The sequence below is a fragment of the Xanthomonas sp. NCPPB 2250 genome (assembly GCF_056725265.1).
Genome location: NZ_CM161520.1, coordinates 1494998 through 1609623 on the forward strand (window position 1 = coordinate 1494998; position 114626 = coordinate 1609623).

The window sequence follows — 114626 nt, forward strand, 5'->3', positions numbered from 1 at the left end:
CGGGCAATACCCGTGCGGCCAATGACTACTCAAGAGATATTTGCCCGTGTTGAAGTTCCTTATTTGATTAGGCAGATACAAAGCTATGAGCCTACATTTCGCTATCAAACGGTTGGGCCGATTGGTTACAGATATAATGGTCAGGACACAAGTTTTTTGCGGGATATTTTAAGGCAGCACGAGCAAAGGCAATCTCAGCAGTGCTCAGAGCGGATAGATTATGGCTCCACACCAAGTGGAATTCCTCTGAGTCGTCATTATTCAACGGAAAGAGTTGATCGAAATATACCTGTCAGTCTGGTGGATTACATTGCAAGGAATATGCCTGGGACGCCGCACCAGGGTGCGACTCGGCACTATGATCCGATAAATGATGTGACCGTAGTAATAGGTAGAAATGGTGTGGTGACTGCCCATAGGGGTGAAAAATGAATAATATTGGCGGCAGAGAAATTTTTATTATTTCTAAGGATTCATCAAAAAAAAGTGTTGTTGGAACTGCTGTTCTAGACCTGGGGGACGATGGTGGCATTCTTAATATTGAGGTTTATGGGTTATCGCATTTGATAGGGCGTGCGCCGACCAGTGACGAGATCGCTTGGATGAAAAATGAGGTTGTCGATGCCTTCTTCTCGGAAGAAGATGACGTTCTGTCGGTTGTGGTTGGTTTCGGGGAAAATAGACGGCAGAGATCTTCTTTGGCTATTTTTGGTTTTTCGGAATTTGATCAATTGGTAAGTTTTTCTATTGCACCAGAGTAGGTTTTGGATCTGTGGATGGAAGGTTGTTTTCTTGGTGGGCTTTTAATGGGTGCGATTGGAAGATTATAAAGGCCTCTTTGTATTTTTGTTTTTATTATTTAATTGAGGTCGATATGAAGGTGGAGGATGTTTTGACTTTATATAGGGATCTTCCTGAGTATGCTGGAATTGAATTGGATGGTGTAAAAAAGATGAGTCTATTCGGTGACTATCCAATTAATGTTGCGGCAACGCGCGGCTCTGTGCGAGAAATGTCTGCTCTCTTTAATGTTGGTGCGGACCTTAATGCTTCTGGTGAGCGTGGATATACACCTCTGCATAATGCGGTAGAGCAAAGCAATGTTGAGGCAGTTAAATGGCTTTTAGAGAATGGCGCAGATAAAGGGTTGTGTAATTCGTCAGGTGAGACTCCAGCTGACCTGGCAACTATTTTGTCCGAGAATTTAATTGAGTCGATCTTGAATGCTTCGTGAGGTGTGTTTAGATATTTGATGCTGCCTTGATTGCGGCCCTGCAGTACGCTTGACGCCTCCATCGCCGGCTGACGTGGATCAAGCGCAGCAACACCAATGTGGCGCAACGGCCGTGGCGAACAGGTGTAGTGGACGGGTAAGCCAACGTCTATACCCTGTACGACGAGAGCGGCCATTGGCTGGGCGACTACGACGCCAACGGAGCGGTCGTGCAGGAGGCGATCTGGCTGGACGACCTGCCGGTCGGCGTGCTGGCCAAGACCACACTGCGCTACGTGCAGCCGGACCACCTGGGTACGCCGCGCGCGGTGATCGACCCGGTCCGCGATCTAGCGATCTGGTGCTGGGACCTGAAGGGCGAGGCCTTCGGCGCCACCGCTCCGGTTCAAGGCAAAGAAAATGGCGAAAAAAAATGCCAAGTTAGTCTTGTTGCAAAATCGACCCGCCATCCTAAGTGTTGTACTGGACCCAAAGTGGACAGGATTATTCCGCATGGATAAGCATTCTGAACAATCACTGCTGGCGGATGCCAAGTACCTTATTGAGCGTGGCGACTATGCTGGCGCTTATGAAAAGCTCGCTTGGCTCGTAGTCAAGGAGAATCCAGAGGCTCTGTTTTTATGTTCAACCTTTAGCTCCTCTGCTGACGAAAGCGACGGTGACTTTGAAGTAAGAAGCCTAAAATTTTTGGCGAGGTCGGCAGAACTGGGCTTCGCTCCTGCCATGTATGCTCTTGCTGTGTGTTATGCCAATGGTGATTTGGTTGGTCAGTCCGATAATCAGACTGCATATTGGTATAAGGCAGCTGCCGAGAGCGGTAGTGACTCTGCGAAGCTTCATTATGCAATTGCCCTCTTAGATGGTGTCGGCGTGGCTAAGGATACTGCTGCCGGATTGAGGTTAATGCAGGAGCTTCTAGATTATGGAAATGTGGAGGCAGAAGGAATTTTTCCTGAAGCTGGCGATCGTTTTCCTGGGTTGCTAATAAGAAGGCGCTTAAATGGCGCGGTATCCAGGAGAATTCATTGATTTTGGTGGGGCGCTGGAGCGTTTTTTCTAATTTTATGCCGAACATTTTTATGCGAATGGCTCGCGGGAATCTTTGTGCTGTGTATTGAGTTTCGTGACGATTTTAGGGTGAAGGTGTGCTAATTATCATGGGAGAATCCGGTGATATGCATGCGCTGAGTGAAGCCCTGTACGCATGGAGCGTATGTCCAGGCGATATGGTTGTGTCCTCGATCGTGCCTGCATGCGAGGGTGTGGAAATTACGTTGCAGCGACACAGCTCGCCGCATGCCAAAATGGCGAGCGATTCGCTTCCTGGCGCCCTATGGCGCATCCGCGAGGATGCTGCCCGTCACCTTGCCGACCTCATCGGCCAACTCTCCCGGCATCCACGGCCAGCGCATCTCCATCTTGATTTTGAGGGTTATACGCGGACCATCATCATTTCGATGGATGAGTACTGATCATCCGGCGTTTTTGAGGTGTAGCGCCGATGTGACATTGCAGGACGCCTATGGGAGCACGCCGATGAACTTGATAGAAGGCCGAGCGTGCTTTGACGCGATACTGTAGGAGCGTGCGGACCAAAAAAGCGCTGTCTGACGCAAGTAGGTATTCAATCCCCTCTTACCCTGCCGCATGATGTAAGGCTAAGCGCACGCCATCCCGCGCGCCCTCCCAACGCCGGAGCCTTCCCATGCCGCAACGCCGCCACTTCCTGAAAACCGCCGCCTTCGGCGCTCTGGCCGCCGGGTTGGGCGGTGCGCTTCCTAGCGCACGCGCCGCCGTGGCCAAGGCGCATGCCAAGGCCGGTGTCGGCCCCTTGCCGCGCGGCGCAGCGCGGGTTATCTCCACCTGGGACTTCGGCGTCGCCGCGAACCAGGCGGCGTGGCAGGTGCTGTCCCGCGGCGGAGCGGCGCTGGATGCGGTGGAGGCAGGGGTGCGGGTGCCGGAGGCGGATCCGGACAATCACACGGTGGGGCTGGGCGGGTATCCCGACCGCGATGGGCGGGTCACGCTGGATGCCTGCATCATGGATCACACCGGCGGCTGCGGGTCGGTCGCGGCGCTGGAGGACATCGTGCATGCGATCTCGGTGGCGCGGCGGGTAATGGAGAAGACGCCGCATGTGATGCTGGTCGGCGATGGCGCGCTGCAGTTCGCGCTGGCGCAGGGCTTCGAACGCACCAAGTTGCTCACGCCGGAGTCGGAACAGGCGTGGAAGGAGTGGCTGAAGACCTCCCGCTACGCGCCCGAGGCCAATATCGAGAACCGCGCTTATCGCCGCGGCACGCTGCCCGGCGGCAAGGACAACCACGACACCATCGGCATGCTGGCGCTGGATGCGCACGGCAATCTGTCCGGGGCCTGCACCACCAGCGGCATGGCCTGGAAGATGCACGGCCGGGTCGGCGACAGCCCGATCATCGGTGCCGGGCTATACGTGGACAACGAGGTGGGCGGGGCGACCTCGACCGGCGTCGGCGAAGAGGTGATCCGCAACGTCGGCAGTTTCGCGGTGGTGGAGATGATGCGGCAGGGCAAGAGTCCGGCCGAGGCCTGCCGCGAGGTGGTGATGCGCATCGTGCGGCGCAAGCCGCAGCTCACCCGCGATCTGCAGGTGGGGTTCCTGGCGATGAACAAGCGCGGCGAGGTCGGTGCGTTCGCGATCCAGCCCGGTTTCAGTTATGCGGTCTGCGATGCGCAGCAACAGGATCTGCTGCTGCCCGGGCAGAGCCACTTCGCGGCGCCGGCGGCATGAGCGGGAGCGTGCCGATGGGCTTGGAAGTGGCCGCCGACGCGATCGGCTCGGCGCTGGCCGCGCAGGACGGTGGAGCGATGCGGGTGGAGCTGTGCGGCGGCCTGGATGGCGGTGGACTGACGCCGTCGTTCGGCACGCTGGCGGCGGTGCGCGATCGGTTGCGCATTCCGCTGTACGTGCTGATCCGTCCACGTGTCGGCGATTTCGTGTTCGACGCGGCGGAAGTGGAGGCGATGCGTCGTGACGTGGAGCAGTGCGTGCGCCTGGGATGCGACGGCGTGGTGCTCGGCGCGCTGACCGCGGACGGCGAGGTGGACACGGCGACGATGCGCGAGCTGATCGCCGCGGCCGGTTCGCTTGGCGTCACCTTCCACCGCGCGTTCGATGTCAGTGCCGATCCACGGCGCGCGTTGGAAGACGTGATCGCGCTGGGCTGCGAGCGCGTGCTGACCTCCGGGGCGCGCGAGACGGCGGAAGAGGGCGCGGAACTGATCGCCGCGCTGGTGCAGCAGGCCGGTACGCGCTTGAGCGTGATGCCGGGGTCTGGTGTGACCGAGGCCAACCTGGCGCAGTTGCGTGCACGCACCGGCGCGCGCGAGTTCCATGGCTCGGCGCGTGGGCCGCTGGTGTCGCGGGCGCTGGCGCCGCATCCGCATGTGCGCAGCCTGGGTGGCGACCGCATGCAGACCGATGTGGTGCGGGTGCGGCGGATGGTGGCGCTGTTGGCGGAGTAGGGCGTCGCCGATGCGTAGTGAGGATCGGATCGCAGTGGCGCGGGCGGATGGTGACGAGATTTGCGCGTCGCGGCTGAAGCCGCTCCCACAGGAGACTGCGGGGGCGGCTGTCGGCCGCGTGCTTCAACGGTTGCGTTGGTGGGCGTCGATGGGTCGCTTCTGTCGCGGCTGAAGCCGCTCCTACGAGGGGCGGCGGTTGGGGGAGGCTGCACCGCGCAGACCACCGCTGATGGGTGATGCGCGGCGTGCTATCGCATCGCGGTCAGCGTGACGCGCCCGCTGCGAGCGTGCCGGTCAATCGCTTCGGATCCAGCACCACATGCTTGATGCGCGTGCGCTTCCAGGTGTAGCTGATGTGCACCTGGCCGTCGCGGGTCTGGATCACCGCGGGGTAGGAGAACTCGTCCTTGGGGCTGTCTTCCAGGGTCAGCACGCGCGTCCAGTGCAGGCCGTCGTCGGACAGGGCGACGGCGAGCACGCCGCGACCGTCCCACCAGTCCTTTCCGGCTTCAGTCGGGTTGTAGACCAGCAGCGAGCGGCCGTCGGCCAGCACCACCGCGTCGGTGCCGGAATTCGGGTTGGCCAGGTCGAGCAGGGTCATCGGTTCCCAGGTGCGGCCCTGGTCGCGCGACCAGGTGCTGAACACGTGGTTCTGCTGGCTGCGGCCCACCGCCTGCAGGCGGCCGTCCTGGTGCAGCAGCACGCTGGGCTGGATCGCACCGATCCTGGCCGGGTCGTTCATCGCCGGGCCACGGGTCCAGTGCGCGCCGTTGTCGTCGGACCACTCCATGTGCGCGACCCAGCCGGCGTCCTCGCTGCTGCTGGGGCTGAGGATGCGGCCGCCCGGCAGCTGCACCGGCTTGTTCTTGATCGGGCCGAGGATGCCGTCGGGCAGGCGCTCGGGCGTGGACCAGTGCTGGCCACCGTCATTGGACGTGGTCTGCATGCCCCACCAGCGCTTCGGGTCCGGACCCACCTTGTAGAACAGCCGCAGCGGCCCTTGCGCGGGCTGGAACAGCACCGGGTTCCAGGTCGGCAACGGCTTGCCCTGTGCCTGTGCGCCATCGGCCACGCGCTGTGCCGGTTGCCAGCCGTGCGCGTCGCGGCGCGCCACCCAGATGGCGACATCATCGGCGCCTTCGTGGCGCCCGCCGAACCAGGCCGCGAGCAGGCCGTCGCGGGTTTCCACCAGGGTCGAGGCGTGGCACTGCGCGGTCGGCGCCTGCGCGTTGACGAATTCGCTGTAGACGATGGGCGAGGGCGGCACCGGCGGCGGGGCGACGGCGGCCGGGCCGGCGATGGCGCGCACCGCGAACAGCGACAGCAGGGGAAACAGCGAAGGCGACATCATGTGGTACGGTCCTGGCCCGCAAACGGGGATACCTATTTATCATCAATTAAATACCATATGCTGACACCACCGGCAGCGCCGCCTGCCCGACCGACGATTGCGAGGATCCGCCATGCCGAACCGCCCGCTCTCTCCGCTCCGCTGGTTGGCCGCGCTCGGCCTGACCGCCCTGGCCGCGCCGCCGCTGCTCGCCGAGAACTTCGCCGAGGTCAAACCCTCGCCGCAGCAAGTGGCCTGGCAGGACCTGGAATTCGGCGTGATCGTGCATTTCGGCACCAACACCTTCCTGGATCGCGAGTGGGGCGACGGCACCGCCAGTCCCAAGGTCTTTGCGCCGGATCAGGTGGACCCGGCGCAGTGGGCGCGCGCCTCCAAGGCGGCCGGCGCCAAGTACCTGATTCTGGTCGCCAAGCACCATGACGGCTTCGCGCTGTGGCCCACCGAGGAAAGCGCCTATTCGGTGAAGAACAGCCCGTGGCTCGGCGGCAAGGGCGACCTGGTGAAGATGACCAGCGAGGCCGTGCGCAAGGAAGGCATGGGCTTCGGCATCTACCTGTCGCCTTGGGACCGCCACGAGCCCAAGTACGCCGACCCCAAGGCCTACGACAAGTTCTACGCTGCACAACTGGTGGACCTGGCCTCGCACTACGGACCGCTCACCGAGTGGTGGCTCGACGGTGCCGGCAGTGCCGGCCACGTGTACAACTTCGACAAGTACATGGAAGAGCTGCGCACCTACCAGTCCAACGCGATGGTCTTCGCCGATACCGCACTATTCGAATACGGCGACGTGCGCTGGGTCGGCAACGAGGCCGGCGTGATCGAAGGCGAGAACTGGAACGCTATCGATCGCCACGGCTACCTGCGCTGGCGCCCGGTCGAGGTGGACACGCCGCTGCACAAGCTGCAGTGGTTCTGGCATCCGAACAGCGACCAGACGCTGAAGAGCGTCGACGAGCTGGTGCAGATCTGGGAAGACAGCGTTGGCCGTGGCGGCCAGCTGGTGCTGGGCATCGCCCCGGACAAGCGTGGCCTGCTGCCGGAGGCCGACGTCAAGCGGCTGGAGGAAATGGGCCAGGCGCTGCAGGCGCGCTACGGCGCCGATCGCAACCTGGTACGCGGCCGGCTCAAGAGCGACGACAGCATCGCCGCGGCGGTGGACGGCGACCGCGACACCTTCTGGAGCGCGCCGGACGGCTCGCACCACGCCACCCTGGAACTGCAGTTCAAGCAGCCGGTGACCTTCGACACCGCGTTGTCGATGGAATGGCTCAACGATGGCCAACTCGTGCAGAAGTACGCAGTGGAAGTGTTCCGCGACGGCGCCTGGGTCAAGGTGGCGCAGGCGCAGGCGATCGGCCACATGAAGATCGACCACTTCCCCGCGGTCACTGCCTCGCGCGTGCGCCTGAACATCCTGTCCAGCGTCGACGCTGCGCATATCCGCGAGTTCCAGTTGTTCAACGTGGGCGCTGCCGCCGCGCGCTGATCTTTGCCCGCGGCGTGCAACCGAAGCCGTGCCCGGCGATGCCGGGTGCGGCTTTTTTCATTGGCGCGATGCGCCGCGTTTGCGGCGAGCGCGTCGTCGTGCACGCACGGCGGTTCCGGACGGATGGTGGTTCCAGACGCGGCGACGAAGCGCCACTCCCCTCTCCCCCCGGGAGAGGGGTCGGGGGTGAGGGTACGGCGGCACGTAATCCTGAGGCACGAGCGCAGTCGCTCCACGCAATGCATAAGCGCCAGTCGATGGCGCAAGCATCCAGCGCGGTACGTTGCAATGCCACGCCCGCGCATCGCCGGTCGCCGTGACCCACGCGTCCCTGCGATCGATGCCGCCGTGCCATCCCGTGCGAGGAGAACACGATGCTGCCGAATGCAAACGACGAGACGGCGCCGTGGCACTGCGCCACGGCTGCCCGGTGCTGCGACGGGGCAGCACCCCAGCACTGCATGGCGGTCGTAGGAGCGGCTTCAGCCGCGACAGGCATTCCCGGTAATGCATGTCGCGGCTGAAGCCGCTCCTACGGCTGTGATTTCCGCATCTCCCCGCGCTGCAAGGTGCGCACGATAGAACACGACAGGCGCCTGAAAACGACTCGCATCGCTTGCCGATCTCAAGGCATGCACCGCGTGCGCATGCCGCGGTTCTGTGGTTCGTCGCCAGCTGTGACCATTGGCGGCAGCTCGCGCTCGCAGAGAAACAACAGGTCCGAATGCAGCAGCGCCTGCGTGTAGCCTTGTGCGGCGCAGGGGCCACGTCGCGCTCGCCTGATCCGGAAGCCACCGAGTGACGCGCGTCTTTCCGACGATCGCCTGCACTGCGCAACATCGTTCGATGGTGTGGCATCGCATGCTATCGCTGGCGCAGCTGCAGCGCGGCGGCCTTCGAAGCGGCCTTGGCGGGAGGAGGACACACACGCTGGATCGCGTGCTAGCTGCATGCGGCGCCATCCGCATTCACGGCACCGCCGCCGCCACGTTTACACGGTCGTCGCCCTCCATCGAGCTGCGCGCCGTGTCGCTGACGCGGCGTGGCCAGGTCGCCGGGGTGTTCCGTCATCGTGGAGCAAGACCATGCCCGACAGCGCAGAGGCATCCGGGTTCCGCCGAGTGCGGTTCGAACGGCGCAGGCGGCTGCGACGGTGGGCGCGCCTGCGTCAGGGCCTCTGCGTCACCCTGGCCTGCCTCGCGGTGGCGCTGGCGCCGTCGTGGGATGCCCGTGGCGCGCCGCCACCTCCGGCAGCGGACACCGCGGCGGACATCCAGCAGGTGCCGCACGCGCTGCGCGACAACACGGTGCCGGAGGCGCAGGTCGAGCTGCTGCGCTGATCCGATCGCAACACACGAACCGGGCCCGCTGTCTGTGCAGCGGGCCCGTTTTTTTGCGCGACTGACGCACACAACCGCCGCACAAGCGCTTTTGCCGTATGCGTGCGTAGACAAAGCACAGGCGCATGCCATCTGCCGCGCGGTTGTGCGTGCCTCGTCGCCGCCTTTGTCACCCAGGGAACAGCTATTGCCGCCGACCCCCACAGAGACTCGCCGCACAAGGGGATTTCGGAGCATGCGATGGAGATGGCAATGGAAAAGGCAGGCGTGACCGCCGCGCGATTCGCCGAGGCCGACGAGATGTTCACCCGCGCCTGGCGCGCCACCTTGCCGGATCTGCGGCGGCGCGCGCTGCGGCTGGCCAACGGGCGCGCGGACGCGGCCGAGGACCTGCTCTCGGATACCGCGGTGAAGGCGCTGCTGTTCATGCGCCGCTCGCCGGAAGCGATGACCGACCCGCAGGGATTTCTGTTCGTGGTGCTGCGCCATGTGTTCCTGGACCTGGTGCGGCGCCGCCGCGGCGGCGGCGAGCCGCTGGACCGCCCCTCTGAGGCTAAGGAAGTGGACGCCGTGGCCGATCAAGCAATGACCGCCCTGCAACGCGCCGAACTGGAGGAGCAGATGGAGCGCGTGGTGACGGCGGTGGCGGCGCTGAGTCGGGAGCAGCGCCGCCTGTTCGCCTATCGCTTCGTCGAGGAGTTGCCGTATCCGGCCATCGCCAACCTGCTGCACATCAACCAGCCGCTGGCGCGCAAGCGTGTGGAACTGCTGCGCAAGCGGCTGCGGCTGGCGCTGGTGGCCGAATGAGCAGGCCGGCCGCCACGGTTTCACAAGCCGCCCACGGCGGCGTTTTCCCTCCACGCCGGGCCGCACAGGGCCGCGGCATCGCGGGCGCCGCGGCGGGGCGCGGTACAGGCCACCCCCGTCGCGGCGCCTCCCCGGCAGGCGACATACCAAGGAACCAGGCTCATGGCAGACAACACGCTCGTCAATTCGCAGATCACCGACGCGGTCACCCAAACCAACGTCAAGGTGGTGGCCGAGGCGCCCGCCCAGGCGATCGCTTCGCTGTACCAGGTCTCCAGCCACTCCACCGGGCTGGCGCTGCAGAACGCGGTGCACAGCCAGCAGGCGCTGAACCAGGTCTCCAACGCCGTGGTGTCCAAGGCGGTGGCCCTGATCATGGCGATCGGCGAGAAGTGATGCAGTGCCGTGGCCCGCGCCGCGGCGGCTGACGCGGGCACCGATCCATCCATCAGGAGAGTGGCATGTGGCCTTTCGCAAGCAAGAAGACCCCCGGATCACCGACGGCTGCGGTGACGCCAGCCGGCACGGCATCGGCGCCTGCATCCGTCGCAGGTACGGCGCAGACGCCGGACGTGCCTGCGCCGGCACCGTCGACGGCACCGGTGACCACAGACGCATCGCCACCGTCAGCGGCCGGTGACCCCGCGGCTGCGGCACAGGCTGCGGCGAGTTCCGCGTCGGCAACGGCGCCAGCGCGCAGCGAGGCCGGCGAGGGCGACAGCGCGCCCGCCGCTGCAGCAGGCGCAGCGGCGCCCAGCGCCGCCGCGTCCGCCGCCGCCGCGCCAGCGACAGGTGGCGATGGCGCAGGCGCCTCGCCGCCGTCGGCACCGCCCGCCGCGCCGGTGTCGCCACCGCCACCGCCGTCCATGCTGAAGACGCTCAACACGCACATGCTCGCGCAGGCCTCGGCGGCGCGGCCGGCCAGCGACGCACTCAACAGCAAGATCGTGCAGGCGGTGCAGCTCAGCAACGCCGAGACCATGGCCTACGCGCCGTCGCAGATCGTGGTCGGCTCGAACATGCTGATCAGCCAGGCCTCGGGCCTGATCGCGCAATCGGCGGCGGTGTACTTCGACGGCGTCAGCAAGATGGCGCTGGCCAGCCAGGGCGTGCTGCTCAAGCAGATGACCGAGAACCTGGCCGAGAACAAGCTGGAGCAAGCCGCCGAGGATGCGCTGGGCGTGCTCGCCACCGACGTGCTGGTCGGTGCCGCCGCGGCGGTCGCGGCCGCCGCCGGCGCGCTGGAGGCCGAATCGGCAGGCTTCGCCATCGACAAGATCGACCAGAGCATCGCCAAGTACGCGGACCTGATGCGCGGCCGCAAGTCCGCGTCCACGTAGGCCGTTCGCACCACCGGTTTCACCACACGCACAGGGGAGCACCATGCAAGACAACCAGGCATCCGATTTCGCCACGCTGCGCCAGTTCGCCGAGAACTGGTTGCGTCGCCCACTACTTCCTCTCGAGGAGGAGCAACTGCGGCGCTTCGCGTCGGAAACCGCCGCACCGCCAGCAGTGCCTGCCGCCGAAACGGCCGGCGCCTCGCCGTCGTTGATCGATGCCGAGCGCGAGCGCGTGAAAGGCTTGATCCAGCAGATGCAGCAGACGATGCAGAACAGCCGGGGGGCGCTGAACGGCGCCACCGCGGCCAGCGAAGCGGCGGTGCTCAAGGCGATCGAGTCCGCCAACGCGCTCGATCAACTGCGACCGGGCCAGTTGCGGCCGCCGCAGAGCGGCGAGGGCGGCAGCAACCACATGGTGATGTCGCAGATCGCCGATCGCCTGGCCAATCTCGTGCAGGCCGAAGTGCGCGCGTGCTTCGAGCGCGAGTTCGGCAGCCTGGCGCAGCAGATGCAGGCGGTGGTCGAGGCGGCGCGCGCGCAGGGACTCATCGCGGATGCACCGGCGGCGGAGCCGGGAGCGCCAACGCCCCCTCCCGCTGCCTGAGCCGTTCCGCCGCACGGCGGCGCCTTCGCGTGACCGCGCGAGGTTGCGCCGCCGTGCGTGTGTCGTTGCACGCGCACGCGTGCGCGGCACCGCATCGCGGTCGTGGCGTGCGGTCGCGTGCGTGGTGCGTTCGGTATGCGCATGGTGTCTTGCGGCGCGCGCCAAGTCCTTGCGTCGTGCCGATGCAGCGCGAGTGGCTGCGTGCCATCAGCGAGACAGCCCGGCGCCACGTCGAGGACAGGAGCGCGTTCGCCTGCCGTGCTGGTGGATCGCATCGCATGGCAGTGGATGTCGCGAGGGGACACGCCCCACGGTAGTAGCAACACGCATCGGCCGACGTCGCGGCGCATCGTGGCCGATGTTCCCTCGTCGCGCGCACTTCGCGGCGAGGTTGGCGAGACAAACGCCGCACATGGTTTCACAGGTTCTGCACTGTCCCGTTTTCAGAGATCGTACGGCGTGGGCCGTACCCCAACCCAGGAGCGAACACATGGCATTTCCCACCGCGGTCAACGACCAGATCACCGATGCGGTCACCCAGTCCAACGTCAAGGTCATCGGCGAAGCGCCGGCCTTCGCGATGGCGTCGATCTACCAGAGCATGGCGCACTCGACCGGCATCCTGTTCGAGAACGCCGTCTCCGCGCAGCAGCAGCAGAACACCCTGGCGCAGGCGGCGGCCAACCAGGGCGTCATGCAGATCTACAGCCTGGACACCACCGCCGCTGCCGGCGCCACCGAGAAGGTCGCGCAGACCGGCGTCTCCGACAACCTCACCAGCCTGCTGACCGTGCTCAACGCGTTCAAGCAGTCCTGAGCCACGCGCGCTAACGCCGCTGCAGGGCAGCGGCGCTAGCCACGCCCTTCCTTCCTAACGAGGACCGTTCCATGGCCTATCCCACCGCAGTCAACAACCAGATCACCGACGCCGTCACCCAGTCCAACGTCAAGGTCATCGGCGAGGCGCCGGCCTTCGCGATGGGCTCGATCTACCAGAGCCTGGCGCACTCCAGCGGCATCCTGTACGAGAACGCGGTCGCCTCGCAGCAGCAGCAGAACACGCTGGCGCAGGCGGCGAACAACCAGGGCGTCATGCAGATCTACAGCCTGGACACCACCGCCGCCGCGGGCGCGTCGGAGAAGATCGCCCAGACCGGCGTGTCGGACAACCTGACCAGCCTGATGACCGTGCTGCAGGCCTTCCGCAGCGGCAAGCCGGCCGGCCTCTGAGTCGCGCACCGGTCCGGAACGGCGAACCCGTCGGGTCTCGCCGTTCCTCGTTGCGACGGTCGATGCCATCATTCGCGTCACCCCGCAGGCCGCGCGTTGCGCGCGCCTCGCCTGCACCATTGCCCACCCGTGCCTGGCGTACGCACCGGCCTTCCATCCTGGCCTGGCGCGTTCGACGCCCGGCGTCGTACGTCCTGCGTCCGAGAAGAGGGAGTATGGAGGTTCCAGCCAGCGTCCAACCGGAGGCGATCGAGCGCATCGTGCGCGACCACGATGGCGACGCTGCCTGCACGGACAACGCCGGCCAGGCGCATCGGCGCCTGCTGGAACGCGCGCCGCTGTTCCAGGGCCTGCCGGACTCGGTGCTGGACGACCTGCTGGCCCATGCCAGCGAATGCGCACTCGGCGCGGGCAGCGTGCTGTTCTTCAAGCACGACCCCAGCAGCTTCGTCGGCGTGGTCGTGCGCGGTCGCGTGTACAAGGTGCTGTACGGCCCGGACGGGCAGGAACTGATCGTCGGTGCGGTCGAGCCCGGTGGGCTGGTGGACGAGGCCGCGCTGCTGGAACCGCATGGGCGCAGCTTCACCGCCATCGCCTTCGGCGCCAGCGTGGTGCTGAAACTGCCGCGGCGCCACTTCAACGTCCTGCTGGACCCGCCGCTGCTGCAGCAGCGCCTCCACGCCCTGCTGCGCCTGCGCCTGCGGCAGACCCTGGACAGCCTGGAAAGCATCTGCCTGCACCGCCTGGAAGTGCGCCTGGCGCGCTACGTGCTGCGCCAACTGGAACTGCAGGCGTCGCAACACGGGAGCGATGGCGCGATCGCCCTGCCGCCGAACCAGAGCATCCTTGCCGCGATGCTCAACGCCAGCCGTTCCAAGCTCAACGCCCACTTGCAGCGCTGGGTGCGCAGCGGCCTGGTCAGCCGCCGCCGCCATCTGTTGCGCGTCCACGACCTCGGCGCGCTGTATGCCAAGGCCAACCTGCAGGGGCCGGCGATGCCGTCACCGGACGGCGAGGACCTGCCATCGCGCGTTGCGTGTGCGGCGTGGACGGATCGCCGCGCCGAGTGACGTGTGTGCTGCAGCACGGGATTGCATGCTTGCGCCTGCCAATTGCGCGCCGCACTTGCTCTTCAGGTGATCGAACCTTCTGTCCACGCCTCGCAACGCGGTGGCTGGCAGATGCCACGCACCCGGGTCAGGAGTGCGCCTTGATCCCGATGGCTGTCGATCTCGGCATGCAAGAAGGCCGCTATGCGGATGCTCGCCTGCTTTCCTGCATGAACCTGCGTGGCGTCACGTGGCCATTGCCTCGCTATGCGCGCATTCCGCAGCGTCAGCCGGCGCGCGCGACAGCTCGCGGGTGCGATACGACTCGCCCCATTCCCGCAAACTGATCAGCACCGGCGCGAGGGAGTGGCCAAGCGGCGTCAGCGCATATTCGACCTTGGGCGGCACCTGCGGATAGACGTGCCGCACGATGACGCCGTCCTCCTCGAGCTCGCGCAACTGCAGCGTCAGCATGCGCTGCGTGGCATTGGGAACCAGGCGCGTCAGTTCCATGAAGCGCTTCTTGCCGGAGAGCAGGTGGAACAGGATCACCGGCTTCCACACCCCGCCGATCACCGACAGCGTCACCTCGACCGCGCAGCCGCTCTTGCCATCCAGACGTTTCAGACGCATGGTCTTTGTACCTACAAAATTGATAGTACCTGCGAAAATTGTACGTTCTTGCGATGCAGGAAGTGCATCCCGACAATGCCTGCAATGCGGTTTCGCTGCAACCGATGCGGCGCTGCCCCTCGCCATTTTTCCGCTAAGGATGTTGCCCATGAAAGCCATCACCCTGCGCCAGCCCGCTGGCCTCGAGAACCTCCGCCTCGTCGACCTGCCCGATCCCGGCCAGCCGGGCGCCGGCGAACTCCGCGTGCGCGTGCATGCCAGCTCGCTCAACTTCCACGACCTGGGCGTGGTGACCGGACGGATGCCCAGCGCCGACGGCCGCATCCCGATGTCCGACGGCGCCGGCGTGGTCGAGGCGGTGGGTGAGGGCGTGGACGAGTTCGCCGTGGGCGACGCGGTCGTCTCGACGTTCTTCCCGACCTGGCTGGATGGCGGACCGACCATCGCCGATTTCGCGACCGTGCCCGGCGACGGCGTCGATGGCTACGCCCGCGAGACCGTGGTGCGCCCCGCGCATTGGTTCACGCACGCGCCGCGCGGCTACAGCCATGCCGAAGCGGCGACGCTGACCACCGCCGGGCTCACCGCATGGCGCGCGCTGGTGGTGGGCGCGCGGCTGAAGGCCGGCGACACCGTGCTGGTGCTCGGCACCGGCGGCGTGTCGATCTTCGCGCTGCAGTTCGCCAAGCACATGGGCGCCACCGTGATCGCCACCTCGTCGTCCGACGAGAAGCTCGCACGCGCGCAGGCACTGGGTGCCGACTTCACCATCAACTACCGCCGCGACACCGACTGGGCGGCCAAGGTGCTGGACTACACCAACGGCCGCGGCGTCGACGTGGTGATCGAAGTGGGCGGCCCCGACACCCTGGGCCAATCCATCCAGGCGTGCCGCATCGGCGGCCACATCGCCCTGATCGGCGTGCTGACCGGCATTGCCGGCCAGGTGCCGACGGTGGCGCTGATGCAACGCCACCAGACCCTGCAGGGCTTGATCGTCGGCAGCCGCCGCCACCAGCGCGACATGGTCCGCGCCCTCGACGCCACCGGCATCAAGCCGGTGATCGACCAGACCTTCGCGCTGGAAGACATCGCCGATGCGTTTGCGCATCAGGCGGCGGGGAAGCATTTTGGGAAGCTGTGCCTATCGATCTGAATTGCGTGGGTAACGAAGAAGGGATCGGCCCGTTTTTTGGCCATACCGGTCTCTGACAGAATTCATGGCCGATGAACTCAGACCGCTTGGCCTCCTCGGGCAACCCTTTCCTGTTGCGAAGCGTCGTATGCCAATTGCTGTGCCTGCCGGTCGAAGGCTTGGGCGTGTTGCGACGTCTCGTGCAAGGGGGGAGCCGGCTCGCGGGTATCCAGCGACACCTTGAAGCCTGGTGTGGTCCCGACGACCCATAAGGTATCGCCAGACATGCGTACGCCATCAATCTTGGTGGCGTCCGTGATGCCCTCCTTCTTGCTCAACAGCATGGCATGGGCGACGTGCTCGTCGGAGATCTCACGCGGGGTCGCCGATCTGAGCTTGTCGAACATCGTCTGGTCGTTCGACGAAAGGCCGTCGTGTGGCCCCGGTTGCTGATCGCCGTGCGCAGCGTGCCCTGCGCCATTGGCCGTGGTGGCGTTGGGCGTAACAGACGCCGGCCGTTCCGCATGCGGTGCAGCGTCAGGTGTCCTAGCGGGACCGACCGGCGTCGAGCGTTCGCTCTGGGTCGGCTGTGCCGCGTGCTTGATTTCTTCCGCCGTGGTGACGGCCTTCGGCACCATTCTGCTATTGGAAAAGAGTCCTTTCTGACCATCGTCCATCATCGTGACGATGGCGCTGTTCGGCCCTGGCCGTCCTGTGCTCTGATCGGGTTGCAGCGTGAGGGAGTAGGGACGCCCATCTCTGTCGAGTCCGGCCTGTGCGTGCGTGCGAGCGACTGCCGCGGTGGCTGCATCAATGTCGGCCTCGGTACGCGCAATCCCAGCGTTGGCGTAGGCATGCGCCACCAGGCCACGCATCGGGGTGGGTTGCGGTAGCGTCGGATGCGCAAGGGCCTCGTTTGCCAGGACCGCGTATTGCTGCAATCCGGCTTGCTGGCTCCGATACACCTCGTTCAATTCGTCGCGCACATTGCCGCTGGCCTGATTGGTGCCGTAGATCATCCCCGGTGTCATCCATTCACCGTTCGCGTTGCGCGTATACGTATGGCCGTCGGAGGCGGCGAGCGATTCGGTCTGGGTACTCGCATTCTGGACGGCGACAGGCACTTCCCCATGCCGGTTCCAGCCGAACTGGTTATACGCGATCTGGTACCGGCCCGCGATCGCGGCAGGCGTATTGGCGGCATTCTGCGCGACGATCAGCTTCGCTGCGTGATCCAGCTCGGCGGCTCGCTGCGGAGAGGCCGTCTCCACATGGCTGGCCGTCATGCCATGCTCGAGGTACTGATCGACCACGGTACGCGACCACGCATGGGTGTGGGCGTCGCGCACCCAGTTTCCTTCGCCATCCGCGCTGCGCGTGTCGCCCTTGCCAGGTGCAATGGAGTAGGGATTCTGCGCGGCGGACAGATTGGCCAGCCCCAGTTCATAGGACGCGTTGGCGGACTTGTAGTTCAGTTCGTTCGCCAGCATGTCTCCAGCGACATAGCGAACCTTGCCGTAGGTCGGTGTCGTGCGGCCTGCGCCGATGTGGGTTTCCGCAGTGATCTGTTGCGCTTCGGCGACGCGCGTCCACGTGCCTTTCGGATCTTTTGGGTCGCGGCTCCACGTGTTCCCGTCTCGATCCTGTTGCGTGAAAACACGTTCGAGGTCCTTTTGCTGCGCCCATTTTTCCCCGAGAAACGCGCCACCGACGCCTCCTACGACGCCGCCGACGCCGGATGTGACAAGTGCGCCTGGACCAGTCGCCGCGCCGCCCGCCAGGCCATATCCGGCACCTGCCACCAAACCCAGTGCGATGCCCCCCCCAATGCCACCGACATTGCGACCGATGAAATGGGTCTTGGCCGACTCGGCGCCTATGGTGTTGCCCTGCGCTTCCAGCTTCACCACCTGATGGCCGGTGGTAGCGAAGTCGTAGGCCACTGCCGCAACTGCGACCGCGGTCGCACCTTTCGATAGCACGCCTGGCGAAAGACCGCGAGAGGCGCCGACCGCCTCTGCGGCAACGGCGGCCTCTCCGACTGAGGCCGCGGGAGCTGCCCCGAGTCCCAACGGTGCGCGGGCCAGACCGGCGGCGCTGAGTTCGGCAGCGGCCGGGAACTTGGCAGCATCTGCCCCAAGCGTAGCGGCTGCTTCTCGCGAAATCGCGACCTTCGTGACTTTCGGTCCGGCGCCATCGGGTGCGACGAAGATGCCCTTGGGCGCGGCTTCAATGAATTGCGCCTGCACCATGGGCAGCACATCGGTAGCGCCCTGGCGCGCGTATATGGGCTTCAGCGCAGCGATCGGCTGCCCGCCCAATGTCCTGACGTTGGGATTGTCCAGTACCGTCGGCAATTCCACCTTGCCGAAGACGCGCTCCACGTTGGCATTGGTTGCGATCAGCTTGATGTCGCCCCGAAGCGAGGCAGCGAACTCCTGCGATGCTTCCCCCCATAGGCAACCTTCGAGGGAGGTAGCGCTTCGCGCAGCAGCCTTGGCGTCGCCGTAGAGGAAATGGCCAGCAGCTTTTTCCGCGTCGGCTAGGCTTTGTCCCTGAGAGACGAAGATGCGTTCGGCAGTGGACCGCACGGCTGCTTCGACCTGTTTATTGCCAAGGAACTGCGCCCTGGGGGTGCTGTTGATGATCGGTTCGCCGGTCTTGCCCGCCAGTTCGAGGGCGATCGTTTCGGACGATACATTGCCGATATCCCGGCTGTAGAGGATGCCGCCATCGCCGGAGGCTTTGGCCGAATACTGGCGTGCCAGGGCCTGAATTTCATCAAGCGACGTCGCGCGCTTTATCTGATCGATTTGCTTGGCGTAGTCGTCGCTCATGACACACGCTCCGCATCGGTGAGGATCCAGCCATCCCTGAAAAGAACCTTGCCCATGAAGTGCGCATTTGGATACTCGGTCAGGAGCGACGGACGGTCGTTGAACTGCATGCCTGCTTCGATCAAGCGCACTGCCAGCGTCTGAATCCTGCCGACTTCCGGGATACTGAAGACGCGGCAGGTTCCCGGCATGTGCATGCCGACGTCGCCATCGCGGCCGTAGCCGAACGAGACGATTTCGATGTTGTAGTCGTTGCCGCCGGGCAGGAAGGCTCTTTGGATCTCGCCGAAGTATTCAGCTGCGTCGACCTCTACCGCGAACGTCTCATGACGCTGCTCGTCGACGATGCCGCGTACGCCGCCGGAGAATCGGGCGCGGCCTTCGGGGAACTGCAGCCAGTCGAAAGTGGGGTGCTGGTGCAGGTCCATGTCTGTCGCTCCTTCGGGATGTCGGGCACGATCATGGCCCTCGCGCTGGAGTTTTACGCTGGGATGCGGAGTGGCGCAACTGTAGGGGAGGAGAGTAAAACCAGTGTCAGAGTGCACTTGCCCTACACCGAAAACCAGGGCCAGAGTGCACTTTCCCTAAACAGAGTCTGGACGTTGCCCGATGGGAAGGGTTGTTCGAACGCACGAAGCTGATCCCACCTCAGCGGGAAGGATCGCACATTCCACGTCGTCCCCGTTTGGATCTTCCATACGTCGCTCAGCATATCGTGCAGCGGGGCAATGATCGGCAACCATGCTTCTTTGCCGACGTTGATCGCATACGCTACTTGCAGGATCTGCACGAACTGGAACTCAAGCTCGGCATTGCCGTGCATGCTTACGTGTTGATGACCAATCATGTGCATTTGTTGCTCACCAGCCAATAGCCCAGTACGACACCGACGCTGATGCGGTCACTTGGTCGCCGCTACGTGCGCTACATCAACACGCAATACCATCGCACCGGTACATTGTGGGAAGGCCGCTACAAGTCGTGTCCAGTTCAAGACGAGATCTCTGCTTCGCTGTTATCGCTACGTCGCACTCAATCCTGTGCGGGCTGGCATGGTTGCCGATCCAGCGGAATACAGGTGGTCGAGCCATTCCTGTAATGGCCTCGGGCAGGCTAACGCGCTGGTACAACCCCGTGCGAGCTATCTAGCCATTGCCCCGGCCGGCTGGCGTGCAGACCACTATCGACGCTTCGTGCTGGATGCGATCGACCCAGGCGAGACAGCGGCCATCCGCCTCAACTTGCAGCGGCAATACGCGCTGAGCAACGACCCTTTCCGCCAGGCGATTGAACGTCAGCTTGGCCGTCGAGCCGGCCCTGCAAGAATCGGGCGGCCGCCGAAGGTCAGGTCGGTAGTAGAAGAAGATGGAAATGCACTCTGACCCCTGTTTTCACTTCATCTCCGTCACGCACAACATTCGCTATATATGCGATCTACTCGGCGGGGAACGCTATCTCGTTGCTATAGGGCCCAACGCCAAGTGTGCCGTGCTTCATGAGGAGGTAAGACTTGCTTGAACGGGACAGCCTTTTTGCGGCCTTGATGGAAGTAATGAAGAAATATGGTAGAGCTCATTGTGGTGTGAATAGCTAATTGGACTCGTCTGAAAAAGTGGTATCGGCATGAACAGCTAACGGGGTCAGGTTCACTTATAGATTGAGCTGAACCCTTGCGCGGGCATGCGGGCCTATGCCTGCGAAGCACCGGTTCTTGGTCTAGACCGTATAACGGGGTGGCTTCACTTAGGAAGTCAACCTGACCCCGTTTCTGAACGTGTTGCCGGCTGGGTAGTATGCATGCCCTCGTCATTTTTCCAATATAAGGCCGACTCATGCTGGAGTGAAACTAAAAATCGAGCATCAGTTCTGGTTGCAATTCGCTTAATGAACTTCTCTAGGTCGCCAGTTGCAGATAATCCCGCCGGCTCGGGACCTTTAATTCGCAAGTAACAACGAATGGCTACAGGAAAATCCATGCCCTTGGTATCCTCTGTGTATATCGTCCGATCGTGGAACTCGCATATGGCGTAAACGGACAGTCCGGAGTCGAAGAATCCTTCGGCTGTATTGTCGTCGCTAGCTATGCCCAGTGCGCCCAATTCACGTAATGTTGTAGAGATGGCGATAATTGAAAGGCGCTCATCGGCTTCAAGGTGAATGTCTATTCCCATACTTGTAGCCTAACATCTGAGGCTGCTTGCTGCACATGGCATCGGACTAACGAGGTCGGATCACTTAATCGAATGAGTTGGATCCTTTGCACGGGTGGCATGCGGGCCTATGCCAGCAAAGCACCGGTCTTGGCTTTTGCCAAGTGTTTCACTTGGGAAGTCTACCTGACTCCGTTTCTCCTCAGCGGCAACACGCACTGGGCAACGACCGTTTTGTGAGGTGATTGAACGCCAGCTTGGCCGTCGAGCCGGTCCTGCAAGAATTGGGCGGTCGCCGAAGGTCAGATCGGTAGTAGAAGAAGATGGAAGTGCACTCTGACCCCTGTTTTCTGGGACTGGAACTCGAGTCTGAATTTCCCGGATGAGACGACCAATACATGCCGCACGCAAGTTGGTGACGCTATTTCCGGCATGTGGTTGCGATGCACCAGTGGATCGAATGTCTCAATGGAAATCTTGCTCATCTGCTATCTACTGCTCGCGTCAATACGACGAGAAGCGGGTCGGCTTAGGGGCATCGAACGACAAGGAACCGACAGCGTCACCCAGAGTTCTTCGTTTCTTGCCAAGAAGCCCAGTCTCGGCGTCTTCATGGCTTTGGGAGCGCAGCACCGCACTTCCTGCACTCCGTGCGCGCCTGCCGATGGCCTTGTGGGGCGTTGAGCGCGGCACAGGCGTCGCAGAAGCGTATCAAGTGAATGGTCTGCCAGAGCCCGTATGCCATGAAGCCGACGGCAGCGGCCAGGAAAAGAGGCGGCGCGTCAGCTACCCAGAAGAAGACCAGCAGCATCACATCGGTGGCGATGCTACCAACAATGAACACCCGCCGCTTCAGCGGCGCATTCTTGTTGAAGTTGAAGAACGCCAGCGCCACAAGCCCGATCGCGGCCCAGAACCCGAACAAGTAGGGATAGAGTTCGTTCAACTGTTGGGCCGTGAGGTGCATGGATGTCCTGTCCGGATGTAGATGTGCTGGTCGGAGTCTAGGGCCTGGCGACATCAGGCGCGCGACAGCCTGCGATGCCCTGGTGTCATTGCTTGGAGGCTGTAGGCGCGGGCGCGCAATCAGGTGCCTGCATCGCGCTGCGGAAGCACAGCACCGCAGGACGAGCAGAAACGATCGGCGTGGTCCACTGGGTGGCCCGACGGGCACTTGGCGACGCTGAGCAGCCACGGCTTGCGGTACACGGAATACAGCACGCAGAAGGCCATGGCATAGAAGACCATCCAGTGCCCGGAGAATCCGCGCAGCAGGGTGGGTGTCACGCCTGGCGCTTTCGGTTGGTCGCCCGTCAGGTGGGCGACGATCAAGAAGTTCACGACGGCGTAGGCGAACAGGCCGTAGGTGGCGTAGCGCATCCAGCGTGGAGATCCCGCCAGCGAGCGCTTCCAGCTATGGCGGGATTTCAGGGTGTGGTTGAGCCGCAGGGAAAGCAGCACGGTCGGCAACCAGACGATGAAGACACCGAAGTGCATGGCGAAGACAGCCTCGCCGCCTGGCGGCACATACCCGGCAAGTGCCATCACGTGGACGATGAGGCTGAGGACGAAGCCGAGGGCGGCAAGCACCATCAGGGGAAGCAGGAGCGCGATCATGCGGTGGCTGCGATGCGATGTGAGTGTGGTGCGTTAGGGCGGCGGCCCTGGGGCGGTCACGTGAATGGCCGGGCTGTCGACAAGTCTACAGAGGGAAGTCCAGCCTGAACCCTGCCGTCGCCGGCCGGCCAGCGCGCAGACCATTTCGCCGCTTCGTGCTGGATGCGATCGACCCGGACGAGATTGCAGCTATCCGCCTCAACTTGCAGCGGCAACACGCGCTAGGCAACGACCGTTTTCGAGAGGCGATTGAACGCTAGCCAGGCCGTCGAGCCGGCCCTGCACGTAGGGGCCGGCCGTGGAAGGTCAGAGCGGTAGTAGAAGTAGAAGAGGGGAGTGCATTCTGCCCCCTGTTCTCCGTGGGCGACGGCCGTGTCAGTCCTTGCTGGCCACGCTTACCACCAGTTCGCCGTCGCGCACCTGTACGCGCAGCGTAATGCCGATGGTGAAGCCCAGTTCTTCCATCCAGCGGCCGCCCAGGCGTAGTGCGGGCGTGCGCTTGCCGTTGACGGAGTGGCCGCAGCCGACGGTGCAGGTCTGCGGCGGGCGCGTGCGGCGGGGCGGTCGCGAGGCGCGGGCAAGATCGGCGGCGTTGGCGGCGGCGACCTGTTCGGGTGTCAGCATGGGGATGAGCGACGACTCGACGATCGTCCACTGCGGGCAGTGGCGATGCTTGTGCGACTTGCGCTTGCAGGGAGCGGCGGGACGGGGTGACGGTTGACGCATGGCACAGCCTCCTTGGCAGACAGGAACCCGCGCCGAACGGCGACGGGATGTCGGGAGGTTAGAAACCGCACACAGCCGGCGGGCTTATTTCCCCGAAGGGTGTTGTATTCGCCGCCCTCCCGACGCAGAGAGCGCGTCGGAGTGCGCCTGCGAACAGGCACAAAAAAAACACCGGTTTGACGGAGGTGGGCGCCGCTGTGTGAGGAGTTTCTACGCTCCTAGTGGGAGATGGTGCTACTGGTTTTTGGATATGTCAACTCACCACGGAAATGGCGCTGGAAACGAGAAGTTGGCCTTTCCGTGATTTGAGTCAGCTTGATAGATCGCGAGAAAACTCCATTGCTCCGCTGTCCAGGGAGTCAACAGTAACCGTGTGCACGCTGCCTAAAAAGAGTCGAGCAGAGGGATAAGCCTTCGCGCGCGGTGCGCTTTCCCGATGGCTGGGGCGGTGGGCAGTCCCGGCTGCCATAAACCTATAGCGCCCGTGTCACAGAAGGCCTATTCTCGGGATGCCATCATGTGGATGGTATGACATGGAAAAGTCGATGTTTGACCTCTGTCTATTCGATCTGGATAACACGTTGTTGCGTACCGACGATCTAGAAGATATACGCAGGCAAGGAGTGGGGCAACAAGGCAACGCCTTCTACAAGGCCGAGCTGAGTCGGCGGTTTGGACAACCTGCCGCTCGCTACATCTACACTCCCGCTCATCTGGGTGCCTTGAAATCCAGATGGCCGCAAATGAAATTCGGGATTTTCACTAGATCGCCAGAGGTGTACGCGACGGCTCTACTCTCTGCGGCCTATCCTGGGTTCAATTGGGAGGCCGGAGCCGCTTACGAGATGGTGCCTAAGGGCTGCCACAAGCCGAATGGTTGGGGGATACGCGCGTGTATGCGTCAGGTTGGTGTGGCTGATCCCAGCCGGGTGGTGATGGTGGGGGATGAATCGGCGGATGTTAAGGCTTCGTACAATGCCGGCTGCTACGTCGTGCTTGATAAGTCATCCTGGCCGCATATGCGTTGGGACGGTCGTAAGCACTGGGACGCTCTGGCGTTGATTCCGGATGCGGTTATCGATGGTCCTGATGAGCTTTTTTTTGTGCTGAATGACATCGAGGCTTATGCGCCGCATCTGGAGTGGGCGTTCAATAAGTCTTGTGATGTGTCGCGTCAGCCTCGATTCTCATCGGTCAACCATTTTTATCCGCGCGAGCTCGGTGAGCCAGAAAAGGCAAAAGAGGAAATTCATTCAGCCGGAAGGCATTTTTCTGAATACAAGTCCCTTGATGATCGTCGGGCTTGGCACGTTCTTACACATAACATTCATGCGCATAAGGAAGTGCAAGTGTTTCCGCCTCAGTGGTGCCAGACAGTATATGAATTTATTCGGAAGTCATTTCCATTGTTGTCCCTCCTCAATCAATCGGTCACCGTGGCCGCAATTCCGCCGCGTCCTGGTCGGTTGCCGCGATTGCAGCACTTTATAGCGCAGTTGCGGTCTGACTTCATGGGGCGTAGTCCATTGGGTGGAACTCATGAAGCGGTAAAATTTAGTACGGATCTCCTTGCATACACCGATGGTGTTCGGTCGCATAGTAGAGAGCGCCTCAATGGGCTTGAGCGATTTGAGAACGTGCGTGAGCATTTGATTGTGACCAATCCGGCAAGTGCGCAAGGGAGAGACTTTGTTATAATTGATGATGTATGTACGAGTGGGGCGACATTGATGTACGCGAAAAAGCGTCTTGTTGAAGCCGGTGCGCGTAATGTCAGCCTGCTGGCTCTGTCAAAAAATGTGAGCGATGTGTTGTGATGTCGATTTCGGCAGAAACCGGTAAGTTGCTGGCGCTCTCCATGCTTAAAGGTGTGGGGCCGGCGACGTTGCGTATGGCATTGAACGTCACGAATTTTTCAATAGCTTCCGTTGAGTCGATTGCCCAGAAAGTTCCGCGATTGGCAGCGGCCGTTCAGCCGGCTCTGTGGAACGAGGCCTTGGAAAAAGCCGAAGAGCAAGCAGAACATGCGGAGCGAGGCAATGCCAGAATTCTATCTGTGCTTGATCCCGAATATCCTGCGCTGTTGAAGGCAACCAAGGACGATCCGGTGATCCTGTATGTGAAGGGGAGATTGGCAGATAGGCAGGAGCAGTCAGCAGCGGTTATCGGAACGCGCGAGCCTACTAGGCACGGCGTGATGATTGCAGAGCGCGTTACCCAGTTTCTTGTGGACAATGGATGGTCAGTGGTCAGTGGGTTGGCTCTGGGGTGTGACGCAATCGCTCATAACGCAGCAATAAAAGCGGGGGGGCACACAGTAGCGGTAATGGCTCACGGTCTGCACACGGTGGCGCCGTCAAAGCACAGGGCGCTGGCGCAAGATATTTTAGATCAGGGAGGTGCCTTGGTCTCGGAGTATCGCTTCGGCGTAGATCCACGTCCTGAGTTCTTCGTCAAACGCGACCGTATTCAGGCGGGCTTAGCGCGAGGCGTGGTGATGATTCAATCCGACTTGAGTGGGGGCAGCCTGCATGCAAGTCGTGCGGCACTGGACTACGGCCGTTGGTTGGCTGTACCCGAGCCCACTAAGTTAGACGCAGACAACATGGAGCCGAAGGTTCAGGCCAATGCTCTCATCGCGTCCGGCGACATTACGAAAATGGCGCAGTTGTTGAGGTGTTCGCCGGCCGAGGTTAGGAAGGTAGTTGTCCTGCGCTCGCGCGAGGACTACCCTCGATTGCTGCATGAGTCGTCCCCGATGGCGAGCGGTAACCATGATCATAAGGTCGGTCTTTTATAGGAGTTTTTATGGACTTGGAAGGTGGGTGGATTTATATGGTGATGACCTCCGAGGATTACGAGAGGTTTAAAATAGGTATGACGCGCGGCGCAACACCAATGCGGCGTGTTAAGCAATTGAGAACCAGTGATCCATTTATTTCATTGCTCGTTTCGTACTTCATTCCATGCAAAGTTCATGAGCTTTCGAAATGGGAAAATGCGCTTCAGCAAGAGTTTGGTCCGCCAATTCTCACCCATGACGGTACTGAGTCAGAGTGGTATCGTGGTGGCTTAGGTGAGGCGCAGGAATGGGTTGAAGCAAAATTAGAGGAGTGGTTCGGAAATCCAGTGATGGGCGTCATCTCCTCAAATGCCGCTTATAGGGCCTACGAGGATGACTTTTCAAGCGAGGCGAAAGATTGGCCTGAATTTAGTGATCCGCCAAGTTCTATGTCTTAATCAGGACGAGAATTGACTTGCCTTATCTGTTACCCTGCCATGGCTTTATTCATGGCGCTGCATTTTCCAGGAATCTTGTGATCTGGAATTGTCGGTGTCGCCACTCGCGCAGAAATTCGTAGAATCCGCAAGTCTAGCTTTCAGTTGCAGTGACAATGTGTCTCGCGCGCTCGTAGAGTTCGTCGAAAGTAACAATCTCCGGCTGGTGTAAATTGCGCCGATAGAGCTCAAAGGACCGAAGTTTTGCCTCGTTGACGCCGTGATCCCCTACAAACTCGCCTAAGCTTCCCACGACAACGAACGATTTAGGCGAGAAGTTGAACGCTTCCTCAGCCGTGGGAAATCCCTCCTTGTCTGGCAGGGGTAGCTTTCCAAAAATTGTTTCCGACGCATAGGAAACAGTGCCTTGTATTTGAGCGACGGCGCCGGATAGATGCTTTGATGGCGACCAGCAGCCATTACGATATTGGGTTTCAAGTAATTGGGTCTTGTGTGTCTTGATTTCGACGAAGCACAGCGTTGAAGCGATTGCTCTGCTTCTCAGAAGAGCATCTACACGTTTTCCGGGTTGCCCGACCCGATAACCGTGGACAACCTGTTCGAGCTTTCGCTCATTTAGCTCAGATGAATATATATAACTCAAGCCGTAGCCAAATATCCATGAATTAGCTTCGAAGAACTGCTGCCATAGAGCTTCGTCCTTGCATCCTTTTCGCCGCTTTAAGTCTTCAAAGTATTTGTCATTTTCAAGCAAGTTGGCAAATACTTCTAGTTGCCTCTTCCGGTAGCCGATTGCTATCAGGTCGCTCTTGGTGACGGAGTTGCGCAGAGCTTCGGCAATTAGTTCCTCATTGTCGGTAACTAGTTGCTTGGCTTGCTGCGAAGTAAGTGCTATCTTTCGTAGCTCTTCGTCGGTTATATTTACTGAGCTACCATTTTTGAAATTAATCGATTGAATGTTGGCTAAGAACTCACAAAATCGGCTGATCTCTTCATCGACAAAAGAGAAGCCTACGCCATATGGCATGCCAGTCTCTGAGTCGAACTTTTGGATCGTTAGGACAAAGACACCACGATTATCCTCCAAAAATTTTGCTTTGATACACGTCTTCGCATCCGGCTTTGCGCGGATTACAATTTCGCCTCGCTCTTTCGCATAGTCGTAGCCGTCAACTGACGGCAGGACCTTAGACGCAATTCGAATTCTGACGTTCTTGTCGCCGAATGCGGGCAGCGACGGACTAATGTAGGTCTTGCCTGGTTTCGGATTTTGATAGTTGTCCATAATCAAGGCAAAAAGGCAGGGTTCACTTGTCGGTTAAGTTCGATGTTTTGCACAGATTGTATGTGGGCCTAGTGAGTGCTAAATACTTTGTCGATGCTTGATCGTGTAACTGATTAGTTCTAATTGGGAGCCTGGTCGCGATTTAATTCAATTCTTGAACCTTGTTCCACGCAACTGAGCCAATCTTGTGCATCGAATCAAATGACTGTTTTTTTATCCTTGTGATCTCAGCTCTGTCTGGCGCAGTGGCCGAAGCTCCAGCCTCCATCAGTGCTTTGTTGACAAACATTAGCGCAGAATTGATCGATTGATAGAGTTCTTGCTGTTCCACATTTGTTGGATTGAGCATAAGTAGTACCAGGTTGGCTCTCAATCCAGCTTCCTTCGAAATGGAGTCCATTTCGTCGCGACTAATTGGCGTCGCTGCCGGGTTGACGAGGCGCGCAACGTGCATTACTTGCATGTCTATGTGCGAATAAAACTCTGCGACTTTGGCGCGGAGCTCTTGAAGCCACCGCAATCGCTCTGTAGTCACAATAGAAGCTTTTAGCTTCTTGTGCTCAAGTTTTGAATTGGTCTTTATGGCAGCCAGCTGGACTACAGTAGATCGATTCGCCGCGAAGTAAGCAATTAGTGCTGATATCGCAGCACCAAGCACGGCCGAACCACCAGCAATAGCAGCGACCCAAAGAGAATCATTGCTAGAGGTGTTGTCAGCGATCTTCTGAAGAAGCACTAGTGTCTGTTTCTGCAGCATAAAATTCCTGATGTGAGTTAACTACGATGACAGCGTCGTGCATAGAACGGCCGTATAGCGCGCCAATGCTCCTGTCTTTCGGAGCAGCACGCATCCAACATTTGATCTCTCACGAACGCGCTGCCGCATAGTTATTGCGACTGAAAACACGCGATTACAGTGCATTTCCCACACAGGGTCGACGCTACCACTTCTTGACGGACGTCACAAGTTAAAGGCCGCTCGGCGAACCGCCGGCGGCCTTAATTTGTAGACAAGTTGTCTGATCCCGCGCCATCCCGATTTACCGGGCGGCGCGCTCAGCGAGTAACTCAGTTACTGGGCATGCTCCAAACCTGCGCCTTAACCCCTCGCACGCTCGCATCCGCCGCACTATCCAAATCAAACACAATCACGCTATTCCCGCCTTTCCGCTGCAAAGGCGCCGGAAAATACAACGCCCGCTGCGGCCCAATCTTCCAGTGCCTTCCCAGGTTATGGCCATTGGCCCAAGCGAAGCCTTTGCCGAAGGCCTGCATGTCCAGGAACGTATCGGCAGGCGTGCCGATCTTCAGCGTGCCGCGGTGGAAGGCAGGGCCATCGACCTTGGCGGTGGTCCAGCCGGTGAGCTTGCTCGGGTCGTCCATCGGCAGGGGGAAGGTCTGCCAGCCGGTGAGGGGCTTGCCGTCGAGCAGCACGGGGTCGACCAGGCCGGCGTGGCCGTCGGGGAGGTGGGCGCCGTAGTTGATGCGGCCGGTGTTCTCCACCAGCACGTCGAGTGTGTGGGAGCCGGCGGGGATGTCCACGTCCACCGCCACTTGTTGCAGGCGGCGCTCGGCGCTGCCGGCCAGCTTCCGGTCGACGTAGACGCGGGCGTAGTCGCGCACTTCGCCCAGGTACAGGCTGCCCTTGCGCGGGCCGGTGACGGTGGTGCGGTAGAGGATGTAGCCGTAGGCCTGGCCGTAGCGCTCCATCGGCTGCGGGGTGTCGGTGGTGGCGGCCGGGGCGGGCAGGTTGTCCCAGAGCGAGGCGGATTCGCGCAGCGGCGTGGCGGGGAGTTCGGCGAAGCGGATCGGCTTGGGCAGCGCGGGCGGGGCGATGCCGGTGACGCGCTGGATGGCGTCGCGGAACAGGGTGAACTTGGGGGTGGGGCGGCCGGCTTCGTCGAGCACGGCGTCGTAGTCGTAGCTGGTGGTCTGCGGGGCGTAGTGGTCGCTGGGATTCTTCTGGAAGTTGGCGCCATTCATGAAGCCGAAGCTGGTGCCGCCGACGAACATGTAGAGGTTCGCGGAGTGGCCCTGGCGCAGGATCCATTCGAATTCGCTGGCCTGTTTGGCGCCGTCGGTGACGGCGTGCTGGCTGCCCCACTGGTCGAACCAGCCGGCCCAGTATTCGCCGACCATCTGCGGCTGCCCGGGGCGGAACTTGGCCAGGGTTTCGAAGGCGTTCTTGGCGTCGCCGGGGGCGAAGTTCACCACGGCCAGGGTGTCGGGCAGGGTGCCGTTGGCGAGCACGTCGGGGCCGTCGGCGGTGAACAGCAGCGCCTTGTCGAAGCCGGCCTGGACGAACATGGCGCGGTTGCGGCGCATGTAGGCGTGGTCGTCGCCGTAGGAGCCGTATTCGTTCTCCACCTGCACGGCGACGATCGGGCCGCCGTTGCCGTTGAGCCGCGGCTTGACCTGGGCGGCGAGGGCGTCGAGGTAGGCATGGCTGGCGGCGAGGAAGCGCGGGTCCTGGCTGCGCACGCGCATACCGGGTTCGGCGAACAGCCACGCCGGGTAGCCGCCGGCTTCCCACTCGGCGCATACGTACGGGCCGGGGCGCAGGATCACGTTGAGGCCTTGCGCGGCGGCTTCGTCGACGAAGGCGGCGATGTCGTTGTTGCCAGTGAAGTCGAACTTTCCCGGCCGCGGTTCCACCAGGTTCCAGAACACGTAGGTCTCCACCGTGTTCAGGCCCATCGCGCGCGCTTTCTGCAGGCGGTCCTTCCAGTAGGCGCGGGGGATGCGCTGGAAGTGGATGGCGCCGGAAATGACCTGGTACGGCTTGCCGTCGCGGATGAAGTGATCGCCCTGGGTGGCGAAGGCGGGCCAGGCGGTGGTTTGAGTCGGCTGCGCGGCTGCCGGGAGCGACAGCAGGAGCGACAGGGCAAGGGCGGACAGGGAGCGACGCAACATGTGGGGGTTTGTTCCGGTAGCGAGTTCGGGCTTTACCTGTAGGAGCGGCTTCAGCCGCGACCGGGCGTTCCGGGGAAGGCCCGGTCGCGGCTGAAGCCGCTCCTACGAGACGCAAGGATCAGCTAAAGGATGGCGGCAGATCGTCCTTGCCCGCACCGAACGCAGTGTTGGGCTTGGGCCCCATCTCCAGCTCCAGCGTACCGCCCGCAGCGAGGTCGGCATGGCGCAGCCAGCTGCGGGTGTACGGCTTGCCGTTCCAGCGTGCACGTTGGATGTAGACGTTGGCCGCGCTGTTGCCGTGGGCGACGATGCGCAGGGTGCGGCCGTTGCCCACGTTCAGTTCGGCGCGCTTGAACAGCGGGCTGCCCAGCACGTAGTTGGCGCTGACCGGGTCCACCGCGTACAGGCCCAGCGCGCTGAGCACGAACCAGGCGCTCATCTGCCCGCAATCCTCGTTGCCGGACAGGCCGTTGCGCGCGTCGTGGTACTGCTCGCGCAACAGCCGCCGCACCATCGCCTGGGTCTTGTACGGCTGCCCGGCGTAGGCGTAGAGGTAGGCGACGTGGTGGCTGGGTTCGTTGCCGTGCGCGTACTGGCCGACCATGCCGTCGATGTCCGGCGGCGCGTCCGCCGGCAGCTCCGAGCTGGTGGTGAACAGTTCGTCGAGCTTGGCGACGAAGTGGTCGCGGCCGCCGAACAGGTCCATGTAGCCGTACAGGTCGTGCTGGTTGAGGAAGGTGGCCTGCCAGGCGTTGGACTCGGTGAAGTCGCGCCACTGCGCGCTGTGGCCCATCGCGCGCGGATCGAACGGGGTGGCCCACTTGCCGTCGCTCAGGCGCGGCTGCACGAAGGTGCTTTCGCGGTTGAACACGTTGCGGTACTGGCGCGAGCGTTCGCGCAGGTGCCTGGCATCGTCGTCGGCGCCGACCGCCTGCGCCAGGTGCGCCACCGCCCAGTCGTCGTAGGCGAATTCCAGGGTGCGGCTGACCGATTCGTCGACCTTGTCGCAGGGGATGTAGCCCAGCTTCCGGTACAGCGCCAGGCCGTGCACGTCGTCGTCCATCGCGCGCTTGCGCCAGGCCGGATACGCGGCTTTCCAGTCGATGCCGGTGAAGCCCTTGGCATGCGCCTCGGCCAGCACCACGGCGGAGTGGTAGCCGATCATGCAGTCGGTCTCCACGCCCTGCAGTGGCCAGATGGCGACGCCCTGCGGGCATTCGTGGGCGCCGCGCACCAGGCACTGCACCAGGTCGGGCACGCGCTCGGGCTGCACCAGGGTCAGCAAGGGATGCAGGGCGCGGTAGGTGTCCCACAGCGAGTAGGTGCTGTAGTTGTGGTAGCCGGCCGGCGCCTGGTGCACTTGCAGGTCCATTCCGCGGTAGCGGCCGTCGGTGTCGCTGAACAGGGTCGGTGCGATCAGGCTGTGGTACAGCGCGGTGTAGAAGATGCGGCGCTGCGCTTCGTCGTCGCTGTCGATGCGCACCCGCCCCAGTTCCTTCTCCCACGCGGCCACGGCGGCGGCATGCACGCGGGCGAAGTCGAAGTCGGGCAGTTCCGCATCAAGGTTGGCCAGGGCGTTGTCGGCGCTGACCGCGGAGATGCCGACCTTGACCAGCAGCGGCGCGTCGGCCGCATCGGGGTAGTGCAGGGCCAGTTTCAGCCGGTTGCCGTCGGCACTGCGCGCGCTCGCGGCCAGCGGCTGGTCGTCGGCATACAGCTGCGCGCTGGCGAACGGCCGCGACAGGCGCATGGCGAAGTAGATGTAGCGGCCCTTGGCCCACTGGTAGACGCGGCGGCCGCCGGTGACGGTCTGCGCATCGACCAGGCGCAGGCTTGCGTCTTCGACGCGGGCGGGGATCTCGGGCTTGTCCTGCATGCCGTGGCACAGGTCCAGCAGCAGGTGCGCCGGCTTGCCCTTGGGAAAGTGGTAGCGGTGCAGGCCGGCGCGCGCGGTGGCGGTGAGTTCGGCATGCACGCCGCTGTCCTTCAGGCGCACGCGGTAGTAGCCGGGCGAGGCGGCTTCGTCGGCGTGGTCGTAGCGCGAGCGGTAGCCGGCATCTGGGTTTTCGCGCGTGCCGGGCTGCAGCTTCACCGGGCCGGTGGCCGGTACCACCAGGAAATCGAGCATGTCGCCGATGCCGGTGCCGGACAGGTGGGTGTGCGAGAAGCCCATGATCGAGCCGTCGTCGGCGTGGTAGCCGGAGCAGGCGTCCCAGTCGGCGTTGTAGGTGTCCGGGCTCAGTTGCACCATGCCGAACGGCAGCGTGGCGCCGGGGAAGGTGTGGCCGTGGCCGCCGGTGCCGATGAACACGTCGACGTTGCGGGTGAGCTCGGCCTTGGCGCGCGCATCGGCCGGCAGCGCGTAGCTGCCGGCGCGTGCCTGCGCCAGGCGCGCGATGCCGCTGCTGCCGAACAGGGCCAGGGCGATGGCGCCCTGCAGGAAACCGCGTCGTGTGGCCATGGTGCTGTCCTCGGGGTGTGCGGCGGTGCGGTAGGGGTTTTGGTTTTTTGTAGGAGCGGCTTCAGCCGCGATGGGGCATTACCGGTAAAGCCCGGTCGCGGCTGAAGCCGCTCCTACGACAGCAACTGCGGCTTGCGCTGGTGCAGATCGATGATCAGTTCGCCGAACAAGGTGTTGGCCCAGGCGAACCAGTCGCGGGTGAAGGTGCTCGGGTTGTCCTTGTCGAAGGCTTCGTGCATGAAGCCGCTGCCGGCATCGGTGGTCTTGAGCCACTGCAGGCACTGGCGGATCTGCGCGTCGTCGTCGCTGGCCAGGGCGTACTGCATCAGCGACATCGGCCAGATCGTGCCCAGGCCGCTGTGCGGGCTGCCCACGCCCTCGGCGGCGCGGCCGCGATAGAAGTAGGGGTTGCGCTCGCTCCAGGCCAGTTGCCGGGTGCGCAGGAACACTGGATCGCGACGGTCGCAGCAGCCCAGGTAGGCCAGGCTCAGCAGGCCGGGCGCGTTGGCGTCGTCGATGAACAACTGGTTGCCGTAGCCGTCCACCTCATAGGCCCAGAACGGCTGGCCGTCGGCGTCGCGCATCTGCCCGAACTTTCGGGTGGCCGTCTCGACCTCGTCGGCCAGGGCGCGGCACTCGCCGGCGAAGGCGGCGTCGTGATGCAGCGCCTCGCTCATCGTCGCCAGTTGCCGCAGCGAGGTCACCGCGAACAGGTTGGCGGGGACGAACAGCGGATACAGGCAGGCGTCGTCGGACGGGCGGAACATCGAATGGATCATGCCGTTGGGCCGGGTCGGCTGCCCGTAGCCGTCCAGCACCAGGGTCTCGGTGGCCAGCGGCGAGGGCCGCTGGAAACTGTACGGGCCGCGGCCGTGCAGGCGCTGCTGCTCGCGGAAGGTGCGCACCACCACGTGCATGGCGTCGCGCCAGTCGTCGTCGAACGGCGCGGCATCGCCGCTGGCGCGCCAGTACTCGTGCGCCAGGCGGATCGGGTAGCACAGCGAATCCACTTCCCATTTGCGCTCGCCGACGCCGGGCTTCATCTCGGTGATGTCGGCCACCGACCACTTCAGGCGCTGGCTGGTGCCGTCGGGCAGGAACGCGTTGGCGTAGGGATCCAGGCGGATGCAGGCGGCCTGGCGCTGGATCAGCCCATGGAACATGCGCCGCAGCGCCGGGTCGCGCTTGGCCAGCGGCACGTAGGGATGCACCTGCGCGGAGGAGTCGCGCAGCCACATCGCCTCGATGTCGCCGGTGATGACGAAGGTGTCCGGCTTGCCGTTGCGGGTGCCGGTCTCGACGGTGGTGTCGAGGGTGTTGGGGTAGCAGTTCTCGAACAGCCAGGCCAGGCGCGGATCGGCGATGCCGGCCTTGACCGTGCGCAACTGGCGCTCGACCGCGGCACTGACGAAGCGGCGCTTGCCCGGCGGCGGCCGCTTGCTGGGCAGCGCGGCGGAGGCCGATGCCGCGGCGGCGGCCGGCAGTGCCCCGCTCAGCAGCGCGGCGCCGGCGCTGGCGCCGAGGAAGTGGAGGATGTCGCGGCGGGTAGGCATGGCCTGGAACGCTCCGTGGAATCGACGAACGCTCCCGGCACGGGCCGGCACCGGGGGAGGCGCCGGCCGCGGCCGGGAGGGCAGGTTGATGGTACCTATGACGGACCAATTTACGACGACCTTACAACGTGTGGCCGTCCGATGCATCCTGCGACCGCACAACCGGCCGGCTCAGTGGTGGTGGTGCGCGCCGTGCCAGTGCATCGGTCCCGAGCACACGCACTCGCCGTCGTCGTCGCCGTTGCCGGCATGGCCGAACAAGGCCTCCAGCAGCCGCCGCGACGGGCTCCACTCGCCGATGGCCGGGTGGATCAGCATCGCCTTGCAGGCGTCCAGGTGACTGCCGCTGAGCGCGGCGTCGATGGCGGCGTGTTCGTAGGCCTTGACCGTGCGTACCAGGCCCTGGATCGCCTCGGGCAGCGGCCGCGCCGGCAGCGGGGTGATGCGGTCGCGCTCGATGGTGGAGGAGATCTCCACGATGTCGTCGTCGGCCAGCTCCGGCATGCAGCCCTGGTTGCGCACGTTGACCACGTGCCGCCCGGGGAGCGCGCCGGTCAGTGAACTCATCACGTCCACGGCGATGCGGTGGTAGCCGGTGCTGGCGCGGAACGGGTCCGGCTGCGGCGCGAGGTCGTCGGCGAAGGCCGAGCCGGCCTCGGCCTCCAGCCGCATGTACGAGCCGGAGCGCTGCTGCAGGTAGGCGGCGTAGGTCTGCACCGCGCCGCTGCCGTCGCCGGCATTGAGGCGGCTGCGCAGGTCGGCGATCAGGGTGTGATTGAGCCGCTCGATCTCGCTGCCGCGGCTGGCGCCGCTGGCGCGCTGATTCTCCAGGGCGCGGCTGCGCTCGTAGTAGAAGTACAGGTACTCGGTGGGGATCAGCCGCAGCGTGCGCAGCATGTCGAAGTCGAACAGCGGTGCCAGGTACAGCTGGCGCAGGATCGCGTCGTCGGCCAGGATGCGGTCGAGCACGTCCTCGCCGCGCACCCGCACCGCGCGGATCCAGCCCAGGTGGTTGAGGCCGACGTACTCGCAGTCCACGTCCGCCGGCGGCTCGCCGAGCGCGCGGGCGATGTTGTGGAACAGCTCCACCGGCGTGTCGCAGATGCCGACCACGCGCGCGCGGGTGTGGCGGCTGATGGCCTGGGTGATCAGCCCGGCCGGGTTGGTGAAGCTGACCAGCCACGCGTCGGGGCTGAGCCGCTCCACCATGCGCGCCTGCTCGATCGCCACCGGCACCGTGCGCAACGCCTTGGCGACGCCGCCGGGGCCGGTGGTCTCCTGCCCGGCGTAGCCGTGGCGGATGATGGTGTGCTCGTCGGTGGCGCGCTGGTGGATGCCGCCGATGCGGATGCTGTTGAGCACGAAGTGCGCGCCGTCGATCGCCGCTTCCGCCGAACTGGCCGCGTTGACCTGCAGCTCGCCACCGAACTCGGCGACCACCGCACGGCCCAGCGCGACCATCAGCGCCAGCCGCTCCTGGTCCGGATCGTAGAGCACGATCTCGCGCGCACCGAGCGCTTCGGCGGCATCGTTGACGCCGTACACCACCAGCGGCGCACGCACGCCACCGCCGCCGATCAGGGCGAGTTTACGGTTGGGAAAGGAACTGCTCATGGAGACTCCTGAGACGTGGGGGATCGGGAAGGCCGTCGAGCGCGCCGAGCGCGGTGCAGCAGGCGGCGCCGCACAGGCAGCCGCGCTGCGCGCAGGCGTCGAGGGAAAGGTGGTCCAGCAGCGCGTCGATGAAGCCGGCATCGAAGGCATCGCCGGCGCCGGTGGTGTCCTGCACGGCGACGACGGGCGCGGCGACCAATCGCGCGCCGGCCGCATCCACCACGCAGGCACCGGCGCCGCCGAGCTTGATCGTCACCTGCGCCAGGCCCAGTGCCTGCGCCCAGGCGCGGCAGGACGCGGCATCGTCGCCGCTGCAGCCGGCCAGCGCTGCCTCCTTCTGGTTGGGCAGGAAGTGATCGACCGCGCGGCAGGTGGCGTGGTTGTCGGGGTCGGCCAGCCACGCGGGGTTGAAGCCCACGTCCAGCGAGGTGCTGCAACCGGCCGCGCGCAGCGCCGGCAGCAGCGTGCGCGCCAGCGTCGCCGGCAGCGGCAGGGCGAAGTGCACGTGGCGCGCGGCGCACATCGCCTCCAGCGCGGCGGCGCTGCCCAGCAGCGGTTCCAGCGCGGCGTTGGCGCCGGGATAGGTGAAGAACGAACGGTCGTCGTGCAGCGACACGCTGGCGGTGACGCCGGTGCCGGCGGGGTGGTCGACCAGGCCTTCGGTGCCGACGCCGAAGGCGCCCAGGCGCTGCGCGAACCAGGCGCGGTCGCCGGCGCCGATCGCGCCGATCAGCGTGACCTTGCGCCCGAGCCGCGCCAGCCCGCAGGCGGTGTTGACGGTGCCGCCGCCGAGGTCGCGATGGTAGTGGCGCGCCATCGCTTCCTCGCCCGGCCCGGGCCAGGTGCTGAAGCCGCTGAAGATGTGGTCGAGATAAACCTCGCCGACCACCGCGACGTCATGGGTTTTCATTGCTGGAAGGGCCATGCTGCCTCGCGTTTGGCCTGGATGAGATAGAGCGCGGTGCCCGCGCACAGCGCCAGCACCGCCGCCAGCAGCCGCGGCAGCGGACTGGTGGCCAGCAGCGCCAGCCAGCCGCAGACGCTGATCAGCAGCGGCCACGGATACAGCGGCATGGCGAAGCGGGCGCGGCGCCGCGGCTGCCGCCGCAGCAGCACCACCGCCAGGCATTGCGCCAGGAACTGGAACAGGATCTGGATGATCATCAGCGTGGCGATCAGGTCGTCCAGCGACAGCGGACAGGCAAGCGCCGAGGTGATGCCGACGAACAGCAGCGACACAGTGGGGAAGCGCCCGCGCGGATGCAGTCGCGCGAACACGCCGAAGAACTGGCCGGAGGCCGCCGCCGCATACGGCACCCGCGAATAGCCCAGCAGCACCACCAGCGCCGAGCCCCAGCTGGCGAGCACGATCAGCGCCACCGCCACGGTGCTGCCCACCGGGCCATAGATGGCCTGCATGAAGTCGGCGACCACCGCCTTGGACTGCGCGGCCTGCTGCCACGGCAGCACGCCGAGCAGGGTCACGTTCAAGCCCAGGTACAGCACCGCCACGATCGGGATCGACCACAGCACCGCGCGCGGAATCGTGCGGCGCGGCTTGCGGATCTCGCCGCCGAGCATGCACACGTTGTTGTAGCCGCCGTAGTCGTACACCGCGATCAGCGCCACCGCGCCGAAGCCCAGCCAGAAGCCGTGCGGCGAGGCCGGCCGCGCCTGCAGGAATTCGCGCGCCAGCGCCATGTCGAAATGCAGCGCGCCACTGAGCACGATCCACAGACAGGCGGCGATCACCACCGCGCTGACCAGCAGCGACAGCAACTGCACCGAGCGCACCTGCCGGTACAGCAGCGCGGTGTTGAACAGGCACAGCGCCATGGCGATGCCGGTGAGCGCGGTGTGGCTCAGCCCGGGCATCAGGTAGGCCAGGTACTGCGCGCAGCCGACCGCGGCCGCGGCCACCGACAGCGGCGCGGTCAGCAGCGTCTGCCACAGGTACAGGAAGCCGAACAGGCGTCCGGCGCGGTCGCGGCCGTAGGCCTCGCGCAGGTAGTGGTAGGGCCCGCCCGAGCGCGGAATCGCCGAGCCCAGTTCGGCCCACACCAGGCCGTCGCACAGGCACAGCAGCGCCCCGACCACCCAGCCCAGCAGCACCGCCGGCCCGGCCAGCGCCGACAGCGCCAGCGGGATGGTGATGAACGGGCCGATCCCGATCATGTTGAGCAGGTTGGCCGACAGCGCGCTCCAGAACCCCAGCGTGCGCGGCGGCGCGCCCTGGTCCGCGGCGGACGAAGAGGACGCGACGGGGGCGGCGAGCGACGTCATGTGCATGCGCGATCCTGCGGGGAGGGAAGGGAAGCGACGGGCTGCATTGCAGGCGTGGGGACGAGAGCGTCGGCGCAGCGCACCAGGCCCGGTTGCAGGCGATGCAGATCGAGGATCAGCACCTGGTTGGCCCCGGCGCGGAGCCAGGCGCCGGGGCAGTACAGGCATTGCTGCGGGCCGATGTCCCAGTAGCGGCCGAGCAGGCGCCCGTTGACCCACAGATAGCCCTTGCGCCAGTCGCGCATGTCCAGGTGCACGTCGCCGGGCTGTTCCAGGGTGAATTCAGTGGCGAAGAACAGGCCCGGGCGCTGCGGCGGTGCCTGCAGTGGGCGCAGCGATGGCGTCGGGTCTGCTTCCAGCGCCAGCCCGCGCACCTCCCAGCCGTGCAGCTCCTGCCCATCGAGCCGCACCGGCCCGAGCAGGCCCTTGCGATCGCCCAAGGCCGGGCCGAAGTTGATGTGGCCGAAGCAGTCGACCAGCACCTCCAGATCGCGCGTGTCCTTCGCTGCATCGGGCAGGCGCAGTTGCAGCGCACTGTGCAGGCGCGGATGCCGCACCCGCGACACGTGGTCCAGTTCGCGCCCGTCCACATGCACCACCGCGTAGTCGTGCACCTGTCCCAGGTGCAGCGCCTGGCCTGCACCGACCTGGCGCCGATACAGCACCAAGCCCTGGTCCTGGCCGAGCAGGCGCTGGTTGTCCATGGGCGTGCCGGTCTGCAGCGCGGGGCCGAGGTTGTCCCACAGCGCGGCTACCGGTGTGGCCTGCACGGCGTCGAAGCGCGCGCGGCGCGGTGACGCCGGTAGCGGGGGCAGTGGCGCGTCGCCCTGTGCGGCGATGATCTTGCGTAGTGCGAAATACGCCGGCGTGGCGCGGCCGGCCTCGTCGATCGGCGCGCCGTAGTCGTAGCTGGTCAGCGCCGGCTGGAACTGCGAGCCGTCGTCCTCGGCATTGGCCCCGGCGCTGAGGCCGAAGTTGGTGCCGCCGTGCACCACGTATAGATTGAACGAGTAACCGGCGGCGGCAATGCGGCGCAACAGCGGCGCATAGTCGCGGCGCGCGAACTGCGGCTCGCCCCAGTGCGTGAGCCAGCCGGGATAGCCTTCGGACACCCACACCGGCGCCTGCCCGGCAAAGGCCGCGGCCGCCTGCAGATCGTGCAGATCGGGACCATCGAGCCCCAGCGCGGCGCCAGGCAGCATGGCCTGGCGCCGACGCAGATCCTTGAGCCCTTCGGCCAGCGAGAACGGCCCCTCGACCCCATGCGCCCGCCACAGCGCGGCCAGCGCCTGTAGGTAGCCGACGTCGCTGCCGTGCATCGAGTATTCGTTCTCGATCTGCAGCATCAGCACCGGCCCCCCGGCACTGGCCATCAATGGCGCGATGCGCGGCGCGATCGCGCCGATGTAGCGTTCCACCGCCGCCATATAGCGCGCATCGTGGCGATCGCGCAGTCGGATGTTCGCCTCGCGCAGCAGATACGGCGGCAACCCGCCCAGCGTCCACTCCGCGCATACATACGGCCCGGGCCGCAGATACACCCACAGCCCCTCCTGCTGGCACAACCGGATGAACCCGACGAAATCGCGCTCGCCGCTCTCCAGATCGAACTGCCCCGGCGCCGTTTCCAGCGCATTCCACATCAGGTACAGCGCGATGGTATTCAGTCCCATCGCCTTGGCCATGCGGATGCGATGCAACCAATCCGCCTTCGCGATCCGCAGCGGATGCAGTTCGCCGCTACGGATCTGCCAGGGTTGCCCGTCCAGCGTGAAGCGTCCTTGCGCGAAACCGAATGCGTGCGGCCGCCCGTCCGGCACCGGCGCTGATGCTGGCACCGCTGCGCGCAGCATCGGCATCGCCGCCAAGCCCAATGGCGCGAGCAAACCGAACCGGCAGAATGCGCGGCGTTTCAATGCAGGCTCCAGTCGGAGCGTTGCCGTTGCCGTTGCTCTTCAGCTTTTGCCTTTCCCGGGCCCCCTCCGCAGCGGCGGAGCTGGCGGGTAAAACCCCCCGCAGGGGGGCGGCGCACAGGGATGTGCGCCGTTTTCGGCCGGGGCAGGATGCCCCGTCCGAAAATCCCGTCAGCGGAGCGGACCCGCGCAGCGGGCGCTGCGGCGGGGTGTGCTTTCTTTTGGTTACTTTTCTTTGCACAAGCAAAGAAAAGTGACTCGCCGCCAGGCGAAAGCTGTTGCCTTTGCCTTCCAACATTCCCAGTAAAGCTCGTCGGGACTGAAGTCCCTCCCACAAGAGCGATGGTCCAGGCTTTGTCGGTGGAGCCTGTCGCGGCTGAAGCCGCTCCTACGACAGCCAAGGCGCGCTTTGCTCCAGCCGCTTGCCGATGCGGCTTGCTCCAAGCAGCGTCGGTAAAGCCCGTCGGGACTGAAGTCCCTCCCACAAAAGCCCTGGCCCAAGCCGTGTCGGGAAGGCCTATCGCGGCTGAAGCCGCTCCTACGACGGCCAAGGCGCGCTTTGCTCCAGCCGCTTGCCGATGCAGCCTGCTCCAAACAGCACCGGTAAAGCCCGTCGGGACCGAAGTCCCTCCCACAAAAGCCCTGGCCCAGGCCGTATCGGGAAGGCCTGTCGCGGCTGAAGCCGCTCCTACGACAGCCGCTTCGCGCGTTGATCGGGCGGGCTGCCGGTGCGGCCTGATCCAGGTCGCACCGGTGAAGCCCGAAGGGACTGAAGTCCCTCCCACAAAAGGCCTGATCCAGGCGGAGTCAGTAAGGCCCGCCGGGGCCGAAGTCCCTCCCACAGACAGCGTGGCAACGCTCCGCGATGGCATCCCAGTGCGCACGCCGCCGCGGCCTAGAACGCGTACTTGACGGTCAACAGCGTCATCATGCCGGCATCCACGATGTCCGACACCGCCAGATTGTGCCGGCCCACATGGCCCCAGTAACTGTATTCCTTGGTGAGATTGGAGATCGACAGATCCACATTCACCCCATTGTCGAACCGATAACCCGCGTGCAGATCCACCCGCCGCGTCGGCCGCGCCCACAGGTCGTCCCACGGCGCGTTCTGGTGCAGGAAATCGTAGTTGAGCAGATACGAACTGCTGAAGTGATAGCTCAGGTTCACCGAGAACTTCGAGCGCTCGTAGAACAGCTCCAGATTGGCCATCGCGTTCGGCGCCGACTGCATCTGCTCGTCTTCGAAGCCGACCATGCCCAGATCGGCGTGCGCATGCTGGCGCGTGGCATTGGCGCTGACGCCCAGCCCGTCGAACGGCGCCGGCAGATCCTGGAAGCGCTGCCGCGCGCTGACCTCCACGCCGTACACGCGGCCGTCGCCACCGTTGGTCGGCATCTGGTAGAACACCGTGCCGCTGCCGCTGGTGCCCGAATTGGCCTGGCCGGAACCCGCATCGTAGATGTAGTGGTGCAGACGCTTGTAGAAGCCGGCCACCGAGAAGAACCCGCCATGGTCGGTCGCCCACTCGCCGGACAGGTCCAGGTTGGTCGAGGTGATCGCCTTCAGGTCCGGGTTGCCCTGGCTGATGGTGGTGATGCCGTTGGAAATGTTGATCTGGCTGCCGCCGCCCAACTGCACGAACGCCGGCCGCGTATAGCTGGTCCACAGCGCGGCGCGGTAGGTGGTGGCGCTGTCCGGGCGCCAGGTCAGGAACACGCTCGGCAGCGGCTGGTCGTAGTGCGTGCTGTTGGCGGCGAAATAGCCGATCTGCTGGTTGCCGTCGCTGTCGGTGGGCGTGGTCCAGAAGGTGTTGTGGATGCTGGTGTGCTCGAAGCGCACGCCGGGCACCACTTCCAGGCTGCCGAAGGAGAACGTCGCCATCGCGTAGGCGGCGCTGACCGCCTCGGTGCCGCGCATCGTGTTGCAGTTCCAGTTGTTGACGTAGAACGCGCTGCCGCAGGTGTCCAGGTCGTCGTCGGTGAGGTGGTTGGCGATGACCTGCGCCACCGCGCCCTCGCTGACCCGCGGCGTGGCCCAGTGGTACTTGCCGGGGAAGATCGCCGCGTAGCCGCCGTTGAAGATGCCCAGGTCGCCCAGCGTGCTGGTGTCCGGCACCGGGCCGGTCCACCAGTCGCGGTTGCTGTAGTGGCGGCTGCTCTTGCTGTACTTCACGCCGAACTGCAGCGTGGTCAGCGCGCCGTCGCTGAAGTCGTAGCGTGCGTCGAACTTGGCGCCTCCCTTCTTCTGCCCGGAGTAGATCTTGGTCGATTCGCCGTAGCTGCTGGCGTACAGCGAGGGGATGTTGTTGACCTGCGCCAGCAGCGCCGGGGTCAGCTGCGGGTAGGGGAAGGCGCCGCTGCCGTAGCGCATCAGGCTGCTGCCGGAGTAGGCGAAGTTGGCCTGGCTGAACTTGTCCTCGCGCCCGTCGATCTCGATGTGGTCGGGGCGGTCGTTGTCGCCGAAGCTGTAGAACAGGTTCGGCGACAGCGTCCAGTTGCCGGCGGTCTTGCGCGCGCCCACCTGGAACGTGGCCAGGTCGGCGATTTCCGGGTTGGTCTCGTACCAGAAGCGCGCGGCGATGCGGTTGATGTTGGGCGAATACACGCCGGGCGTGGCGGTCGGCACGAAGCTGACGTCCTGCGGCAGCAACTGCACGAAGGTGGTGCCCTGGTCGGTCTTGGCGTAGGCGTAGGTGGCGCGCGCGTACACCGACAGGGTGTCGTCCACGTTCCAGTCGAAGGCGGCGTTGCCGCCGTAGCGGCGCTCCCAGCCGGCGACCACGCCGACGTTCATGCCGGTGCTGGTCAGGTTGTCCTGCGGTGCGTAACCGGCGGCGTTGCTGCCGTCGGCATTGGCATGCAGGAACTTCCATGAGCCGTCGTTGAGCGCGCTGGTGGCCGCGGCGACTTCGCTGTTGGTCGAGGTGCGGTAGTCGTAGTAGGCGCTGGCGTAGAAGCCGAACTGCTGCTCGTCGCCGAACTTGTGCTGGAACTCGCCGGCCAGGCCGCCACCGAGGCCGTCGCCGCCGTAGTCGCGGGCGCGGCTTTCCACGCGGCCGCTGACGGTGACGCTGCCGCTGGTGGCGTCCTTGTAGTCGTAGGCGGTGGGGGTGCGGAAATCCAGGGTGCCGCCGATGGCGTCGCCGTCCATGTCGGCGGTGGAGGTCTTGTTGGCGACGATGGTCTGCAGGCCGGAAGGCGGCAGCAGGCTCAACTGCACGCTGCGGCTGTACGGCATGCCCTGGGCGACGGTGACGCCGTCGATCAGGTTGACGTTGTACTCCGAGGGCAGGCCGCGCACCGAGGCGAACATGCCTTCGCCGCGCGCGGCGCCGTCGACGCCGCCGAAGTAGCCCGAGCCGCTGTAGGTGATGTTGATGCCGGCGATCAGGCCCAGCGCCTCGGCGACGTTGTGCACGGCGGTGTGCTCGAGGTCGTTGGCCGACAGCACGTCCACCGTGTTCGAGGAATTCATCTTCAGCGTGCTGGCGTCGTAGCGGTTGGCCGCCACGCTGATGGTCTGCAACTGCTTGGCCTCGTCCAGCGCGATCGACACCGTGGCGGCGCCGCTGTCGGCGACCTGCACGGTGGTTTCCGGCGCGCTGAAGCCGGGGTAGTCCAGTTGCAGTGCGTACTGCCCGGCCGGCACGTCGGCGATGACGAAGCGGCCCTGGGCGTCGGTGACGGCGCTGAGCGCGGTGCCGGCGATGGCGACCTTCGCGTGCGCGGCCGGCTTGCCGCTGCTGCGCTCCTTGAGTTCGCCCTGCACGGTGCCGGCCAGCGCCGGTGCGGTGGCGGCGAGGCCGGTGATGGCCAGAATGGCGGCGCACAGCGCCTTGCGCTTGCAATACGGATGGGTTGCCACGTGACACCTCGCTGATCGTGATCGGTGCGGGCACGCGCCGAAGGCGACGCGCCGCTGCGTTCCTGGAAGGCAGACACGGTGGACGGAAGGCGCGCGCGCTCGGACCGCACGCCGGAGGGCGTGCGAACAAGACAGAGCGAACGGCGACCGACGCGAGGCGTCTGCCGGCTGGGCGGACCGTTAAACGGCGATCAGTGGCGTGGCGGCGAGTAGCCGGCGATGCACTTGGAGCGCGAACGCAGCGCGCTCAGCTTGTAGCGACGGGTCATGCGCAGCGGCCCCCATGCGTGCCCGCGCGGAACGCGGACGACAGGCAGGGCGCCGGAACTCCGGCGAGGCATCGATCCTGGCTGCGACGACTGCATGACATGGCACATCACCCCTGGAACTGCCCTGGAAAACGCCGCAGGTGCTGCGGCGTTCGGCGCGTCTGGCATGTCGATGCGTGGCACCGACGTGTTATCGATACCTCTGTCCCGGAAGACTGTCAATAGGTTGTGAAAAATAAATTAGCAGGGCGCTGGAACGTGGGCGGATGGCGTCCGGTGGCGGGAGCGCGCCGGGCCGTTACGCTGCACCGCCGCATGCGCTGGCGCATTTCGTAGACAGGGGCCGCGGGCGGCCCCGTCGCTCACTTCGGCAGGGCCACGCGCCCGCTGATCGAGAACGCCGCGTCCTCGCCGGGGGCGCCTGTGCCCGGCTGGCCGCCACCGACGAACAGCCGGTAGTCGCCGGCCTCCACCGCGCGCTGGCCGCTGCGGTCGACGTCGCTGAGCTGGCGCGGGTCCAGCGCGAAGCGCAGCGTGCGCGCCTCGCCCGGCTGCAGGTGCACGCGCTGGAAGCCGACCAGGCTGCGTAGCGGCGACTGCGCGCGTTGCGGGTATTGCAGGTACAGCTGCACCACCTCGTCGCCGGCGCGCGCGCCGGTGTTGCGCACCGTGGTGCTCACCTGCAGCGGCTGGCCGGCTTGCAGCGTCGCGGTCGACAGCTGCGGCGCGTCGTAGGCGAACTGGGTGTAGCTCAGCCCATAGCCGAACGGGAACAGCGGCTCGCCCTTGAAGTAGCGGTAGGTGCGGCCCTTCATGTCGTAGCTGACGTAGGGCGGCAGGTCCTTGGTCGAGCGGTAGAAGGTCACCGGCAGGCGCCCGCCGGGGTTGATGTCGCCGGCCAGCGCCTGGGCGATCGCGGTGCCGCCGGACTGGCCGGGATACCAGGCGGCGATGATCGCGTCGGCATGCTGCTTGGCCCAGTTCAACGCCACCGCGCTGCCGCTCATCAGCACCACCACCAACGGCTTGCCGCTGGCCTTGGCCCGTTCCAGCAACGCCTGCTGCGCCGCCGGCAGGGCTAGGTCGTTGCGGTCGCCGCCGTCGAAGCCGGGCACGTCGATGCGCAGTTCCTCGCCTTCCACGTCCGGCGACAGGCCGACGAAGGCCACCACCGCGTCGGCCTGCGCCACCGCGCGTTCGGCCTCGGCCAGTTGCAGCGCCGGCGGCGCCAGCCACTCCAGGCGCAGGCCCTGGTCCTGGCCACGGTGTTCCAGCTCCAGGCGGATGCGCCGCGGCGTCGCGTCGTCGAAATGCAGCACGGTCTCGACGTTGCGGCCGTCGGCGTTGTGCATGCCGGCCGGCACGTGCTTGTCCTCGGCGTTGCCGGCCACCACCAGTTGATCGTCGATGTACAGGCGCACCGGGTCGTGGCCGGCGCAATCGAAGCAGCGCGCCACGCGCACCGCCAGGGTGTAGTCACCCGGGCCGGGCGGCAGCAGTTCGCCGCTCCAGCGCACCGAGTAGCGGTCCTTGTCCACGCCCTTGGCTGGGGCGACGTGGTCCCAGTTGAAGCCGACCACGCGGTCCTGGCGTTGCACGCGCGGGGTGCCGGCCAGATCCAGGTTGTCGAAATATTCGCCGCGCAGGCCGGGCTTGCCGTCGCTGCGCAGGGCGGTCTCGGGAATCATGCCGGGCACGCCGGCGGCCAGCGGCGCGCCCTGCGCATAGGCGACCTGGGCGGCGCCGAAGCGCGTGCGCAGCCCTTGCAGCGGCGTCACCGGCTGCACCGAGGTGCCTTGGTAATTGGCTTCCAGCGCGGCCAGCGCGTCGGCGTTGGGGCCGAGCACGGCCAGGCGCAGGCCCGGGCGCAGCGGCAGGGTGGCGTTGGCGTTCTTCAGCAGCACCAGCGATTGCTGCGCGGCCTGCAGCGCCAGCGCGCGGTGCGCGGCGCTGTCGATGTCCCTGGCGCCCAGCCGCGCATACGGGTCGTTGCGCGGCGCCTGCAGTTCGCCGAGCCGGTAGCGCGCGGCGAACAGGCGCACCAGCGAGCGGTCGAGCAGGGCTTCGTCGGCCTCGCCGCGGTCGAAGGCCAGGCCGAGCTCGCGATAGGCGTAGCCGCAGTTCAGATCGTGCCCGGCCTTGAGCGCGGCCGCGGACGAGCCGGCGTTGTCGGCGCGGTAGTAGTGGAACTGGGTCATGTCGTCGATCGCATCGCAATCGGACACCACGAAGCCCTTGAAGCCCCAGTCGCCGCGCACGCGGCCGTCGAGCAGCCAGTCGGCGGCGCAGGCGGGCGTGCCATGCAGCGAGTTGTACGCGCACATCACCGAGCCGGCCTGGCCGTCGACGATGGCGGCGCGGAACGCCGGCGAGTAGGTCGCCTCGAAATCGTGCGGCGACACGTCCACGTCGAAGCCGTGGCGGCCCGGTTCCGGCCCGCTGTGCACGGCCAGGTGCTTGGGCGTGGCGATGGTGCGCGGATGCGCCGGATCGTCGCCCTGCAGGCCGTGGATGAAGCCGACCGCGAGCCGTCCGGTGAGGTAGGGATCCTCGCCGTAGGTCTCCATGCCGCGGCCCCAGCGCGGGTCGCGGAAGATGTTGATGTTGGGCGACCAGATGGTCAGCCCGGCGTAGCGCGGATGGTCCTTGCCGGGGCCGCCGGCGAGGTTGAACTTGGCCCGCGCCTCGGTGGAGGTGACGGTGCCGACGTCGTGCAGCAGGTCGGGGTTCCAGGTCGCGGCCAGGCCGATCGCCTGCGGGAACACCGTGGCCTCGCCGTTGCGGGCGATGCCGTGCAGGCCCTCGCTCCACCACTCGTAGGCCGGCACGCCCAGGCGCGGGATCGCCGGCGCAGCGTTCATCGCCTGCGCGATCTTCTCGGCGCGGGTCATCTTCGCCACCAGCGCGGCGGCGCGGTCCTCGGCCTCGTCGGCACGGGCGAGCGGGGCGGCGAGCAGCCCGAGTGCGCACAGCGCCTGTGCCAGCGGCTGTAGGAGCGGCTTCAGCCGCGACCGCGCGCCGGCCGATCTACGGAGCATCTCCCGGCCCATCACTTCGCCTCCGCCGGCTCGGCCGGCGCACCAGCCATGGTCCCGCCCAGGTCGCGCACCTGCAGCGCCGCGCGCAGCTGCTCCAGCGTCGCGCTGCTGTGCACGCGTACGGTCAGCGGTTCGCCCGGCAGCAGGTCGAAGGCGTTGTCGGACAGGGTCACGTCGAGGTCGCCGAAGCTCAGCCATACCTGCGCGGCGAGAGTGGCGCTGCTCAGGGTCAGCGCATAGCCGTCGCCGTCCGCACGCAGCTCGCTGCGGATCTCGGCCTGCGGCCACTGCAGGCGCTTGGCCGCGTCGAAGTACACCAGGGTGCGCGACAGCACGCGCTCGCCGTCGAGCAACTCGAACACCGCGACGCTGCGGCGCGGATCGGCGCGGCGCAGCAGCTGCGCATCGCTGAAGCTGCCCACGCGCGCGCTGGACAGCGGCGCCAGCGTCACCGGCTTCTCGGTCTTGCTCAGCACCTTGCCGGACAGGTCCATGACCCGCATGCGCCAGCGCGCGGCCAGCGGGGTGGTGCGGTCGGAGACCAGCGACACCTCGGTCTGGCCCTTGTCGTTGCGCAGCGCGGCGATCAGTTCCGGCGCGTAGAAGCGGCGCGCGTGGTATTGCAGCGCCTTCCAGCGGCCGAAGTAGTCCAGGCTCGACCACGACGCGCCGGGCCAGACGTCGTTGAGTTGCCAGTACAGCGACCCCATCGATTGCGGCCGCGAGGCGCGCAGGTGTTCGGCGGCCAGGGTGATGCCCTCGGCCTGCATGATCTGGCTCAGGTAGACGAAGCTGGCGAAGTCCTTGGGCTCGCCGAAGGCGCGGCGGATGTACAGCAGCAGGCGCTGGTTGCCGTTGCCCTTGTCGAACTTCTGATGCGCGCGCATCACCGGCGATTCGGGCTGCAGGTCGCCGGGTTCGGCGAAGGCGCGGATGGTGCGCATCTCGGGGAACGACTGCAGGCCGTATTCGGACATGAAGCGCGGGGTCACGTTGAGGTACTCGGTGACCGGCAGCGCCGGGCCGCCCCAGACCTTCCAGTAGTGCATGTCGCCGTCGTCGGGCTGGTCGGCGGCGCCGTCGAAATCGGTACCCGGCGAGGTCGCCCAGTACGGGGTATCGCTGTCGTACTTCTGCACCGCTTCGCGCAGCACCGTGCCGAACAGCGTGGTCATGCCGCGGACGATGCGCTCGCGCTCTTCCGGGTCGATCGACTGCTTGAACTTGACCCGGTCGCCCCAGTTCTCCCAGCCGGTCTGCACTTCGTTGTTGCCGCACCAGATGACGATGCTGGGGTGGTCGCCCAGACGCCGCACCTGTTCCTCGGCCTCGGCGCGGGTGTTCTCGCGGAAGGCGACGTCGTAGGGCGGGATGGCGCCGCCGAACATGAAGTCCTGCCAGATCATGATGCCCAGGCGGTCGGCATCCTCGTAGAAGCTGTCCGGCTGGTAATGGCCGCCGCCCCACATGCGCAGCATGTTCATGTTGGCGTCGCGCGCGGATTGCAGGAAGCCGCGCATGCGCGCGGCGTCGACGCGGGTGGGGAAGCTGTCGAACGGGATCAGGTTGGCGCCCTTGGCGAACACCGGGATGCCGTTGACCACCAGGGCGAAGCTCTTGCCCCACTGGTCCTTCTCGCGGCGCAGCTCGACGCTGCGCAGGCCGGTGACGCGCTGCGCCTCGAAGCGTTCGCCCGCCGCATCGCGCAGCTGCGCCTTGAACGTGTACAGGTCCTGGCGGCCGTAGCCGGCCGGGAACCAGCGCTGCGGCTTGGCGATGCGCACCGGCACGGTCAGGGTGTTGGCGCCCGGATCGACGACGGCGCGCTGGCTGAACTGGCCGACGCGCTGGCCGTCGGGGCCGAGCACCTCCAGGTCCAGTTGCACCTCGCCGCTGCGGCCGGCCTGCACCTGCAGCTGTGCCAGCAATTGCGCCGCGTCGGCGTCGACGCGCTGCTGGGCGATGCGCAGGCCGTCCACGCGCAGCGCGTCCCAGGCTTCCAGGCGCACGCCCTGCCAGATGCCGGCGGTGACGATGCGCGGGCCCCAGTCCCAGCCGAAGTTGTACGGGGCCTTGCGCACGTAGGTGGAGCTGTGCCGCGCCACCGGCTCGTCGCCGAACGCCGAATCGTAGGCGCCGGGCAGCGCATACGGCTGCTTGGACAGCCACGGCTGGATCTTCTTGATCGGCGAGGCGATGCGCACTTCCAGCACGTTGTCGCCACGCTTGAGCAACGGTCTGGCGTCGACCCGCCACTGCCGGAACATGTTGTCGGCGGCGAGCAGCTTCTTGCCGTTGAGGTAGACCTCGGCGAAGGTGTCCAGCCCGTCGAACACCAGCTCCAGGTGCGGGCGCGCCAGCAGGGCGGCGTCGACCTGGAAATGGGTCTGGTACTGCCAGTCGCTGAGCCCGGCCCACTGGATCTGCGCTTCGTTGTCGCGATAGAACGGATCGGGCACCACACCGGCGGCGATCAGGTCGGTCTGCACCGTGCCCGGCACCTGTGCCGGCAGCCACTGCGCCGCCTTCGGATGCGCCTTGGCGTTAGCATCGCCCGGCGCCAGCCGCACCTGCCAGCCCTGTTGCAGCGACAGCGTCGCCGGCGCCGCCGCCTGGCCCAGCGCCGGCAAGGCCAGCGCCAGCAGCAGCCCGAGGCGGGCAGGAAGGCGCGTGCGCGGCGCGGAACGGGGGCGGCGGGGCGGCAGGGTCATGCGAGGGTCTCCGGGGTCAGTGCGCGGCGGCGGGGGGCGCCTGCGCCGCGGTGTCGATCAGATGGACGGCGCCGATGGCGTAGTACGGGCCGGCGATGGGCGCGGTGGAGCGCAGGCACAGGTCGTGCACGCCGGTCTGCCTGGGCAGCCGCGCTTCCAGCGCGAACTGGTCGCCCAGGGTCTTGCCGGCGGGCAGCGGCAGCCGCGCCAGCAGCTTGCCCTTGCAGTCGCCCAGCCGCACTTCGAACTCGCCGCGCGGGCTGTGCGCCGGATAGCGCTTGACCTTGGCCTGGTCGTGCGCCAGCCCATAGTTGCGCGCCAGCCGTGCGGCGTCGATGCGGATGCGGTCGATGCCGTCCAGGCGCGCGTCGGCGTAGCGCCAGCAGCTGGTGAACAGGTCGATGTTGAACACCGGCGTGTCCTGGTCGGCCAGGTCCGGCAGCAGCGGCACGCGCAGGCCCAGCTCGCCGCCTTCGCACGAGGCCAGGCCCTGGGTGTCGCGGCTGAGCAGGTTGGCGCGGTCGAGGATGCGGCTGCGCGGCGCGGCCAGCAGACGGCCGTCGTCGGCGAAGGTGGCCGCGCGCACGGTGACCGGCAGGGTCACCGCGAACGGCGCCGTGTAGCGCGGCGAGTCGGCCTTGGGCTCGCTGCCGTCGGTGGTGTAGCGGAAATTGCCGAACTTGGCCTGGTTGCCCAGCACCACGGTGGCCTGGCCGCTGTCCAGCGCGGCGTTGTCGCCGCCCTGCACGACGATGTCCGGGGCGAAGGCGCCGTCGCCGTAGGCGATGCCCTCGCTACGGTAGCGGTCCAGCTGCGCCGGCAGGCGCTGCAGGAAACCGTTCCAGTCGCGCGCGGCCATCGGCGACCAGCCGGCCTCGGCCACCGCGCTCAGCCGCGGGAACAGCGCATGGTCGATATGCCAGGTGGAGGGGATGTACTCGCTCCACAGCGCCGCCTGCACGCCGAGCACGTGCTTGCTCTCCTCGGCGCTGAGCGCCGCCGGCACCGGGTCGAAGCCATAGACCTTCTGCAGCGGCAGCGTCGCCAGGCGGCCGTTGGGCTCGTCGTTGCGCGCGCTCTGCAGGTTGTCCAGGTACATCCAGCCGGCCGGCGCCAGCACCACGTCGTGGCCTTGCTTGGCGGCGGCGACCGCGCCGTCCACGCCGCGCCAGGACATCACCGACGCGCTGGCCGGCAGCCCGCCTTCCAGGATCTCGTCCCAGCCGATCAGGCGCCGCTTGTGCTGGGTCAGGTAGTCGGCCAGCTGCTGGTTGAACCAGCCCTGCAGCGCATGCGCATCCTTGATGCCGAGCTTGCGCATCTGCGCGCGCACCGCCGGCGAGCGTTCCCACTGGTCCTTGACCGCTTCGTCGCCGCCGATGTGGATGTAGGGCGAGGGGAACAACTGCAGCACCTCGTCCAGCACGCCCTGGATGAAGGTCATGCTCTTGTCGTTGGTGTTGAACAGATACGGATTGACGCCCCAGTCCACCGACACCTTGGGCCGCTGCCGGGTCACCCCGACCAGTTCCGGATAGGCCGCCACCGCCGCCTGCGCGTGCCCGGGCATGTCCAGTTCCGGCACGATGGTGATGTGGCGTTCGGCCGCGTAGGCCACCAGGTCGCGGATCTGGTCCTGGGTGTAGAAGCCGCCGTAGCGATCGGGCAGGCCGTGGGTCCCGGCGCCGGGCGGGGTGCGCCAGGCGCCGATCTCGGTGAGCTTGGGGTAGCGCTTGATCTCGATGCGCCAGCCCTGGTCGTCGGTCAGGTGCAGGTGCAGCACGTTGAGCTTGTGCTGGGCCATCGCGTCGAGCAGGCGCTTGACCGTATCGGGGCTGTGGAAGTGCCGCGCCACGTCGAGCAGCACGCCGCGCCAGCCGAAGCGCGGCCAGTCGCGGATATGCACCTGCGGCACGTCCACCTCGCCCTTGCCGGCGTCCGGGGTCATCAGCTGCCAGGCGCTGATCGCGCCGTAGAACAGGCCGCGTTCCTCGCGCGCCTGGATCAGCATGGTGCGCGGGTCCACGTCCAGCGTGTAGCCCTCGGCCTGCGTGACCTCGGTGTTGGGATTGAGCTGCAGGCGGATGCTGCCGTTGGCGGGGATGGTCTCCGCACGCACTTCCAGCGACAGGCCGCGGGTCTTGCTCAGCAACTGCGACAGTTGCCCGGCCACGCGCTGCGCGCCGGGGTCGTCGGTGGGCACCGACAGCACGGCGCCGGTGCCGATGGTCAGGGTGCCGCCGTCGCGCTCGGCCTTGGCCGGCGCCGGGATCAACGGCAGCGGCGTCTTGTCGTCGTCGTCATCGTGTTTCGGTGCCGGCGGCGGCGCCGCGGCAGGCTTGGCCGCGGGCGCCGGCGCTGGCGGCGGAGTGCGGTCGCAGCCACCGAGCAGGCTGCCACAGGCGAGCAGGGACAACCCCAGCCAGGCGTTGCGGGAGGCCGCCGCGATGCGCGCGGTGGCGGGCATCGGGCGGTGCGGCAATCGGGGGTGTGCACCCACTGCAGTCATCGGTCTACCTCAAGCGATCGAGATGCGTATCGTAGAGGCTGTGAGGTAGCCTGGGGTGAGCGCGGCGCGTTCGCTGCGCGCCGCGTGCCCCTCGTGTCGCATCTCGGTCGTGTGGCCGCTCAGCGCGCCGCGGTCGGCAGTTCGTCCCAGACCTTGGGATCTTCGGCGCCCAGCACCCAGCAGCTGAAGCCTTCCAGGCCGTACTGCTTGGTCAGCTCGTAACGGGCGCGGAAGCTGCGCGCATCCGGGCGGAACACCCATTCGCGCATGTCGTCGCGGTAGAAGTAGAACCACGACTCCTGCTCCACCGGGTCCCACTGCACGGTGGCGTGCTGCTCCTCGGCCAGCGGGAACGACTCGTCGGCGTCGATGTAGTCGGCGCTGATGTTCGAGGCCTCGGTGCCGTCGGCCTTGACCGGATTGCCGGTGTACCAGCGGTAGCCGTAGGTGGCGATGCCCAGCGACAGCTTGTCCTTGGGCACCTGGGTCAGCGCATAGTCCAGGTGCTTCTTCATCCACACCATGCCGTCGACCGGGCCGGGCGTGGTCCAGCGGGTGTGCTGGTCGTAGGTCATCAGGCTGATCAGGTCGGCCGAGGCGCTCAGCGCCTTGAGGTCGTAGGCGCCGCGCCAGTACTCCCACATCCACTTGGAGAACGCCCCGCCTTCGGCGTAGCCCGGGGCGTTGGGCACCACCGCCACCGACAGCTTGAAGCCGGCCTTGTGCAGCGCCTCGGCGGTCTGCTTGACCATCAGCGAGTAGGCGTCGCGGTCGGTCCAGGCGATGCTCTCGAAATCGAACTGGAAGCCGTAGTAGCCGTGCTTGCGGCCGTGGATCAGCAGCGCCTGGATCATGCGCTGCTTGGCGTCCTCGTCGTGCAGCAGCTTGTGGAAGCCCTCGCGCCCGGCGGTCATCGACAGGATCGGCATCACCCGCAGCTTGTGCTGCTTGGCGATCTCGTACAAGTACAGGTTCGGGGTGCCGTTGACCAGGCCGCTCTGGTCGACGCCGTACCAGGTCGGCACCACCACGTCGATCTTGTCGAGGTGGGCCAGGAACGAATTGGTCGATTTCTGCGTGTTCATCAGATAGAACAGCGCGGTCGGGTTCTTGGCCATGGCCGGCCCGCAGGCCAGGGCGAGGGCGAACAGCAGCCCTGCGAAACGCTTCATCATCGGGAGGGATCCGTTGGCGGGGTGGGGGAGGACAGGTCGATGCGGAACACGTAGGCGTGTTCGCCCACCGGCTTGGCCGGCAGGCGCAGGTGCAGGCCGTCGGCACGTTGCTCGAACGGCACCGGCTTGCCGTCGGCGAGCAGGGTGACGCCGCGGACGCCGTCGGCCGGCTTCAGCGAGCGGATCAGCGCCTTGCCGTCGGCCGGCCAGCCCAGCTCGATCGCGTACAGCGCGCCGTGGCCGGTGGTGAAGCGGAAATCCTCGGGCGTGTACGGCTTGGTCTTGGTGTCCTGGAAGGTGCCGCCGACCACTTCCGTCGGGCCTTCGCCGTAGCTGCGCCAGGGCGTGCTGTCGTAGATCGCCTCGCCGTTGGTCTTGAGCCACTGGCCGATCGACAGCAGGATCGCGCGTTCGGTCTCCGGGATCGAGCCGTCGGCGCGCGGCCCGATGTTGAGCATCAGGTTGCCGTTCTTGCTGACCACGTCCACCAGCATGTGGATGATGAAGGTCGGCGTCTTGTAGGTGTCGTTCTCGACATAGCCCCACGAGGCGTTGCTGACCGAGGTGTCGGTCTGCCAGTGCGTGGGATGGATGCCGGTGAGCTGGCCGCGCTCGATGTCCAGCGTGCCCGCGCCCTCGGGGAAGGCGCCGAGCTTGTAGTTGACCACCACGCCGCCCTTGGCCGCGCCGTGGTTGTAGTAGTACGACAGCATGGTCGGCAGCGTGCCGCGGAAGGTCGGGTGCGCGATCCACCAGTCGAAATAGATCAGGTCCGGGTCGTAGCGGTCGATCAGCTCGGTGGTGCGCGCCAGCCAGTCGTCCAGCCAGGCCTGCGAGACCGGGGTCCAGTCGTTGTGCACGTCGGCGTCGTCCTTGCCCGGCAGGCGCACCTGCGCCGGGCCGTACAGGCCGGCGTAGCGCGGGTCGTTGACGTCCGAGTCGAATTGGCGGCCGCCGTCGAAGAACCAGTCGTGCTCGGCGCGGTGCGAGGACAGGCCGAAATGCAGGCCCTGCGCGCGGATCGCCTTGGACAGCTCGCCGAGCACGTCGCGCTTGGGACCCATCTTGACCGCGGTCCAGTCCGACAGCTGCGAGTCGTACATCGCGAAGCCGTCGTGGTGTTCGGCCACCGGCACCACGTAGCGTGCGCCGGCATCGCGGAACAGCGTGGCCCAGGCCTGCGGATCGAACTTGGGCGCGGTGAACAGCGGGATCAGGTCCTTGTAGCCGAAGCGCGACTGCGGGCCGTAGGTTTCCCGATGGTGCAGGTAGTCGTTGCTGCCCTGCTGGTACATGTTGCGCGAGTACCACTCGTTGCCGAAGGCCGGCACCGAGAACACGCCCCAATGGATGAAGATGCCGAACTTGGCGTTGTCGTACCAGGACGGCGAGCGGTACTGCTTGAGCGAGGTCCAGTCGGGACGGAACGGTCCACCGCGCGCGCCATCGTTGGCTTCGCGCACCAGCCGCGCGCGTTCGGGCGCGTACTTGGCGGTGGCCTGCAGCCACTGCTGGTCGATCTGTTCCGGACTGAGGGTGGTGGCGGTGGGCGCCGTCGGCGACGGCGCGTCCGCGGCGCCGGCGGGCAGGGCCGTCAGCGCGAGCATGAGGGCCAGCGCGCTGGCCAGGGTCTGGCGTGCGGCTCCGGCGTGGCGGGATCGGTCCGCACGGGGGCGGGTCTCGGTCGTCATGGAACGGCACTCCTTGTTGCAGAAGACGATGCCGGCGCCGCCGCGCCGGACACGAAAAAGCGCGCCACCGTGGAGGGACGGTGGCGCGCCGGTGCTACATCAGAACTTGAAGTTCAGCTGCGCCTGGTAGCCGCGGCCGTTCTTGTACATGCCGATCGGCGCGTACTTGACCTCGTTGTACCAGTAGTAGGTCGAGTCGAGCAGGTTGGTCGCGCTGAAGCTCACGCTCATCCAGTCGTTGATCTCGTACGAGGCGGTCAGATCCAGCTGCTTGTACTCGTCGGTGAACACCTGCGAGTTCAGGCGGCCGACCTGGGTGAAGTACTTGGAGCGGTAGCTGTAGTTCAGGCGCACCATCCACGGGCCGTTTTCCCAGTAGGGGATCACGTTGTAGGTGTTCTTCGACAGGTACGGCAGGTTCAGGCCGGTGCTGGCGTCGGCGGTGGCGTAGGTGTAGTTCGCCTGCAGACCGAAGCCGTAGCCGAAGGCCTGCTGGTAGTTCAGTGAGGCGCCCTTGACCTTGGCGTCGGAGGCGTTGATCGGCGAGGTCACCGTGAACAGGCCGCTCACGCCGCTCACCGCATCGGTCAGCTGCTGCTGCGAGGTGGTGGTGACGATGTACGAGCTGATGTCGCGATAGAACAGTTCCGCCGACAGCATGCTGGACGGGGCGAAGTACCACTCGGCGGCCAGATCGTAGTTGGTCGACTCGTAGGGCTTCAGGTCCGGGTTGCCGCCGCTGGCGGTCAGGTTGCCGTTGCTGCTGTTGATGGTGAACGAGCCGGCCAGGTCGCCGTAGCGCGGACGTGCCATCACCTTGGCCACGGAGAAGCGCAGCACCTTGTCGGTATCCAGATCATAGGCCAGGTTGAAGCTCGGCAGCGGCTTGTAGTACTGCTTGCTCACCTGGGTCTGGTTGTAGGTGGCGCCGCCATCGGCGCTCTGCCAGTACAGCGACTTGTCCTTGGTGTCGACATAACGCACGCCCAGGTTGCCGCGCCACGCGCCGGACTCGAAGTTCAGCTGCGCGTACAGGTCGCTGGTGATTTCCTTGACGTCGAACGAGGAGCCGTAGTCGCGGTTGTACGGACCCTGCGGCTGGCCGCGCAGGTAGCTGATCACCGAGTTGAGGTTGGCGGTCGGCCAGTTGGTCAGGTCGCCGCTGGCGCCCAGGCCGTCGTACAGGCCGCTCGGGGTGGTGCCGGGGCTGAAGTCGGTCAGCGAAATCGCATTGGTGGTGTTGATGCGGTTGCCGCGGGCGTCGACGCCGTTGTCGTGGTTGATGTACTTGTAGCCGAGCTGCAGCTTGTTCAGCGGGCCCCAATCCAGATCGCGGGCGGCGTCGAACTGGAAGTACTTCTCCTTGTCCGTGCTCTTGGCGTAGTAGATGCCGCCGGCCTGCATCGCCGAAGCGGCGGTGGAACCGGGCGCCAGGCCGGCCGGCGAACCGACCAGACCCCAGTTGGCGGCACTGGCGTTGTCGTAATTGACGTCGGTGTGGCTGCCGTCGTAACCGAAGTTGTAGCCACCGTCCTTCAGCAGGAACTTCATCAGGTATTCGGGGTTCTTGCCGCCGGTGGCCTCGGTGGTGCCGACCTGCGAGGTGAACACCCACTTGTCGCCGTAGAAGTCGTGGCGCAGGTTCAGGCTCTTGGTGGTGACGGTGCTTTCGCGGTAGTTGGTGTCCAGCTGCGCATACGGCTGCTTGCCGTTGCCGGCGCCATCGGTGACCGTGGCCTGGGTGACGTAGCCGTTCTGCACGGTCGCGCTGGTGATCTTGTCCTGATCGCCGCAGCCCGGGCAGACGTAGCGCGATTCGCTGAAGTTGTTGTACTTGCCCTTGATGTAGATGCCGGTCAGGTTGAACTCGTTCTGATCGTTCGGCTTCCACTGCAGCGCGCCCTGCAGGCCGTTGCGCTCGCGGGTCTGCTGGAAGAAGGCGCTGTTGATGCCGACCGGGATCTTGGCGGTCGCGACGTTACCACCGTCGCCGGAGATGCGCGCGGTCGGCGGGATGCCGGCGCCGGTGTTGTAGCCGAAGAACTCGATGCCGGCGCGCGACAGGTCCTGCTTGTCGTGGGTGGCGGAGATCAACGCACCGAAGGTCTCGTCGTCGTTCTTCCAGCTCCACAGCGCCGAGCCGCGCGGATTGCCTTCTTCCGAACGGTCGTTGTAGTTGTAGCCGATCGAGCCGCGGATGGTGTTCTTCGGCAGGTCCAGCGGCTTGCGGGTGTGCACGATCACGGTGCCGCCGATCGAGCCTTCGTCGATGCGGGCTTCCGGGGTCTTGTAGACCTCCATCAGGCCGATGATTTCCGGCGACAGCAGGGTGTAGTTGAAGGTGCGGCCGCTGGTGTCGGTCGGGTTGCCGCCCCAGTCGCCCGAGGCGATGGTCTGGCCATTGAGCAGCACGCGGTTCAGCGCCGGATCGGTGCCGTTGATGCTGACCTTCTCGCCTTCGCCGAACTGGCGGTCCACGCTGATGCCCGGCAGGTGCGCCAGCGACTCGGCGGCATTGGTGTCCGGGAACTTGCCGATGTCCTCGGCGCTGATCGCATCGACGATGGAGTTGGCCGAGCGCTTCACCGACTGGCTCTTCTCCAGCGAGGCGCGGTAACCGGTGACGGTGATGGCATCCAGCTGCTGGACGTTCTTGGAATCCGCGTTGGCGGAAGCGGGCGCTTCCTGCGCGGCGGCGTTACCGGACAGGTACAGCGCGGCCATGATGCTGAGGGCTAAGGTAGTGGTGCGGCTATTCATTGGCTAAACCTCTGGGTGAGTACTTGGGCATGAGGTGCCAACCGATGTTCCGGCGTGCTGGCCGCTGCCCGGCCTTGTGGATGGCGCCGCGCCTGGTGGCGCTGCGCGGATCGCATCTCGATGCGCGTCGTCCGGTCGCTGACGCGGAAGTAGCCAACCGGCGGCATCGAGGGCGCCAGTCCTTCCTGTGTTCCTGCAGGTAACAACCAAGTCCAGCAATACAGCAGTGCACCTTGTCGCCTGATCCGGACGTCGCTGCGTCCGGCCCGGCTCGGGGCGTGGTTTCGTCGGTTCGGGGATGCCGGTCGCAGCGTCAGCGCGCGTCCTGCCACTTGGCGCGGGAGGAGCGGCGATGCGTCGCTGTGTCTGAATCCCCTGAACGTGGCATGTCTTGAAGTTGTAAAACTTGTGTGAGCCGAGTCTGTCGTAGCGCTGACAGCGTTGTCAACACCCGTTTCACGTGGTTTTGACGAATGCAAGCAAGGCTCGCCGCGGCATCTTTCCGGAGGCTTTCGCGGCCCTTCGGTCGCCCGTCCTAGGTGCTTGTCTACAAAAGAAAACATGCCCACGGACGGCTGCAGCGGGCCTGCGTTGGCCGCAAGCCCTTGGTGTGGCACGCGCTGCCGGTTGGCCGGGCGTGTGGCAGAAATTTGTGCAATGCGGCGAAATTTTGCGACGGATGTTCACCCATGTAACGCGCCCTGTGATCGGTCGCTCGAACGGCCGGGCGATCCGGCCGATGAAGTCGCAGTGGTGAAGACAAAACGACAAACGGGTGAAATTCACCTTGACAACGTTGTCAAGGTGGTCCGACACTCGATCGATCAATCTGCCGAATCGGCGTGCGCCTGCTCTGGCGCAACGGGAGAAGATGTGTCCGCAAGCAGTTCATCAGTGGCAGCGGCCGTGCCGCGCGCCGAGCCCTTCATTGCTGCCGATGTCGGCGGAACCCATGTCCGGATCGGCCTGGTCGCACGCGCTGCCGGTGCCGGCCCGGCGCCGTCCGTCGATGTGCTGGACTATCGCAAATACCGCTGCGCCGACTATCCCGGTCTGGCCGAGATCATCGGCGAGTTCCTGGGCCAGGTGCAGGGGCCGAAGCCGACGCGTGGGGTGATCGCCAGCGCCGGTTACGCGCTCGAAGATGGTCGCGTCATCACCACCAATCTGCCGTGGACGCTGTCGCCGCCGGAAATTCGCGAGCGCCTGGGCATGAAGGCACTGCATCTGGTCAACGATTTCGAAGCGGTGGCGTATGCGGCCGCGTCGATGGACGCCAGCGAAGTGCTGCATCTGACCGGGCCGCGCAAGGCACAGCGCGGGCCTGCGCTGGTGATCGGTCCGGGCACCGGTCTCGGCGCCGCGGTATGGATTCCGACCCAGGGCGGCGCGATGGTGCTGGCCACCGAGGCCGGCCATGCCGCGCTGCCGATCGGCAACGATCTGGAACTGGCGCTGGCGCAGCGGCTGTTGCGCGATCGTTCCTATGTGCCGATGGAGCATTTCCTGTCCGGCCCGGGCCTGCGCAATCTCTATCGCGTGCTGTGCGAGCTGCGTGGCGCCACGCCTGCGCATGCCGCACCGAGCGACATCACCGCGGCTGCACTGGCCGGCGACGATCCGCTCGCGCACGAGGCACTGTCCGCGTTCTGCGGCCTGCTCGGCAGCGTGGTCGGCGATATGGCGCTGCTGTACGGCGTGCAGGGCGGCATCTATCTGGCCGGCGGCTTCCTGCCGCAGATCGGCGCGTTCCTGTCCGCCAGCAGCTTTGTCGAGCGCTACTTGAACAAGGGTGCGATGCGTCCGGCGCTGGAGCAGATCCCGGTGAAGCTGGTCGAGCATGGCCAGCTCGGGGTGATCGGCGCGGCGAACTGGTTCCTGCAGCAGCGCCACTGAGCGGCCGGGCGCGGCGCGCCGGGCGTGCCGGAGCGCGTCGACACATATATATGCCCCATGCCAGCGGCGCCTGCGTTGCGGCGCCGCTGTCTACAGCGTCATCGCTTGCCTGAACTCACAGGTCGCCGTGGTGCGCCTGCAGCGCCGCGATCGCGGCCAGGCCGGCGGTTTCGGTGCGCAGGATGCGCGGCCCCAGGCGCAGGCCGACGAAGCCGGCGGCCTCCAGCGTGGCGCGGTCGCGCGGCGACCAGCCGCCTTCCGGACCGATCGCGATCGTCGCCGCAGCGCCGCCGATGGCCAGCGACCGCAGGCGGTGGTCGCCCTGCGGATCCAGGATCAACCGGCACGGGCTGTCCGCCGCGGCGCGCGCCGCATCGGCCAGCGCCAGCGGCGCGCTCAGCTGCGGCACGCGCGCGCGGCCGGACTGTTCGCAGGCCGAGATCACCACGCTGCGCCAGTGCGCCACGCGCTTGTCCACTCGCGCCGCATCCAGCTTCACTTCGGTGCGTTCGGCCCACACCGGCACGATCGCGGCGACGCCGAGCTCGGTGGCCTTCTGCAGGATCAGGTCCATCTTCTCGCCGCGCGCCACGCCCTGCAGCAGGGTGATCGCCAGGGGCGACTCGTTGTCGACCGGCTGCGCCGCGCCGATGCGCACGCTGGCATTGCGCTTGCCGGCCTGCAGCAGTTCGGCGGGGTAATCGCAGCCGTCGCCGTTGAACAGCACGCAAGGATCGCCCTCGCGCAGCCGCAGCACGCGCAACAGGTGGTTGGCGACGTCTTCCGGCAGGCTCAGCTCGGCGCCGGCGTGCAGCGGCAACTCCACATGGCAGCGGGTCAGGCGCATGCCACCGCCTCGTCGATCGACGCCAGCGTGGTCTCGGCCAGCAGCGTCAACTGCTCGGCGTCCACGCAGTACGGCGGCATCCAGTACAGCACGTCGCCCAGTGGGCGCAGCACCACACCGCGTTGCAGCGCGGCACGGTACGCGTGCAGGCCGATGCGTGCGGACGCAGGGAAGGGCGTGCGCTTGTCGCCGTTGCGGGTGAGTTCGAACGCCACCACCATGCCGGCCTGGCGCACGTCGGCCACGTGCGGATGCTCGGCGAACGGCGCCGACAGCGCGCGCATGGTCTCGGCGGTGCTGCGGTTGCGCGCGATCACGTCGTCCTCCTGCAGGATCCGCAGCGACGCCAGCGCCGCGGCGCAGGCCAGCGGGTTGCCGGTGTAGCTGTGCGAATGCAGGAAGGCGCGCTCGCGGCTGTCGTCGAGGAAGGCGTCGTACAGATGCTGGGTGGCCAGCACCGCCGACAGCGGCAGGAAGCCACCGGTCAGGCCCTTGGACAGGCACAGCAGGTCCGGCATCACCCCGGCCTGCTCGCAGGCGAACAGCGTGCCGGTGCGGCCGAAGCCGGTGGCGATCTCGTCGGCGATCAGGAAGGCGCCGTTGGCGTCGCACAGTTCGCGCGCCCGCCGCAGATAGGCCGGATCGTGCATGCGCATGCCGCCGGCGCACTGCAGGCGCGGTTCCAGGATCACCGCGCAGATCTCGCCGGGATGGCGGTCGAACAGGTCGGCCAGCGCATCGGCGGCGGCATCGGCGCGTTCGCGCGCGCTCTGTCCCGGTGCTGCCTGGTACGCGTCGGGCGAAGGCGCGAACAGCGCCTCCGCCAGCAGGGGCGCGTACACCCGCCGGTACAGCGGAATGTCGCCGACCGCCAGTGCGCCGATGGTCTCGCCGTGGTAGCCGTTCTCCAGCGCGACGAAGCGGGTGCGCCCCGGTTCGCCGCGGTTCTGGAAATAGTGGAAGGCCATCTTCAGCGCCACTTCCACGCCGGCCGAGCCGTTGTCGGCATAGAACACCTTTGCCAGCGGCGCGCGCCCGTCCTGGCGCGGCGCCAGCGCCAGCAACTGCTCGGCCAGCAGGACCGCCGGTTCGTGGCTGAAGCCGGCCAGCATCACCTGCTCCAGCTGGGTGGCCTGGGCGGCGATGGCCGCGGCGATGCGCGGCTCGCCGTGGCCGAACAGGTTGGTCCACCAACTGCTCACCGCATCCAGGTAGCGGCGGCCGCCGTGGTCGATCAGCCAGGCGCCTTCGCCACGGGCGATCGGGACCAGGGGCAGGGTGTCGGGGTGCTCGCGCATCTGCGTGCACGGGTGCCAGAGCACGGCCAAGTCACGCGTGCGCCACGCGTCGGCCATCTGTGCTGCGGTCAGGTCTGATAGCATTTCGCGCTCATGAACAGGTTCTTCGCTCCGCGCATTCTATCGATCGACGCCGTCCGGCGCCGCAGGGTGCCGGCGTGACCCGTCGGTTGCCGGTCATCCATGCCGTGCGCGAGCGCAGCGAGTCCGCCGCCGAGCGCCGGGTCGAGGAGCTGGACCTGGAGTTCAGCAACGGCGAACGCCGCGTGTTCCACCGGCTGAAGGCGCCGGGCCATGGCGCGGTGGTGGTGGTGCCGATGCTGGATGCGCAGACCGTCCTGCTGGTGCGCGAATACGCCGCCGGCGTGCATCGCTACGAGCTGGGCCTGGTCAAGGGCCGCATCGACGCCGGCGAGACCCCGCTGCAGGCGGCCGACCGCGAACTCAAGGAAGAGGCCGGCTACGGCGCACGGCAGTTGCGCGTGCTGCGCGCGATGACCCTGGCGCCGACCTACATGAGCCACCAGTCGTGGCTGGTGCTTGCACAAGATCTCTATCCCGAACGACTGACCGGCGACGAGCCGGAGGAATTGGAAGTGGTGCCCTGGAAACTGGCTGAACTGGATCAACTGATGTTGCGTGAAGATTTTTCCGAGGGGCGTTCGCTGGCGGCGCTGTTCATCGCCCGCGAGTGGCTGGGTCGGGCCGAATGATCCGTCTGACCAGTGATTTGCGCGAAACCGTGATCGCCATCGCCATCGATGCCGCCGCGGCCATCATGTCCGTCTATGCCACCGGCTTCGAGGTGGAGCACAAGGCCGATACCAGCCCGTTGACCCAGGCCGACCTGGCCGCGCACCAGATCATCGTCGAAGGCCTGGAGCGGCTGACCCCGGACCTGCCGGTGCTGTCCGAGGAATCGGCGCAGATCCCGTGGGAGGTGCGCGAGCACTGGACCACCTATTGGCTGGTCGACCCGCTCGACGGCACCCGCGAGTTCGTCAAGCGCAACGGCGAGTTCAGCGTCAACATCGCGCTGATCCACCAGGGCGCGCCGGTGTTCGGCGTGGTCCAGGCGCCGGTCGATGGCCGCGTCTGGCACGCGGTGCGCGGCGAGCAGGCGTACCGCCGCGAGGGCTTCCGCGACACCGCGTTGAACACGCGACGTCCGGCCACCGCGCCGCTGCGGGTGGCGGCGAGCCGTTCGCACCGCGACCCGCGCACCGACGCGCTGCTGCAGCGCATGGGCGAGATCGAACTGGTCGCGCAGGGGTCGTCGCTGAAGTTCTGCCGGATCGCCGATGGCGACCTGGACGTGTATCCGCGCTTCGGCCCGACCTCCGAATGGGACACCGCCGCCGGGCAGTGCGTGCTGCAGGCCGCTGGCGGCGTGCTGCTGGCCGCCGCGACCGGCAAGCCGTTCCGCTACAACCGCCGCGAATCGCTGCTCAACGGCGACTTCGTGGCGCTGGGCGATGCGGCGCTGCCCTGGCGCGACTGGCTGGGCTGAGCCGTGCCACGCGCGCGCCGCACGGCGCGCGCTCTGCCACACTAGGCGGCAGGCGGCAGCGGTGCCGTCGCACCGGAACCCGCCCGTGACTCCAGCCCGCTACGACCTTCCTGCCCTGCTCGACATCATGGCGCGCCTGCGCGATCCCGCGCAGGGCTGCCCCTGGGACCTGGAGCAGGATTTCGCCAGCATCGCCGCGTACACGATCGAAGAGGCCTACGAAGTGGCCGACGCGATCGACCGCCAGGACCTGGCCGGACTGAAGGACGAACTCGGCGATCTGCTGCTGCAGGTAGTGTTCCATGCGCAGATGGCGCGCGAGCAGGGCGCGTTCGGCTTCGACGACGTGGTCGCGGCGATCTGCGACAAGATGGTGCGCCGCCATCCGCACGTGTTCGGCGACAGTCAGGTGGCCGATGCCGAGCAGCAGACGCTGAAGTGGGAAGAGATCAAGCGCACCGAGCGTGCCGCCGCCGGCGAGCGCGATGCCTCGGCGCTGGCCGGCATCGCCCGCGGGCTGCCGGAATGGCAGCGCGCGCTGAAGCTGCAGTCGCGTGCGGCGCGGGTCGGCTTCGACTGGCCCGGCCCCGCGCCGGTGCTGGACAAGGTGCAGGAAGAACTGGAGGAAGTGCGTGCGGAACTGGCGCATGGCGCCGCGGTCGATCCGGCACGCCTGCAGGACGAGATCGGCGACCTGCTGTTCGTCTGCGCCAATCTGGCGCGGCATGCCAAGGTGGACGTCGGCGCCGCGCTGCGCCACGCCAACCTCAAGTTCGAGCGCCGCTTCCGCGCGATGGAGCGGCTTGCGCAGCAGGACGGCGGCGCGCTGGACGGCCTGGCCCTGGCACAGCAGGAGGCGTACTGGCAGCGCGCCAAGGACGAAGAGCGCTCCGCGGCCGGATGAAGACCCTGCTGCTGTTCGTGTTGACCGCCGTCGCCGAAATCGTCGGCTGCTACCTTCCATATCTCTGGCTGCGCGAACAGCGCAGCGCCTGGCTGCTGTTGCCTGCCGCCGGCAGCCTGGCGGCCTTCGTCTGGCTGCTGACCCTGCATCCCGCCGCCAGCGGCCGCGTCTATGCGGCCTACGGCGGCGTCTATGTCGCCGTCGCCTTGCTGTGGCTGTGGACGGTGCAGGGCATGCGCCCCACGCGCTGGGACCTGCTCGGCGCCGGCCTGTGCCTGGCCGGCATGGCGGTGATCATGTTCGCACCGCGGCAGGGCTGAGGTCTGCGCGGCAGGCTGTCTTGCGACAACAAGAGGCCGGCCAGCGCGTAGGAGCGGCTTCAGCCGCGACGGGCGTTCCCGGTAAAGCCCTTCGCGGCTGAAGCCGCTCCTGCAGGACACATTTCGTTGCGATTGGCGGTGCTCTGCAGCGGCGCCACGTGCCATCGGCGATTCGTGTAGCGGCTGAATCCGTTCCCGCGCAACTCACCGCGCGTCCCGCTGGGTTGGCGCTGCGCAGCGCGTGAATGGAGATGCCCCGACGCCTTGCCCGCAACGCGATGACGTGTCCCGCTTCCGAGGCGTTGTGCCCCGCCGCAGTTCTTTGCAGGTGGGCGGTTTTCATGCGGTTACCGAATCGCAGACATGCCTGGTGCGGCGCTGCGGTCTGCTGCGTGAGCACATCCGGCGACCGCGCCTGCGCGTCGCATCCGTGCGCAGCGCGCGACACCCGCGCTCCCAGCGTATGCTGGACGCCTGCGTCGCCTCGGGAGGGCCATCGCATGCGTCGCTTCTCCAGTTTCCGCGAGTTCTATCCGTTCTATCTGAGCGAGCACCGGCATCGGGTGTCGCGACGGCTGCATTTCGTCGGCAGCCTCGGCGTGCTGGCGAGCCTGCTGCTGGCGCTGTGCACCGGCCAGCCGCGCTGGCTGTGGGCGGCACCGGTCTGCGGCTACGGCTGCGCCTGGGTCGGCCATTTCGTGTTCGAGAAGAACCGTCCTGCCACCTTCAAGCATCCGCTGTATTCGCTTGCCGGCGACTGGGTCATGTTCAAGGACATGCTGCTGGGCCGCATCCGCTGGTGACCGGCACGTGCGCGTGCGCTGGCTATACTGCGGATTCGATTCCTTCTTCTGGTTAATGGAGCAACCTGATGCCGTCTTCCTTCTTCCTTGCGCTGGTGATCCTGTTCTTCGGCGTGGTGGTGCTGTTCAAGACCGTGCGCATGGTGCCGCAGGGATTCCAGTGGACGGTGGAGCGCTTCGGCCGCTACACCCACACGCTGTCGCCCGGCCTGCACTTCCTGATTCCGTGGATGTATGGCGTCGGCCGCAAGGTCAACATGATGGAGCAGGTGCTGGACGTGCCCAGCCAGGACGTCATCACCAAGGACAACGCGGTGGTGCGCGTGGACGGCGTGGTGTTCTTCCAGGTGCTGGACGCCGCCAAGGCCGCGTATGAAGTGTCCAACCTGGAGATCGCCACCATCGCGCTGGTGCAGACCAACATCCGCACCGTGATCGGCTCGATGGACCTGGACGAATCGCTGAGCCAGCGCGAGACCATCAATGCGCAGCTGCTGAACGTGGTCGACCATGCCACCAATCCGTGGGGCATCAAGGTCACCCGCATCGAGATCCGCGACATCCAGCCGCCGCGCGACCTGGTCGATGCGATGGCCCGGCAGATGAAGGCCGAGCGCGAGAAGCGCGCGCAGATCCTCGAGGCGGAGGGCTCGCGGCAGTCGGAGATCCTGCGCGCCGACGGCGAGAAGCAGGCGGCGGTGCTGGAGGCCGAAGGCCGCAAGGAGGCCGCGTTCCGCGACGCCGAGGCGCGCGAGCGCCTGGCCGAGGCCGAAGCGCGGGCGACGGCGATGGTGTCCAAGGCGATCGCCGAAGGCGATGTGCAGGCGATCAACTACTTCGTCGCGCAGAAGTACGTGGAGGCGTTCAAGGAACTGGCCACCGCGCCGAACCAGAAGTTCGTGCTGATGCCGATGGAGTCCAGCGGCATCATCGGTTCGATCGCGGGCATCGCCGAACTGGCGCGCGAGGCGCTGAACAAGCAGGCCACCCCGCCGGCAGTGCCGCGCGTGCCGCCGCGCAACGGAGTCTGAGCCATGCGCATTGAGGTAGTGGCCTGGGGTGCCCTGACCTTGTTGCTGTTCGCGGCCGAATCGCTGGCGCCGGGCGCCTTCATGCTGTGGATGGGCTTCGCCGCCGCGGCGGTGTTCCTCGCCGTGCTGGTGTTCCCGGACATATCCCTGCTGCTGCAGGTCGGCGCGTTCGTGGTGCTGAGCTTCGTCTCGATCCAGGTGTACCGCACCTGGTTCCGCAACCGCGGCCGGACCAGCGACCAGCCGCTGCTCAACCGCCGCGCCGAGCAACTGATCGGCCGCATGGTGACCCTGGACCAGCCGATCCAGGGCGGCCGCGGTCGCGCCAAGGTCGACGACGCCTTCTGGGTGGTCGGCGGCCCCGACCTGCCGGCCGGCAGCACGGTGCGCATCGTCGGCGTGGATGGGATGACGCTGCTGGTCCAGGCGGCTTGAACGCCGGGATTGGGGAGTGGGGATTCGCAGGGGCGGCTTCAGCCGCGACCTGGGACCGATGACGGGTCGCGGCTGAGGCCGCTCCTACGGCACTGCGCGATCGAGCGCCAGTCCTTCGGATCCAGGACAGCCGCTCCTGCGAATCCCCAATCCCGACTCTCCAATCCCCGCCCCACCCAGCGATAATGGGGGACTTTTCTCACGGACCCGCGCCATGACCCAGAAGACCATCCTCAACGACAGCCACCGCGCCCTCGGCGCCAAGATGGTCGACTTCGGCGGCTGGGACATGCCGATCCACTACGGCTCGCAGATCGACGAGCACCACCAGGTGCGCCGCGACGCCGGCATGTTCGACGTCAGCCACATGACCGTGGTCGATCTGCACGGCGAGCAGGTCCGCGCGTTCCTGCGCCATCTGCTGGCCAATTCGGTGGACAAGCTGAAGGTGCCGGGCAAGGCGCTGTACACCTGCATGCTCAACCCGCAGGGTGGGGTGATCGACGATCTGATCGTCTATTACATGTCCGATGCGTTCTTCCGCCTGGTGGTCAACGCCGCCACCCGCGCCAAGGATCTGGCCTGGATCGGCGAGCAGGCGCAGGCGTTCGGCGTGCAGGTGCGCGAGCGCGACGACTTCGCGATGATCGCGGTGCAGGGGCCGAACGCGCGCGCCAAGGCGATCGGCCTGCTGCGCGAGCAGGATCGTGCCGCCGCGCAGAAGCTCGGCCGCTTCGCCGCGATCGAGGCGACCTCGGACGCGGGCGTGCCGCTGTTCGTCGCGCGCACCGGCTACACCGGCGAAGACGGATTCGAGATCGTGCTGCCGCAAGCGCAGGCGCCGGCGTTCTGGGAGGCGCTGATCGGTGCGGGGGTGAAGCCGGCCGGGCTGGGTGCGCGCGATACGCTGCGCCTGGAGGCGGGCATGAACCTCTACGGTCAGGACATGGACGACAGCGTCTCGCCTTACGAGGCCGCGCTGGCCTGGACGGTGACCCTCGACGACGGCCGCGACTTCATCGGCCGCTCTGTCCTGGAAGCGCAGAAGGCCGGCGGCGCGCCGCGGCAGATGATCGGCCTGGTGATGGACGAGAAGGGCGTGCTGCGCCACGGGCAGAAGGTGCTGACCGCGAACGGCGACGGCGAGATCCTGTCCGGCACCTTCTCGCCGACGCTGGGCAAGGCCATCGCCTTCGCGCGGGTGCCGGCCGGCGAGCCGGGGGCGGTACGCGTGGACATCCGCGGCAAGGAAGTGCCGGTGCGCGTGGTCAAGTTCCCATTCGTGCGCGAAGGCCAGGTCCAGCCCGGCGTGCTCGGCTGAGTCCTGTCCGCCGCGCGCGACTTCTTCCCCAAGCGCGCGGTTCGCTACACTAGACTCCCATCCTCGATACCGTCTTCTTCCGGAGCAGCCCCATGAGCGAGATCCCTGGCGACCTCAAATTCCTCAAGTCCCACGAGTGGGCCCGCGTCGAAGGTAACGGTCGCGTGACCATCGGCATCTCCGACCACGCCCAGGGCCTGCTCGGCGACCTGGTCTACGTCGAGCTGCCGAACGTCGGCGATCACGTCGAAGCCGGCAACGGCGTGGCCGTGGTCGAGTCGGTCAAGGCCGCCTCGGACGTGTACAGCCCGCTCAGCGGCAAGGTCGTCGAGGTCAACACCGCGCTGAGCGACAAGCCGGAAACGATCAACGAGGACGCCTACGGCGAAGGCTGGATCCTGGTGCTGGAAGCGGACGATGCCGAGCAGTTGAACGAACTGCTGTCGCCGGACGAGTACGCCGAACTGCTCGAGGACGACGGCCACTGAGCCGACCGCCCATCGCGACACCCGAACCGGCCGCCCAGTGCGGCCGGTTTCTTTTTGGGCGGGGCTCGGCGCGTTCGCCAGCGTTCGCGCGTCGGCAGCGCCATTCTTTGCATGGCGATCCCGGAACGCGCGTCGCCGCGTGCGTCGCTGCGAAGACCATGTGAGGTCGCCGTCGGGCGCACCGCGAGCGCAGCGTGTCCGTCGCGTCTGGCGGTGACCGATGCCGACGACCCGCGCGTCGGCCGGCGCCGGTTTTCCGACGCGGCGCAGGTGCAGCGTGGCATTGAGGCGCAACGTGGGTCGGCGACGCGGGGGCATCGGCGATGCGGTGTGCGCTGCTCGTATCGCCGATGCATGGCGGCGCGGTGCGTGCCGGCGCCAGTCGATCGCCTCTGCGAGCTGTGCCGGTCGACACGACCGTGCAACGGCATCGCCGGAGGACGCGTTGGCGACTTGGCATGGAGGTGGGCGAGGGCGGTCGTGCGCGTCGCGGTGTGTCGGCGACGTGCGTGCAGGTCGTGTCGCGGTGGCGCGATGTGGCACGACCCGGCGACGCGGCACGCATGCATCGCGCGCGTCGTGAGCGCCGCACGACGCAAAAAAGTTTGCGCACTTTTGCGCATTTGCACTTGTGCGATGCCGGAACCGCGTGCGGTCGCGAAATTTTTTTTCAGCTAGCGGACAGGCTGGCCTGCATCGCTGCGGTTCCCGCCGACGCTTCGCCGCTGCCTGCCCTCAACGCGATCGCGGCAGCGTGTCGTTGCAGAAAACACGGAAATTTCCCTGCTTTTTTTGCGTGCGCCGTTTTCCTCGCGGTGTCGGCGTCGGCGATCGGCGGCGTCGGCAAGGCGGCCAGTGCGGCATGCGGCGGTGGCGGCGCGCGCGCCATCGAAAAAAAAATTGCGTAGAAGTGTTGACAGTAAAAAAAACCGTGATTAGGTTTCGCCCAGCAGACGTTGCTGCGCAAGCGAGTGAATCGGATCGACATCAAAACGCGAAGCACAACTTGGACATCCGCCAGGAACCCGAAGATGGTGGAGTTGGAGTCGCTTCCCTCCGAGAAACGCAACGTCTCCCCTGGCATCGCACCCGTATCGACTTCCGGTACGGGTGTTTCTGTATCCGATCCGGCCCGCAGCGCGCGCCGGCGGTTCCCGCAGGCGGAGCATCGCCGCGAGGTTGCTTTAACTGGGCATTTTCAATCCATAGTTCACTGACGAGGAGCCATCCCATGGCGACGAAAAAAGCTGCGAAAAAGCCGGCCGCTAAGAAGGCGGTCAAGAAGACTGCCGCCAAGAAGCCGGCAGCGAAGAAGGTTTCGGTAAAGAAGGCGGTCAAGAAGGTCGCCAAGAAGGTGGCCAAGAAGGTCGCCAAGGTGAAGAAGGCGGTCAAGAAGGCCGTTGCCAAGAAGGCAGTGAAGAAGACGGCAAAGAAGGCCGCCACCAAGAAGACCGCGAAGAAGGCCGTCGCCAAGAAGGCGGTGAAGAAGACCGCGAAGAAGGCTGCGACCAAGAAGACCGCTGCCAAGAAGACGGTGAAGAAGTCGGCTGCCAAGAAGCCGGCCGCGAAGAAGGCAACTGCGAAGAAGGCCACCGCCAAGAAGACCGTGGCGAAGAAGAAGCCGGCCGCTCGCAAGAAGAAGGCCGCTCCGGTCGCGCTGCCGGCCACGCCCGCGCCGCTGATCTGATCCATCCCGATCGCTGTTCCTAGACTCTCTCCCCGGTGCCCAGCGGGGAGGGAGTTTTTTATGTGCGGCATCCTGCGGTGCGCGCTCGCAGTCCCGGTTGTGGGAGGGACTTCAGTCCCGACCCGGGAGTACCTCCGTGGTGCCTCCGTCCGACGATCCCCGCGGCGTCCGTCTTCTCGATCCACGCTGGCCGTTCCCTGCGCCCTGCTTGCCAGGCTGCGACGTGGACATCGCGCCTGTGCCTGTCGCATCGGCAACGGACGTGGAGAGCCGCGTCGCCTCCATGCCACGGTCGGCGCCTGCGGGCAGGGCCACGTCCACCTGATCTCCCTGGCATGCACGTGCGGCCTGTGCAGCCACGCGAGTACCGGGAGGCGCGCGCAGTTATCCCCGGCGTGCCATTTGCGCGGCAGCTACTCCGGCAACGACACGACGGTAGGCGCAGCAAAGGCCGTCATATTGCGCTCAATGGGTCGCCCCTGGCGTGGATCGACCGACCGTCGGGATCGGGGCCGCCACAGCCGCCGGAACGCCTGGCATTCGCCGACCCAGCCAAGGCGTTGCGTGCGCACTTGCAGCGCGTCAGCGCGCCTTGTCCGCAGGTCGACTCCGCATCACCGGTTTTCCCCGCGTATCCGTGGACTGAGGGGAGTCTCCGGCCGCCTGCTTTCGCCACACTCAGGCTGGATGCAGTCTGTCCTGTGGGAGTCGACTGTCGTGCAGCCGCGACAAGCGAAGCCGAAAGCCGGCTGAGACCTCCGTCGTCGGGACTGAAGTCCTTCCCACAGTGCACCCGGCGGGTTCGCCGCAAACCCCTGTGGGAGCGGATTCAGCCACGACGGGCTTTGTCTGGAATGCCCGTCGCTGCTGAAGCGACTCCCACAATGGCTTGCGAGCTCGGCGGGTGACTGCGGGAGGGACTTCAGTCCCGACGCATTGGGCCATCGGAAAGCACCCACCACTTCGCGCGTCGCGGTTGCACGATAGTCGACTCCCGCAGGATGCTTCTCGTCGGTCGTGATCGGAGGTCTCCTGCAGTCGCGCCTCGCGCGCTGCCCAGCGCACGTCGGCGATGGTGCACCGGGTTGCCAGCACGCCAACGGCAGCCTGTGGCGATGCGGGGCGCAGCGGCACCAGATGCCGGATCGCGAACAATGCCGAGAGGGCGCGGTGTGTGCGCTGTGCGCGATCTTGGAAGCGACGGTGCCCCACCACCCTCACCGCGGCCGTACGCGGGCGCTCCGAGCGCCTGCTGCCGCTGGGGCGACGCAGTCGCCGATCGTTCGCCCAGGCATGACGTCGGCGTTGCGGCCACACTTTGTGACGCGCCCGTGCCAGCGCAGCGCCGCAGGCGGGACAGGACGGCGTCCCCGCGCCGGGAAGAAGGGCGCACGCAGCGCAGGTGAGCGCTGTAGACAGCAGAAAGGCAGTTCGCGCGCCCGTTCGCGAGGATGCTGCGCGAGCGCGCGGTCAGTGCGGCGGAGACCACGCCGTGTTGTTGCTGCGGGAACGGCACCGCGTCGCAATCGGGAAGGGGTACACGCAGTGCAGGTCGGCGCTGCAGACAGCAGAAAGGCGGCTTGCGCCGCCTTCTGCGAGGATGCTGCGGGAGGCCGCGCTCAGTGCGGCGAGGCCACCGACTTGGACGAGGAGGCGCCCTTCTTGTCCTTCGGGTCCGGACGCTCGGCCATCAGGTTGTCGCTGCCGAAGTCGGTGTCCACGTCCAGCCAGCGCTGCGCCGGCAGGCCGATCGCGCGGTCGAGCACGGTCGGCAGCAGGCCCGAGGGCAGGCCGCTTTCGCCGTTCCACAGGATCGCCACGCCGAGGTCGCGTTCCGGCACCAGCGCGATCAGGCCGCGGTAGCCCTGCACCGCGCCGGCATGGAAGATCACCTGGTGGCCGGAGTAGTCGAACACGCGCCAGCCCAGCGCGTAGCTGGCCGAGTTGACCCGCGCGCGGCGCCAGCCCGAGCGCATCTCGCCCGGGGTGAGGATCAGCGGCGCGTGCAAGGTCGCCAGCAGCGGCTCCGGCAGCACGTCGGGACGATGCCCGGTCTGCGCGATCAGCCACTGCGCCATGTCGCTGATGCTGGCGTTGACGCCGGCGGCCGGCGCCAGGCGGTAGTAGGTCGGCTTGGGCGTCAGCGAGACCCAACCGTTGCGGCTGCGCACGTGCGGGCGCGCCCAGCGCGGGCTGGCCTGGATGCCGGCCAGGCCCATGCTGGCGTCGTTCATGCCCAGCGGCTTGAAAATGCGGCGCTCCACCGACTGCTCGTAGAAACTGCCGGACGCGGCGAACACCACGTCGCCGATCAGGCTGAAGGCGACGTTCTGGTAGGCGTAGCACTCGCCCGGCGCGCACTTCAACGGCGCATAGGCCAGCTTGTGGCTGAGCGTGTAGTAGTCGATGTTGGATTCGACGTCGCGGTCGTAGGCGTTGTAGGTGAGGCCGACGCGGTGGCTGAGCAGGTCGGCGACGTTCAACTGGCGCGTGGCGACCGGGTCGCTGAGCTGGAAGCCGGGCACGTAGTCGACGACCTTGCTGTCCCAGCGCAGGGTGCCGTCGTTGACCAGCAGGCCGGCCATCGTGCCGGCGAACGCCTTGGACAGCGAGGCCAGGCGGAACACGGTGTGCGCATCGACCTGCTCGGGGCGGTTGACGTCGGTGACGCCGTAGCCGCGCGCGCTGAGCACCTGGCCGTTGTGCACGATGGCCATCGCCAGACCGGGCACACGCTCGCCATAGGTCAACTGTTCGGCGACCGACTCCAGCGCGGCAACGTCGAAGTCTTTGGCCAGCGGCATCACCTGGCTCTGGGTGAGCGAAGCGCGGTAGGGCAGCGGCTGGGTCGGCGAGGTGTAGCGCGTGGCTTCGGTGTGCAGCGGCGGCGGCAGCGGTTGTGCGGGCGCCGGCGTCTGTGCGGTGGAGGACATCGCAAAGGGCAACAATGCCCCGAGCAACCCGGTTGCCACCGGTCGAAGGAGCCGGTGCCTGCTGTTCTGTGTCATTGCGCCTGAGGCCTGTGAGGTGCTGCCGGCCACGATTCTAGCGCCGGATTTCTCGAATGCACAAACTGGGAGAAGATGAATAGGCATCGCCTTGATCCTGCTGGGGATTTCCCACGTCGGACGGGGGGTGCGCAGGCCCGTGGCCAAGGGGCGGCCAGCACTGCGGCGGATGCCGATGGACATGCAATCGTCGTGCCGCGCAACGCAGTTCTAGCCCCTCTCCCCCCGGGAGAGGGGTTGGGGTGAGGGTAGGTCAAGCAGCAGCGCATCGCCCCTCGCGATACTCGGGCGCTCGCCCCCACGACGCAGCGTCGTGCATCCCCGCAGCCGCCGCCTCACCCCTCCCGCAGCACAGCCCGCCCACGGATCAGATCCGCTGCACGCTCGGCGATCATCATCGTCGGGCCGTTGGTGTTGCCGCTAACCAGGCGCGGCATCACCGAAGCGTCGACCACGCGCAGGCCGTCGAGACCGCGCAGGCGCAGCTGCGGGTCGACCACCGCCTGCGCATCGCTGCCCATCCGGCAGGTGCCGATCGGGTGATAGATGGTTTCGGCCTTGGCGCGGATGAAGGCGACCAGCCCGGCCTCGTCCAGGTCCTCGCGTGCCGGCAGCAGCGGCGCGCCGCGCCATGCATCGAATGCCGGCTGCTGCAGGATGTGCCGCGCCAGGCGCGCGCATTCCACCAGCATGCGCAGGTCGAAGCCGTCGGGATCGCTCAGATAGTTGGCCTGGATCCGCGCCGGCGTGCGCGGGTCGGCGTCGTTGAGCGCGATGCGGCCGCGGCTGCGTGGCTGCAGGTGGCAGGCGTGCAGGGTGAAGCCGTCGCCGGGCAGGCGGTTGCGACCGTGGTCGTCGAGCATGGCCGGCACGAAGTGCAACTGGATGTCGGCGCGCGCGTCCGGCGCCAGCGGCGAACGGATGAACCCGCCTGCCTCGGCGATGTTGCTGCTGCCGGCGCCGCGGTGCCCACGCAGGAAATAGTCGAAGGCGATCTTGGCCTGGTTGCGGCGGTCGTAGCTGATGCCCGGGCGGGTGCGGTACAGCGTGCACACGTCCAGGTGATCCTGCAGGTTGGCGCCGACCTGCGGCTGGTCCAGTTGTACCGCGATGCCATGGCGGCGCAGCGCATCGGCCGGGCCGATGCCCGAGAGCATCAGCAGTTGCGGCGAGTTCACCGCGCCGGCGCTGAGCAGCACTTCGCGCGCGGCGCGCGCCTGCATCTCGCGGCCGTCCTGCGCATAGGCCACGCCAACCACGCGTCCGCCTTCGATCAGCAGGCGCAGCACCAGCGCGTCGGTGACCACCTGCAGGTTGTCCCGCGCGCGCGCCGGCGCCAGGTAGGCGACCGCGGCCGAGCAGCGTGCGCCGTCCTTCTGGGTGACCTGGTACAGGCCCACGCCCTGCTGCTGCGCGCCGTTGAAATCGGGGTTGTGCGGGAAGCCCGCCTCCTGCGCGGCGGCCACGAACACGTCCGAGAGCGGGTTGTGGTAACGCAGGTCGGAGACGTGCAGCGGGCCGTCGCCGCCATGCAGCGCATCGCCGCCGCGGCTGTTGCATTCGCTGCGGCGGAAGTACGGCAGCACGCCGCGCCAGTCCCAGCCATCTGCGCCGTCGGCCGACCAGTCGTCGTAGTCGGCGGGCACGCCGCGCACGTAGCACATCGCGTTGATCGAACTGGAGCCGCCCAGCACCTTGCCGCGCGGCCACCACAGGCGGCGGTCGTTCAAGGCCGGCTCGGCCTCGGTCAGGTAGTTCCAGTTGATGCGGCGGTTGGTCGCCAGGCGCGCCAGGCCGGCGGGCATGTGGATGAACGGATTGCGGTCGCGCGGCCCGGCCTCGATCAGCAGCACCTTGCAGTCGCGGTCCTCGCTCAGGCGGTTGGCGAGCACGCAGCCGGCCGAGCCTGCGCCGATGATGATGTAGTCGTACACCCGCGGTGTCCCCTGAGTTCCTGGCGCCGACGCTAGTCGCCGAGGATAGAGCATATGCTCGGCGCGGCTCGCCGTCGGACGCGATGCACGTGCAGCGTGGGGGGGCGACCGGCGCGCGCGCTGGCGGTGTTGCGGTGCATCAGCTACCGTGCGCGTTTTCCGCCCCCGAAAATCGCCATGTCCCGTTCCTGCGCCAGGGTCCGCCGCCGATGAGCGCCGCCCCGCATGCCCCCGGTGCGCTGGCGCGGTTGCGTGGTGCGTTGCGCGATTCGCCGCCGCTGGCGTGGGCGTTCCTGTACTTCTTCTCGTTGCTCAGCGGCTATTACGTGCTGCGGCCGGTGCGCGAGGCAATGGGCGCCTCCGCCGATGTGGCCGCGGTGTTTCCGCCGGCGATGATCGCGTTCTTCGCCGCGCACGGCATGCCGCTGAAGGAGTTCGCGCTGCAGGTGCTGTTCACCTGCACCTTCCTGATCATGCTGTTGCTGCAGCCGGTCTACGGCGCGCTGGTCTCCCGCTATCCGCGGCGGGTGTTCCTGCCGGTGGTGTACGGCTTCTTCATCGCCACGCTGCTGCTGTTCTACGTGCTGTTCGACAGCGGCGTGCCCGGGCGCGGCATGGCCTTCTTCCTGTGGATCTCGGTGTTCAACCTGTTCGCGGTGGCGGTGTTCTGGAGCTTCATGGCCGATGTCTTCAGCAACACCGAAGCGCGCGCCTGCTACGGCTACATCGGCGCCGCCGGCACGCTCGGCGCGTTCCTGGGGCCGGTGATCGCCAGCAGCCTGGTCGAACGCATCGGCATCGCCAACCTGATGCTGGTGTCGGCCGGCTTCCTGGTGGTCAGCGTGGTGTGCCTGCTGCGCCTGCGGCTGTGGGCGGTCGCCCGCGAGCGCGAGCGCGGCGTGGTCGGCGGCGAGGCGCCGATGGGCGGCGACGTGTTGGCCGGGCTGAAGCTGATCGCGCGCGAGCCGCTGCTGCGCTGGCTCGCGCTTATGTCGGTGTTCGGCGTGGGCGTGGGCACCCTGCTGTACAACGAACAGGCCGCGATCGTGCGCCGCCTGTACACCGATGCGGCGGCCAGCACCGCCTTCTACGCCGGCATCGACCTGGCGGTGAATGCGGTGACCCTGGTGCTGCAGTTGCTGGTCACGCGCGCGCTGCTGTCGCGCTTCGGCATCGGGCCGGCGCTGCTGATCCCCGGCTGCGCGATCCTGCTCGGCTACTCGGTGCTGGCGGTGTCGCCGCTGCCGATGCTGGTGGCGGTGGTGCAGGTGGTGACCCGCGCCGGCGAGTTCTCCCTGGCCAAGCCGGCCCGCGAGACCCTGTACACCCGGGTCGGCCGCGAATGGCGCTACAAGGCCGGCGCGGCGATCGATACGGTGATCTATCGTGGCAGCGACCTCAGCTTCGCGTGGCTGTACAAGCTGCTGTCGGGGTTCGGCTCGCAGGTGGTGTTCCTCGCGGGCCTGCTGGCCGCCTCCGGCATGACCCTGGGCGCGTGGCGGCTGCTGCGCGAGGCGGCCAAGCTGCCGCCGGAACGCACGCCGCCAACGCGCTGAGCCGGCGCCGCGTGGCGGGGGACTGGCCGCCCATCGGGCCGCTGGCTATGCTGGCGCCCTGTCTCCTGTGCCGGATAGCAAGATGATCCTGTTGGCTTCGATCCTGGTCGGCGCGGTTGCGCTGCTGCACGTGTACATCCTTGTGCTGGAGATGGTCCTGTGGACGCGTCCGCTGGGCATGAAGGTGTTCCGCAATTCGCCGGAGAAGGCGCAGGCCACGCGCGTGCTGGCGGCCAACCAGGGGCTCTACAACGGCTTCCTCGCCGCCGGCCTGGCCTGGGGCCTGGTCGCGCAGCGGGTCGACGTGATGCTGTTCTTCCTCGGCTGCGTGGTCGTGGCCGGCCTGTACGGCGGCTGGAGCGTCAGCCGCCGCATCGTGTTCGTACAGGCGCTGCCGGCCGCGCTGGCGATCGCGGCGGTGCTGCTGGCGTACTGAGCCGCACACCGCACACCGCACACGCGACGCTGCGATCAGGGCGAGGCCGTGGCCGGTACGCCTGGCGACACCCACATGGCGATGCGCGCGAAGCACACCACCTGCGCGCGTGCGTCGCGGATCTCCACGCTGACCGGCAGGTCGTAGCCGCGCTCGGCGGCGACGATCGCCACGTCCGACGTGGCCACCGCATGCATCGGGCCGAGCGCCTTGCTGCGGTATTCCACCTGCATGCCCTTTGGGATCCAGCGCATCGATGGCGGCAGGCTGGCGTCGACCATCACTCCACCCGCCAGCTCCGCCAGGTTGCACAGGGCGATCGCGTGCACCGTGCCGATGTGGTTGCTGACCCGCCGCCGGTGCGCGATGCGCGCCTCGCAGCGGCCCGGCTCCAGGACGGTGATGCGCGGGGCGATGCTGGCGAAGTAGGGTGCCTTGAAGCACACCGCACGCGAGAACAGCCAGGATCCCCCGGGTCAGCCTTGCATGCGGCGGTAGAGCGAGAGCGGTCGGCTCTTTGCAGTTCCCCCGAACGCACGACGGCGGACCGAAGTCCGCCGTCGTGGGTGTCGCATGGCCAGGACGATCAGGCCGCTTCGCGCGAATGCCCGTCGTCGGCCGCCGTCGCGGCACGCTGGTAGTAGCTCGCCGAGCGCAGTTCGTCGGTGTCGAAGTCGTCGACGCTGATCGTGTCCATGGTGATCTCGCGCAGCTCCTCCAACTGACGGCGCTCGTCGGCCGACAGCACGCCTTCGCGCACCGCCTCGTCCAGCTGCGAAGCGAAGTCCAGCGACGCGATGCCCTTGCTCTTGAGCGCCTTCAGGAACTTGCGCTCCACCGGCTCGGCCAGCACCGCCTTCGTCAGGTAGCTGGCGATGCGGCCGCCGGGGTTGTTCTCGCACGGGGTCAGGAACACGCCCTGGCCCAGGCGATCGCGGGCTTCGTTCGGCGTCATCAGCAGCGCGGCGACGCGGTGGCCCAGGCGGTCGCCCGGCGCTTCGGCGCGGCGGCCCCACGGGAAGATCAGCGCCCACATCAGCCAGCCGACCGGACGGATCGGGAAGTTGCGCAACGCCGCCGACAGCGCCAGCTCGATCTTGTGCACGCTGTCGTGGAAGGCCCAGGCCAGCAGCGGCTGGTCGGTGGCCGGCGCGCCGTCGTCGTGGTAACGCTTGAGCATGGCGCTGGTCATGTAGATGTGGCTCAGCACGTCGCCCAGGCGCCCGGACAGCGACTCCTTGAACTTCAGCTTGCCGCCGAGCATCAGCATCGACACGTCGGCCATCAGCGCCAGGTTCGCCGAGTAGCGGTCCAGCTTGCGGAAATAGCGGCGGGTGTAGGCGTCGCCCGGCGCGGCGCCGATGCGCGCGGCGGTCAGGCCGAACCACAGCGAACGCACCGCGTTGGAGATGGCGAAGCCGATGTGGCCGAACAGGTTGCGGTCGAACTCGTCGACGCCGGCCTTGTGGTCCGGGTTGCCGGCGGCCTTCATCTCCTTCATCACCCACGGATGGCACAGGATCGCGCCCTGGCCGAAGATCAGCAGGCTGCGGGTCATGATGTTGGCGCCTTCCACGGTGATCGCGATCGGCGCGGCCTGCCAGCTGCGGCCGGCGAAGTTGCGCGGCCCCAGGATGATGCCCTTGCCGCCGACCACGTCCATCACGTCGCTGATGACCTCGCGGCTCATCGTGGTGCAGTGATACTTGGCGATCGCCGACGGCACCGACGGCACGTCGCCGCGGTCCACCGCCGCGGCGGTGGCCTGCGACAGCGCGCTGATCGCATAGGCCTTGCCGCCGATCCGCGCCAGCGCCTCTTCCACGCCTTCGAAGCGGCCGACCGACAGGCCGAACTGCTTGCGGATGCGCGCATACGCGCCGGTGACGACCGCGCCGAACTTGGCGCCGCCGCTGGCGGTGGAGGGCAGGGTGATCGAGCGGCCCACGGCCAGGCACTCGTTGAGCATGTTCCAGCCCTTGCCGACCATTTCCACGCCGCCGATCAACTGGCTCAGCGGGATGAACACTTCGCGGCCATGGATCGGGCCGTTCTGGAACGGCGAGTTCAGCGGGAAGTGGCGGCGGCCGATCTCGACCCCCGGGGTCTCGCGCGGCAGCAGCGCCAGGGTGATGCCGATGTCCTTGGTGTCGCCGATCAGGCCTTCCGGGTCGTACATGCGGAACGCCAGGCCGACCAGGGTCGCCACCGGCGCCAGGGTGATGTAGCGCTTGTCGAAGGTCAGCTTGACGCCGAGCACGTTCGCGCCGTTCCACTCGCCCTTGCAGACGATGCCGTAGTCGGGGATCGAGGTGGCATCGGAGCCGGCGAACGGACCGGTCAGGCCGAAGCAGGGCACTTCCTGGCCCACCGCCAGACGCGGCAGGTAGTAGTCCTTCTGCTCCTTGGAGCCGTAGTGCAGCAGCAGTTCGCCCGGGCCCAGCGAGTTGGGCACGCCGACGGTGGAGCTGACCACGCTCGAGACCGAGGCGATCTTCTGGATCACCTTGTGGTGGGCCAGTGCGGAGAAGCCCAGGCCGCCGTATTCCTTCGGAATGATCATGCCGAAGAACTTGTTCTTCTTGATGAAGCTCCAGATCTCCGGCGGCAGGTCGGCATGGACGTGGGTGATTTCCCAGTCGTTGGTCATCCGGCACAGCTCTTCGACCGGGCCGTCGAGGAAGGCCTGCTCTTCGGCGGTCAGCTGCGGCTTGGGATAGTTCAGCAGCTTCTGCCAGTCCGGGTCGCCGGTGAACAGCTCGCCTTCGAAGCCGACCGAGCCGGTCTCCAGGGCGATGCGTTCGGTCTGCGACAGCGGCGGAAGCACCTTGCGGAACACCTTCAGCATCGGCGCGGTGAGCAGCGGCTTGCGCACGAACGGCAACAGCAGCGGCACCGCGACCACCGCCAGCACGACGGCCGCGACGATGGTGGCGACGTGGTTGGCGCCGAGCAGCCAGCACGCGACCAGCAGCGTGGCGCTCAACGCGGCCCAGACGGCGAGCCGCATGCGGTGATAGGCGGCGAACGCGCCGGCCAGCAACAACACGAGGAAGGGGGCAATGATGCTCATGGGCGTGCTCCGGGGAGGTACTCGGTGACGGCGGACGATGCGCCGGCGCAGGCCGGTGGCAGGGCGTCCAGATAGTGCAACACAGTGGCGGTAAATGCGGCGTTGTCGTCGCCGGCCAGCATATGCGTGGCCTCGGGCAGGTGCACATGCTGCGCATGCGGCACCAAGGACAGGAATTCTTCGATGGTCTGCGGCGTGACCAGGTCGCTGCGGCCGCCGCTGATCAGCAGCAGCGGGCATTGCACGTGCGCGGCGGCCTGCGCGATCGCGCCCTGGTGCTGGTCGCTGTCGCGCGCCAGCTCTTCGACCAGGCGCGGATCCCAGTGCCAGTACCAGCGGCCGTCGGCGTGTTGCCGCAGGACGCTGCGCAGCGCCTCGGGCGACTTGCGCGCGCGCTGCGGCAGGTAGGCTGCGATCGCGTCGCCGGCCTCGTCCAGGCTGGCGAAGCCCTGCGGATGCGCGGTCATGAAGGCGAGGATGCGCTCGACCCCGGCCGGTTGCCAGCGCGGGGTGATGTCCACCAGCACCATGGCGCGGAACAGGCCCGGCCAGCGCGATTCGGCGATCAGCCCGAACAGCCCGCCCATCGAGGCGGCGACCAGCACCGGCGGCGGCGACATCTCGCCGGCGACCACGATCAGGTCGTCGGTGAACTGCTCGCCGCGATAGGGCAGGTCCGCCGGGTTGCGCGCCGAATCGCCATGGCCGCGCGCGTCATAGGCGACGCTGCGGTAGCCATGCGCCTGCAGCGCCGCGGCGGTCGCGGACCAGGCATGCCGGGTCTGGCCGAAGCCATGCGCGAACAGCACCGATCCCGCTTCGCCGGGACCGGTGACGGTCGCGGCCAGCGCCAGCTCGCCGGCACCCGAGAGGGTAGCCGAGGCGGCATACGGGGCGGTGGCGGAGGCGGAAACCATACGAGATAGTATGGTTGCTCTGCGCGGCATGTCAATACGATGCAGTATGGGTGCGAAAAGCCAATGCTGCCGGGCATTTGCGCCGCCCTCGTGAAGGCCACATACTGCAACCGACGTCCCCGTATGGTTAAATCCACGGATGAATACCGCGCCCGCTCCTTCCTCCGACGACGGCGCCGCTTCCGGCGGTGGCCGCAACAACCGGCTCAGCGCCGAAGACTGGGCGCAGGCCGCCCTGGACCTGATCGCCGAACAGGGCGTGAGCGCGGTGGCGGTGGAACCGCTGGCGCGGCGCCTGGGCGTCACCAAGGGCAGCTTCTACTGGCACTTTCCCTCGCGCGATGCATTGCTGCAGGCTGCGCTGGAGCGCTGGGAACTGGTCGAGCAACAGCAGGTGTTCGGCAGCCTGGAAGAGGTGCCGGATCCGCGCACGCGGCTGCGCGCGCTGTTCCAACTGGTCGCGCACGAGGTCAAGCCGCACATCATCTACAGCGAGTTGCTGAAGGCGCTCGATCATCCTGCGGTGCGGCCGGTGATCGACCGGGTTTCGCAGCGGCGCATGGAGTATCTGATCGCCTCGTTCCGCCAGGCCGGGCTCAGCCGGACCGATGCGCAACATCGCGCACGCCTGGCCTATGCCGCCTACGTCGGCTTCCTGCAGCTGTCGCTGCAGTTGCACCAGCCCAAGCAGGCGCGCGAGGACTTCGAAGCCTACGTCGAACACGTCATCGTGACCTTGATTCCCGGCTGATCCAGTTCGTCATACCGACGCATCGCGCCAGTCGGCTGGCGCGATGGATCGGTGAGCTTAGGACTCCCAAAATGCTTGGGCCCTGAAATCGTCAACGATGTGCAGGGAAGCCGCGCATGCATTGTCATGTGCGCAACGCGTACTGCGCTCGTGCCAGTCCGGCCCGCGGCGCATTGAAGTTCCGCGCACGCCATTGCCGTCTGCGAATGTCGCTGCCTCTTGCTGGGTGCTGCCCATGTCGCGGTGGGGCGCTGCAGCGTCTCCGCTGATTCATGCGTGCGCCAAGCGCGTGCGCTGTCGCGTTCTGTTACGCAGCTCGAAAAAACAACGGCTCCTTGCGGAGCCGTTGTCATGACACGTTTACCGATCGCTAGGCGATCAGAAGCGCTGCTGGTACTTCATGTAGATGAAACGGCCGATGTCGTAGCCGCCGTAGTACGAGTAGCCGGAAGCCGGCTGCGAGTACGACGGAGCGGCGTAGTGCTCGAACACGTTGTTCGCGCCGACGGCGATGGTCGCGTTCCACGGGGTGTTGTAGCTCACCTGGACGTCGTGGAAGACGTTGGCGCCGATGCGGTTGACCGGGTAGGTCGCGCCCGCGTACTCCGGGGCGGTGAAGTTCGGCTCGCTGCAACGGTCGTCGAAGTAGCACTGCTCCTTGGTGCTGGAGTAGTAGCGGGTGCTCCAGGTGACGGCCCAGTCGTTCATCTGCCAGGTCAGGCTCAGGTTCGAGCGCAGACGGAAGTAGCTGCCGTTCTTGTTCTGGTAGCCGTTCTGCTGGCTCGGCGGAGTATCCGAGTTGTCCTGCTTCAGCTCGTTCTTGGCCACGTAGCTGCTCAGCCACGCCGCGGTGAAGTTGCCGTACGCGGTCTCGAAGCGGTAGGTGACGTCGAGGTCGTAGCCTTCCGTTTCCTGGTAACCGGCGTTGCGCAGACCGAAGGCCAACGCGGTGATGTTGCCGGCGGCGTTGCGGGTGAAGCCGGTGCAACGCGAGGCGATGCCGCGCAGGTAGCAGTCTTCCAGCAGCGTGGTCGGGTCATCGGAGACGATGGTGTTCTCGATGCGCACCTTCCACCAGTCCAGCGAGGCGTTCAGGCCGGTGACGAACTCCGGGCTCCACACCAGACCCAGGGTCTTGGAGGTGGAGGTTTCCGGGGTCAGCGTCGGCGTGGAGCCGGAGGCGAACGGGACGTTGCTCTGCTCGCCCGGGCCGTTGGCCGGCGCGGTGCCCGAGGCATTGAGCTGGCGGAAGCCCGCCGGCACCACCGCCGCGCAGCGCGGATTGCCCGCCGCCGTACCGAACTTGGTATCGCACGGATCGGTGTAGTACTCGAAGCTCTGCGACAGGCCGCCGTACAGATCGGCGATGGTCGGCGCGCGGAAGCCCTCCGCCCAGGTGCCGCGGACCAGCAGCGAATCGATCGGCTTCCACTTGAAACCGAACTTGCTGTTAACGGTGTCGCCGAAGTTGTCGTAGTCGGAGTAGCGGCTAGCCAGCGACAGGCTCAGTTCCTTGGCGAAGGCCACGTTGGCCAGCAGCGGCACCTGGAACTCGGCATAGACTTCGTCCAGGCTGTACTTGCCGCGGGTCGGGCCGGCGGCCAGGTCGGTGGAGATGCCGGTCTGCGCCATCGCATCCGGAGAGAAGCTGCCGCTTTCCTGGCGGTGCTCGACGCCGACCGCCACGCCCAGGTCGCCTGCCGGCAGGGTCACGATGCTGCCGGAGATGTTGGCGAAGAAGTTCTTGGTCTCGGTCTTCGAGATCGCCTGGCCGTCCTGGTACAGGAACGCGCGCACGTTCGGATCGCTCAGGCCGTTGGCGCCCTTGTAGCCTTCCGGCAGCAGGGGATTCCACGGGGTGCAGTTGCCGCCCGAGGTGCCCAGCGCGATCGGGTTGGCGGCCGAGCCGCACTGCGCCACGCCGCTGCCGTTGATGAAGGACGGGCCGGTGGCCAGGCCGACGGCGTAGGTGTTGAGGTTGCCGGTGCTGACCTGCACGCCCTTGTTCTGGTTGTACAGATAGCCCGCGTCCCAATCCCAGAACTTGCCTTCGCCCAGCTCGAAGCTGCCGCTGAAGGCGCCGGTGAAGCGGTAGGTGGTGAGGTTGTTGCGCACTTCGCGCGGGACTTCCCAGCCGCGGCGCACGTACTGCACCGCCTGCGGCGCGGTGCCCGGCGGCAGGCCGCCGGTGGCCTTGTTGCCGACCGGGTTGAACACGCTGTCTTCGGACAGGCCGTCCTGCGACAGCGTGAAGTTGGCGCTGTTGAACGGATAGCCGGAGTTCTGCGCGAACGACTCGCGATCGGTATACAGGACGCTGGTGTCGAAGCGGATGTTGTCGGTGAAGTTGAAGGTGCCGTTCAAGAACGCGGACTTGCGCTCGATGCCGCTGTACACGGTCGAGGCCAGCGCCGGGTTGGACACGTCGGAGCTGTCCAGCGCGCGGTAGTTGTTGATGTTCGCCGGATCCAGGCCCGGGATATCGCGGCGCAGGGTGCGGGTCACGGTCTGGCCGGCACCGTTGACGTAGGCGAAACGGCCGTACTGGCTGGTGCCGGACAGGCCGCCCGGACGCGCGGCGGAATCTTCACCCGTCGGGAAACGATCGCGGCTGAACCAGCGGTCGCGCGCCCACACCGGGTCTTCCTTGGTGTACTCGACGCCGGCGGTCAGCGAGCCGCGCTCGCCGGTGCTGCCGATCATGAAGTCATAGACCTGGCGCTGGCCGTCGCCCTGGCCCCATTGGCCGACGTAGGCATTGGCTTCGGCGCCGTCGAAGTTCTTGCGGGTGATGATGTTGATCACGCCGGCGATGGCGTCGGAACCGTAGATGCTCGAGGCGCCGTCCTTCAGCACTTCGATGCGCTCGACCGCCACGGCGGGGATCGAGGACACGTCCTGCAGGCCGCCGTTGGTGCTGCCGAGGCGCTTGCCGTCGACCAGCACCAGCGTGCGCGATGCGCCCAGGTTGCGCAGGTCGATGTAGTAGCCGCCGACGGCTTCGCCGGAGGACAGCGGGGAGGTGCGGCTGACGGCTGGGGAGCCGGCGGTGGGGATGTTCTGCAGGATGTCGGCGACCGACTTGAAGCCCTGCTTCTCGATCTGGTCGCGGCTAATCAGCAGGACCGGCTGCGCGGTCTCGGTGTCGACCTGGCGGATGCGCGAACCGGTGACTTCGATGCGATCCAGGTTGGTGGCGCCGCTGCCGCTCGCGTCCTGAGCGACGGCTGCGCCCGCGGTGCCACCGGCGCCCACGACAAGCGCGAGCACCACTGCATCACGCAGGGTGTTGGTCTTGCAATTCATTAGCTCTCTCTCCGAAAGATTGGGTAAAGCCCAAGGTTTGCCTGTGGGCGGAATCGAAAATGCGATTCCAAATCCCTTCAGGGTGCCTGGATGGTATCCCGGTCGGAGGAAGAATTAAAGTCCCGTTAACAAAGCGGTGTTTTGACGTGAATTGGAGTAAAAATCACGTATCCATCACAAAATGCAGTGTGATGAGGCGGCGCCTGCCGCAAGTGGTCGCTACAGATCCTGCTCGTAGCGCACGTAGGGGATGGTCCCCTCTTCGGTGCTGATGTTGTTCGGCGAGAACGGGTTCTTGCCGCGGGTGATGACGTTCTCGGCGCCCACGGTCAGCTGGCCGCTCCACGGGGTGCGCCAGGTCAGGCCCACGCCCAGGCCGGTCCACTTGCCGGGCTGGCCGGGGGCGTCGACGACGCGGCCGATGACGTTGGCGCTGAACGAGCCGTAGCCGCCGCCGATGCTCAGGCTCTTGCTGTCCCAGCGGTCGAGCATGGCCGGGGTGGCGTCGGCGATCGGCACCAGGCGTGCCTTGGCGTAGGTGCCGCCGATCGACACGAAGCCCTCGCGGCCGATGTTCTGCTGCGCGAAGACGGTCAGGTCGTTCTGCTCCATCCGCATCGACGGCGTCTTGTTGGCGCCGGCCAGCCAGGCGGGGAGGTTCTCGCGACCGGTGCCCGCCGACAGCGACAGGCGCCCGCCGGGGCGGTTGAAGGTGGTGGTCGCGGCGACATGGTGGCCGGTGGTGCCATCGTCGTCGCCCAGGCTGGCCAGCATGCAGTGGCTGGCCAGACCGCTGATGCTGCCGCCGCTGGCGCTGTTGCACAGCAGGCCCAGCGAGTCGCCGGAGGACAGGCCGAACGCGGCATCCAGGGAGTTGCGGCCGAAGTGCCAGCGCGCGCCGACCGCCTGTTCGCCGGTGGGCTCCAGGTACAGCAGCGCCTCGACCTTGCCGCTGCCCTTGTTCCAGACCGGCAGCACGGTGCGGTCGTGGCCAGTGGCGGGCTTGCTCTGCGCGTGCGCGCCCGTGCTCGCCGCAAGGGCGATCAGCAGGGCGAACGGTAGGCGCAGGAAGGGTCGCATCAGCAATCTGAGACTTGGGGCGGGCACGAAAGTTCCCGCCGGACAGGGTGGTCGATGCTAGAGGGTTTATGTTTCTTTAACAAGTCGGACTCCCCGGTCGCGACGCGCGTTTCAGCTAGTGCAAGCGCTCCGAGGACGTCGGTTCAGCCTGCGTTACGGCAAACAATACTCCGAATTCCGTCAAGGGAAAGTCATAGTGGCGGCCGCAGAACTCGCAGCGGATCTCAACTTGGCCGGTCGCCTCGGCCGCCGCCCGCGCTTCCTCCTCGCCGAGCGAGCGCAGCATCGCCGCGACCCGCTCGCGCGAGCACGAGCAGCCGAAGCGCAGCGGGCGGTCGCCCAGCAGCTCCGGGGTCTCCTCGTGGAACAGCCGGTGCAGCAGGGTTTCGGCCGGCGTGGCCAGCAGTTCTGCCTCGCCCACGGTCTCGAACAGCGCGCCGGCGCGGTTCCAGCCGTCCTCGTCGCCGGCGTCGCCCGGCAGCTTCTGCAGCAGCAGGCCGGCGGCGTGCGTACCGTCGGCGGCCAGGATCAGCCGCGTCGGTAACTGCTCGGACTGGCGGAAGTAGTCCTCGAAGGCTTCGTCCAGCTCGGCCGAGGACATCGCCACCAGACTCTGGTAGCGCTGCGGTTCGCGCGGGTCCAGGCCGGGGTTCTCGATGGTGATCGCCAGCAGGGCATCGTCGCCGAGCGCGCGCAGGTCGCGCGGCGCGTCCTGGCCTTCGCCCAATTGGACGATGCCGCGCAGCGTGCCGGCGGCGGTGCACTCGGCGAACAGGGTGCGCAGCGCGCCCTGGCTGCGCAACTGCACCGACAGGCGCCCGTCGACCTTGGTGTGGCCGGTGAACAGGGCCGCGGCGACGCAGGCCTCGCCCAGCAGTTCGGTGGCCGCGGCGGGGTAGCTGGCCGGCGCCAGGATCTCGCGCCAGGTGTCGTGCAGGCGCACGTGCACGCCGCGCACGCCGGCGCCGGGTAGCAGGAAGCGGGTCAGACGATCGTCGGAAGAATGCATTGCGGCCTCGCTGCGCATGGGAAGATGGCGACCGCACGAGAGTGGATCGTCACGGTGGACCAGATCGAAGAAAGCATAGGAATGGGGGCGGGGCGCCGCGATGCAAGTGGCGTCCTGCCGGCGCGTCCACGGGCCAGGCGCTGGCGGCGCTGGCTGCTGCTGGCGCCGTTGCTGTTCGTGCTGGCGAGCGTGTCGCAAGTGCTGCTGCTGCGCTTCGTCGACCCGCCGTTCTCGGCGATGATGCTGGAGCGCCAGCTCGGCGCCTGGGCCAGTGGCGACTGGTCGTACCGCCTCGCCTACGACTGGCGCGACACCGCGCAGATCGCGCCGAGCCTGCCGATCTCCCTGGTGGCCGCGGAGGACCAGCGCTTCCCCAGCCATCACGGCTTCGATCTGGACGCGATCGAGAAGGCGCGCGATCACAACGCGCGCGGCGGCCGTCTGCGCGGCGCCAGCACGATCAGTCAGCAGGTCGCCAAGAACGTGTTCCTGTGGCAAGGCCGCAGTTGGCTGCGCAAGGGCCTGGAGGCCTGGTACACGGTGCTGATCGAGGCGCTGTGGTCGAAGCAGCGCATTCTGGAGGTGTACGCCAACGTCGCCGAGTTCGGCGATGGCGTGTATGGCGCACAGGCGGCGGCGCGCAGCTTCTGGGGCAAGGACGCGGCGCAGCTGACGCCGGCGCAGAGCGCACTGCTGGCGGCGGTGCTGCCGGCGCCGCAGCGCTACAACGCCGCGCGTCCCGGCCCGTACGTGCAGGGACGCGCCAACTGGATCCAGCGCCAGACCCGGCAACTGGGCGGGCCCGCCTACCTGCAGGCGCCATAGGCTTGAAGCCCCTCTCCCACCGGGAGAGGGGTTGGGGTGAGGGTACGGCAGGCACGCGCGAATTGGGCTCGGCGGTACCCGCACCCTCATCCGCCCCTGCGGGGCACCTTCTCCCGGTGGGAGAAGGGACAGGCAGATGGCGCGCGCCGCCGAGCGGGCTGGCCTACCGACAGGCGCCGCGGGCTAGCTTGAGCCCCTCTCCCACCGGGAGAGGGGTTGGGGTGAGGGTACGGCAGGCACGCGCGAATTGGGCTCGGCGGTACCCGTACCCTCATCCGCCCCTGCGGGGCACCTTCTCCCGGTGGGAGAAGGGAGGAGCTCCCGCTTTTGTCGCGCAGTGCGCGGGCTGCTGGTGAACCCGCAGGCGGCTCCGTACCATCCGCCGATGGAATCCGAACGTCTTACCGTCGTCGTCACTGCGTTCAACGAGGCGCAGACCCTGCCGCTGTTGCACCCGCGCATCGTCGCCGCGCTCGACGCCGTGCCGGGATTGGAGGGGCGGGTGCTGTACGTCGACGACGGCAGCCGCGATGCGACCTGGGAGACGATCCAGGCGCTGGCCGCGTCCGATCCGCGGGTCGGCGCGCTGCGCCTGTCGCGCAATTTCGGCAAGGAACTGGCGCTGACCGCAGGGCTGGACTGCGTCGACCGCGGCGCGGCGATGCTGCTGGACGCCGATGGGCAGGATCCGCCGGAGCTGATCGCGCAGTTCGTCGCGCACTGGCGCGCCGGCTACGACGACATCTACGGCACGCGGCTGGTGCGCGAAGGCGAGGGTTGGCTCAAGCGCGGCACCGCGGCGCTGTTTTATCGGGTGATCGGGCGCCTGTCGAAGACGCCGATCCCCGCCGATACCGGCGATTTCCGCCTGCTGTCGCCGCGCGCGCTGGCCGCGCTGCGGCAGTTGCGCGAGCGCCACCGCTTCATGAAGGGCCTGTTCGGCTGGATCGGCTTCCGCCGCCTGGCGGTGCCGTACCGGCGTGCGCCGCGGCTGGCCGGGCGCAGCAAATTCAGTCTGTGGCGGTTATGGAACTTCGCCCTGGACGGGATCACCGGCTTCTCTACCGCGCCGTTGCGGGTGGCCACCTATCTCGGGCTGGCGACCGCGGTCGGCGCCTTCCTGTTCGCGATCTGGGTGGTGGTCAAGGCGGCGCTGTGGGGCGACCCTGTGGCTGGCTGGCCGACGATGATGGCGGTCATCCTGTTCCTCGGCGGCGTGCAGCTGATCGCGCTGGGCCTGATCGGCGAATACCTGGGCCGGCTGTACGAGGAATCCAAGCAACGGCCGCTGTACCTGGTGGAGACCTGGCGTGCACCGGGCGAAGGAGTATGCTCGGCCGTGCGATCCAGCGAACCGGGAGGCAGCGATGCGGACGGTACGGCAGGTCTTGAGCGAAAAGGGCAATGAGATCCACGCGGTCGCGCCGGACACGGCGGTGATCGAGGCGCTGCGGCTGATGGCCGCCAAGGGCATTGGTGCGGTGCTGGTGCTGCAGGACGGACAGCTGTCCGGGATCCTGTCCGAGCGCGACTACGCACGCAAGGTGGTCCTGCAGGACCGCTCCTCGGCGACCACGCCGGTGCGCGACATCATGAGCAGCAGGGTGCACACCGTGGACCCGTCGCAGAGCGTGCAGCAGTGCATGGAACTGATGACCGGGCAACGCATCCGCCACCTGCCCGTGGTGGACGCCGGCACCGTGATCGGCGTGATCTCGATCGGCGACCTGGTCAAGGCGGTGATCGAGGAACAGCGCGAGGAACTGGATCAGTTGCAGGAGTACATCAGGAGCTGAGATTGGGGAGTCGGGATTGGGGATTCGCAAGAGCGGCCGCCGCGCCTGCGTCGTTGTTCGCTGAGCGCATGCTCCACAGTGGATTTGTCGGTGTTCCGGGCGCCTGCTTTTGCGAATCCCCAATCCCTAATCCCCAGTCCCGCGGCTACTTGCCGCCGCACTGAATATCCTTGCCCGGCCCGGTCTCGATGGTGGCCAGCAGCGCGGCCGGCGGGGCGATGCTGCCCAGGGCCACGGCGATGGCGCCGCGCAAGCCCAGGGCCTTGAAGTCGGGGCGGAAGCTCGGGTCCTTGAAGGTGCCGCCGACGCGCAGCGGCGAGCGCAGGGCGAGGATGCTGTGGTCCTTGGGTTGCGCCTTCAGCAGCAGGTCCAGGCGTTCCTGGCCGAGGTCGATGCTGCCGCTGCCGACCAGCAGGGTGTCGGTGCTGTCGAAGGCCAGGGCGCGCGACGTCATCACTCCACGCTGCACGCCGAAGTCGCCGAACGCGCAGCGCACCGGGATCTCGCGGTCCTTGGTCACCAGGTACTTCAGCGATTCGGCGATATCCAGGCCGGCCAGTTCCATCACCAGGTTGCTGATCCGGCCCTTGCCCATGCCGACGGCGACGTTGCCGTCGGCGCTGCCGAGCATCTGCGCGATCGAGTTGCCGCTGCCGGCCAGCGCGATCTCGCCGCCGATCGCGCCGGCGGCTTCCTTGGCCAGCTTGCCGTCGGGGAACAGCTTGCCCAGTTGCACGCCGCGGATCGACACCTGCGCGCGGGTGAACAGGGTGGGCTTGCGTGCATCCATGCGGATGTCCGAGCGCAGGTCGCCGCCGGCCACGCCGAAGTTCAGCGGTTGCAGCAGCAGGACGCCGTCGTCGAGCCTCAGGTGCGCGTCCATGTCGTCCAGCGGCAGCGACGGCGCATTGATGCGCTGCGCCTTCCAGCGCACGTCGGCGTCCATCGCGCGCAGCTTGCCGAGGTCGTACGGGGTGGAGGGCAGCACCTTGTCGTTGGCGGCGAGCTTGGCTGCCTGCGCCTTCTGCTCGGCGTTGGCGGTCTCGCCGGCGCCGGTGCGCGGCGGCGCGCCGACGAAGCCGGCCAGGTCGTCGAAATCCAGACGCTGCGAACGCAGGTCGGCGCGCAGGAACGGGCGCTGGCCCGCAGTGTCGATCTGCACCGTGCCGGCCAGGTCGCTGTCGCCGGCGCGGCCGCGGAAGTCCTGGTAGCGCCAGCGATCGCCGTCGCGCTGCAGGCGTCCGTCCAACTGGTAGGGCGGGGTGGAGGGAATGGCGATGCCCAGCAGCGGATACAGGTGGGCCATGTCGGTGCCGGCCAGCTGCAGTTGCAGGTCGAATACGCGCAACTGGAAGGGGTTGGTGAGGGTGCCGCGCATGTGCGCGCGGGTGCTGCCGGCGCTGCCGCGCAGGTCGACGCGGAAGGGGTGGTCGCTCTCGCTCAGTTCCAGTGGCGAGGCGGTACTGCCTTTCAGGGTGAAGGGATTGCCGCGCCAGCGGCCGTCGCCGCTGACCGCGATCGGCGGGGCGGCATCGCCACGGCGGCGCTGCCCGACCTGGCTGTCGACGGCGATGTCGATCTCGGTGCGCCCGGCCGGATCCTGGAAGCGCAGGTGGCCCTGCTGCACCAGCAGGGCGCCGAGCACGACCGGACGGCCGCCGTCGGACTGGCCGAACACCCAGTTGCCAGGCTGTCCGTTCGGTCCGGTTTCCAACAGCAGGTCGGGCTTGGTCAGGCGGATCTCGGGGATGCGCACGCGGCCGCGCAGCAGCGGCCACAGTGCGATATCCAGTTCGGCGCGGTCGGCGCTGGCCATCTGCGGCTGCTCCGACCAGTCGGCATTGGCGAAGCGCAGGCGATCGCCGCGCACGGTGACGACGCGGCCCAGGTCCACATCCAGGTTGCCGTCGATATGGAAGGCGCGGCCGGTGCGCGCCTGCACCGCGCGTTCCACCGGCGCCTTGAACCAGTTCCAGTCGAAGATCAGGATGATGACGAGCAGGAGCAGCACCAGCGCGCCGAGCACGAACGGCCAGCGCCGCAGGCGGCCGTCGTTGCGCCGCCAGGGCCAGGAGCGGGATGCGGAAGCGGGGTCGCGAGCCATGCGGCCATCCTAGGCAGCCGCCGTGCACGGGGTGCGAAAACAGCTGGAACGGCTGGGCTGAGGAGGCATCGCCCGGTTTCACGCCGGGATGCACGAGGAATGTGGGCTCACGCCCGTTACAGATCCGGACTCTGCCGATGGCGGTTTCTAGATGCTTGAGGCTACGCTTCAGCGCAGGCGACGTGCCTGGCTGCTTGTTGCAGCGACGAATGACAGATGATCGGGGTCAATCGCAGATCAGCGGTACGCGGGAGGGTTTGCTGGTGAGAGAGTCGGCTATGCGTTCTGGCAAATTTTCAGTCGTAGCTGCGGCGCTTTGTCTCGTGTCGCCGATGTGTGGCGCGTTTCAAGGGGGCGTGGGTCCAGAGAATGTTGTGAGCATCGATGTCGGGAACATCCATCCGATTGAAGTGGGTGTGCTGGCTCCGAGCGGAAGATTCCTTGTTCTGAGGGATAGCGAGACCCGGTGCGAGGGCATTTCGGCAGCGGGTGGGCGTGTGGTTATCAGGCCTGCAGAAGCGGCCGGAATGTATTGGGACTCCCAGGGCAAGGAACACGTGGTCGCCGCATTTTCAGAGGTGGGGACCTTCACGATCTATGTCGCTGACAACCTTGAGACGGAACCGGATGAGGCGTTCGCGACGAAACAGCGCTATGTCAATAAGCATCCATCGCAAATGACCGTCGCGGCCCATGCCTGCCAGAAGCGCAAGGGTTGATTGACACTCCTGCATGGCGACATCGGCGGTTGCTCTCCAGCGAATGCTTGAGCGGCCTTTGCGACATTTAGGGATATTTGCAAGGTGGGGATCGCGCCTGGGCCAGCTAACCGCGGACGTGTTGCCTACAGCACCTGACTGGTCACCGCCACGAAGTGGCAGACGCTGCCGGCGAGCACGAACAGATGCCAGATGGCGTGGAAGTAGCGCACGGTGTCGCGCTGGTAGAAATACGTGCCGAGGGTGTAGAACAGGCCGCCGGCCAGCAGCCAGCCCAGGGTCCAGGCGTCGACGGAGCGCAGCAGCGGTTCGATCGCCACCACGATCAGCCAGCCCATCGCGATGTACAGGATGGTCGACAACAGGCGGAAGCGACCGGTGAAGAACAGCTTGAAGATCACCCCGGCCGCAGCGATGGTCCAGATCGCCGCGAACAGGCCCCAGCCCCATGGGCCGCGCAGGCCGATCAGGGTGAAAGGGGTATAGGTGCCGGCGATCAGCAGGTAGATCGCGCAGTGGTCGAAGATCTGCAGGCGCGCCTTGGCGCCGGGGTGCGGGATGGCGTGGTACAGGGTCGAGGCCACGTACAGCAGCAACAAGGTGACGCTGAATACGATGGCGGTGGCGAGCTGCCAGCCGTCGCCGTAGATGGCGGCCAGGGTGATCAGCACCGAGCCGCCGGCCAGCGCGGCGATGGCGCCGAGGCCGTGGGTCAGCGCACTGGCGAGTTCGTCGCGCCAGTCCATGGAAGGCTGCGCGTCGGCGTTCGAGTAGGCGGGCGACCGGTCTGCATCCATGGGCCCGCAAGGTACCGCAATTGCGAGCGGTTCGCATCCGCTGCGGCGCAACACCGCGCCGCCGGTTGGGCGTGCGCTCAGCCGGCGCACGCCCGCGGTCACATGGCGGTCATTCCACCGCCACGCTGTGCGCGTGTTCGCGCGTAGCCGCGAAGCGCACGTCCGGCGCGCGTTCCTGCGCCAGTTGCAGGTTGACCCGGGTCGGCGCCAGGTAGACCAGTTCGCCGGCGGCGTCGATGCCGAGGTTCATCGCGTTCTTCTCGCGGAACTCTTCCAGCTTCTTGGGGTTGTCGCAGTGCACCCAGCGCGCGGTGACCACGCCGACCGGTTCGAAGCTGGCGTCCACGCCGTATTCGTCCTTGAGCCGGTAGGCGACCACGTCGAACTGCAGGGTGCCGACCGCACCGAGGATCAGGTCGTTGCTCATCAGCGGGCGGAAGAACTGGGTGGCGCCTTCTTCGGACAGCTGCGCCAGACCCTTCTGCAGCTGCTTGAGCTTGAGCGGGTCGCGCAGGCGCGCGCGGCGGAACAGTTCCGGGGCGAAGTTGGGGATGCCGGTGAACGACAGCGACTCGCCCTCGGTGAAGGTGTCGCCGATGGAGATGGTGCCGTGGTTGTGGATGCCGATGACGTCGCCGGGGTAGGCTTCGGCGGCGATCTCGCGGTCGCTGGCCATGAAGGTCAGCGCGTTGGCCAGCTTGACCTCCTTGCCGGTGCGCACGTGCAGGGTCTTCATGCCGGCTGCGAAGCGGCCCGAACAGATGCGCATGAAGGCGACGCGGTCGCGGTGCTGCGGGTCCATGTTGGCCTGGATCTTGAACACGAAGCCGGTGAGCTTGTCCTCGCCGGCCTGCACCTGGCGGCCGGTGGTGGCGCGCGGCTGCGGCGGCGGCGCGTGCTCGGCGAAGAAGTCCAGCAGCGGCTGCACGCCGAAGTTGTTGACGCCCGAGCCGAAGAACACCGGGGTCTGCTTGCCGGCGCGGTAGGCGTCTAGGTCGAAGGCGTGGCTGGCGCCCTGCACCAGTTCCAGTTCCTCGCGCAGGTCGGCCAGCATCTGTTCGCCGATCTTCTCGGCCAGGCCGGGCGCGTCCAGCGACGGGAAGATGGTCGAATCCTGGCGGGTGAAGTTGCGGCCCGGCTCGTACAGGTGCACCTCACCGGTCACCAGGTGCACCACGCCCTTCAGGCGCTGGCCCATGCCGATCGGCCAGGTCACCGGCGCGCACTCGATGCCGAGCACGGTCTCGACCTCGTCGAGCAGGTCGATCGGGTCCTTGCCCTCGCGGTCGAGCTTGTTGATGAAGGTCATGATCGGCGTGTCGCGCAGCCGGCAGACTTCCATCAGCTTGATGGTGCGTTCTTCCACGCCCTTGGCCACGTCGATCACCATCAGCGCCGAGTCCACCGCGGTGAGCACGCGGTAGGTGTCCTCGCCGAAGTCGGCGTGGCCGGGGGTGTCGAGCAGGTTGATGATCTTGCCTTCGTACGGGAACTGCATCACCGACGAGGTCACCGAGATGCCGCGCTCCTTTTCCAGCGCCATCCAGTCCGAGGTGGCGTGGCGGGCGGCCTTGCGGCCCTTCACCGAGCCGGCCATCTGGATCGCCCCGCCGAACAGCAGCAGCTTTTCGGTCAGCGTGGTCTTGCCGGCGTCGGGGTGGGAAATGATGGCGAAGGTGCGGCGGCGCGCAGCTTCGGTGGCGACTTCGGACATGGGCGGCACGCCCGGAAGGGCGTCATCGGCAACGGAGGAAGCCCGCGATTATAGCGGGCTTCCCGCTGCGGCCGTTCAGTTGAGCAGCCAGGGGTGCGGGCGCTTGCTGGATTGGCGTGCCACCAGGTTGTAGACGATGACCATGCCGAGCAGCAGCACGCTCCAGGCCGGTGCCAGCCAGTGCGGTGCCACCGTGCCGGGCAGGCCGACTTGGCCGATGCTGATCCCACCGAGCATGGCCAGGACGAACTGGGTGACGGTCAGCAACAGCGCGCCGCGTGGCCAGCGCATGCAGGCCAGCAGCAGGCTGCTGGCGGCGAGAGTCGCGGTCAGGGTAATCGACACGGTCAGTGGGTAGTAGGCCGCTGGCGCGTGCTTGAGTGCGCCGAGCAGCCAGGACAGGCCCAGCCAGGGCAGCATCGCCGCGATCGCGCGCTTCAGGATCACTTGGTTGAACAGCTTGCCGGCCTGCCCGGGCGCGCCCAGGCCGGGCAACAGCGCGCTTTCCATCAGTCCCAGGTTGCCGTGCTTGCGCAACAGCCACAGGCGTTGCAGGAACTTCACGCTGGACAGGTTGGTCATGACGTTGGCCATGACCAGCGGCAGCGTCGGCGATTGCGTGCGCAGCAACAGGGGCGTCCACAACGCCAGCAGCAACGCCGGTGTGACCAGTGCGGCCAGAAGGGTGCCGGCGGTGCTACCGGGGGCGAAGCCTGGGCCTAGCGCATAGCGCATTGCGCGTTCCGGTTGATGGCGCAGATCGGTGGGAAATACCGGACGGGCGATACCCTGGATCCAGCCCAAGCGTCCGCCCTGCGACTCGACCGCCTGCTTGGTTGTGCCATCGCCGGGCTGGCGCTGCTGCAGGCCGATCCACATCGGGCGCGACCATGCCGACAGCGCATCGGCCGGGCGACCACGCAAGTACCGGTACGACCACAGGCTGATCAGCGCGCAGGTGAGCGCAGCGAGCAGCATGCTGGCGCGTGGATGCAGGGTCAGTGGCACGAAGCTGCCCTCGGGCAAAAAGCCGCCCAGCGTCCCCGGCAAGATGCCGATCAAGGGGGCACACCAGGCTGGCAAGGTGGCGACCAACATGCCGAAGCTTGCGCTGAGCAGCAGGACAGAGAGCGAGAGGCCGGGATCGACACCGCGCACGGCGAACAGCAGCGTCGGCAGCAGCACCGTCAAGGCCAGTGCGGCACCGAACAGATTGACGAGGCGCGCTGCCATGGACGGCAGACGGAGTTGGCGCCCTTGTTCGAGCAGACTCAGCAGGCGAGCGCCGAGCAGCATCCAGACGAACATCCCCATGATGGCTGTGAGCATTGGCGGCAGCAGGTTGGCGGCTTTTTCAGGCAGCCAGGTGCAGGCGAAGGCGGCGGCGAGGGCTGGCGGATACAGCCATCCGGTCACGCCCGATGCGCGGCAGAGCAGGCGCAGATCTGCAGGAAGACGGTTCATCCGACCACCTCGATGAACAGGTCTTCCAGGCCCAGCCGGTCGATGCGGATGCCGGGGACGGTCAATAGCGCGGACGGCAGCTCGTTGGCATGCAGCACCACCACGACACCGCCGTCGGCGGCGTGGCGGCGCGCCAGTTCGCCGCGCAACGGCGCGCCCAGCGTCGCGGCCGCCGACGCCGGGATGCCGATGCGCAGGACCCGGTCCTTGAGTTCGTCCAGCGGCTGGTCCAGCAGCAACTGGCCCTGGTTGAGGAAGGCCACGCGCGAGGCCACGCGTTCCAGGTCGCTGACGATGTGGCTGGAGAACAGCACGGTGGTGCCGACGTCGCAGGTTTCGGTGACGATCTCGCGCATCAGGTCGCGGCGCGCGACCGGGTCCAGCGCCGAGGCCGGTTCGTCGAGGACGAGCAACGCCGGCCGTGCGGCCAGCGCCCGGACCAGGGCCAGGCGCTGGGCCTGGCCGGGCGAGAGCTTGCCGATGCTCTGGGTGCGGTCCAGTTCCCAGCGGCGCAGCAGCGCGTCCGCGCGCTGCGCGTCCCAGTGCGGATAGAGCTGCGCGGCGAAGGCGAGCAGCTCCTCCACGCGCATCCAGCCGAACGCCTGCGGCTGCTGCGGCACGAAGCCCAACTGTGCCTTGCGCGCGTCGTCCAGGCGCAGCGCCGGACCGCCGAATACGCGCGCCTGGCCGCGCTGCGGCTGCAGCAGGCCGAGCAGGCAGGCCAGCAGGGTGCTCTTGCCGGCGCCGTTGCGGCCGATCAGCCCGACCACCTCGCCGCGCCCGATCTGCAGGCCCACGCCCCGCAGCACGTCGCTGGCACCGAACGCCAGGTGCAGGTCGTGCGCCGCCAGCGGCAGGTCCATGTCCAGGTCGGTCTGGATTGCGCTCTGCATCACCACGCTACTCATCGCCAGGTTCTCCAAACAACTGTTCAAGACGTTCGATCACGGAAGGCGCCGGCAGGCCCAGTTCGCGGCAATGCCGGACCAGTTCCTGCAGCCGCGGTTCGATCAACTCCAGGCGCTGCCGTTGCGGTGCGGCGGCGGTCGCGGCCACCGCCATGCCGCGGCCGCGCAGGCGCTCCAGCACGCCCTCGGCTTCGAGCTGGCTGTAGGCGCGCGAGACGGTCATCGGGTTCACCGCGTGGACCGCGGCGACGTCGCGCACCGAGGGCAGGCCGTCGCCCGGGCGCAGTTGCCCGGCGGCGACCAGGCGGCGGATCTGCTCGGCGATCTGCCGGTAGATCGGCTCGGGGGCGCTGGGTTGCACGTGGAGGTGGGTTGCATCCATGTGTATTAATACATCAATACACTTGGGGGATGTCAATGCGTTTGCCGACGAACGGTAGGCGCGCTCAGGGTGAGGCGGTATGGGCGAAGCGCAGTTCGCCCAGTGGGCCGGCCATCCGGAACGGCACCGATTCCAGACGCAGGCCGCGGTTGAGCTGGACGGCGAAATGCAGGTGCGGGCCGCTGCTCAGGCCGGTGTTGCCGGACAGGCCGAGGCGGTCGCCACGCTGCACCGCCTGGCCCACCCGCACCTGCGCGCCGCCGGGGGCCAGGTGCGCGTAGATCGCCATGCTGCCGTCGGCGTGCAGCACCCGCACCAGGTTGGCGGCCTGGCCCAGGCGCGGGTCGGTGCCGGACTCGCGGAAGTCGTCGCGCACCTCCATCACCACGCCCGCGCGCGCCGCCAGCACCGGCGTGCCTTCGGGCAGGGCGAAGTCCAGCGCATAGGCGTTGGCCGGGTCGCGATGGCTGAAAGCGCCGCCGAAGCCCTGGTCGATGCGCACCGGGCGATCGGCGAACGGCAGGGCATACAGCACCATGTCGGCATGGGCGCGCGGCGAACCGGGGATCGCCTCGATGCGCAGTCGGGCGCCGTCGCCGCCGGCCTCGGCGAGGTCGCCGGCGGGATACAGGCGCGCGACCACGCGGCGCTCGCCAGCGGCCAGCTCCACGGTCAACGGCAGCGCGGGGACGGCGGTGAAGCCGGCGCTGTCGCCGAGCAGGCGGATCTGCACCGGGCCGCCGAGCGGATTGCCCAGTGCGATCTCGCGCAGGCCGCTGTCGCGGGCGCTCACCTGCAGCCAGGCCGGCGCCGGCGCCGCCACGGGCCGTGGCGCATTCCAGCGCAGCAGTGGCTGCGCGGACGCGGCAGTCACCGCCGCCAGCGACAGGACCACGGCAAGCCAGCGGCGGGGACGGCGTCGGCGCACGGACTGGGGGATCGATGGGGGAAGCGGAGTATGGCCGAGGCCGGGGATCGAAAAATCATATCGCTTCATCCGAATAAAGAGATTGACACGACCGGAAATCGCTGGCATCGTGGCTCCACCATCGAGACCGGCGGAGGGACAGGCCCTTTGATGCCGGGGCAGCCAGCGGACGCGCAAGCGACCGTGTAGGTGCCAAATCCTGCGGGGACCACCGCGTCCGCCGAAAGATGGTTCGATCCATGCCCTCTGCATGGCGAACGCGAGCTCCGCGAAGCTCGATGGCCGTTCCTCTCCGGATACCGCCATGCGCCTCGTGAACTCGCCTGATCGCCCCACCTCCGCCATTCCGTCCCACGACCGCGTTGCCGCGCCGGCCGACGGCGTGCACGCGATGCGTGGCGAGATCGCCGTCGCCTTGCCGCTGCGCCATGCCGGCGTGCAACTGCTGCGCCTGCGCTACGAATTGAGCGGCCCGGCCGCCGCGCCGGTGGTGTTCGTTGCCGGCGGCATCTCCGCGCACCGCCACCTCGCCGCCAACGCCAGTTTTCCCGAGAAGGGGTGGGCCGAAGGCCTGGTCGGGCCGGGGCGGGCGCTGGATCCCACCCAGCGGCGGCTGCTGGCGTTCGATTTCGTCGGTGCCGATGGCAGCCTGGACGCGCCCATCGACAGTGCCGACCAGGCCGATGCCATCGCCGCGCTGCTGGACGCGCTGGACATCGCGCAACTGCACGGGTTCGTCGGCTACTCCTACGGCGCGCTGGTCGGCCTGCAACTGGCGGTGCGGCATCCGCAGCGCCTGCAGAAGCTGATCGCGGTCAGCGGCGCGCACCGCGCGCATCCGTATGCCGCCGCCTGGCGCGCGCTGCAGCGCCGCGCCGTGGCACTGGGCCAGTTGCAGTGCGCCGAGAGCCACGGGCTGTCGCTGGCGCGGCAGTTCGCGATGCTCAGCTACCGCACTCCGGAGGAATTCGGCGAACGCTTCGACGCGGCGCCGGAAGTGATCAACGGCCGCGTCCGCGTCGCCGCCGAAGACTATCTGGACGCCGCCGGCGCGCAGTATGTGGCGCGCACCCAGGTCAACGCCTATCTGCGCCTGTCCGAATCCATCGACCTGCACCGCATCGAGCCGGCCGCCGTCGCCGTGCCCACCGTGGTGGTGGCGGTCGAGGGCGACCGCCTGGTGCCGCTGTCGGACCTGGTCACCCTGGTCGAAGGCCTGGGTCCGCGCGGCAGCCTGCGCGTGCTGCGTTCGCCCTACGGCCACGACGCCTTCCTGAAAGAAACCGATCGCATCGACGCGATTCTCGCCACCGCCCTTCGCCCCACCGGAGTTGCCGCATGAGCACTGCCCACGACACCGATCTGCCCTGTAGTGCCGCCACCGCCGCGGTTCGCGCCGGCATCGACCGCGACACCGCCTACGGCGCGGTGACCCCGCCGATCGTGCTGTCGTCGAACTTCAGCTTCGACGGCTTCGGCAACAAGCGCCAGTACGACTACACCCGCAGCGGCAACCCCACCCGCGATCTGCTCGGCGAAGCGCTGGCGGAACTGGAAGGCGGCGCCGGCGGGGTGATCACCGCCACCGGCATGGGCGCGATCAACCTGGTGCTCAATGCGCTGCTGCAGCCCGGCGACAAGCTGGTGGTGCCGCACGACGCGTACGGCGGCAGCTGGCGGCTGTTCAACGCGTTGGCCAAGAAGGGCCACTTCGAGCTGATCACCGCCGACCTGACCGATCCGCGCTCGCTGGCCGATGCGCTGGCGCAGGCGCCGAAGCTGGTGCTGATCGAGACCCCGTCCAACCCGCTGCTGCGCATCACCGACCTACGCTTCGTCATCGACGCCGCGCACAAGGCCGGCGCGCTGGCGGTGGTCGACAACACCTTCCTGTCGCCGGCGCTGCAGACCCCGATCGCCTTCGGTGCCGACCTGGTGATCCACTCCACCACCAAGTACGTCAACGGCCACAGCGACGTGGTCGGCGGCGCGGTGATCGCCGCCGATGCCGAGCTGCACCAGCAACTGGTGTGGTGGGCCAATGCGCTGGGCCTGACCGGCTCGCCGTTCGACGCGTTCCTGACCCTGCGCGGCCTGCGCACGCTGGACGCGCGCCTGCGCGCGCACCAGGAGAACGCACAGGCGGTGGTGGAACTGCTGACCACGCACGCCGCGGTGCGCCAGGTGTACTACCCGGGCCTGGCCTCGCATCCGGGCCACGCGGTGGCGGCACGGCAGCAGCGCGGCTTCGGCGCAATGATCAGTTTCGAACTGGCCGGCGGTGAGGCCGAGGTGCGCGCCTTCGTCGACGGCCTGCGCTACTTCACCCTGGCCGAATCGCTGGGCGGCGTGGAGAGCCTGATCGCGCATCCGGCGACCATGACGCATGCGGCGATGACCGCCGAGGCGCGCGCCAAGGCCGGCATTTCCGACGGCCTGCTGCGCCTGTCGGTGGGTATCGAATCCAGTGCGGACCTGGTCGCCGATCTGCAGGCCGGCCTGCAGCGCGCGCAGCGCGCCGGCGAGGCGCTGGCCCGCAAACGGGTGGACGCGTGAGCAGCGGGTTGGCCGATGCGCCGTCGGCGTCGCTGCGTGCGGCGCCGGCCGTGGCCACCGCGCGGCTGGGCCTGCTCGGCACCGGCACCGTGGGCCGCGCCTTCGTCGCGCGCTACCAGGCGCTGCAGCAGCGCCGGCCCGGCCTGCCGACCTTCGCCTGGCTGGCCAATTCCCGCACCGTCGCCGATTGCGCGCTGACGCCGGCGCAGGCGCTGGCAGCGGCCAATGCCGCCGCGCGCGGAACGCAGGCGGTGACGCTGCCGGACGACCTGGGCCAGGGCGACATCGTGGTCGATGCCACCGCCAGCGAGGCGGTCGCGCAGCGCCATGCCGAGTGGCTGCGGCGCGGCGTGCACGTGGTCACCGCTAACAAGCTCGGCCAGGGCGCCGCGCTGGCGCGGGCCGAACAGATCCATGCCGCGCGGCATGCCGCCAGCACCCACTACGGCGACAGCGCCACGGTCGGCGCGGGATTGCCGTTGCTCAGCAGCCTGCGCGCGCTGGTCGCCGGTGGCGACCATATCCACGCGGTGGAAGGCGTGCTGTCCGGCTCCTTGGCCTGGCTGCTGCATCGCTATGACGGCCGCCGCGCCTTCTCCGAGTGCGTGCGCGAGGCCGCGGCCGCCGGCTACACCGAACCCGATCCGCGCGAGGATCTGTCCGGCGAGGACGTGCGGCGCAAGCTGCTGATCCTGGCACGCGCCGCCGGCCTGCCATTGCGTGCCGAGCAGGTGCAGGTGGAGTCGCTGGTGCCGGCCGACCTGGCCGCGGTGCCGCTGGCGCAACTGGATGCCGCGCTGGCACAACTGGACGCGCCGCTGGCGGCGCGCCTGGCGCAGGCGCAGGCCGCCGGTGCCCGCCTGCGCTTCGTCGGCCGCTTCGATGCGCACGGCGCCTCGGTGGGCCTGCGCGCGCTGCCGCTGACGCATCCGCTGGCCAGCGGTGCCGGCACCGACAACCGCGTCGCCATCCATAGCGACCGTTATCTGCAGCAGCCGTTGCTGATCCAGGGGCCGGGCGCGGGCGCCGACGTCACCGCGGCGGCCTTGCTCGACGACGTGCTGCGGATCGCGGTGCGCTGAGCGAGCAAGCGACGCCCGCCATCCGTTGCGGGCGTCGCGGTGTGGGCTGGCGCCTCAGCTCATTGCAGCCCCTGGCCCATGGTCTTCAGTAACTCGCCCTGGTAGTCGCCGCTGAATTCCCAGAAGAACGCGCCGCCCAGGCCCTGGGTCTTGACGTAGTTCATCTTCTCGGTGACCAGCGCCGGGTTGTCGTAGCTCCAGAAGGTGCTGCCGTCGTACTTCCAGTGCGCATGCGTCTGCGCGTCGACATAGCTGGTGCCGGCGCGGCCGCGCAGCACCTTGTAGTCCTCGATGCCCGCCTCGTAGGTGCCCGACGCGGCGCTGCCGCTCTGGTACAGGCCGTGGTTGACGTTGGGCACGTTGGTCCAGCCGCGCCCGTAGAAGCCGATGCCAAGGTTGAGCTTGGCGGCGGGCACGCCACGGTCGAGGAAGGCCTGGATGGCGTCGTTGCTGTTGTAGTAACGCTGGTCGCCGCTGGACGGATCGGCCGGCGACTCGAACAGCGCGGAGTGGTGATTGGTCTGCGGATCCCAGGCGCCGTGGAAGTCGTAGGTCATCACGTTGAGGTAGTCCAGGTATTGCGCGTACAGGTTCGGGTCGGTGACGCGGATCTTGTCGATGCCGGCGCCGACCGCCACGGTCAGCAGCAGCCCCGACCGCACCTGGTCGAGCTGGCGGCGGAACTCGGCCAGCAGCGCGGTGAAGTTCTGCCGGTCTTCCGCACTGCCGCACGCGATGCCGCAGGCCACCGGATATTCCCAGTCGATGTCGATGCCGTCGAACACGCCGGCCGCGGCCGCTGCGCCGCCGGCGCCGTCGGTGACCGGCAGGTTGCCGCGGATGTAGGCGTCGATGCACGAGGCGACGAAGGCCTGGCGATTCTCGGCGCGCGCGGCGTTGGAGAAGCCGCGCGACCAGGTCCAGCCGCCCAGCGAGATCAGCACCTTCAGCCCCGGATGCGCGGCCTTGAGCTTCTTCAACTGATTCCAGTTGCCGCGCAGCGGCTGGTCCCAGGTATCGCCCACGCCGTCGACGCTCTGCGCGGCGGAGAACGCCTTGGTGTAGTCGGCGAAGGCGTCGCCGCCGGCGCCGGTGCTGCTGTCGGAGGGTTGGGTGACGCCGACTTCGCAGCGGTTGTTGCGGAGATTGCCGAACGCGTAGTTGATGTGGGTCAGGTAGCCGGCGGCGCCGCTGGTCTGGATGTCGCGCACCTGGTAGTTGCGGCCATAGATGCCCCATTGGGTGAAGTAGCCGATCACGCGCTTGCCGCCGCCGGCGCTGGCGGGCAGGGTGCGCACGCTCAGCGTGGCGCTGCTGGCCGAGACGTTGCCGGCGTTGTCGCGGGCACGGACCGCGTAGGTGTACGCGGTGTCGGCGGTCAGCGCCGAGTCGGTGTAACCGGTGGTGCTGGACGTGCCCACGCGATTGCCGTCGCGGAGGATGTCGTAGCCGGCCAGGCCGCTGCCGCCGGCGTTGTCGGAGGCGGCATTCCACGTGAGTGTGATGGCATTGCTGGCGCGCGTGGCGGCGGCCAGACCGGTCGGCACGCTCGGGGCGGTCGTGTCGGTCGACGGCGCCGCGATACTGATCGTGACCGCAGCCGAGGTGGTGCGGGCGCCGGCGTTGTCGGTGGCCACCGCGGTCAGGCTGTAGTCGCCGGCCGCCGCGCCGCTCCAGGCCAGCGTGTACGGCGCGCCGCTCACGCTGCCCAGCGAGGTGCTGCCACGAAAGAATTCGACCCGCGCGACGCTGCCGTCCGGATCGCTGGCCGACGCCTGCAACGTGATGGTGTTGCCGACCACGAAGCGGGTGCCGGTCGTGGGCGCGGTCAGCGCCACGCTCGGTGGTTGGTTGCTCGAACTGCCATCGCAGGTGCCCAGGTCCTGGTACCAGCCGCAACTGGTGCAGTAGGTCGGCGCGGTGTTCCAGATCGGCCCATTGGCGCGGTACAGGTGGCCGGCGTAGGTCAGGGTGTCGCCGGCGGCGTAGATGGTGGCCGGGTTCCAGGCGGCGACGCCGGTGCACGCGGCGGCCCAGGCCTGGCCGGGCGCGAGGCCGGCCAGGGCAAGACAACAGAACAACAACCACGATCCAGCGGATTTCGTGTTCATGGTGACGCCTCCGATGCGGTAGGTAGCGCGACTGAGGAGCGGTGGTGAGCCGCTATCTGGTTCCTTGAGTCCGATCACCCGGGGCTTGGAGACGCGTGGCGCCGACGTCGTTTGACTCGCACGCGGACCGGGCACGCGCAGGGTTCGAATGAGAAGACAACGTTGTCAACCGACAAATCCGGCGAATGCGAGACATATCCAGGATTACTGCGATGACAACGTTTTCATGGTCGTCCGATGCTGCGGTGCAGTGCGGGTGTGTGTGTCGAGGGCGACGAAGCGCAAGTGGTGCAGGGCGTGAGGCGCGCTGCCGAGCGGGGGCGTGCAGCGCGCGTTGCTCGTTGGTGCTGCCGCCTTGGTGTTGCGACGATTCGAGAGATTCCGCGGCAAGACGCGTTCGCGCCGCCGTGCAGGATCCGTGACCGGACCTGTCGCGGGTGCGTGCGCTCAGGGCGCCGTGTCCAGCGCCTTGAGCAAGGCCGCATTGAATCGTTGCGGCGCTTCCACCTGCGGCGAATGGCCGAGGTCGTCGAAGGCGACCAGGCGCGCGCCCGGAATCGCCGCGGCCGCGCGCTTGCCCAGCGCCGGGTAGTCGCCCAGGGTCGCCGCCAGCGCCGGTGGCGCCAGGTCCTTGCCGATCGCGGTACGGTCGCGCTGGCCGATGAACAGGGTGGTCGGCACGCGCAGTTGCGGGAAGCGCTGCACCACCGGCTGGTTGAACACCATGTCCGAGGTCAGCGCCTGGTTCCAGGCCACGCGGTCGCCACCGGGGCCGGCGTACAGGCCGGCCTGCATGCTCACCCAGCGGTCGTACTCGGGCTTCCACTGTCCGCCGTAGTAGACGGTCTGCTGGTACTGCTTGATCGAAGCCGCGTCGGTCTTGCGCTCCTTGGCGTACCAGGCGTCGACGCTGCGCCACGGCACGCCGGCGGCCTTCCAGTCCTCCAGCCCGATCGGGTTGACCAACAGCAACTGGCTCACGTCCTGCGGGTACTGCAGTGCGTAGTGCGCGGCGAGCATGCCGCCCATCGAATGGCCGACGATCGCGGCGCGGGTCACGCCGGCCTGCTGCAGCAACGCATGGGTATTGGCCGCCAGTTGCGCGAAGCTGAACTGGTAGGCCTGCGGCTTGCTCGACTTGCAGAAGCCGATCTGGTCCGGCGCCAGCACCCGATACCCCTGTGCCACCAGCGCGGCGATGGTCGATTCCCAGGTCGCCGCGCAGAAGTTCTTGCCGTGCAGCAGCACCACGGTACGGCCGTTCGGCGTGCCGGTCGGGGCCACGTCCATGTACGCCATCTGCAGCGGCTGGCGCTGCGACTCGAAGCGGTACCAGTGCACCGGATAGGGATAGGCGAAGCCTTCCAGTTGCGCGCCGTAGCGTGGCGGCGCATCGGTGGCGGAGGCGAGCGGCGACAGGGCGAGGGCGGCGAGCAGCAGGCAGTGGCGCATGGGAGCAGGGCGACAGGCGTGATGGACCACGACCTTAGCCCGGCCTGCGCTTGCCAGGCGTCAACGCGTTACACGGGCGGCAGGCTGCCGCCGTTGTGCACCAGGGTCAGGCAGGCGTGGTGCTGCATCCGCGCGAGCGGTTCCTGCAGCGCGGCCAGCACCTGTTCGGCCTGCGCACCGAGTACCGGCCGGTACGCCGCCCAGCCGTTGCGGCCCTTGGCCTTGGCCTGGTACAGCGCACGGTCGGCCAGTACCAGCAGCTGTTCCCAGCCGAGCAGGTTGTCCGGGTCGTGCACGAACGGGAACTCGGCCAGCCCGATCGAGCAGGTGACCCGGCCCTGGCGGCCGTGGTCGAGCACGAAGGGGTGCGCGGCGACCGAACGGCACAGCCGTTCGGCGGCCATGGTGAGGTTCTCGCGCGGCGCCGAACGCAGCACCAGCAGAAATTCCTCGCCACCCCAGCGCACCACGTAGTCGCTTTCGCGGGTCAGCCGCACCAGCAACTGCGCCATCTGCTGCAGCACCGCGTCGCCGGTGTGGTGGCCGCCGCTGTCGTTGATCGACTTGAAGTGGTCGATGTCGATCAGCGCGAACAGCATGCCCGAGGACAGCATGTCCTCGTCGTTGGCGGCCATGCGCCGGTACAGCGCGATGTCGCTGGGGATGTGCAGCGACAGGTAGCGGCGGTTGCGCAACTGGGTCAGCTCGTCGGTGAAGCTGGCCTCCTGCAGGCGCTGGTTGGCCGCCTGCAGCGCCTGGGTGCGCTCGCGCACCTGGCGTTCGAGGATGTCGCGCTGGCGTCGGTTGTGCAGCCGCGCCAGGGCCACGGCGCACAGCAGCAGGGCGAACGCGCCCAGCGTCAGCAGCAGCCTGTAGAACGGCGTTTCCTGGAAGCGCAGCGCGATCCGCAGCGGCAGCCGCGCCGGCGCGGCCGCCCACACGCCGGCGTTGTTGCTGCCGGTGACTTCGAAGACGTAGTCGCCGCCGGGCAGGTTGGTGTAGCTGACCGCGCGCTGGCGGATGTCGTCGAGGGTGCGCCAGCCGCGGTCGTAGCCGAGCAGGCGGTAGCGCAGCTCGACGTTCTGCGGCGCCTGGAACGAGGCGGCGGTGAACTCGAAGTCGAGGTCGCGCGCGGCTTCCGGCAGCGGTGCGGGCAGCGCCTGCGGCGTCAGCCACTGGCCCAGCGCACGCACCCGCTCCACCACCGGCTGCGGCGCCACCGGATTCTTGACGATGCCGGCGGTGTCCAGCGCGACCACGCCGTCGCGGCTGGGCAGCCACAGCGCGCCGTGCTCGATGAAGCCCTTGCCGTTGCCGGCGCCGTTGCAGCACATGCCCTGCACGCCGCCATGGCGCTGCGCGCGCTCGGTGAGCATCAGTTCGGCGTTCAGCGGCGCCTGCGGCGACGCCGCATGGCGCAGCAGGTCGGCCAGGCGCACGCGGTAGACCCCGCGCAGGCCGGCCACCCAGATCGCGCCGCGGCCGTCGTCGGCGATGAAGAACGCGGCGTTCACCGGCAGCCCGTCCTGTTCCCCGAACGCATACCAGTGCGTGCCGTCGAACAGCCACAACTGCTCGTTGAGCGTGCCGACCAGCCATTGCCCGCCGGGCAGCTCGTGGATCGCGGTGACGTCGGCGCTGGCCAGCGCCGAGCCCGGTGGCGCCAGCGCGACCAGACGCTCGCCGCGCAATTCGTACAGGCCCGACTGCGCGCCGACCAGCAGGCGCCTGTCGCGGGTCTCGTGGAGCAGGCGGATGCGCGGATCGCGCAGGCCCTCGGCCGTGCCGTAGCGGCGCAGCCGCGTGCCGTCGGCGCGGAACAGGCCGTCGTCGCTGGCGAACCACAGTCGCTGCGCGCGGTCGCGGGCGATGCCGCTGATCTGCAGGTCGCGCAGCGGCGCCAGCCAGGCTGGCTGGCTGAGCCGGCCGTCGCGGTACAGCGCGGCGCCATGGCGGGTGCCGATCCACAGCTGACCGGGTTCGGCCAGCAAGGTATAGGGCGCCTCGTTGTGCAACTGCGCCAGGCTCAGGCGCGGCTGGTAGCGGCCATCGCGCAGTTGCGACAGGCCGCTGTCGGTGCCGACCCACAGCGATCCATCCGGATCGCGCGCCAGGGTCCACACCAGCGCGTCGTCCAGCCCTTCGTGCGTGCTGTAGCGCCGGGTCCAGCCGTTCCACAGCCGGGTGGCGCCGTTCCAGCTGCTGCCCAGCCACAGGTTGCGCTCGCGGTCCTCGAAGATGGCGTTGACGCCGACGTTCGGCTTGTTTTCCGGGTTGCGTTCGACGATGGCGCCATCGCGCACGCGCAGCAGCGCACCGGGCTGTCCCACCCACAGATTGCGGTCGCTGTCCTCGAACAGGGCCTGCACCGCGCGCCGGCTCGTCCCGGTGGTATCGGGCAGCCATTGCCAGCGCCCGTCGCGGCGCAACAGCAGGCCGTCGCGGGTGCCGGCCCAGAGCGTGCCTTGCGCCTCCAGCAGGTGCTGCACCGGCGTCGCGCCGGCCTCCTGCGGCAGTGCCAGCGACACCGGCGCGGCCTGGCCGGCGACGAAGCGCAGCACCGCGCCGCGCGTGCCCACCCACAGCGCGTCGGCGCGCGGCAAAAGCGCGTAGGCGCCGCCGGCGATGCGGTGGCGCAGGTGCAGGCGATCGCCCTGCACCGCGTAGACGCCATCCTGCGCCGCGACCAGCACGCTGCCGTGCGCGTCGGTCGCGATCGCCTCGATGTTGAGCAACGGCGCCTGCGGGTCCTGCGGCAGCAGCGTGGTGAAGCGTCCGTCGCGGTAGCGCGACAGGCCGCGGTAGGTGCCGATCCACAGCGTGCCGGCGGCATCCACGTGCAGCGCCTTGATCAGGTTGCCGGGCAGGTGCGCCGGCGCGCCCTCGTTGAACGAGGTCATGCGCACGCCGTCGAAGCGGGTCAGCCCGCCCATCGTGCCGATCCACAGATAGCCCTGATGGTCCTGTGCGAACGCCTGCACGCTCAGCTGCGGCAGGCCCTGGTCCAGCCCCCAGCCTTCGCGCTCGTAGTGATTGAACTGCTTGTCCGGCTGCAGTGCCCGTGCCTGCGGCACGCATGCGCTCCACGCTGTCGAGAGCATGGCCAGCTGTAGCGCCAGCAGGCGCCAGAAGGCGTGTGGAAACCGCAAGCGCATGCCCATGCCGGATCGGCCGACGTCTCTGTCGTTAGCGGCATCGCCGCGCGGATCTTGATGCGCGCGGCAGCGAGGACGCTGGTGATCACCTGGGCCAGCGTCCATCGGGCTGGCTCAGCACTCGATGACGTTCACCGCCAGCCCGCCGCGGCTGGTTTCCTTGTACTTGTCCTGCATGTCGCGGCCGGTGTCGCGCATGGTGCGGATCACCTTGTCCAGCGACACCTTGTGCTTGCCGTCGCCGCGCATGGCCATGCGGCTGGCGTTGATCGCCTTGACCGCGCCCATCGCGTTGCGCTCGATGCACGGGATCTGCACCAGGCCGCCGATCGGGTCGCAGGTCAGGCCGAGGTTGTGCTCCATGCCGATCTCGGCGGCGTTCTCGATCTGCCCCGGCTTGCCGCCGAGCGCGGCGACCAGGCCGCCGGCGGCCATCGAGCAGGCCACGCCGACCTCGCCCTGGCAGCCGACCTCGGCGCCGGAGATGGAGGCGTTTTCCTTGTACAGGATGCCGATCGCCGCGGCGGTGAGCAGGAAGTCGAACACGCGCTGTTCGTCGGCGCCGGGGCAGAACCGGTCGAAGTAGTGCAGCACCGCCGGGATGATCCCGGCCGCGCCGTTGGTGGGCGCGGTGACCACGCGACCGCCGGCGGCGTTCTCTTCGTTGACCGCCAGCGCGTACAGGTTGACCCAGTCCAGCGTGGTCAGCGGATCGCGCATCGCCGCTTCCGGCTTGGACGACAGCTCGCGGTACAGCGCCGGCGCGCGCCGCGACACGTGCAGGCCGCCGGGCAGGGTGCCTTCCTCGCGGATGCCGCGGGTCACGCAGGCCTGCATCGCGCCCCAGATCTCGCGCAGGCCGGCGCGGATCTCGTCCTCACTGCGCCAGCACTTCTCGTTCTCGAACATCAGCGCGGCGATGCTCAGGCCGCTGCGCGCGGCCTGCGCCAGCAGTTCGTCGCCGCTCTTGAACGGGTAGGGCAGCGGCGTCTCGTCGGCGACGATGCGGTCGTCGGCGGCGTCGTCCTGGTTGACCACGAACCCGCCGCCGACCGAGTAGTAGTCGCGCGTGGCGATGACTTCGTCGTTGGCGGCGTAGGCGGTGAAGCGCATGCCGTTGGTGTGGTACGGCAGCTTCTGCCGCTTGTTCATCGCCAGGTCGCGCTTCTCGTCGAAGGCGATCTCGTGCTGGCCGAGCAGGTTGATGCGCTTGCTGCCGCGGATGCGCTCCAGCGCACCGGGGATGATGTCCGGATCGATCAGGTTCGGGCGCTGGCCTTCCAGGCCCAGCAGCACCGCCTTGTCGGTGCCGTGGCCGCGCCCGGTCAGGGCCAGCGAGCCGAACACTTCGGCGCGCAGGCGCACCACGTCCTGCAGGCGGCCCTGGTCGAACAGCCAGCGGTGCACGAAGCGCTCGGCGGCGCGCATCGGCCCCACGGTATGCGAGGAACTCGGCCCGATGCCGATCTTGAACAGGTCGAAGGTGCTGACAGCCATGCGCGTGCCGAAGGGGTGGGCGAAAGACCGTCTATTCTATGCTTCCGGCGCGCGGCTCAGGTCCGCAGCGCAGCATTGGACGCGAGCATGTCCCTGACCCTGTACCAGCGCGACGACTGCCATCTGTGCGACCAGGCCCTGCAGGTGCTGGCGCAGGCGCGCGTGGCCGAGCCGGACAGCGTGTTCATCGACGACGACGCGACGCTGGAGGCGCGCTACGGGGTGCGGGTGCCGGTGCTGCGCAGCGCCGACGGGCGCGAGCTGGACTGGCCGTTCGATGTCGCCGGCGTGCGTGCCTGGCTGGCCGCGTCGGTCGAACGCCGCTGAGTCGCGCATAAAAAAAGCGGCGGACCCGACGAGGAAATCCGCCGCTCAGCGGCCGCGCGCCGCGGCCTGTGGCGAATCACTTCGCCTTGAACACCACCTTGGTGCTGATCGCGGTTTCGTTGGGAATGGTCTTGGTATCGGCCCAGTCGCCGCCGCCCACGCCGAAGTCCAGGCGCTTCACGGTGGCCTTGCCGGCCAGCACCGGCTGCGCGCCCGGGGTCCAGGTGAAGGTCAGGGTCACCGGCTTGGACACGCCGCGCAGCTCTAGGGTGCCGTCGGCGGCGAACTGGTTGTTGCCCAGCGCGCGGAACTTGTCGGCGCGGTAGTGCGCGGTGGCGAACTTGGCGACGTCGAAGAAGTCCGCGCCCTGCAGGGTGGAGTCGCGGTCGTTGTTGCCGCTCTTGGCGCCGGCCAGCGGGATGGTCACGTCGAGCTTGGCGCCGGCCAGGTTGGCCGGGTCGAAGCTGAGCTTGGTGTCGAAGCCGGGGAACTGGCCGGTGAACACTTCGCCGTCGTACTTGCTGGCGAACACCAGGGTGGAACCGGGGGCCTGCACATAGTCGGCGGCCTGTACTGCGGGGGCAGCGGCGAGCAGGGCCACCAGGCTGGCGGCGACGGCGGCGGGGGATGCGAAACGGGTCGACATCGAAACAGCTCCTCAGGACTTGGGGGTGAGCCAGCCGCGCGGCAACATCCGCGCCAGGGTGGCATCGCGTTGGAACAGGTGGTGGTAGAAGGCCGCGCCGGCATGCGCCAGGACCACCGCGATCAGCAGCCAGAAGCCCCATTCGTGCACGGTGTGCGACAGATCGCGCAGGTGCTCGTTCGGGGCGCTGAGCTTGGGCACCGCGACCAGGCCGAACCAGCGGAACGGGCGCAGGCCGCTGGCGGAGTCGTACAGCCAGCCGGACAGCGGGATGGCGAAGATCATCACGTACAGCAGTGCGTGGGTGGCGTCGGCGATGCGTTCCTGCCAGCCGGGGGTGCCGGGCACCGGCTTGGGCGCGCCGGCGTACAGGCGCCAGCCCAGCCGCACGATCACCAGCGCCAGCACGGTCAGGCCCAGCGACTTGTGCGCGGTGTAGACCCAGAAATACTTGGGCGTCTTCGGCAGTTCGCCCATGGTCAGGCCGACCACGCCGAGCAACAGGATCAGGGCGGCGATCAGCCAGTGCAGGGTCTGGCTGACGCTGCCCCAGCGGTCGGGCGTGTTGCGGGCGCTCATGGCGTGCCGTCCTGCGCCGCCGGCGCGGTGGGGGTGTCGGTGGGAGCGGCAGGCGGAGTGCCCGGCGCCGGATCCGGTTCGGCCTTGGCGCCGCCCTCGCGGGTGGCCTCGGCCTCGATGCGCAGCTCCACCTTGCCGCCGATCACCGACGGCCAGGAACTGATGCCGAAGTCGGCGCGCTGCAGCGTGGTGGTGGCGGAGAAGCCGGCGGTGCGACGGAACGGCGGCAGCGGATGACGCTTCACTGCGTTCAGGGTCACGTCCAGGGTCACCTCGCGGGTGACGCCGTGCAGCGTCAGCTGCCCGATCACCTTGGCGTGCTGCGCGTCGATCGGCTCGACGCGGGTGGAGACGAACTGCGCTTCCGGGTAGTGCTCGCCGTCGAGCAGGTTGTGCGCCAGCGCGGCGCGGTTCCACTTCTCATCGCCCAGGTCCAGCCGCTGCAACGGCACCCGCGCCTGCAACCGTGCGCTGCGCCAGTCGTCCGGGTCGAACACCAGGGTGCCGGTACTGCCGGACACGGTGCCCAGCGCCTTGGAGAAGCCGGCGTGCTCGATCGCGAACAGCACCCGTGTGTGCACCGGGTCCAGCGCGTACTGCGCCGGCGCGGCCAGGGCGGCGCCCGGCAAGGCCAGCAGGAGGGCCACGAGAGAGGGTCTGAACATGGAGCGGGGCCGCGCTGGGAGGTCGCCGGATTCTAGTCACAGTCCGGGCCGGCTGCGTACCTGCGGCGCGTAACGGTTCGTTGCGCGCGGTGGCAGGTGTGATTTTTCCGCGGCCGCGGGGTATAAGAACGCTGCCGCGGCGAGCGGCACACGGAGCGGGCGCGCCGCGCGTCCGGCCCCGGCAGTGCGCCGGTGTTCATCCGCCGACGTCCTTTGCCGGAGCCGATGTCCATGCCCATCCCGCATCCCCCACGCCGGTGGCGCTGCTGGGGGCTGGCCTGCCTGTTGGCGCTGGCCGCCGTGTGCGCCGATGCCAGCGCCGCGGTGCCGGAACTGCCGCGCTTCCGGGTGTTCTCCGGCGAGCAGGGGCTGCCGTCCAGCGATATCTCCGGGTTGCAGTTGGACCGCGACGGCTATCTGTGGATCGCCAGCGGCGACGGCCTGGCCCGCTACGACGGGCGCGAGTTCCGGGTCTGGCGCCACGATCCGGCCGATCCCGCCTCGTTGCGCTGCAACTACGTGCAGGACCTGCACATCGATGCGCGCGACCGCATCTGGGTGGCCTGCGAGGGCGGCGGCCTGAGCATGCTCGGCGCGGAACGGCGCGGCTTCCGCCACTTCAACATGGCCACGCAGCCGGCGATGCGCAGCGACGACGTGTTCGCCATCGCCAGCCGCGGCGACGCGGTGTACTTCGGCACCTACCGCGGCGGCCTGTACCGGCTGGGCGGCGACGGCCGCGTGCAGCGCATCCGCGCCGGCGATCCGGCGGTGGACGCGCTGCTCGACAGCGCCGTGCTGACCCTGGCCTTCGACGATGCCGGGGTGCTGTGGGTGGGGACCTTCAAGGGCCTGGTGCGCTACGACGGCCGCCACGCCAGCGCCTACCGCATCGACGACGGCATGCCGCAGCAGGAGCAGGTGATCATGTCGATCACCCGGCTCAGCGATGGCCTGTGGTTCAGCGGCAACACCGG

General features: G+C 67.3%; 95 protein-coding genes, 1 pseudogene and 1 riboswitch (2 of these 97 running past the window's edge). Of the genes and pseudogenes, 46 read left to right on the top strand and 50 right to left on the bottom strand.

Features of this window, described 5'->3' with window-relative positions; translation table 11 throughout:
* The 8 genes from AC1PMG_RS06160 to AC1PMG_RS06195 all read left to right on the top strand — a co-directional run.
* A protein-coding gene (locus AC1PMG_RS06160) for an RHS repeat-associated core domain-containing protein (RefSeq protein ID WP_481111009.1) crosses the window boundary here: on the top strand, positions 1-432 show its 3' portion. Its footprint begins 4260 nt before the window's first position; the window shows 432 of its 4692 coding nt (coding positions 4261-4692); its start codon lies off the left edge, out of view; its stop codon occupies positions 430-432.
* Entirely contained in the window at positions 429-761 is a 333-nt protein-coding gene (locus AC1PMG_RS06165; RefSeq protein WP_157836439.1) for a hypothetical protein, read from the top strand. Before AC1PMG_RS06160 ends, AC1PMG_RS06165 begins: the two co-directional genes overlap by 4 nt.
* A gap of 23 nt (positions 762-784) precedes the next feature.
* Entirely contained in the window at positions 785-1234 is a 450-nt protein-coding gene (locus AC1PMG_RS06170; protein ID WP_481111010.1) for an ankyrin repeat domain-containing protein, read from the top strand.
* A 209-nt stretch (positions 1235-1443) separates the two neighbouring features.
* A complete protein-coding gene (locus tag AC1PMG_RS06175; protein ID WP_481111011.1) occupies positions 1444-1734 on the top strand; it encodes a hypothetical protein in 291 nt (96 codons plus the stop codon).
* Positions 1727-2263, top strand: a complete 537-nt coding sequence (locus AC1PMG_RS06180) for a tetratricopeptide repeat protein (protein ID WP_481111012.1) — start codon at positions 1727-1729, stop codon at positions 2261-2263. The genes AC1PMG_RS06175 and AC1PMG_RS06180 overlap by 8 nt, the downstream gene beginning before the upstream one ends.
* A gap of 203 nt (positions 2264-2466) precedes the next feature.
* A complete protein-coding gene (locus AC1PMG_RS06185; RefSeq protein ID WP_481111013.1) occupies positions 2467-2706 on the top strand; it encodes a hypothetical protein in 240 nt (79 codons plus the stop codon).
* 233 nt (positions 2707-2939) lie between these two features.
* On the top strand, positions 2940-4004 hold the full coding sequence (locus AC1PMG_RS06190; RefSeq protein ID WP_481111014.1) for a glycosylasparaginase: 1065 nt from the start codon (positions 2940-2942) through the stop codon (positions 4002-4004).
* A 14-nt stretch (positions 4005-4018) separates the two neighbouring features.
* Positions 4019-4738, top strand: a complete 720-nt coding sequence (locus AC1PMG_RS06195; RefSeq protein WP_481111620.1) for a copper homeostasis protein CutC — start codon at positions 4019-4021, stop codon at positions 4736-4738.
* A gap of 262 nt (positions 4739-5000) precedes the next feature.
* Here the strand turns inward: AC1PMG_RS06195 and AC1PMG_RS06200 are convergent, their stop codons facing one another.
* A complete protein-coding gene (locus AC1PMG_RS06200) occupies positions 5001-6089 on the bottom strand; it encodes a sialidase family protein (protein WP_481111015.1) in 1089 nt (362 codons plus the stop codon).
* Positions 6090-6201: 112 nt separating this feature from the next.
* Here AC1PMG_RS06200 and AC1PMG_RS06205 point away from each other — a divergent pair, with 112 nt between their 5' ends.
* From AC1PMG_RS06205 to AC1PMG_RS06220, 4 genes are all read left to right on the top strand, one after another.
* Positions 6202-7578 carry an alpha-L-fucosidase gene (locus AC1PMG_RS06205; protein WP_342072377.1) on the top strand — a complete coding sequence of 459 codons (1377 nt, stop codon included), beginning with the start codon at positions 6202-6204 and terminating at the stop codon, positions 7576-7578.
* Between the two features lie 1085 nt (positions 7579-8663).
* Positions 8664-8918, top strand: coding sequence for a hypothetical protein (locus AC1PMG_RS06210; protein WP_481111016.1), 255 nt, complete (start codon positions 8664-8666; stop codon positions 8916-8918).
* A 252-nt stretch (positions 8919-9170) separates the two neighbouring features.
* Complete coding sequence (locus AC1PMG_RS06215) at positions 9171-9725, top strand: sigma-70 family RNA polymerase sigma factor (RefSeq protein ID WP_152237184.1); 555 nt, start codon at positions 9171-9173, stop codon at positions 9723-9725.
* A 162-nt stretch (positions 9726-9887) separates the two neighbouring features.
* Entirely contained in the window at positions 9888-10121 is a 234-nt protein-coding gene (locus AC1PMG_RS06220) for a RebB family R body protein (protein WP_010343225.1), read from the top strand.
* A gap of 52 nt (positions 10122-10173) precedes the next feature.
* Here the strand turns inward: AC1PMG_RS06220 and AC1PMG_RS06225 are convergent, their stop codons facing one another.
* Positions 10174-10608, bottom strand: coding sequence for a hypothetical protein (locus tag AC1PMG_RS06225; protein ID WP_481111017.1), 435 nt, complete (start codon positions 10606-10608; stop codon positions 10174-10176).
* Between AC1PMG_RS06225 and AC1PMG_RS06230 the strand changes: the two genes are divergently transcribed.
* The 5 genes from AC1PMG_RS06230 (at position 10592) to AC1PMG_RS06250 (ending at position 13972) form a co-directional block, all read left to right on the top strand.
* Positions 10592-11065, top strand: coding sequence for a hypothetical protein (locus tag AC1PMG_RS06230; protein ID WP_048492052.1), 474 nt, complete (start codon positions 10592-10594; stop codon positions 11063-11065). The genes AC1PMG_RS06225 and AC1PMG_RS06230 overlap by 17 nt on opposite strands.
* Positions 11066-11108: 43 nt before the next feature.
* Positions 11109-11672, top strand: a complete 564-nt coding sequence (locus tag AC1PMG_RS06235) for a hypothetical protein (RefSeq protein WP_481111018.1) — start codon at positions 11109-11111, stop codon at positions 11670-11672.
* Positions 11673-12162: 490 nt separating this feature from the next.
* Complete coding sequence (locus AC1PMG_RS06240) at positions 12163-12489, top strand: RebB family R body protein (RefSeq protein WP_043091830.1); 327 nt, start codon at positions 12163-12165, stop codon at positions 12487-12489.
* 71 nt (positions 12490-12560) lie between these two features.
* Positions 12561-12902, top strand: coding sequence for a RebB family R body protein (locus AC1PMG_RS06245; protein WP_152237187.1), 342 nt, complete (start codon positions 12561-12563; stop codon positions 12900-12902).
* 215 nt (positions 12903-13117) lie between these two features.
* Positions 13118-13972 (top strand): Crp/Fnr family transcriptional regulator, encoded by an 855-nt coding sequence (locus AC1PMG_RS06250; RefSeq protein ID WP_481111019.1) that lies wholly within the window; start codon positions 13118-13120, stop codon positions 13970-13972.
* Positions 13973-14197: 225 nt separating this feature from the next.
* On the opposite strand, the gene AC1PMG_RS06255 is transcribed toward AC1PMG_RS06250, so the two are convergent.
* Positions 14198-14584: a winged helix-turn-helix transcriptional regulator gene (locus tag AC1PMG_RS06255; protein ID WP_267083659.1), complete on the bottom strand. Its 387-nt coding sequence runs from the start codon at positions 14582-14584 to the stop codon at positions 14198-14200.
* A 148-nt stretch (positions 14585-14732) separates the two neighbouring features.
* Here AC1PMG_RS06255 and AC1PMG_RS06260 point away from each other — a divergent pair, with 148 nt between their 5' ends.
* Positions 14733-15740, top strand: coding sequence for a zinc-dependent alcohol dehydrogenase family protein (locus AC1PMG_RS06260; protein WP_481111020.1), 1008 nt, complete (start codon positions 14733-14735; stop codon positions 15738-15740).
* A 77-nt stretch (positions 15741-15817) separates the two neighbouring features.
* Here the strand turns inward: AC1PMG_RS06260 and AC1PMG_RS06265 are convergent, their stop codons facing one another.
* Together AC1PMG_RS06265 and AC1PMG_RS06270 are read right to left on the bottom strand one after the other, a co-directional pair.
* Positions 15818-18556, bottom strand: coding sequence for a hypothetical protein (locus AC1PMG_RS06265; protein ID WP_481111021.1), 2739 nt, complete (start codon positions 18554-18556; stop codon positions 15818-15820).
* Entirely contained in the window at positions 18553-18984 is a 432-nt protein-coding gene (locus AC1PMG_RS06270; RefSeq protein WP_019799657.1) for a hypothetical protein, read from the bottom strand. The genes AC1PMG_RS06265 and AC1PMG_RS06270 overlap by 4 nt, the downstream gene beginning before the upstream one ends.
* 287 nt (positions 18985-19271) lie before the next feature.
* On the opposite strand from AC1PMG_RS06270, the gene AC1PMG_RS06275 reads away from it, so the two are divergent.
* Positions 19272-19430, top strand: a complete 159-nt coding sequence (locus AC1PMG_RS06275) for a transposase (RefSeq protein ID WP_481111621.1) — start codon at positions 19272-19274, stop codon at positions 19428-19430.
* 877 nt (positions 19431-20307) lie between these two features.
* Here the strand turns inward: AC1PMG_RS06275 and AC1PMG_RS06280 are convergent.
* The 4 genes from AC1PMG_RS06280 to AC1PMG_RS06295 all read right to left on the bottom strand — a co-directional run bounded on the left by AC1PMG_RS06280 (position 20308) and on the right by AC1PMG_RS06295 (position 23049).
* Positions 20308-20727 (bottom strand): hypothetical protein, encoded by a 420-nt coding sequence (locus AC1PMG_RS06280; RefSeq protein WP_481111022.1) that lies wholly within the window; start codon positions 20725-20727, stop codon positions 20308-20310.
* A gap of 589 nt (positions 20728-21316) precedes the next feature.
* The gene (locus AC1PMG_RS06285) at positions 21317-21673 is read right to left on the bottom strand and encodes a hypothetical protein (protein WP_481111023.1); all 357 of its coding nucleotides are present in this window, start codon (positions 21671-21673) and stop codon (positions 21317-21319) included.
* 119 nt (positions 21674-21792) lie between these two features.
* On the bottom strand, positions 21793-22323 hold the full coding sequence (locus AC1PMG_RS06290; RefSeq protein ID WP_481111024.1) for a hypothetical protein: 531 nt from the start codon (positions 22321-22323) through the stop codon (positions 21793-21795).
* 375 nt (positions 22324-22698) lie between these two features.
* A complete protein-coding gene (locus AC1PMG_RS06295; protein WP_481111025.1) occupies positions 22699-23049 on the bottom strand; it encodes a SymE family type I addiction module toxin in 351 nt (116 codons plus the stop codon).
* 533 nt (positions 23050-23582) lie between these two features.
* On the opposite strand from AC1PMG_RS06295, the gene AC1PMG_RS06300 reads away from it, so the two are divergent.
* Genes AC1PMG_RS06300 through AC1PMG_RS06310 form a run of 3 tightly spaced genes read left to right on the top strand, consistent with a single transcriptional unit; the run spans position 23583 to position 26289 of the window.
* Positions 23583-24866: an HAD hydrolase-like protein gene (locus tag AC1PMG_RS06300; RefSeq protein WP_481111026.1), complete on the top strand. Its 1284-nt coding sequence runs from the start codon at positions 23583-23585 to the stop codon at positions 24864-24866.
* The gene (locus AC1PMG_RS06305; protein WP_481111027.1) at positions 24866-25849 is read left to right on the top strand and encodes a DNA-processing protein DprA; all 984 of its coding nucleotides are present in this window, start codon (positions 24866-24868) and stop codon (positions 25847-25849) included. The genes AC1PMG_RS06300 and AC1PMG_RS06305 overlap by 1 nt, the downstream gene beginning before the upstream one ends.
* Before the next feature lie 8 nt (positions 25850-25857).
* Positions 25858-26289 carry a GIY-YIG nuclease family protein gene (locus AC1PMG_RS06310; RefSeq protein WP_481111028.1) on the top strand — a complete coding sequence of 144 codons (432 nt, stop codon included), beginning with the start codon at positions 25858-25860 and terminating at the stop codon, positions 26287-26289.
* Between the two features lie 133 nt (positions 26290-26422).
* On the opposite strand, the gene AC1PMG_RS06315 is transcribed toward AC1PMG_RS06310, so the two are convergent.
* The 16 genes from AC1PMG_RS06315 to AC1PMG_RS06390 form a co-directional block, all read right to left on the bottom strand.
* Positions 26423-27574, bottom strand: coding sequence for a Shedu immune nuclease family protein (locus AC1PMG_RS06315; RefSeq protein WP_481111029.1), 1152 nt, complete (start codon positions 27572-27574; stop codon positions 26423-26425).
* 142 nt (positions 27575-27716) lie between these two features.
* A complete protein-coding gene (locus tag AC1PMG_RS06320) occupies positions 27717-28331 on the bottom strand; it encodes a hypothetical protein (RefSeq protein ID WP_481111030.1) in 615 nt (204 codons plus the stop codon).
* A 311-nt stretch (positions 28332-28642) separates the two neighbouring features.
* Positions 28643-30487, bottom strand: coding sequence for a glycoside hydrolase family 35 protein (locus AC1PMG_RS06325; RefSeq protein WP_481111031.1), 1845 nt, complete (start codon positions 30485-30487; stop codon positions 28643-28645).
* Between the two features lie 118 nt (positions 30488-30605).
* Complete coding sequence (locus tag AC1PMG_RS06330) at positions 30606-32948, bottom strand: GH92 family glycosyl hydrolase (protein ID WP_481111032.1); 2343 nt, start codon at positions 32946-32948, stop codon at positions 30606-30608.
* 113 nt (positions 32949-33061) lie between these two features.
* Positions 33062-34501 carry a glycoside hydrolase family 125 protein gene (locus AC1PMG_RS06335; RefSeq protein ID WP_481111033.1) on the bottom strand — a complete coding sequence of 480 codons (1440 nt, stop codon included), beginning with the start codon at positions 34499-34501 and terminating at the stop codon, positions 33062-33064.
* Positions 34502-34672: 171 nt separating this feature from the next.
* The gene (locus AC1PMG_RS06340) at positions 34673-36115 is read right to left on the bottom strand and encodes a 6-phospho-beta-glucosidase (RefSeq protein WP_342072359.1); all 1443 of its coding nucleotides are present in this window, start codon (positions 36113-36115) and stop codon (positions 34673-34675) included.
* Entirely contained in the window at positions 36090-37025 is a 936-nt protein-coding gene (locus tag AC1PMG_RS06345) for a carbohydrate kinase family protein (RefSeq protein WP_481111034.1), read from the bottom strand. The genes AC1PMG_RS06340 and AC1PMG_RS06345 overlap by 26 nt, the downstream gene beginning before the upstream one ends.
* Positions 37022-38398 (bottom strand): APC family permease, encoded by a 1377-nt coding sequence (locus AC1PMG_RS06350; protein WP_481111035.1) that lies wholly within the window; start codon positions 38396-38398, stop codon positions 37022-37024. The genes AC1PMG_RS06345 and AC1PMG_RS06350 overlap by 4 nt, the downstream gene beginning before the upstream one ends.
* The gene (locus tag AC1PMG_RS06355; RefSeq protein WP_481111036.1) at positions 38395-40314 is read right to left on the bottom strand and encodes a beta-galactosidase; all 1920 of its coding nucleotides are present in this window, start codon (positions 40312-40314) and stop codon (positions 38395-38397) included. Before AC1PMG_RS06355 ends, AC1PMG_RS06350 begins: the two co-directional genes overlap by 4 nt.
* 892 nt (positions 40315-41206) lie before the next feature.
* Positions 41207-44179, bottom strand: coding sequence for a TonB-dependent receptor (locus AC1PMG_RS06360; RefSeq protein ID WP_481111037.1), 2973 nt, complete (start codon positions 44177-44179; stop codon positions 41207-41209).
* A gap of 631 nt (positions 44180-44810) precedes the next feature.
* Positions 44811-47486 carry a glycoside hydrolase family 3 C-terminal domain-containing protein gene (locus tag AC1PMG_RS06365; protein ID WP_481111038.1) on the bottom strand — a complete coding sequence of 892 codons (2676 nt, stop codon included), beginning with the start codon at positions 47484-47486 and terminating at the stop codon, positions 44811-44813.
* Between the two features lie 11 nt (positions 47487-47497).
* Positions 47498-50197, bottom strand: coding sequence for a beta-mannosidase (locus tag AC1PMG_RS06370; RefSeq protein WP_481111039.1), 2700 nt, complete (start codon positions 50195-50197; stop codon positions 47498-47500).
* A gap of 16 nt (positions 50198-50213) precedes the next feature.
* Complete coding sequence (locus AC1PMG_RS06375) at positions 50214-52706, bottom strand: family 20 glycosylhydrolase (protein WP_481111040.1); 2493 nt, start codon at positions 52704-52706, stop codon at positions 50214-50216.
* 119 nt (positions 52707-52825) lie between these two features.
* Complete coding sequence (locus AC1PMG_RS06380) at positions 52826-53878, bottom strand: glycosyl hydrolase family 18 protein (protein ID WP_481111622.1); 1053 nt, start codon at positions 53876-53878, stop codon at positions 52826-52828.
* Positions 53878-55572, bottom strand: a complete 1695-nt coding sequence (locus tag AC1PMG_RS06385) for an alpha-L-fucosidase (RefSeq protein WP_481111041.1) — start codon at positions 55570-55572, stop codon at positions 53878-53880. Before AC1PMG_RS06385 ends, AC1PMG_RS06380 begins: the two co-directional genes overlap by 1 nt.
* Positions 55573-55671: 99 nt before the next feature.
* Positions 55672-58332 carry a TonB-dependent receptor gene (locus AC1PMG_RS06390; protein WP_152238159.1) on the bottom strand — a complete coding sequence of 887 codons (2661 nt, stop codon included), beginning with the start codon at positions 58330-58332 and terminating at the stop codon, positions 55672-55674.
* Between the two features lie 873 nt (positions 58333-59205).
* Between AC1PMG_RS06390 and AC1PMG_RS06395 the strand changes: the two genes are divergently transcribed.
* Entirely contained in the window at positions 59206-60228 is a 1023-nt protein-coding gene (locus tag AC1PMG_RS06395) for a glucokinase family protein (protein WP_481111623.1), read from the top strand.
* 115 nt (positions 60229-60343) lie between these two features.
* Here AC1PMG_RS06395 and AC1PMG_RS06400 read toward each other — a convergent pair whose 3' ends face one another.
* The gene (locus tag AC1PMG_RS06400; protein ID WP_481111042.1) at positions 60344-61075 is read right to left on the bottom strand and encodes a 16S rRNA (uracil(1498)-N(3))-methyltransferase; all 732 of its coding nucleotides are present in this window, start codon (positions 61073-61075) and stop codon (positions 60344-60346) included.
* Positions 61066-62457, bottom strand: a complete 1392-nt coding sequence (bioA, locus tag AC1PMG_RS06405) for an adenosylmethionine--8-amino-7-oxononanoate transaminase (protein ID WP_481111043.1) — start codon at positions 62455-62457, stop codon at positions 61066-61068. Before bioA ends, AC1PMG_RS06400 begins: the two co-directional genes overlap by 10 nt.
* A gap of 74 nt (positions 62458-62531) precedes the next feature.
* Between bioA and nudE the strand changes: the two genes are divergently transcribed.
* The 11 genes from nudE to AC1PMG_RS06460 all read left to right on the top strand — a co-directional run bounded on the left by nudE (position 62532) and on the right by AC1PMG_RS06460 (position 70872).
* The gene (gene nudE, locus AC1PMG_RS06410; protein ID WP_026143746.1) at positions 62532-63086 is read left to right on the top strand and encodes an ADP compounds hydrolase NudE; all 555 of its coding nucleotides are present in this window, start codon (positions 62532-62534) and stop codon (positions 63084-63086) included.
* A complete protein-coding gene (gene cysQ, locus AC1PMG_RS06415; protein WP_481111044.1) occupies positions 63083-63883 on the top strand; it encodes a 3'(2'),5'-bisphosphate nucleotidase CysQ in 801 nt (266 codons plus the stop codon). The genes nudE and cysQ overlap by 4 nt, the downstream gene beginning before the upstream one ends.
* Before the next feature lie 127 nt (positions 63884-64010).
* On the top strand, positions 64011-64787 hold the full coding sequence (gene mazG / locus AC1PMG_RS06420; RefSeq protein WP_481111624.1) for a nucleoside triphosphate pyrophosphohydrolase: 777 nt from the start codon (positions 64011-64013) through the stop codon (positions 64785-64787).
* On the top strand, positions 64784-65107 hold the full coding sequence (locus AC1PMG_RS06425; protein WP_017916569.1) for a YnfA family protein: 324 nt from the start codon (positions 64784-64786) through the stop codon (positions 65105-65107). Before mazG ends, AC1PMG_RS06425 begins: the two co-directional genes overlap by 4 nt.
* A gap of 500 nt (positions 65108-65607) precedes the next feature.
* Positions 65608-65910, top strand: coding sequence for an Mpo1-like protein (locus tag AC1PMG_RS06430; RefSeq protein ID WP_481111045.1), 303 nt, complete (start codon positions 65608-65610; stop codon positions 65908-65910).
* 65 nt (positions 65911-65975) lie between these two features.
* Positions 65976-66941, top strand: a complete 966-nt coding sequence (locus AC1PMG_RS06435; protein WP_087963563.1) for an SPFH domain-containing protein — start codon at positions 65976-65978, stop codon at positions 66939-66941.
* 3 nt (positions 66942-66944) lie between these two features.
* Positions 66945-67376, top strand: a complete 432-nt coding sequence (locus AC1PMG_RS06440) for an NfeD family protein (RefSeq protein WP_481111046.1) — start codon at positions 66945-66947, stop codon at positions 67374-67376.
* A 214-nt stretch (positions 67377-67590) separates the two neighbouring features.
* Positions 67591-68697, top strand: a complete 1107-nt coding sequence (gene gcvT, locus AC1PMG_RS06445; protein ID WP_481111047.1) for a glycine cleavage system aminomethyltransferase GcvT — start codon at positions 67591-67593, stop codon at positions 68695-68697.
* Positions 68698-68789: 92 nt separating this feature from the next.
* The gene (gcvH, locus tag AC1PMG_RS06450; protein ID WP_017910465.1) at positions 68790-69185 is read left to right on the top strand and encodes a glycine cleavage system protein GcvH; all 396 of its coding nucleotides are present in this window, start codon (positions 68790-68792) and stop codon (positions 69183-69185) included.
* A 458-nt stretch (positions 69186-69643) separates the two neighbouring features.
* Positions 69644-70093 (top strand): hypothetical protein, encoded by a 450-nt coding sequence (locus AC1PMG_RS06455; RefSeq protein WP_481111048.1) that lies wholly within the window; start codon positions 69644-69646, stop codon positions 70091-70093.
* A 323-nt stretch (positions 70094-70416) separates the two neighbouring features.
* Positions 70417-70872, top strand: a complete 456-nt coding sequence (locus AC1PMG_RS06460) for a hypothetical protein (protein WP_010344200.1) — start codon at positions 70417-70419, stop codon at positions 70870-70872.
* Positions 70873-72491: 1619 nt separating this feature from the next.
* Here AC1PMG_RS06460 and AC1PMG_RS06465 read toward each other — a convergent pair.
* On the bottom strand, positions 72492-73880 hold the full coding sequence (locus AC1PMG_RS06465) for a serine hydrolase domain-containing protein (protein ID WP_342072344.1): 1389 nt from the start codon (positions 73878-73880) through the stop codon (positions 72492-72494).
* 335 nt (positions 73881-74215) lie between these two features.
* Complete coding sequence (locus tag AC1PMG_RS06470; protein ID WP_481111049.1) at positions 74216-75814, bottom strand: GMC family oxidoreductase; 1599 nt, start codon at positions 75812-75814, stop codon at positions 74216-74218.
* A gap of 209 nt (positions 75815-76023) precedes the next feature.
* On the opposite strand from AC1PMG_RS06470, the gene AC1PMG_RS06475 reads away from it, so the two are divergent.
* Together AC1PMG_RS06475 and AC1PMG_RS06480 are read left to right on the top strand one after the other, a co-directional pair.
* A complete protein-coding gene (locus tag AC1PMG_RS06475; protein ID WP_481111050.1) occupies positions 76024-77370 on the top strand; it encodes an NTP/NDP exchange transporter in 1347 nt (448 codons plus the stop codon).
* Positions 77371-77452: 82 nt separating this feature from the next.
* The gene (locus AC1PMG_RS06480) at positions 77453-77806 is read left to right on the top strand and encodes a DUF1304 domain-containing protein (protein ID WP_043095030.1); all 354 of its coding nucleotides are present in this window, start codon (positions 77453-77455) and stop codon (positions 77804-77806) included.
* A 35-nt stretch (positions 77807-77841) separates the two neighbouring features.
* On the opposite strand, the gene AC1PMG_RS06485 is transcribed toward AC1PMG_RS06480, so the two are convergent.
* The 3 genes from AC1PMG_RS06485 to AC1PMG_RS06495 all read right to left on the bottom strand — a co-directional run bounded on the left by AC1PMG_RS06485 (position 77842) and on the right by AC1PMG_RS06495 (position 81796).
* Positions 77842-78267, bottom strand: coding sequence for a hotdog fold domain-containing protein (locus AC1PMG_RS06485; RefSeq protein ID WP_481111625.1), 426 nt, complete (start codon positions 78265-78267; stop codon positions 77842-77844).
* Positions 78268-78392: 125 nt separating this feature from the next.
* Positions 78393-80879, bottom strand: coding sequence for an acyl-CoA dehydrogenase (locus AC1PMG_RS06490; RefSeq protein ID WP_481111051.1), 2487 nt, complete (start codon positions 80877-80879; stop codon positions 78393-78395).
* Positions 80876-81796 (bottom strand): alpha/beta fold hydrolase, encoded by a 921-nt coding sequence (locus tag AC1PMG_RS06495; RefSeq protein ID WP_481111052.1) that lies wholly within the window; start codon positions 81794-81796, stop codon positions 80876-80878. Before AC1PMG_RS06495 ends, AC1PMG_RS06490 begins: the two co-directional genes overlap by 4 nt.
* Positions 81797-81935: 139 nt before the next feature.
* On the opposite strand from AC1PMG_RS06495, the gene AC1PMG_RS06500 reads away from it, so the two are divergent.
* Positions 81936-82547 (top strand): TetR/AcrR family transcriptional regulator, encoded by a 612-nt coding sequence (locus AC1PMG_RS06500; RefSeq protein WP_017910473.1) that lies wholly within the window; start codon positions 81936-81938, stop codon positions 82545-82547.
* Between the two features lie 378 nt (positions 82548-82925).
* Here the strand turns inward: AC1PMG_RS06500 and AC1PMG_RS06505 are convergent, their stop codons facing one another.
* From AC1PMG_RS06505 to hslO, 3 genes are all read right to left on the bottom strand, one after another.
* Positions 82926-85853, bottom strand: coding sequence for a TonB-dependent receptor domain-containing protein (locus AC1PMG_RS06505; RefSeq protein WP_481111053.1), 2928 nt, complete (start codon positions 85851-85853; stop codon positions 82926-82928).
* 219 nt (positions 85854-86072) lie between these two features.
* Positions 86073-86933 (bottom strand): XOO1806 family protein, encoded by an 861-nt coding sequence (locus AC1PMG_RS06510; RefSeq protein WP_481111054.1) that lies wholly within the window; start codon positions 86931-86933, stop codon positions 86073-86075.
* A 115-nt stretch (positions 86934-87048) separates the two neighbouring features.
* Positions 87049-87942: an Hsp33 family molecular chaperone HslO gene (hslO, locus tag AC1PMG_RS06515; protein WP_026144672.1), complete on the bottom strand. Its 894-nt coding sequence runs from the start codon at positions 87940-87942 to the stop codon at positions 87049-87051.
* An 81-nt stretch (positions 87943-88023) separates the two neighbouring features.
* On the opposite strand from hslO, the gene mtgA reads away from it, so the two are divergent.
* The 3 genes from mtgA (at position 88024) to AC1PMG_RS06530 (ending at position 90563) form a co-directional block, all read left to right on the top strand.
* Positions 88024-88767, top strand: a complete 744-nt coding sequence (mtgA, locus tag AC1PMG_RS06520) for a monofunctional biosynthetic peptidoglycan transglycosylase (protein WP_481111626.1) — start codon at positions 88024-88026, stop codon at positions 88765-88767.
* 385 nt (positions 88768-89152) lie between these two features.
* Positions 89153-90175 carry a glycosyltransferase family 2 protein gene (locus AC1PMG_RS06525; protein WP_481111055.1) on the top strand — a complete coding sequence of 341 codons (1023 nt, stop codon included), beginning with the start codon at positions 89153-89155 and terminating at the stop codon, positions 90173-90175.
* Positions 90135-90563 (top strand): CBS domain-containing protein, encoded by a 429-nt coding sequence (locus AC1PMG_RS06530; protein ID WP_043090869.1) that lies wholly within the window; start codon positions 90135-90137, stop codon positions 90561-90563. The genes AC1PMG_RS06525 and AC1PMG_RS06530 overlap by 41 nt, the downstream gene beginning before the upstream one ends.
* 145 nt (positions 90564-90708) lie before the next feature.
* On the opposite strand, the gene AC1PMG_RS06535 is transcribed toward AC1PMG_RS06530, so the two are convergent.
* Positions 90709-92667 (bottom strand): AsmA family protein, encoded by a 1959-nt coding sequence (locus AC1PMG_RS06535; RefSeq protein ID WP_481111056.1) that lies wholly within the window; start codon positions 92665-92667, stop codon positions 90709-90711.
* A 374-nt stretch (positions 92668-93041) separates the two neighbouring features.
* Between AC1PMG_RS06535 and AC1PMG_RS06540 the strand changes: the two genes are divergently transcribed.
* The gene (locus AC1PMG_RS06540; protein WP_481111057.1) at positions 93042-93386 is read left to right on the top strand and encodes a hypothetical protein; all 345 of its coding nucleotides are present in this window, start codon (positions 93042-93044) and stop codon (positions 93384-93386) included.
* A gap of 125 nt (positions 93387-93511) precedes the next feature.
* Here the strand turns inward: AC1PMG_RS06540 and trhA are convergent, their stop codons facing one another.
* The 6 genes from trhA to AC1PMG_RS06570 form a co-directional block, all read right to left on the bottom strand.
* Positions 93512-94183, bottom strand: coding sequence for a PAQR family membrane homeostasis protein TrhA (gene trhA, locus AC1PMG_RS06545; protein ID WP_481111058.1), 672 nt, complete (start codon positions 94181-94183; stop codon positions 93512-93514).
* Between the two features lie 109 nt (positions 94184-94292).
* Entirely contained in the window at positions 94293-95897 is a 1605-nt protein-coding gene (locus AC1PMG_RS06550; protein ID WP_017912942.1) for a peptide chain release factor 3, read from the bottom strand.
* Between the two features lie 75 nt (positions 95898-95972).
* A complete protein-coding gene (locus AC1PMG_RS06555; RefSeq protein WP_481111059.1) occupies positions 95973-97361 on the bottom strand; it encodes a hypothetical protein in 1389 nt (462 codons plus the stop codon).
* Positions 97358-98254: an ABC transporter ATP-binding protein gene (locus AC1PMG_RS06560; protein ID WP_481111627.1), complete on the bottom strand. Its 897-nt coding sequence runs from the start codon at positions 98252-98254 to the stop codon at positions 97358-97360. The genes AC1PMG_RS06555 and AC1PMG_RS06560 overlap by 4 nt, the downstream gene beginning before the upstream one ends.
* A 7-nt stretch (positions 98255-98261) precedes the next feature.
* Positions 98262-98651, bottom strand: a complete 390-nt coding sequence (locus tag AC1PMG_RS06565; protein WP_481111060.1) for a GntR family transcriptional regulator — start codon at positions 98649-98651, stop codon at positions 98262-98264.
* A gap of 64 nt (positions 98652-98715) precedes the next feature.
* Positions 98716-99591: a M23 family metallopeptidase gene (locus AC1PMG_RS06570; protein ID WP_481111628.1), complete on the bottom strand. Its 876-nt coding sequence runs from the start codon at positions 99589-99591 to the stop codon at positions 98716-98718.
* Between the two features lie 103 nt (positions 99592-99694).
* A riboswitch (SAM riboswitch) is annotated at positions 99695-99813 on the top strand.
* A gap of 70 nt (positions 99814-99883) precedes the next feature.
* Here AC1PMG_RS06570 and metX point away from each other — a divergent pair.
* Genes metX through AC1PMG_RS06585 form a run of 3 tightly spaced genes read left to right on the top strand, consistent with a single transcriptional unit; the run spans position 99884 to position 103217 of the window.
* A complete protein-coding gene (gene metX / locus AC1PMG_RS06575) occupies positions 99884-100921 on the top strand; it encodes a homoserine O-succinyltransferase MetX (RefSeq protein WP_152238177.1) in 1038 nt (345 codons plus the stop codon).
* On the top strand, positions 100918-102135 hold the full coding sequence (locus AC1PMG_RS06580; RefSeq protein WP_048490429.1) for an O-succinylhomoserine (thiol)-lyase: 1218 nt from the start codon (positions 100918-100920) through the stop codon (positions 102133-102135). Before metX ends, AC1PMG_RS06580 begins: the two co-directional genes overlap by 4 nt.
* 32 nt (positions 102136-102167) lie before the next feature.
* Positions 102168-103217 carry a homoserine dehydrogenase family protein gene (locus AC1PMG_RS06585; RefSeq protein ID WP_481111629.1) on the top strand — a complete coding sequence of 350 codons (1050 nt, stop codon included), beginning with the start codon at positions 102168-102170 and terminating at the stop codon, positions 103215-103217.
* 59 nt (positions 103218-103276) lie between these two features.
* Here the strand turns inward: AC1PMG_RS06585 and AC1PMG_RS06590 are convergent, their stop codons facing one another.
* The 5 genes and pseudogenes from AC1PMG_RS06590 to AC1PMG_RS06610 all read right to left on the bottom strand — a co-directional run bounded on the left by AC1PMG_RS06590 (position 103277) and on the right by AC1PMG_RS06610 (position 111432).
* Positions 103277-104521 carry a glycoside hydrolase family 18 protein gene (locus tag AC1PMG_RS06590; RefSeq protein ID WP_481111630.1) on the bottom strand — a complete coding sequence of 415 codons (1245 nt, stop codon included), beginning with the start codon at positions 104519-104521 and terminating at the stop codon, positions 103277-103279.
* Between the two features lie 60 nt (positions 104522-104581).
* Positions 104582-105328 (bottom strand): annotated as a pseudogene (locus AC1PMG_RS06595) (Ig-like domain-containing protein); the annotation flags it as partial.
* A 447-nt stretch (positions 105329-105775) separates the two neighbouring features.
* Complete coding sequence (locus AC1PMG_RS06600; RefSeq protein ID WP_481111061.1) at positions 105776-106780, bottom strand: alpha/beta fold hydrolase; 1005 nt, start codon at positions 106778-106780, stop codon at positions 105776-105778.
* 68 nt (positions 106781-106848) lie between these two features.
* Positions 106849-109941: a diguanylate cyclase gene (locus tag AC1PMG_RS06605; protein WP_481111062.1), complete on the bottom strand. Its 3093-nt coding sequence runs from the start codon at positions 109939-109941 to the stop codon at positions 106849-106851.
* Positions 109942-110049: 108 nt separating this feature from the next.
* A complete protein-coding gene (locus AC1PMG_RS06610) occupies positions 110050-111432 on the bottom strand; it encodes an L-serine ammonia-lyase (RefSeq protein ID WP_043091874.1) in 1383 nt (460 codons plus the stop codon).
* Between the two features lie 87 nt (positions 111433-111519).
* On the opposite strand from AC1PMG_RS06610, the gene AC1PMG_RS06615 reads away from it, so the two are divergent.
* The gene (locus AC1PMG_RS06615) at positions 111520-111759 is read left to right on the top strand and encodes a glutaredoxin family protein (protein WP_481111063.1); all 240 of its coding nucleotides are present in this window, start codon (positions 111520-111522) and stop codon (positions 111757-111759) included.
* 76 nt (positions 111760-111835) lie between these two features.
* On the opposite strand, the gene AC1PMG_RS06620 is transcribed toward AC1PMG_RS06615, so the two are convergent.
* From AC1PMG_RS06620 to AC1PMG_RS06630, 3 genes are read right to left on the bottom strand one after another with little or no spacing between them, the layout of a single operon-like run.
* A complete protein-coding gene (locus AC1PMG_RS06620; protein ID WP_152181815.1) occupies positions 111836-112405 on the bottom strand; it encodes a YceI family protein in 570 nt (189 codons plus the stop codon).
* A 12-nt stretch (positions 112406-112417) separates the two neighbouring features.
* On the bottom strand, positions 112418-112984 hold the full coding sequence (locus AC1PMG_RS06625; protein ID WP_017907780.1) for a cytochrome b: 567 nt from the start codon (positions 112982-112984) through the stop codon (positions 112418-112420).
* Positions 112981-113649 carry a YceI family protein gene (locus AC1PMG_RS06630; protein WP_481111064.1) on the bottom strand — a complete coding sequence of 223 codons (669 nt, stop codon included), beginning with the start codon at positions 113647-113649 and terminating at the stop codon, positions 112981-112983. Before AC1PMG_RS06630 ends, AC1PMG_RS06625 begins: the two co-directional genes overlap by 4 nt.
* A gap of 231 nt (positions 113650-113880) precedes the next feature.
* Between AC1PMG_RS06630 and AC1PMG_RS06635 the strand changes: the two genes are divergently transcribed.
* On the top strand, positions 113881-114626 hold the beginning of the coding sequence (locus AC1PMG_RS06635) for a hybrid sensor histidine kinase/response regulator (RefSeq protein ID WP_481111065.1). Its footprint extends 2821 nt past the window's final position; 746 of the gene's 3567 nt are visible here — the first part of the coding sequence; the start codon lies at positions 113881-113883; the stop codon falls past the right edge of the window.

Excerpts from the sequence above, each read along its gene's own strand:
- AC1PMG_RS06165 (WP_157836439.1), top strand. The coding sequence starts at position 429 with ATGAATAATATTGGCGGCAGAGAAATTTTTATTATTTCTAAGGATTCA.
- AC1PMG_RS06180 (WP_481111012.1), top strand. The coding sequence starts at position 1,727 with ATGGATAAGCATTCTGAACAATCACTGCTGGCGGATGCCAAGTACCTT.
- AC1PMG_RS06190 (WP_481111014.1), top strand. The coding sequence starts at position 2,940 with ATGCCGCAACGCCGCCACTTCCTGAAAACCGCCGCCTTCGGCGCTCTG.
- AC1PMG_RS06195 (WP_481111620.1), top strand. The coding sequence starts at position 4,019 with ATGGGCTTGGAAGTGGCCGCCGACGCGATCGGCTCGGCGCTGGCCGCG.
- AC1PMG_RS06200 (WP_481111015.1), bottom strand. The coding sequence starts at position 6,089 with ATGATGTCGCCTTCGCTGTTTCCCCTGCTGTCGCTGTTCGCGGTGCGC.
- AC1PMG_RS06205 (WP_342072377.1), top strand. The coding sequence starts at position 6,202 with ATGCCGAACCGCCCGCTCTCTCCGCTCCGCTGGTTGGCCGCGCTCGGC.
- AC1PMG_RS06210 (WP_481111016.1), top strand. The coding sequence starts at position 8,664 with ATGCCCGACAGCGCAGAGGCATCCGGGTTCCGCCGAGTGCGGTTCGAA.
- AC1PMG_RS06215 (WP_152237184.1), top strand. The coding sequence starts at position 9,171 with ATGGAAAAGGCAGGCGTGACCGCCGCGCGATTCGCCGAGGCCGACGAG.
- AC1PMG_RS06220 (WP_010343225.1), top strand. The coding sequence starts at position 9,888 with ATGGCAGACAACACGCTCGTCAATTCGCAGATCACCGACGCGGTCACC.
- AC1PMG_RS06230 (WP_048492052.1), top strand. The coding sequence starts at position 10,592 with ATGCTGAAGACGCTCAACACGCACATGCTCGCGCAGGCCTCGGCGGCG.
- AC1PMG_RS06235 (WP_481111018.1), top strand. The coding sequence starts at position 11,109 with ATGCAAGACAACCAGGCATCCGATTTCGCCACGCTGCGCCAGTTCGCC.
- AC1PMG_RS06240 (WP_043091830.1), top strand. The coding sequence starts at position 12,163 with ATGGCATTTCCCACCGCGGTCAACGACCAGATCACCGATGCGGTCACC.
- AC1PMG_RS06245 (WP_152237187.1), top strand. The coding sequence starts at position 12,561 with ATGGCCTATCCCACCGCAGTCAACAACCAGATCACCGACGCCGTCACC.
- AC1PMG_RS06250 (WP_481111019.1), top strand. The coding sequence starts at position 13,118 with ATGGAGGTTCCAGCCAGCGTCCAACCGGAGGCGATCGAGCGCATCGTG.
- AC1PMG_RS06255 (WP_267083659.1), bottom strand. The coding sequence starts at position 14,584 with ATGCGTCTGAAACGTCTGGATGGCAAGAGCGGCTGCGCGGTCGAGGTG.
- AC1PMG_RS06260 (WP_481111020.1), top strand. The coding sequence starts at position 14,733 with ATGAAAGCCATCACCCTGCGCCAGCCCGCTGGCCTCGAGAACCTCCGC.
- AC1PMG_RS06265 (WP_481111021.1), bottom strand. The coding sequence starts at position 18,556 with ATGAGCGACGACTACGCCAAGCAAATCGATCAGATAAAGCGCGCGACG.
- AC1PMG_RS06270 (WP_019799657.1), bottom strand. The coding sequence starts at position 18,984 with ATGGACCTGCACCAGCACCCCACTTTCGACTGGCTGCAGTTCCCCGAA.
- AC1PMG_RS06280 (WP_481111022.1), bottom strand. The coding sequence starts at position 20,727 with ATGGGAATAGACATTCACCTTGAAGCCGATGAGCGCCTTTCAATTATC.
- AC1PMG_RS06285 (WP_481111023.1), bottom strand. The coding sequence starts at position 21,673 with ATGCACCTCACGGCCCAACAGTTGAACGAACTCTATCCCTACTTGTTC.
- AC1PMG_RS06290 (WP_481111024.1), bottom strand. The coding sequence starts at position 22,323 with ATGATCGCGCTCCTGCTTCCCCTGATGGTGCTTGCCGCCCTCGGCTTC.
- AC1PMG_RS06295 (WP_481111025.1), bottom strand. The coding sequence starts at position 23,049 with ATGCGTCAACCGTCACCCCGTCCCGCCGCTCCCTGCAAGCGCAAGTCG.
- AC1PMG_RS06300 (WP_481111026.1), top strand. The coding sequence starts at position 23,583 with ATGGAAAAGTCGATGTTTGACCTCTGTCTATTCGATCTGGATAACACG.
- AC1PMG_RS06305 (WP_481111027.1), top strand. The coding sequence starts at position 24,866 with ATGTCGATTTCGGCAGAAACCGGTAAGTTGCTGGCGCTCTCCATGCTT.
- AC1PMG_RS06310 (WP_481111028.1), top strand. The coding sequence starts at position 25,858 with ATGGACTTGGAAGGTGGGTGGATTTATATGGTGATGACCTCCGAGGAT.
- AC1PMG_RS06315 (WP_481111029.1), bottom strand. The coding sequence starts at position 27,574 with ATGGACAACTATCAAAATCCGAAACCAGGCAAGACCTACATTAGTCCG.
- AC1PMG_RS06320 (WP_481111030.1), bottom strand. The coding sequence starts at position 28,331 with ATGCTGCAGAAACAGACACTAGTGCTTCTTCAGAAGATCGCTGACAAC.
- AC1PMG_RS06325 (WP_481111031.1), bottom strand. The coding sequence starts at position 30,487 with ATGTTGCGTCGCTCCCTGTCCGCCCTTGCCCTGTCGCTCCTGCTGTCG.
- AC1PMG_RS06330 (WP_481111032.1), bottom strand. The coding sequence starts at position 32,948 with ATGGCCACACGACGCGGTTTCCTGCAGGGCGCCATCGCCCTGGCCCTG.
- AC1PMG_RS06335 (WP_481111033.1), bottom strand. The coding sequence starts at position 34,501 with ATGCCTACCCGCCGCGACATCCTCCACTTCCTCGGCGCCAGCGCCGGC.
- AC1PMG_RS06340 (WP_342072359.1), bottom strand. The coding sequence starts at position 36,115 with ATGAGCAGTTCCTTTCCCAACCGTAAACTCGCCCTGATCGGCGGCGGT.
- AC1PMG_RS06345 (WP_481111034.1), bottom strand. The coding sequence starts at position 37,025 with ATGAAAACCCATGACGTCGCGGTGGTCGGCGAGGTTTATCTCGACCAC.
- AC1PMG_RS06350 (WP_481111035.1), bottom strand. The coding sequence starts at position 38,398 with ATGACGTCGCTCGCCGCCCCCGTCGCGTCCTCTTCGTCCGCCGCGGAC.
- AC1PMG_RS06365 (WP_481111038.1), bottom strand. The coding sequence starts at position 47,486 with ATGCTCCGTAGATCGGCCGGCGCGCGGTCGCGGCTGAAGCCGCTCCTA.
- AC1PMG_RS06370 (WP_481111039.1), bottom strand. The coding sequence starts at position 50,197 with ATGACCCTGCCGCCCCGCCGCCCCCGTTCCGCGCCGCGCACGCGCCTT.
- AC1PMG_RS06375 (WP_481111040.1), bottom strand. The coding sequence starts at position 52,706 with ATGACTGCAGTGGGTGCACACCCCCGATTGCCGCACCGCCCGATGCCC.
- AC1PMG_RS06380 (WP_481111622.1), bottom strand. The coding sequence starts at position 53,878 with ATGAAGCGTTTCGCAGGGCTGCTGTTCGCCCTCGCCCTGGCCTGCGGG.
- AC1PMG_RS06385 (WP_481111041.1), bottom strand. The coding sequence starts at position 55,572 with ATGACGACCGAGACCCGCCCCCGTGCGGACCGATCCCGCCACGCCGGA.
- AC1PMG_RS06390 (WP_152238159.1), bottom strand. The coding sequence starts at position 58,332 with ATGAATAGCCGCACCACTACCTTAGCCCTCAGCATCATGGCCGCGCTG.
- AC1PMG_RS06400 (WP_481111042.1), bottom strand. The coding sequence starts at position 61,075 with ATGCGCCTGACCCGCTGCCATGTGGAGTTGCCGCTGCACGCCGGCGCC.
- bioA (WP_481111043.1), bottom strand. The coding sequence starts at position 62,457 with ATGCTATCAGACCTGACCGCAGCACAGATGGCCGACGCGTGGCGCACG.
- cysQ (WP_481111044.1), top strand. The coding sequence starts at position 63,083 with ATGATCCGTCTGACCAGTGATTTGCGCGAAACCGTGATCGCCATCGCC.
- mazG (WP_481111624.1), top strand. The coding sequence starts at position 64,011 with ATGGCGCGCCTGCGCGATCCCGCGCAGGGCTGCCCCTGGGACCTGGAG.
- AC1PMG_RS06425 (WP_017916569.1), top strand. The coding sequence starts at position 64,784 with ATGAAGACCCTGCTGCTGTTCGTGTTGACCGCCGTCGCCGAAATCGTC.
- AC1PMG_RS06430 (WP_481111045.1), top strand. The coding sequence starts at position 65,608 with ATGCGTCGCTTCTCCAGTTTCCGCGAGTTCTATCCGTTCTATCTGAGC.
- AC1PMG_RS06440 (WP_481111046.1), top strand. The coding sequence starts at position 66,945 with ATGCGCATTGAGGTAGTGGCCTGGGGTGCCCTGACCTTGTTGCTGTTC.
- gcvT (WP_481111047.1), top strand. The coding sequence starts at position 67,591 with ATGACCCAGAAGACCATCCTCAACGACAGCCACCGCGCCCTCGGCGCC.
- gcvH (WP_017910465.1), top strand. The coding sequence starts at position 68,790 with ATGAGCGAGATCCCTGGCGACCTCAAATTCCTCAAGTCCCACGAGTGG.
- AC1PMG_RS06455 (WP_481111048.1), top strand. The coding sequence starts at position 69,644 with ATGGAGGTGGGCGAGGGCGGTCGTGCGCGTCGCGGTGTGTCGGCGACG.
- AC1PMG_RS06460 (WP_010344200.1), top strand. The coding sequence starts at position 70,417 with ATGGCGACGAAAAAAGCTGCGAAAAAGCCGGCCGCTAAGAAGGCGGTC.
- AC1PMG_RS06465 (WP_342072344.1), bottom strand. The coding sequence starts at position 73,880 with ATGACACAGAACAGCAGGCACCGGCTCCTTCGACCGGTGGCAACCGGG.
- AC1PMG_RS06475 (WP_481111050.1), top strand. The coding sequence starts at position 76,024 with ATGAGCGCCGCCCCGCATGCCCCCGGTGCGCTGGCGCGGTTGCGTGGT.
- AC1PMG_RS06480 (WP_043095030.1), top strand. The coding sequence starts at position 77,453 with ATGATCCTGTTGGCTTCGATCCTGGTCGGCGCGGTTGCGCTGCTGCAC.
- AC1PMG_RS06490 (WP_481111051.1), bottom strand. The coding sequence starts at position 80,879 with ATGAGCATCATTGCCCCCTTCCTCGTGTTGTTGCTGGCCGGCGCGTTC.
- AC1PMG_RS06495 (WP_481111052.1), bottom strand. The coding sequence starts at position 81,796 with ATGGTTTCCGCCTCCGCCACCGCCCCGTATGCCGCCTCGGCTACCCTC.
- AC1PMG_RS06500 (WP_017910473.1), top strand. The coding sequence starts at position 81,936 with ATGAATACCGCGCCCGCTCCTTCCTCCGACGACGGCGCCGCTTCCGGC.
- AC1PMG_RS06505 (WP_481111053.1), bottom strand. The coding sequence starts at position 85,853 with ATGAATTGCAAGACCAACACCCTGCGTGATGCAGTGGTGCTCGCGCTT.
- AC1PMG_RS06510 (WP_481111054.1), bottom strand. The coding sequence starts at position 86,933 with ATGCGACCCTTCCTGCGCCTACCGTTCGCCCTGCTGATCGCCCTTGCG.
- hslO (WP_026144672.1), bottom strand. The coding sequence starts at position 87,942 with ATGCATTCTTCCGACGATCGTCTGACCCGCTTCCTGCTACCCGGCGCC.
- mtgA (WP_481111626.1), top strand. The coding sequence starts at position 88,024 with ATGGGGGCGGGGCGCCGCGATGCAAGTGGCGTCCTGCCGGCGCGTCCA.
- AC1PMG_RS06525 (WP_481111055.1), top strand. The coding sequence starts at position 89,153 with ATGGAATCCGAACGTCTTACCGTCGTCGTCACTGCGTTCAACGAGGCG.
- AC1PMG_RS06530 (WP_043090869.1), top strand. The coding sequence starts at position 90,135 with ATGCGGACGGTACGGCAGGTCTTGAGCGAAAAGGGCAATGAGATCCAC.
- AC1PMG_RS06535 (WP_481111056.1), bottom strand. The coding sequence starts at position 92,667 with ATGGCTCGCGACCCCGCTTCCGCATCCCGCTCCTGGCCCTGGCGGCGC.
- trhA (WP_481111058.1), bottom strand. The coding sequence starts at position 94,183 with ATGGATGCAGACCGGTCGCCCGCCTACTCGAACGCCGACGCGCAGCCT.
- AC1PMG_RS06550 (WP_017912942.1), bottom strand. The coding sequence starts at position 95,897 with ATGTCCGAAGTCGCCACCGAAGCTGCGCGCCGCCGCACCTTCGCCATC.
- AC1PMG_RS06555 (WP_481111059.1), bottom strand. The coding sequence starts at position 97,361 with ATGAACCGTCTTCCTGCAGATCTGCGCCTGCTCTGCCGCGCATCGGGC.
- AC1PMG_RS06560 (WP_481111627.1), bottom strand. The coding sequence starts at position 98,254 with ATGCAGAGCGCAATCCAGACCGACCTGGACATGGACCTGCCGCTGGCG.
- AC1PMG_RS06565 (WP_481111060.1), bottom strand. The coding sequence starts at position 98,651 with ATGGATGCAACCCACCTCCACGTGCAACCCAGCGCCCCCGAGCCGATC.
- metX (WP_152238177.1), top strand. The coding sequence starts at position 99,884 with ATGCGCCTCGTGAACTCGCCTGATCGCCCCACCTCCGCCATTCCGTCC.
- AC1PMG_RS06580 (WP_048490429.1), top strand. The coding sequence starts at position 100,918 with ATGAGCACTGCCCACGACACCGATCTGCCCTGTAGTGCCGCCACCGCC.
- AC1PMG_RS06600 (WP_481111061.1), bottom strand. The coding sequence starts at position 106,780 with ATGCGCCACTGCCTGCTGCTCGCCGCCCTCGCCCTGTCGCCGCTCGCC.
- AC1PMG_RS06605 (WP_481111062.1), bottom strand. The coding sequence starts at position 109,941 with ATGGGCATGCGCTTGCGGTTTCCACACGCCTTCTGGCGCCTGCTGGCG.
- AC1PMG_RS06610 (WP_043091874.1), bottom strand. The coding sequence starts at position 111,432 with ATGGCTGTCAGCACCTTCGACCTGTTCAAGATCGGCATCGGGCCGAGT.
- AC1PMG_RS06615 (WP_481111063.1), top strand. The coding sequence starts at position 111,520 with ATGTCCCTGACCCTGTACCAGCGCGACGACTGCCATCTGTGCGACCAG.
- AC1PMG_RS06620 (WP_152181815.1), bottom strand. The coding sequence starts at position 112,405 with ATGTCGACCCGTTTCGCATCCCCCGCCGCCGTCGCCGCCAGCCTGGTG.
- AC1PMG_RS06625 (WP_017907780.1), bottom strand. The coding sequence starts at position 112,984 with ATGAGCGCCCGCAACACGCCCGACCGCTGGGGCAGCGTCAGCCAGACC.
- AC1PMG_RS06630 (WP_481111064.1), bottom strand. The coding sequence starts at position 113,649 with ATGTTCAGACCCTCTCTCGTGGCCCTCCTGCTGGCCTTGCCGGGCGCC.